We start from the raw sequence: 97445 nt of genomic DNA on the forward strand, positions 1-97445 counted from the left end.
TATAGTATGAGATTCCGGATCAAGTCTGGAATGACAAAAACAACCAATTATTACAAATTATGGATAAGCAATTATTTTAAAATGAAAACCTATGAAACCCATTTATATAGTTATCTTTTTGATATTGCTGTTATGGAATAATTCTATGACTGCCCAACAAAAAGACTGGCAATGGATTAAACAGGGGGGAACCAGTATAGAAGGAGACGAAACCGAAGAGGCTTACGATATTGCCACCGATAACGACCAAAATGTATATGCGGTTTCAGCTATGGGGATCTATAACTTTTGGGATTTATACACCGACTACAACTACTGTCACTAAGTAATAATTACATAAGAGATTTATTATTTATAATAAACTCTTTTTATCTACATTTTATAAAAAAAATCCTTTATTAGTAATTTTAATTATTTTGTTAATAGATATTATTAATATTTTGATTTCTGATTTCGGTCGACTTACAGAATATGGATATGGTTATTTAGTGGGTAAAATAATTCTTGTCTTAATATTTGGAATAATATTAATTTTGACAAGAAAACACCACACCTAATTTAATTAGAGATATTTGAGGTACGGATGACAAAAATGTATATAACTTACTACTTTTCAATACATAAGAATGTTTTTACAGACATTTTCCTCAATTTCTATTTATTGATTTGAGACTTAAATAAGCAATAAAATTCACAAATTGATATATTAGGTGTTATCATAAAGATAGACTCTGCAACTTTTATTCCTATTATCTTCAGAGAAGTTTTTATGAATTTTAGATATTAATTTAAAATCAAAAAAATTATATAAACTAATCAATCACAAATTGTTTTAGCACACCAACTACGTAATCAAGTTCTTCCTTTGTGTTAAAGCTAGAAAATGAAAATCTTACTGAAGGTTTATCTAAATCTTCTTCAGATAAAATAGCATTTAATACATGAGATCCTTTGTCACTACCGCTCTGGCAAGCACTACCTTTTGAGCAAGCTATTCCGTTAAGGTCTAATTGAAACAACAACATAGCAGCTTTATCATTAGACACTGGTAAGCACACATTTACAAGGGTATAAGTACTATCTACCAGATTTGAACATCCTCCATTAAATTTAACTCCAGGGATTTCTTTTTCTAATTGTTCCATGAAGTAGGTTTTTAAACCTTCTGTGTAAGGTTTTTCTGTAGCTAAGTTATCATAAGAAATTTGAAGAGCTTCTGCTAAACCTACAATATTATGCACACTTTCTGTTCCTGCACGGTAACCTCTCTCCTGTTCTCCTCCAAAAATTAAAGGTTTAAGTCCGCTATTCTTTCTTACGTAAGCAAAACCAACTCCTTTAGGACCATGAAATTTATGTGCACTTACTGCAGTAAAATCTACTGGTGTATTTTGCAAATCTATTTCATAATGACCTATCGATTGAACGGTATCACTATGAAAAAGAGCTCCGTTTTGATGACACAACTCACCTACTTTTTGAAGATCCAAAATATTTCCAACCTCATTATTTACGTGCATTAAGCTAACCAGAGTTTTTTCATCACTAGACTTCATTAGAGAAACGAGATGTTCTAAATCGATACTTCCACAATCTTTTAAATTAACATACTCTACTTCAATATCATAACATTGCTGAAGTTGGTTTACCGTATATAAAACAGCGTGATGTTCAATTTTAGAAGTAATAATTCTTTTGACACCTAAATCCCTAACTGCACTATTTAAAGCTAAGTTATCGGCTTCGGTCCCTCCAGAAGTAAATACAATTTCAGAAGCAGTAACATTTAAATATTTTGCCACCGTTTTACGAGCATTTTCTATATAAGATTTTGCCGAACGACCAAAAGCATGTGTAGAAGAAGGGTTACCATAACTTAGTTGCATCACTTCTGTCATTTTCTCAATAACTTCAGGTCTCAGTTGCGTGGTAGCTGCACTATCTAAATATACTTTTTTCATAAAATTAGGTCTTGAAATTGATGCTGCAAAACTAATCATTTTAAATTATTTTTTATAATCTTGGCTGTAAATTGATCAATAGATTATTTTTGCTGTAAATTAAGAGTTATGAAAAACGTATATTTCTTTGGTATTGTGTTGTTAAGCTTATTAGCTTCGTGTGATGATGGCGAACTTATTGTTACTAATTTCGATTTTGATTCGGACACAAGTTTACAATTTTGTTCTACAGAAACCGAAACAGTAATCTTTGCCTTAGAAACAGATCCTTATGAAACGATTTTCTTTAAATTTAATGACGGTGAATTTACAGGAAGTTTTGAAGGTACAGCGATAGACACCTCTGTCACTTACAATGTCACTGATGATAATCAAATAATATATCGTAGTTTAAGTAGCTCTATAACTGCTGACTATTTTTGCAATACGATTCCCCCAACACAAAGCAATGTAAAAGAAGAATATGTTTCTACAAATGGCGGTACGGTTACTTTTAATATTTCAGTAAACTTACCTACGGGAGACGATGCCGATACTGATGGAGATGGTGTAACTGATATTGTAGAAGGAAAAAACGAATCTCCTCAAAAAGATACCGACGGAGATGGAATTCCTGATTACTTAGATAAAGATGATGATAATGATAACGTACTAACACAAATAGAAAATAATCTTTCTAACCAACCCACTTTTGAAGGTACCTTTCCTGATACCGACGAAGATGAGATTCCTAATTACTTAGACGACGATGATGATAATGACGGAGTATTGACCCGTTATGAGGATCTAAATGCTGCTGATAATATTACTGAAGAAGATCCTGATCTAGATTTAAATCCTACTGACGATGATACCAATCAAAATGGGGTTCCAAATTATTTAGACACAGAAGATACTGGTGAGTTAATCATCGAAGAGTTTAAAGCCAATGAACTTTCTAGAAATTTTACTACCGTTGTCTTAGCAGAAAACATTTCTCTAAAAAATACAAGCAATAACGAAGAGATAACTTTAGAAACTTTAGTTATGGGTAAATTACAAGTGACAAAAACAGTAAAAGTAGAATCTCAAACTGAGTAAATATTATTTCTGACTTATAAAAACTTCTGTAGCGCCATACCCATATTTTCTTGGGTTGGCCTCATAAAAATTCACTTGTTCGTATCTACTAAAAAGAGTGTTAAGTTCTGCTTTAAGGACTCCCTCTCCTATCCCGTGAATAAATACCAATTTTTGTATTCGGTTTTTAATCGCATGCTCTAATCGATACCGAGCAGTATCCATTTGAATATTGAGCATATCAAAATTATCGAGATGCTTCCTATCGGTTAACTTCTCAATATGCAAATCAATTTCTATAGCAGGTACTCCTTTTTCTCTTTTTTTACTAATAGACTTAGGTTTTTTACCAACGCTTTTTTCCCTTAAAGCGTTTATAATTTCATTTTCCTTAACGGAAATTTCTTCGCTACCAGTTTTAACTACTTCCGAGACATCGAAACTCATTAGAAAACCATCTGAAGTTTCAATAAAAACAACATTATTTTCTATATTTTGAACGAATCCAGCGATAGCCTCATCTAAAACTTCTACCCAATCTCCTACATTAATCATTTTCTTCTGTTTTATCTTCTTTAGACCTAACATTTGTATTTAATAGATACAACCCTAACATTAAAAAAATAATTCCTAAAATTTTTAAATAAATTAAATCTTTTTCTTGTGTCATATCGTATATTAGCATACCCCCACCCGTTAGAATACAGATAACACTAAATAACTGAAAATTAGACTTTGGCATATTTTAAAATTATTTTTTAACAAGCCATAAAGATAATTTTTATTAATATTTTTTTACCCTTAATTATTATAAAAGTATTAATTTTGAACAAATTAATGATAATGAAGAACATAACTACATTTTTATTACTCCTTTTTACTGCAAATTCTTTTGCTCAACTCACGATAAAACCAACAACTATTGGCTCGGGAGTTACTACGGATAATACATACATATATGTAGATGGTACCGTTATTTATGTAGAAGAAAATACAAATTTCACTAAAAATAACGATACAGAGATTGCTAATTTATACCTTAGAAATGAAGCTCAACTTATTCAAGGTACTGCGGGAACTTCTAATAATTTAGGAACCGGAACTATGTCAGTCTTCCAAGAAGGTACTGCAGATGCTTTTGAATACAATTATTGGGGTTCTCCTGTTGGTGTTTTAACCAAAACAGATCCTGCTGGAAATACTCCATTTGGTGTAGCATCTTTAGGAGCTCCTATTAATCGTTTAAAAAGTAGCGCTACATTAGCTTCAAACGGATATAATGGTACTGCTAATCCTTTTAGAATTGCCCAGTATTGGATTTGGAAATATATAAATACTGGTACAGCGACTTATGCTGACTGGATTCATGTTCAATTCAATCAAACTATTAATGCAGGAGAAGGTTTTACCATGAAAGGTACCAATGGAACCGATAACACAATTATCCATGGGGTACAAAATAATCCCGGTGATGCCCAAAGATACGATTTTAGAGGAAGACCCAACGATGGTACTATTACAGTTACAACTGCTACAGATTACGATGAAATTATTTTAATAGGTAACCCTTATCCTTCTGCATTAAATCTAAATTATTTTTTAATAGAGAATAGTAAAAATGCAGATGCTTCTACAACTGAATTTGTGGATAACACTTGTACAGATGGTGCTCTTGTTCAAAGAAGAAATTCAACTACAGGTGTTGCTTATTTCTGGGATATGGATGATACTGTTAATTCTCATAATATTAAGGATTATAAAGGTGGTTATGGAGCTTATGCTCCTAATGCAGGTTGTAGTGCCATAGGAACTTATACCCCACCTGTATTTTATATGTATGATGTTAACGGAAATATTCTTAATGGATCAGCCGCACCACAAACAGCGGGTAGTGATCAATATAGGAGGTTTCTTCCTATTGGGCAAGGTTTTTTTGTAGATGCTCCAGATCTTGATACAGGAGATAGTCCTATCGATTACCCAATTGAAGCTATACAATTTAAAAATACTCATAGAGTTTTTGTTAAAGAGGGAGTTAGTAATGAGTCTTATTTTGATAGATCTTCTACAGTGAATAATTCTAATAATGACTTAAACGAAAAAGCGGTAAATTATGTTCTTCCAAAACTTAGGCTTAATATAGAATTTGACGGATTATATACTAGACAACTTGCTTTAGCTTTTAATGATGATGCGAGTTCTGATATTGAAGTAGGAATGGATGCACTTAATTTTGACTCCATTTCGTCTGATGCCGGATTTTTACATGGTACTAATTCTTATGTGATTGACACGAGACCTTTTGACATAGACGATAGGTTACCTCTTTATCTAAATCTTTCTTCACAAAATAGTTTATCTTTTAAAGTTAATAATTTTGAAAATTTTTATGCTAAAAATGTCTTTATCTATGATAAACAAACAGATATTTATCATTCTGTAAAAAACAATTTTTTTTATATTACGCTACCAGCAGGTAACTATTCAGAAAGATTTGAACTTACCTTTAAGGACAGTGAAGAAGATTTAGAAGCTTCTGAAGAAATTGCATCAAGCTTTGATGTAATCCAAAATAATACAAATGCTCAATTGACAATACTAAATCCTTTGCAAGAAAATTTAAAATCTGTAGAGGTATTTGATATGACAGGAAAAAGAGTGCTATTTCAAGGAAATTTAGGAAATCGAGGTCAATATTACTTTTCAACTTCTCAACTTGCGGAGTCAGTTTATGTAGTTAAAATTTCGACTACTGATAATATCACGACAACTAAAAAAATAAGCGTTTTCCAACGTAGATAACATCTGTTATGGAAGAATTTATGCTTCCTTGTTTTACTAAGCAGTTTTTTCACTTTCCTTGTCCTGGATGCGGGAGTCAAAGAGCTTTATTATTGTTGTTTCAAGCAGATTTCAAAGGTGCGTTTTTAATGTTTCCTGCTATTTATCCTTTAATCATTTTCGGTTTATTAATTCTTATTAATTTTGTAAGACCTATAAAATTATACAGCAAGCTAGTTTCTTATTTTGCTTATATATCTGTAATCACTGTTTTAGTAAACTATACGATTAAAATCCTACTTTAAATTTCATATATTTAACCACTAATCAAATCTAAAAAAAATGACTCAAAAACTACCAAATGCAACCTTAGCACTCGTGTTAGCAATTATATCTTATGTAGCCTGCTGCTTAAGTTACGGTCTTGGAGGCCTTGTACTATCTATTATTGCTTTTGTTTTAGCAAATAAAGATCGTAAAACTTATTTATTAAATCCAGAAAATTATGACAATTACGGACAAGTAAAAACGGCAAGAATTTTAGCTATTGTTGCTTTAATTTTATCAGCTTTAATCGTAATATCTTCTATCGCTGCTCTTCTTTTCTTCGGAAGCTTAGAAGGATTGGAACAATGGGCAAATGAAATGCAACAACAACAAATAGAAGCTGCTCAATAGAATTTTACTTTTAAAAATAAAACTCCGCAATTTTCATTGCGGAGTTTTTTTATTTTCTACTCTAAGGAGGTTCTTAAATTTTATCTTCAAATGTTCTAAGTGTTTTCACGATGATAGAAACACAATCCATAATTTCTTCTTTCGTAATTACTAAAGGAGGTGCAAAACGAATGATATTCCCATGAGTTGGTTTCGCTAATAAACCATTTTCTTTAAGCGCCATACAAATATCCCAAGCAGTAGAACTTTCTTCACTATCGTTAATTACAATAGCATTTAATAATCCTTTTCCTCTTACAAGGTTAACTACATTAGATGAAGCGATATATTTATTGATTTCTGTTCTAAAAAGCTCTCCCATTTTTTCAGCATTGTCGGCAAGATTTTCTTCTTTGATAACTTGTAATGCTGCGATTGCAACTTCACAAGCAACAGGGTTACCTCCAAAAGTAGAACCATGTTGACCTGGTTGGATGACATCCATCACTTCATTATTAGCTAATACTGCTGAAACTGGATAAACCCCACCAGAAATTGCTTTTCCTAAGGTAACAATGTCAGGTTTAACATTTTCATGATCTACTGCCAATAACTTTCCAGTTCTAGCAATACCAGTTTGAATTTCATCAGCAATAAAAAGTACATTATGCTTTTCACACAAAGCTTTTGCTTTTTGTAAATAACCTTCAGAAGGAACATAAACCCCTGCTTCACCTTGTATAGGTTCTACTAAAAATCCTGCAATATTTTTATTTTCACTTAAGGTTTTTTCTAATGCATCTAAATCATCGTAAGCTATTTTTAAAAATCCTGGAGTATACGGACCAAAGTTTTTGCGTGCACCTTCATCATTACTAAAAGAGATTACAGTAGTGGTACGCCCGTGAAAGTTATTTTCAGCAACGATTATTTCAGCTTCATTTTCTTTAATTCCCTTTTTCTCGTAAGCCCATTTTCTACAGATTTTAATGGCTGTTTCAACGGCTTCAGCACCTGTATTCATTGGTAATAACTTGTCAAAACCAAAATACTCGGTAGCGAATTTTTCATATTTTCCCAGAACATCATTATGAAATGCACGAGAAGTTAAGGTTAAAGTTTCGGCTTGTTTGGTCATAGCCCCAACAATTCTAGGGTGACAATGACCTTGATTTACAGCTGAATAAGCTGAAAGAAAATCATAATACTTTTTATCTTCAACATCCCAAACAAAAACTCCGTCTCCTTTTTTTAAGACTACAGGTAAGGGATGGTAATTATGAGCTCCGTGTTTATCTTCTAGAGCAATTGCTTCTTGTGATGATTTAATTTCTACAACTGACATGTGTTTAATTTCTTTTCAATTTTAACTTCGTTGATTCCTTCTTAATGGAGAGAAATCATCCATAATCATGAAGTTTGCAAAATACTAAATGTTTAGCACTTTTGTGAACTTCAACTTCATAAATTCTTCCTATTTTTGCCCTATGGGAAGAAGAAAACACAATAAAATAGCCTTTGAAGCCTTAGACGTAATTGATGCTGGTGCCAAAGGAAAAGCAATAGCCAAAGCTCCAGACGGTAGAGTGGTATTTATAGATAACGCTGTACCTGGCGATGTGGCCGATGTACAAACTACACAAAAAAGAAAAGCATACTATAAAGCTAGCGCTACGCACTTTCATAAATTATCTGAAAGAAGAACCGAACCTGTTTGTCAGCATTTTGGTACTTGTGGTGGCTGTAAATGGCAAAATATGGAATACGATTCTCAGCTTCATTTTAAACAAAAAGAGGTTGAAAATAACTTGAGAAGATTAGGAAAAATTGAATTACCAGAAATTACTCCTATCTTAGGCAGTAAAGAGATTTATTTTTACAGAAACAAAATGGAATTTTCTTTTAGTGATAGCCGTTGGTTAACGCTTAATGAAATTAAAAGTGATATCGCTATTGCGGATAAAAATGCACTTGGATTTCATATTCCTGGAATGTGGGATAAAATTTTAGATATTAAAAAATGTCACTTACAAGAAGATCCTAGTAATGCTCTAAGAAACGAGATTAGAGATTTTGCAACGATACAAAACATACCTTTCTTTAATGCTAGAAAGCAAGAAGGATTATTACGTACCCTAATGATAAGAACTTCTTCTACAGGAGAGATTATGGTGTTGGTACAGTTTTTCTATGAGGACAAAGAGAAAAGAGAGCTTTTACTTAATTTTATTGCTGAAAAATTCCCTGAAGTCACTTCCCTACTCTACGTGGTAAATGAAAAAGGAAATGATACTATTTACGATCAAGAAGTAGTTTGCTTCAAAGGAAGAGATCACATTTTTGAAGAAATGGAAGGTCTAAAGTTTAAAATTAATGCTAAATCTTTTTACCAAACCAATTCCGCGCAAGCGTATGAATTATATAAAATCACACGAGAATTTGCTAATTTAAGCGGGGATGAATTGGTGTATGATTTATATACCGGAACAGGAACTATCGCTCAATTTGTCGCTAAAAAAGCAAATAAGGTGATTGGTGTAGAAGCTGTACCTGAAGCTATTGAAGATGCTAAGAAAAATGCAGAATTCAATAATATTGAGAACACTCAGTTTTTTGCAGGTGATATGAAAAAAGTCTTCACACAAGATTTTATCAACACTCATGGGCATCCAGATGTTATTATCACCGATCCGCCAAGAGACGGAATGCATAAAGATGTAGTAGCACAAATTATTAATATTTTACCTAAACGTATTGTGTACGTAAGTTGTAATTCGGCTACGCAAGCAAGAGATTTAGCCTTGTTAGATGAACATTACAAAGTTACTAAAACGCAAGCGGTAGACATGTTTCCCCAAACTCATCACGTAGAGAATGTTGTTTGTTTAGAATTGAGATAATGAAAAAAAACACGTACATTTTTCTATTGATGGTTTTCCTGATTTTTTCAGGATGTCAAAAAGATGATATCTGTTCAGAAACGACCAGCACCACGCCACATTTGGTAATTAAGTTTTTAGATAACGAAAATCCATCAAATACTAAAGCAGTAACCAACTTACAAGTTCAAGAAGAAAACTTGTTAGAAGACTATTTTGAAACTCCTATTAACGACACCTTAATTAAAATTCCGTTAAGGACAACTGCAAATTTCACCAATTATATATTTACCTTAAACGCTCCAGAAGATCCAGATGCCGAAATTGGAGAAGATGACGCCTTGCCCAATGAGGATCATCTAGATTTTAGTTACGGTACCGTAGTCGAATATGTAAGTAGAGCTTGTGGTTATAAAACTCTATTTGTAGGCTTTGAAGCAAGTAGAGTAAGTGAAGGAAGCAATACCAATTGGATAGAAAGAATAGAAGTGCAACAACCTAATGAAATTACCAATGAAATTGACACGCATTTATTTATTTATCATTAGTTTTTTTGCCTTAGCAACCAACAGCATGCAAGCACAACAAACTGCAAGCCAGGATTCTATTGTGATCAAAGAAAAGTTTGGGGTTCGTGTAGGTGCCGATCTTCAAAAAGCTATTCGTAGCTTAATAGATGAAGATTTTCAAGGTTTTGAGGTTTTAGGGGATTATCGTGTGTATAAAGATTATTACGCTGCTGCGGAAATAGGAATCGAAGAAAAAGATTACACCGAACCTTACCTTGACGGAACTGCTAGCGGAACCTATATAAAAATTGGAGCCAATTATAATGCTTATGAAAACTGGCTCGATATGCAAAATGAAATTTTTGTGGGTATTCGGTATGGTTTTTCAAGCTTTTCGCAAACTTTAAATAAGTATGCTATTTATGCCAATGACAGTTATTTCCCCGTAGATATTAGAGAAACTAATCAAGAGTTTAAATCGTTAAATGCTAGCTGGGGAGAACTGCAAGCTGGTTTAAAAACCGAGGTTTTAAATAACCTCTTTTTAAGCGTTCACGTACAATTAAAAGTAATGATTAGCGACAAAAAACCAGATGATTATGACAATCTCTACATCCCTGGTTTTCATAGAACCTATGACAGTAGTAGTTTTGGTGTAGGTTGGGGCTATTCTCTTTCTTATCTTATTCCTGTGGTTAAAAAAGATAAGAAGTTAAAACCCTTAGATTGATAAAAAAAATTTTTACGATAAACTTTTCCTTTATTATTATAATATAAAAAAGACATTATACTCAAAAGAAAACTAAACTTATCTTTTAGGTTCAAGGTTTTCTCCTACTTTTATATTTCACTATCTCTATTCTCCCCCTCTTTTATTAATTTATTACTTGAACGAGCACATAATGTAGAATTAGTCCTCAGCTTAACTAATAACTATCTCTATTCTTAATCATTTTTCTGTATTTTATGTACCTTTTTAGTCCCTTCATAAATCTCATATTTTAACAAACGAGACTCTAACTTTCCGTTAAACAGCTTAATTTTTCGAGAAGGTCTTAAACCAACATTTTTTATCGCTTCCATATTAGAAACAATAAACCAAGCTTGTGTTCCAGGATAACTTTGCTTCAACGTATCTCCTATGTCTTTATAAAATTCTTCAAGATTCAATAGCTCTAATCGTTCTCCATAAGGCGGATTAAAGACCATATGCAAATGACCTTCAGTATTTTTTTCAGTTTTAAAGAAATCTTGTTGTTCAATAGATATAAATTCAGATAAATTGGCATTTTCTACGTTATCTAAGGCTTTATGTACGGCAGAAGGCGCCTTATCGTATCCAATAATTTTATGATCAAAACCACGTATTCTACTCAATAGAGAAGCTTCTATTTTTTCAAATAAATCCACATCCCAATCTTGCCATTTTTCAAAACCAAATTCTTTTTTATTCAAATTTGGCGGAATATTACAAGCAATCATAGCGGCCTCAATTAAAATAGTACCACTTCCGCACATAGGATCAATAAAATCTGACAGACCATCCCAACCGCTCATCAATAGCATTCCTGCAGCTAGAACTTCATTAATAGGTGCAATATTGGTGGCTGTTTTATATCCTCTTTTATGTAAAGACTGACCAGAACTGTCTAAAGAAATCGTACAAACCGTATCTTCTATATGCACGTTGATGCGTAAATCTGGAAAATCTAAATCTACGCTAGGTCGAAATCCTGTAGTATTTCTAAACAAATCGACAATAGCATCTTTAGTTTTTAGCGCAATAAACTTACTATGAGTAAATCGTGTAGAATGCACGGTAGCATCTATAGCTAAAGAACCTTTATTACTTAGATATTGCGACCAATCTATGGCATAAACTTTTTTATAAAGTTCATCTTCAGATAAAACTTTAAAAGTTTTAATGGGTTTTAATATTTTAATGGCGGTTCTTAGACCTAAATTGGCTTTATACATAAAACCTTTATCCCCATAAAAGCTCACGTTTCGTACCCCTTCTTTTACATCTATTGCACCTAAATTCTTTAATTCTTTCGCTAATAAAGGCTCAAATCCGTAAAGGGTTTTTGCCACCATTTTATAATTATTTTCCATATAGAAGTTCTCTTGTGCTGCAAAAATACATTATTTTTGCAGGCTATGATAAAAGATGAGACAAAATGGTACGCGTCTTGGTTTGATACCAAATATTACCATATTTTATATAAAGATAGAGGTTACGAAGAGGCAGAAGATTTTATGCGTAATCTAACTTCTTTTCTTCAGTTAAAAAAAGGAGCTTCAATTTTAGATTTAGCTTGTGGTAAAGGTAGACACTCTGTATACTTACACGAATTGGGTTACAACGTTACTGGCGTAGATCTTTCTAAAAACAGTATTGAAAAAGCGAAGCAAAAAGAAGAAAATGGACTTCAATTTAAAGTTCACGATATGTGTCTTCCCTTAGCGGAAAAGTTTGATGCTGTTTTTAATCTTTTTACGAGTTTTGGATATTTTGAAAACGAAGAAGATAATTTTAAAACCATTCAGGCGATCAAAAAAGAGCTCAAACCAAATGGGTACGGTGTTATAGACTTTATGAACGTGAATTTCGTGATTAAAAACTTGGTGAGTCAAAATTCAAAAACTATTCAAGGAATAGACTTTCATTTAAAGCGTTATGTTGAAGATGGTTATATCTTTAAAAATATAGAATTTACAGATGAAGGAGAAGAATTTAAATTTCAGGAAAAAGTAAAAGCTATTACTTTATCTCATTTTGAAGAATACTTTAAAAATGCTGGATTGAAAGTAAAGACTCTTTTTGGAGACTATCAGCTAAACGATTTTAATCTAGAAAATTCTTCTAGGCTTATTTTAATATTTGAACACGCATGAGTTTAATTTTGCCCATTATTGCAGTACTTATAGGTTTGTCTATCGCCTATTTTTTAAAAGCCAATTCTACTTCCGTAAAGTTATTGCTATCATTTAGTGGTGCTTTTCTATTATCTATTACCGTATTTGAATTTATTCCAGAGGTGTATGGAGATTATCATAAAACCATTGGTGTTTTTACTATGTTAGGTATTCTATTGCAGATTTTCTTAGAATTTCTTTCGAGAGGAGCTGAACACGGACATCTACATCACCATGAGGATACTCAAAAATTTCCTGTTTTATTATTTATAAGTTTGTGTATTCATTCTTTGTTAGAAGGTTACCCGTTACACGAAAATGATCATTTATTATGGGGTGTTGTGATACATAAAATCCCGATTGCTATTATTATCGCCTCGTTTTTAATTCACTCACAATTATCTAAAGGTAAAGTCATTATTTTTCTTTTCATCTTTGCTTTAATGACACCCATAGGCAGCTTGATAAATAAATATTTTTCTTTCTTAACGGAATACGAAGTATATATAGAAGCTTTGGTAATTGGTATATTCTTACATGTATCGACTACCATCTTATTTGAATCTTCAAAAAATCATCAATTCAACATCTCTAAGGTTCTTATGATTGTTCTAGGAGTTGTTGTGGCTTATTTTTTATAAATGTTTAGCAGAGAAGAATCTAAAAAAATTAGACAAGAATTTTGGACCAGTTTTGGCAAACGCAACGACCGAAAGTGGATGCTTTACGATACCAAAATGAAAGAGATTAATCTTAAATTTCATTTTGACACCAAAATTGCAAGTTTAGGGTTTGTAATTGATACAGAAGATGAAGATTTTAAAACGTACTATTTTGAAAAATTTGAAAGCTTAAAAACCGTCTTAGCGGAAGAAATTTCTGCTCATCTCATATTTGATTCAAATTATGAAACAGAATCTGGAAAAAAAGTAGCCTACATTTATCTTCTCAAAGAAAATGTTTCTATACATAAGAAAGAATCTTGGGAAGAAGTAGCTATTTTCTTTGAGAATTTTATGCCTAAAATGGAAATGGCTTTTTTAGAATATAAAGATTTTATCGAAAATTAAAATTTCTATTCACTTAATAAAGTACTCTAAATTTTATTGTTCCTTCTAAATTTTTGAGCTCTTTTATTATACTTTCATCGTAAGCTTTATTTACATCTGTAATAACATATCCAATAGTTTCGTTAGTTTTTAAGTATTGGCCATCGATATTTATTTGATGTTTAGCTAATAATTCATTGATCTTTGCCAAGATACCTGGTGTATTATAATGTATATGTATAAGCCTATGTGCATCTTTTAAAATAGGTAATTGCAAATTAGGAAAATTGACGCTATTGGTGGTACTTCCTGTATTGATATAATCCATGAGTTTTTGAGGTACAAACTGAGCAATATTCTCCTGAGCTTCTAATGTACTTCCTCCTATATGCGGCGTTAATATTACATTAGGTAATCCTTTAAGAATACTTTCAAAAGCTTCATCATTAGTCTTTGGTTCTTCTGGATACACATCTATAGCGGCTCCAATAATTTTTCCGCTTAAAATATTCTCTCTCAAAGCTTCTAAATTAACAACATGCCCTCTACTCAAATTTATGATTACGCTTCCTTCTTGCATTTGATCAAATTGCTCAATGTCAATAAAGTTTTTGTTTTCTGGTCTTCCATCTAAGTGAAGAGATATGACTTCACAAGTTTGTAGCAGTTCCTTTAAACTGTCACATTTAGTAACATTTCCCAAAGGTAATTTTTCAATCACATCATAATAATATACATCAAAACCTAAGCTTTCTGCTAATACAGAAAGTTGAGCTCCAATATTCCCATAACCAATAATCCCTAGCTTTTTTCCTCTTATTTCATAACTTCTCGTAGCAGATTTATTCCACTTTCCCAAGTGCATTTGTTGAATTTTATCAGGTACATTTCTGAGCAATAAAATGATTTCACCAATGGCCAGCTCTACTACAGATCTCGTATTACTATACGGAGCGTTAAATACTGGAATTCCTCTCTTAGCGCAAGCCTCCAAGTCTATTTGATTGGTCCCGATACAAAAAGCACTTACTGCAATAAGTCGCTTTGCATGTTGTAGTACTTTTTCAGTTAACTGAGTTTTTGAGCGAATTCCTATAATAGAAATATCCTTAATTTTCTCTTTTAATTCTTCTGCATCCATCGCTCCGCTATGCTCCAAGACTTCATATCCTTCTTTCTCTAAAATTACTTTAGCTGAAGGGTGGATATTTTCTAATAAAAGAACTTTAATTCTATTTTTTGGGTAAGATAAGGTCGTGTTCATATGATGTAAATATAAAAATTCGTCTAAACTAGGAGTTATATGGTCTGCCTTTTCCATTACATTTTTCCTTTTTACATTTTCCGTAAAGGCATAAAACTTATTCACCAAACCAGCTGCTTTAACTTCATAATCGTTGTAACCATCGCCTATCATATAAATATCACCTTTAAGATTTAATTTTTTAAGCAATTTTGATTTACCATTACTTTCAGTTAAAATATTAGATTCATCAAATCCCATAATATCTCCTTGCTGGTTATATGTAAATGTATTAGCAAACACGTGAGATTCTAAAATTCCATATTCTGTAACTATTGGGACTATAAAAGCTTTAAATCCGTTGGAAACAATATAAATTTGTGAAGCATGATCTTTTAAAAAATTTACATTTCTTTTAAAGGAAATGCTTATTTTTTCCTTTAATACTTCGATAAGCTCATCGAGATGAACTTTATTCGCTTTAACTAAGTTTATTCGCTGGTCTAATGATTGCTTAAAGTTTAAATCTCCTGCCATAGCAAGCTGAGTAATTTCCTCAATTTTTTTTGAAACTTCTAATTGCTTGGGGTTGTCTTTTAAACTTATTTTAGCGAGCTCATCTAATGCTTCTACTTGAGTAAATGTACTGTCAAAATCAATGATATAAATTTGGTTACTTTTCATAAGTTTTGAAAGTGTTCAGTTTAAACTTTGTGATTAAAAAAAATTTCATTTAAAAGTAAGATTTATAAATAAAACCACTTCACCGAGAAACATATATTTTTAATTTCTACTTTAATATTGTATATAATTTAAGGATCAAAAAAAAGCCTTGACATGTAAACACATCAAGGCTTTTCTATATAAAAATTTACCAAATTAAGCGGTAACTTCTTCTTCACTTTCTATAGTTGCTAAATAACGTTCGGCATCTAATGCAGCCATACAACCTGTCCCAGCGGCGGTAACCGCTTGTCTATATTCTTTATCTTGAACATCTCCACTAGCAAAAACACCTGGAATATTAGTTTTAGTAGATTTACCTTGAGTAATAAGGTAACCTGTATCATCCATATCTAACTGTCCTTTAAAAATGTCGGTGTTTGGTTTGTGTCCAATCGCAATAAAAAGACCCGTAATGGCTATATCTTCTTTTTCGCCCGTTTCATTATTGATCATTCTTAGACCATCAACTACTTGTTCTCCTAATACTTCGTCTACTACTGTATTATAACGCAAATCTATATTTTTAGTAGAGGTTACACGATGCTGCATAGCTTTAGAAGCTCTCATTTCATCTTTTCTTACCAGCATCGTAACTTTGTTACATATATTAGCCAAGTAAGTTGCTTCTTCTGCGGCGGTATCCCCTCCTCCAACAATAGCTACATCTTGTCCTTTATAGAAAAAACCATCACAAACAGCGCAAGCTGAAACTCCTCCTCCTCGTAATTTTTGTTCGCTTGGTAATCCTAAATATTTTGCTGTTGCTCCTGTAGAAATTACCACAGATTCAGCCTCTACCCAAGTTTTATTATCTATGCAAGCTTTATGAACACCTCCTACTTCTTTACTGAACTGAACTTCAGTTACCATTCCTATGCGAACTTGTGTTCCAAAACGTTCTGCTTGTTGTTGCAACTGAACCATCATAGTAGGACCATCAATTCCTTCTGGATAACCAGGAAAATTATCTACTTCTGTAGTTGTAGTTAGCTGTCCGCCAGGCTCCATCCCTGTGTACATAATAGGCTTTAAATCTGCTCTAGCAGCATAAATAGCCGCAGTGTATCCTGCAGGTCCAGATCCTATAATTAAACATTTTATTCTTTCTATTTTATTTTCTTCTGCCATGGTTGTTTACTTTTTGAATGGCTAAAATAATAAGTTTCATTTATTTAAAACAATAAATTTGATGAAGAGTTATTATATAATTATAAAGAATAGCAATTAAAAGCATTAACTATTTGTTGCTACGTATATTTTAATATTTTTGTTGTAAACTAATCTATAGCCATGACTAGAGAGGAAATTCTTGCCAAGATTGATGAAAAGTACGAGAACTTAGGAGAGAACCCCGATACTTATTTAAAAGGTTTGCTACAAGCTAAACCTATAAATTACTGGGATTACATTCAGGTAGATACTTTGCTTTCTCTACAAAAGCCAAGAACAGATTTTGAAGATGAAGAAATCTTTATCATGTATCATCAAGTAACAGAACTTGTATTAAAACTTATGATTCATGAGTTAAAACAAATTACCTCTAAAGATTTAGCTGAAGAAATTTTAGCAGATAAAGTCAATCGGCTGAACCGATATACTGAAATGCTCATGACTTCTTTTGATGTAATGCGTTACGGAATGGATTATGATGATTACAATACGTTTAGATCTACTTTAGCTCCCGCCAGCGGATTTCAAAGTGCTCAATTTAGATTTTTAGAAATTTATTGTACTCCCGTAGAAAACCTCATCAATAGTAAAGGAAAAGAACGTCTCCCAGAAATTCCTACTGTAGAAGATTTATTCGATCAAGTGTATTGGAAAGATGCGGGTCATAATCGTAAAACGGGAAAAAAGAGTTTAACGCTGAGAGCTTTTGAAGATAAATATCTTAATGATTTTATAGAATTAGCAGAAGCGATGAAAGGTAATACTTTAGCAGAGAAATTCTTGAAAATCAATAATCCTTCAGACGCACTCAAAAATGGCCTACGAGATATGGATTATTTATTCAATGTAAAATGGCCTATGATTCACTTAAATACTGCTCAGCATTACCTCAACAAAAAAGGAGAGGAAAAAGCAGCTACAGGGGGGTCTAATTGGCAAAAATATCTACATCCAAAATATCAGCAAAGAAAATTCTTTCCCTTTTTATGGACTGAAAAAGAAATTCTCAACTGGGCAGAGAATGAATAATTTTAATTTTTTCGGCTTATTTTAAGAACAACTTAATATCTTATTCTTAAATTTAGGAAATACCAAACCAACAACCTAAATTTAAGAAAACTATGAAAAATAATCTGCAAATAAAATCTTTCGCAGAATATAAAAAGACCTACAAAAGAAGTGTAGAAAACCCCGAAAAGTTTTGGAGCGAAGTTGCTAATAATTTCTCGTGGAAACAAAAATGGGATACTACATTAGAGTGGGATTTTAGCGCCCCAAAAATTAAATGGTTTAAGGGAGGAAAACTAAACATCACAGAAAATTGTTTAGATAGACATGCGGCCAATACCCCCAATAAAAATGCTATTATTTGGGAGCCCAATGACCCCAATGAAGAGTCTAGAACGATTACCTACAAACAGCTTTTAGTAAAAGTTTGTCATTTTGCCAACGTTTTAAAACGTAAAGGAATTAAAAAAGGAGATCGGGTTTGTATCTATATGCCTATGATCCCTGAGCTAAGCATTGCCATGTTAGCCTGTGCAAGAATCGGAGCTATACATTCTATAGTTTTTGCTGGTTTTTCTAGTAAAGCTATTGCCAATAGAATTAATGATTCTCAATGTATACTACTCATTACCGCAAACGATTATTACAGAGGTACGAAGTCTATTGACCTGAAAAGAATTTGTGATGAGGCCCTAGAAAACACACCGAGTATAGAAAATGTAATCGTTTACCGTAGAACCATTAATTCTACTTCTATGAAAGAAGGAAGAGATACGTTTTGGTTTGATGAACTTCAAAACGCTTACGCGGAATGTGATCCAGAAGAGATGGATGCAGAAGATCCTTTATTCATATTATATACATCAGGTTCTACTGGGAAACCTAAAGGAATGGTCCATACCACGGGTGGTTATATGGTAGGAACAACTTACAGCTTTCAAAATGTTTTCCAACCTGAAGAAGACTCTATTTATTGGTGTACAGCAGATATTGGCTGGATAACAGGACACTCATATATTATATATGGACCTTTAGCTTCTGGAGTTACAACGGTGATGTTTGAAGGCGTTCCTAGTTATCCAGATTGTGGTAGGTTTTGGGAAATCATTGAAAAGTTTAAAATTACTCATTTTTACACGGCACCTACCGCTATAAGAGCTCTTGCAAAAAAACCACTTTCTTTAGTAGAAGAACACGACTTAAGTTCTTTAAAAGTATTAGGAAGCGTAGGAGAACCAATTAATGAAGAAGCTTGGCATTGGTACAATGATAATATAGGGAAAACAAAATGCCCGATTGTGGATACTTGGTGGCAAACAGAAACAGGATCTATTATGATTTCTCCCCTGGCAGGAGTTACAGCCACAAGACCTGCTTTTGCAACTTTACCTCTACCAGGAGTTCAACCTGCTTTGATGGATGAAAATGGAGAAGAAATAGAGTTTAACGGTCAAAAAGCCGATGGAAGATTAGCCATAAAAGCTCCGTGGCCAGCAATGGCAAGAACCATTTGGAACGACCACGAACGTTATAAAAACACCTATTTTTCAGTATATAAAAATATGTATTTTACAGGAGATGGTGCCTACCGTGATGCCACAGCAAATTATAGAATTACAGGAAGAGTTGATGATGTGGTCATAGTTTCTGGTCACAATTTAGGAACTGCTCCTATAGAAAATGCTATTAATGAGCACGAAATGGTTTCAGAAAGTGCTATAGTTGGTTTTCCACACGATATAAAAGGAAATGCCTTATATGCTTTTGTGATTTTACAAGATAATGTTGAAGCCACAGATAATTTAAAAGAAGAAATTTTAGCAGAGATTACCAAACAAGTTGGCGCAATTGCTAAACCCGATAAAATTCAGTTTGTAAATAATTTACCTAAAACAAGAAGTGGTAAGATAATGAGAAGAATACTCAGGAAAATTGCTTCAAAAGATACCGATAATCTAGGTGATACATCTACTCTTTTAAATCCAGATGTAGTACAAGAAATAAAAGATAACGCTTTATAAGCGTTATCTTTTATTTTATTTTTAGGTTTAAAATATAGATAAGTCTCCTTTTCCTTCTCTGATAACTTCTGGATCACCATTGGTTAAATCAATAACCGTAGAGGCTACATTATCTCCATATCCTCCATCTATAACTAGATCGACTAATTTTCCCCATTTTTCTACGATAAGCTCAGGGTCTGTAGTGTATTCCAATACCTCATCATCATCTTTGATAGATGTAGACACAATGGGGTTTCCTAAAGCAGCTACTAAAGCTTTACTAATGTTGTTATTAGGCACTCTTATACCAACCGTTTTTTTCTTTTTAAAAACCGATGGTAAATTATTACTTCCTGGTAAAATAAAAGTATAAGGTCCAGGAAGGTTACGTTTTAATATTTTAAAATTTTGATTGTTGATGCTCGCATATTCAGATAAATTGCTTAAATCTTCAACGATAAAAGAAAAATTAGCTTTTTCTAACTTCACTCCTTTTATCTGAGCTATTTTTTCTAAAGCAGTATTGTTAGTAATATCACAACCTAATCCATATACAGTATCGGTAGGATAAATTATAAGTCCGCCATTTTTAAGGACATTTACTACTTTTTGAATTTCTTTTGGAGAAGGGTTTTCCTCGTAAATTTTAATTAGTTCAGCCATAAAATATGATTTTTTAAGAAAGCATAAGTTACCAAAAAAAATCGCTTTTAAACATTTTTATTTAAGCTTTAACGACTTCACTTTCTAGCTTCAAAACTTTATTCCCATCATCTTGCTCTATTAAAATGGCTTTATTACCTTTCTCTCCTTTTCTAGTAATTTTAGAACCTTTTATGGTTTTAGTAATCTCTTTAGTATAAGTCTCTCTAACTTTTCCTTGAGCTTCACCATCGCCCCATTTCCAACTGACTTTAGAACCCTCTTTAATCATTTTTTATTTTAAAAATAAACAAGCCGGTACTAGTAAAAGGTATATTTTAAAAAACTTTAAGAGAGTAATTTTAATTTAGCAAATCTCAATAACAATTTTTTTAATCCTCCATTTTCAAAATCGATTTCTGCTTTCTTATCTTGGCCTACTCCCTCTATTCCAATAATGGTTCCTTTTCCAAAACGCATATGTTCCACCATTTGTCCAGTTTCTAATTTCAAGGCTTCGGATGACGCTTTCGCGGAATTAGCACTGCTCTCGGGGCGTAATTTTCTTAACTTCCTTAATTGCTCTTCACTAGGTTTATGAGCTAAAGGAGGAGTTCCTTTTTTAGGTTTAGTTTGTCTTAATCTACTCTTATCTACTTCCCCAAAGACATCGGAATCTATAAGCGGCTTGTATTTATAATCATCCTGAGGAATCATGTATTCTTTATACTGATCGTCAATTTCCTCTATAAAACGACTAGGCTCGGCATCTATAAGTTTTCCCCAACGGTATCGAGACTGAGTGTAAGTTAAATAAGCTTTCTTTTCGGCTCTGGTTAAGGCTACATAAAAAAGTCTTCTCTCCTCCTCCAGCTCAGATCTAGTATTCATACTCATCCCCGATGGAAATAAATCTTCTTCTAAACCTACAATATAAACATAAGGATACTCTAAACCTTTAGCTAAATGTATGGTCATTAGTGCTACTCTATCTTCATCTTCCGTTGCCTTATCCATATCGGTAGCAAGGGCTACATCCTCTAAGAATTCAGCTAAAGAACCTTCAGCATCTGCAAGCTCTTTTTGTTCTTCAACAAAGTCTTTTATTCCGTTAAGGAGCTCTTCAATATTTTCTATACGAGCTATTCCCTCTGGTGTACCGTCTTTTTTAAGTTCTTGAATTAACCCTGTTTTTTTTGCTATAGCTTCAGCTACACTAAAAGGGTCTTCTTTTTGCGCCATGACCTGAAAACTCTTGATCATATTAGCAAAATTGGTAAGCTTGTTTCTCGTTCCGCTATTAATTTTAAGGTCTATTTTAGAGATATTATCTATCACTTCAAATATAGAACGCTTATAATGATTGGCTGCTAAAACCAGTTTATCCATCGTAGTGGCACCAATCCCTCGTGCCGGGTAATTGATCACACGCTTTAATGCCTCTTCATCTTTGGGGTTAACCAGTAAGCGCAAATATGACAAGACATCTTTAATTTCTTTACGTTGGTAAAAAGAAAGACCTCCAAAAATTCGGTAAGGAATATCTCTTTTCCGTAAAGCATCCTCCATGGCTCTACTTTGTGCATTAGTTCTATATAAAATAGCAAAATCACCATTTTTCATTTGGTGTTCCATTCTATTTTCAAAAATAGAACTTGCCACATAACGTCCTTCTTCCCCATCGGTTAATAGACGATTCACGATGATTTTAGGTCCTTCATCATTAGCTGTCCAAACCACTTTCTCTAATTTGGTTTTGTTTTTATCAATGATAGAATTGGCTGCTTCAACTATATTTTTGGTAGAGCGGTAATTTTGCTCTAACCTGTACATTTCTACATTGTCGTAATCTCGCTGAAAATTAAGAATGTTATTAATATTGGCTCCGCGGAAAGCGTAAATACTTTGAGCATCATCTCCAACCACACATATATTTTGAAATTTATCACTCAAAGCACGCACAATTAGATATTGCGAGTGGTTAGTATCTTGGTACTCATCTACCAAAATATACCTAAATCTATTTTGGTACTTGGCTAAAACTTCGGGAAAACGAGTAATAAGCTCATTGGTTTTAAGGAGTAAGTCATCAAAATCCATTGCTCCAGCTTTAAAACATCTATCAACATAATGTTGGTAAATTTCTCCCAAACGAGGTCTTTTCGCCATAGCATCTGCCTCTTGTAATTCACCATTTTGAAAATAAGCTTTAACAGTAATTAAACTATTTTTATAGGAAGAGATTTTAGAATATACCTGCTTATATTTATAAACATCTTTATCTAGTCCCAACTCTTTTATAATAGCAGAAATAAGACGCTGGGAATCTTGTGTATCGTAAATGGTAAAATTGGAAGGGTAACCAAGCTTATCTGCTTCAAAGCGTAAAATTTTTGCAAAAATAGAATGGAAAGTACCCATCCACAGATTTTTAGCTTCACTGCTTCCTACAATTTTTGATATACGGCTTTTCATCTCACGAGCCGCTTTATTAGTAAAGGTTAGAGATAGAATATTAAAGGGATCTACCCCTTTACTCATTAAATATGCAATTCTGTAAGTAAGCACTCTCGTTTTACCAGATCCTGCACCAGCAATGACAATCATAGGACCATCTTTTTGTAATACAGGCGCACGTTGTGCATCATTAAGTTCGGCTAAGTAATTTTCCAAAGTAATAGCTTTTAAAAGCGTGAATTTACCAAAAATTAAAAAAATTATTCTGCTTTTAAGCTTAACTTATAAACAATAGATTAGAAATCTATAGGAATGGTTAAAACCTTATTTCTTTACACATATTTTAAATATCTTAGTCTCTTATTTAGAAATGTGAAAATTTATGAATACCGTACTGGATTTTTTAGCTAGAATAACCTGGTGGCAATGGGTTATCATTGCTATTGTAGTAATTGCTATTAGAGATATTTTTTTTAATAAAAAACATATTATTACACGAAATTTTCCTGTAGTCGGACATTTTCGATATATGTTAGAGAGTATAGGACCCGAATTGAGGCAGTACATTGTCGCTAACAATAGAGAAGAATTACCATTTGACAGAATACAACGAGGCTGGGTGTATGCATCGGCAAAAAACCAAAACAATTATGAAGGCTTTGGGACCGATAGAGATATTTATCAAAATAATTATATTTTTATTAATAATGCCATGACTCCATACAAGATGGGAGTCAATCACCCTAATATTAACGACCCTTATTTTTTGCCCTGTGCAAAAGTAATGGGCTTACACCACAAAAGGAGAAAACCTTATCGCCCGGCGTCGGTAATAAATGTTTCTGCTATGAGTTTTGGTAGTCTTTCTGCCAGGGCAATTGCTTCATTAAATAAAGGAGCCAAATTAGCTAATGCCTATCATAATACTGGGGAAGGTGGAATTTCTTCCTATCATAAGAATGGCGGAGATTTAATCCTACAAATAGGTACAGGTTACTTTGGAATGCGTAATGAAGATGGAAGTTTTTCTATAGAAAAACTCATTAAATTAGTCGAAGAAACTCCCACCCTTAAAGCTATTGAAGTTAAGCTTTCGCAAGGTGCAAAACCAGGAAAAGGGGGTGTTCTTCCTGCTTCTAAAATTACTGAAGAAATTTCAAAGATTCGTCACGTACCCATGGGTAAAGATGTTATTTCACCTCCTTATCATACTGCGTTTGATGGTATAGATGAGATGATCGATTTTATAGAAGAGATTGCTGATAAAACCGGTCTTCCTGTAGGAGTTAAAGCGGCTATTGGAAAAACACAACAATGGCAAGAGTTAGCAAAGAAGATGAAAGATACTAATCGCGGACCTGATTTTATTTCTATAGATGGTGGTGAAGGTGGTACTGGTGCTGCTCCTCCAAGTTTCGCCGATCATGTGGCTGTACCTTGGACATATGGTTTTCAAAAAATATACAAGATTTTTAAAACTTATGATTTAACTGAACAAATTGTTTTTGTAGGTAGCGGTAAATTAGGTTTTCCCTCGCAAGCTGCGATGGCTTTCTCTATGGGAGCAGACGTAATTAATGTAGCTCGGGAAGCCATGATGAGTATAGGTTGTATACAAGCCCAATCTTGTCATACCAATACTTGTCCTACTGGTATAGCAACTCAAAACAAGTGGTTACAACGCGGAATTAATGTAGACGATAAAGCGGTGAGAACTAATATGTACTTTAGAAATTTCCGTAAAGAGTTTATTGAAATTACTCACGCTTGTGGATACGAGCATCCTTGCCAATTTACTATGGATGATGTAAACGTAAATCTTGGAGATCAAGATTTTACAAAAACCTTGGCCGACTCGTATGAATATCACAAAGTAAAAGTTCCTTTTGAGGGAGTTCGTTCTTTACAAAAATGTGAGTATCTTGGCGGAAATTATAAAAGAAAAACCTCAGAAAAATCTATAGAACTTGATAAAGTTCGATACTAACCCATCTTAAAAACATTATGGAAGAAATTAATTTTTTACAAATCATTTTTAATATTTTACCTGCGATTGTTGTTGCTCTAGTGGCTTATTTCTTTTTCAACTCATATTTTGAAAATGAACAAAAACGTAGGATTTTTAAATTAAGAGTAGAAAACAGTAAACAATCACTTCCGTTAAGGCTTCAAGCTATAGAAAGAATGACTTTATTTTTAGAACGAATAGATCCTGGAAGTCTACTTATAAGAGTTAAACCTTATAACGATAATAAACACGATTACGAAAACTTGCTCATACAAAATATAGAACAAGAATTTGAGCATAATTTAGCTCAACAAGTTTACGTAAGTACCGAATGTTGGAATGCCATACGAGCTACCAAAAATTCAACTATCGCGATTATTAGAAAAACAAATATGAGCGAGAATGTAAGCGATCCTGATAAATTAAGAGAGCTTATTCTAAGTGAGTTAGTGGATAAATCTTCTCCTAGCCAAACGGGAATTGCTTACTTAAAAAAGGAAGCAAGCGATATTTGGTAGAAGTTTACTTTAACTCGTTCTCTTCTAAATGTTTTGCTTTTTTAGCTGCATAATTATAACCTTGTTGCCACCATTCTCTCATTAATTTTTTATTAAAGATTAATGAGTTTTCGGTGAGTTTACTTGGGGTATAATAAAGATTTAAACCTACATCTTTATTAATCGCAGCTAATTTACCTTCAATAATATTGCTGCGCTCTACTTGGTCTAACATATAACCAAAGAGGTTTACCATAAGTGAAAAAGGGTTTTTACCCAAAACCTTATTGTACTCCATATTCTCTGACTCTAAGATAACTGCATCAATCTCTGTTGCTCCTCGTCGTATTGCTTCTCGAATAGGAACTAGACATCCAAATCCACCATCTGCATATTCAAAGTTATTCTTCTTTACTAAACTCATAAAGGGAACATAGTTACACGAAATCCAAATCCAATCGCAAAACTCTTCGTAATCAAAGTCTTTAATTGATTTATATTCAATTTGATTTTTACTAAGGTTGGAGACGGTTACGACCAAATCTGCCACCGTAGTTTTTATCTTGTAAAATTCTTCCTTTGTAATTTTATCTCTTATGAGTTTTCTTAAGTTTTTACTTTCCCCAAAAGTTCGCTTTTTCTTTAAAAACTGAAACAAAGTGGTAAGGTAATTTATACTTACATATTCCCGATCTCCTTCGTGCTTTACCACAAACGGGTTTAAACTAAAAATACTCGCTTGGTTGACATTGGTATAAATATCGTGCAGTTTGTCAATTTTTCCCAATGCTAAATGAGAGATGAGCAAACTCCCTGTAGATGAACCAATAAAAATATCGTATTTCTTTTTTTGTTCTCTTATAAGGTGTTCGGCTACGCCTCCCGCGTAAGCACCTTTACTTCCTCCTCCAGATATAACTAATGCTCTCATTAATTGTATTTCTTTTTTGCGTAAGCAGCATGAGCGCTAGGAACACTATCTAACATAGCTATTAATTGTGCTCTATGTTTAGGGTTTTCCCATAGTGTATCTAATAATTCTCTACAAAAATTTCTAAATCGCCACACGGGATGGGCTGTACTTTCAAATAAATCTTCATAACTCTGTTTAGAAAAAGTATCTATTTGGTAGAGGTAACCAAAAGCATTTTCTCTAATCGCATAATCATATTGAGGAGCTGTATAATGAGATAACCTTTTAAAAATCTCAGGTTTTTGACCGCTTTCATAATCTGGAGAGACCAAGTGTAAGGTGAGCCACAGAATTTCTACATTCTTATCTTGAAACCCTTCTACTCCTTTTAACTTATCGAAATAATAAGACGCTTTTTCAGGAAAATTTTGCCACAGGCTCATAAAAGCTTTTTCTTTTGTCAAGTAACTATCATCATCTAATAAAGTTTCAAATTCTTTTTTTAGCTGCTGCGGAATTTCACTCAACGTAATGGCAATAGCTTGGCGAGTTAAAAGGTTATTGCTTTCAAAAGCCATTTTATAAAGTGGAATTACTTCTGCTGAATTTTCTTGAGCTAATTGATAAACCACTTCCTGACCTAAATAATCGTTAACTGGCTCTTGTAACGCTCGTTCTAATTGAGCTTTTTTATCTTCGAGAGCTGTGTTCCGCAAAGATTTAAGCATTAATAGCTCTTGTATAAATTTAGATTTTTTCAAAGAATTTAGTGCTTCACTTGCCTTGAAAGCAGATTGAAACAACCAATCTTTTTTATAAATTGATAAATCGATTTGCCCTGCTTTTTCTATTTCTTTTATAAAGTCATCTGTATTTACATTTTTATAAGCGTGTTTTAATAAATAAGTTTTCACTCCTTTATTAAAAGCCTCCTCCCCAGCTTTTTCTTTTAAAATATGTAAGGCCCAAGCTCCTTTTTGATAAAATGTAAGTGAACTTGCCTTAGGGTTTAGTAAAGCTTCTCCTTTCCCATTATCGCTTAATTCTTTTAATTGCTCTGCTGTTTCGTAGAGTTTGTAATAGTAATAATCATCACCAAATATTTCTCTTTCGGCTAACAAAGCATAAAAAGTAGCAAAACCTTCTTGTAACCAATGATGTTCGCTAGAAGTTTCGGTAATAAAATCTCCAAACCACTGGTGAGCCAACTCGTGTGCATTTACATTTACATAATTACGATCTACAAACCCTACAGAATCGGTAACAAACTGATTTGAAAATATGGTTGCTCCAGTATTCTCCATTCCTGCATACAAAAAATCCCTTACCGGAATTTGCTTATAATCTTGCCAAGGAAACGGAATACCTATTTCTTTTTCAAAATAATCAAATATTTGTTTGGAATAACGATAGGTAGCTTCCACCTTATCTTTTTGATTAGGCTCATAGTAATATTTTAAATTTACTCCCGAGGCAGATTTTTCTTCCGCGGAAGCGTAATCACCTACAGCAACAGCAACCAAATAGCTACTCATAGGGTTTTTCATATCAAAACTCCAAATATTTTGATCTCCTTGCGTTTTTTTATTGGTAAGTTTTCCGTTGGCGATTACAGTATAGTTCTTTGGAACCCGATAAGCTAAATCGAACTCTATTTTCTCGTTGAGATCGTCTATACTTGGTAACCAGTGTGAAGTATATTTACCCTGCCCTTGAGTCCAAATTTGATTGCTTCCCTCATTATCCCATCCTACAAAATACATGGTTTGTTTGGGGTTCATTTGGTATTTAAAATTGAAAGAATAAGATTTTCCTTTTTCAAAATCACCAATTATCCAAATTTTATCTACCGTCGTTTTGAAGTCAAATTGGTTTTTCTCTTCCCAATTTACTTCTGAATTTTTGGCATCTAAATAAATAGAATCTGTTGCTTTTAAAATTTTAAAATCTATTTTAATATCCCCCTTTACACTTTTACTTTCTGGTAATAAATGAACGGTTCCTGCAAGTTTTGTAAAATCTACCGTAGAGGTTTGCTGTGCTTTCACCCCTATGGATAAAAGAAATAGGCCAAGCCAAATAAAATATCGCATACATTTTTTAAATATCGTTTCGAAAATACAAAACCTAGCCTATAACTTTCTAATGAATTTTAAAATTATTGATTTTATACCCAATATTTATTTACTTTTAATGCAACTAACTCAAAAACTCTATTTATGAACACCACTATTACAAAAATCCCAACTTGGTTTTGGGTGATTAGCGTTATTCTTCTTTTATGGAATTTAATGGGGGTAACCTCCTTTGTTTTTCACTCCATTGTTATGACAGGAGATGGCTTAAACGAACTTCCCAAAAACGAACAAGCTTTGTACAGAGAATATCCTTTATGGACTCACATTGTATTTGCTGTAGCCGTATTTTCTGGATTATTAGGAAGTATTTTATTACTAGCTAAAAACAAAATAGCAAAACCGCTATTTGTTATTTGCTTAGTTTGCGTGGTTATACAAATGTTTCATAATTTATTTTTAACCACTTCTATAGAGGTGTATGGTAATGAAGCATACGTTATGCCTATCCTAGTTGTATTAATCTCTATATTTTCTATTTGGTTAGCAGATAAAGCGATTAAAAGAAACTGGATTCATTAAAATTTGAGATTAATTTTTATTTTTGAAGATAGGATTTTTAATATTTCCTATCTTCGTTATTATGAATACAAGCTTGCTGCAAACCCCTATAGACTATCTAAAAGGCGTTGGTCCTAACCGTGCAGAAGTTCTCCGTAAAGAGTTGGGAATTCACACGTATCAAGATCTTCTCAATTTATTTCCTAACCGATATATTGATAAAACCAAGTATTATAAAATAAATGAAATTCAGCGAAATACTGCCGAAATTCAAGTTATTGGAAAAATCACGCATCTCAAAACGGTCGCTCAAAAAAGAGGTAAGCGCTTGGTAGCCGATTTTGTAGATGATACCGGAAAAATAGAATTGGTTTGGTTTCGTGGTCATAAGTGGCTTAAGGAATCAATAAAGATCAATGAACCTTATGTCATCTTTGGCAAAGTAAATTGGTTTAACAACTCTTGCTCTATGCCTCATCCAGATATGGAATTGCTAAAAGAGCACGAAGCTGGTTTGCGCATGGCAATGCAACCTATTTATCCTTCTACCGAAAATTTGAGTAAAAAAGGAATCAGCAATAAAGTGATTTCTAAAATAATACAACAACTGTTTTCAGAAAGTAAGCAAGGCTTTACGGAAACACTTCCGCAATCCATTTTACAAGAACTTAAACTTGTTTCTAAAAGTGAAGCTCTTTTAAATATTCATTTTCCGCAGGCTCCTAAAAAATTAGCATTAGCACAATACCGTTTGAAATTTGAAGAACTCTTTTATATACAATTACAACTGCTGATTAAAAACCTTATTCATAAACAAAAAATTAAAGGATTTCCCTTTACGGAAGTCGGCACATATTTTAACGACTTCTATCAAAATCACCTCCCTTTTGAGTTAACCAATGCACAAAAAAGAGTTGTTAAAGAAATAAGAAGTGATTTGGGTAGTAGCGCACAAATGAATCGTTTATTACAAGGGGACGTTGGTTCTGGTAAAACTATCGTTGCATTAATGACTTGTTTATTAGCCTTAGATAATAATTTTCAAGCTTGTTTGATGGCACCTACAGAAATTCTTGCTATACAACATTATCAAGGTCTTAGTGAACTCTGTGAAAAGCTTCCAATAAAAATTTTATTACTTACAGGCTCTTCTAAAACTAAAGAACGTAGAGAAATTCATGAAAGTTTAGAAGACGGTTCCTTGCATTTACTGATAGGAACTCATGCTTTATTAGAAGACAAAGTAAAATTTAAAAATCTTGGTTTGGCTATTATCGATGAACAACATCGTTTTGGAGTAGCACAACGATCTAAATTATGGCATAAAAACACCTTGCCTCCGCATGTATTGGTGATGACGGCGACTCCTATTCCTAGAACACTAGCTATGAGTTTGTATGGCGATTTAGATATTTCGGTGATAGATGAACTACCGCCAGGAAGAAAAGCTATAAAAACCGTACATCGCTACGATTCTAATCGGTTAAAAGTGTTTAGATTCATAAGGGAAGAAATTGAAAAAGGCCGACAAATATATGTGGTTTATCCATTAATCCAAGAGAGTGAAAAAATGGATTATAAAGATTTAATGGATGGTTATGAAAGTATTGCTAGAGATTTCCCTGCTCCCACTTATCAAATTTCAATAGTTCACGGACAAATGAAACCAGCCGACAAAGAATATGAAATGAATAGGTTTGTAAAAGGAGAAACTCAGATTATGGTTGCTACGACCGTTATTGAAGTTGGTGTTAACGTTCCTAATGCAAGTGTAATGATCATAGAAAGCGCAGAACGATTTGGACTTTCACAATTGCACCAATTGCGAGGTAGAGTGGGCCGAGGAGCCGAACAAAGTTATTGTATTTTAATGACTGGACATAAGCTGTCTCAAGATAGTAAAACCCGATTAGAAACCATGGTACGAACTAATGATGGTTTTGAAATTGCCGAAGTTGATTTAAAATTAAGAGGTCCCGGAGATATTATGGGAACCCAACAAAGTGGTGTTTTAAATTTAAGAATTGCAGATATTGTAAAAGATAATGAAATTTTAAAAACTGCAAGGTATTATGCAAAAAAGATGCTCACGGAAGATCCTAGTCTCAAAATTCCAGATCATGAAGTAGTTAAAAACACCTATAGACTTATGGGAAAACATAAAAACATTTGGAACTATATTAGTTAAGGCTTTTTATTTTTCTGAAAGTCAAAAAGAATTTCTCTCTCTTCATTCGCAATTACTGCTTGCAAATTTTCATCTTCTTTTAATTGATAAAAAATTGATTTTGGAAACGTATTTTGCTCATTAATTGCTATAAAACCTCTTTCTAAAGTTTGTTGAAGTATAAAATCTACAGGAGTTTCATTAACCCCATCCACTTGAAAAATCCAAGCTTTATCTAACTTAAATAAACTCAAATTCTCTTTAAATACTGTATCCACTTCCGATAAGGTAAAACCAAAACCTGTATAAAGTGTATCATTCAATTTTATCCAATTTTCAAAAGTTTTTTCTTTCCCTTCATTATTTATTCGCTCCCAATCCCCTACTAACCAATTAAATCCTGTATTTACATGAGATGTATTTATACAGCTTGAAGCTATACAAAAAAAAATTGCTCCAATAGCTAAAAATCTTATATATAAAAAATTCATAATTCTTATATTTTTTTAATAAATCGGTTTAAAGTGTAATTTAATCGAAAAAATGATTAAATATAGTTTATATTTAAAGGAAATTAATTTTAGCTTTATGAAAACATCTTTACACACATCTTTCATTTTCAGGATTATAACAATATTATTCTGTTTTGGGTTCTCAAAAAATCACCATGCACAAACTATTTTATCTCCAGGTGATATTGTTTTACCAGTTTTCAATCAGATGATCCAGATCAATTTAGTTTTGTGATTTTAACCGAAATTCAATCTGGAACAGAAATTAATTTTACCGATAGTGGTTGGCAATCTAGCGGTTCTTTAAGAAACACTGAAGGAACTCATATGTGGACGGCTCCTATTAATTATTCGTGTGGAGATGAAATTTTTATTACAAGTGTAAATTCTATCTCATTAGCTACAGGTGGTGATCAGATCTTTGCTTATCAAGGACAAAGTACTTCACCATCCTTTATTGCAGCCATAAACTTTAATGACACAAAATGGACTGATGCAACAAGCTCTAATACTAGTGCTTTACCTCCTAGTTTAACAGAAGGAATTACTGCAGTTGCTGTAGGAAATAAAGACAATGGTTATTACAGCATAACGAATACAACTGGTGGTAAAAATAAGATTTTGAGTAATGTCAACAATAGAAATAACTGGACTACTTCTAACACTATCCAAACTTTTTCACCTGGAAGTTATAGCTGCACGAATACTACCACAGCTTATATTTATGATGGTACAAATTGGACTCCCAATGATCCTAGCGGAGTTTCAACTCCAGATGATGATATTTCTGTAACTTCTGGGACTACATCTATAACCTCAAATACTCAAGCTAACAATATTACGATTGATACTGGTGCAACCTTAAATATATTAGCAAACATTCAAGTAATGGGAGACATAACTATAAATGGAGATTTGATCTTTGTGAGTACTTCAGAAACTCAAACAGGAACTTTAGGACCGTTACAACCAAGTTCTACTATATCTGGAGTTGCAACCGTTGAAAGGTTTATTCCTGCCAAAAGAGCGTTTAGATTTTTGTCTAGTTCAGTTAATACTACGAATTCTATCAAAACCAATTGGCAAGAAGGAGTTAATAATACCACTACCATTCTTGCTAATAATCTAAATCCACACTCTGGATATGGAACTCATATAACAGGTTCTACAACTGGAGCTAATGGGTTTGACGCAACAGTATCTGGAAATCCATCTATGTTTACTTTCAATAATAGTACACAATCATGGGAAGCAATAGCTAACACAGATAATAATACATTACAATCTGGAATTCCTTACAGAGTAATGATTAGAGGCGACAGAGGAATAAATGTTAATGATAATGCTGCTACGCCAACGAATACTCGTTTAAGAATGATAGGTTCTTTAGTAAGTCCTGCAACTAATGTTGAATTTCTAAATTTAAATTCTACAAATACAGCATTTAATTTATTAGGTAATCCATTTCAGTCTACAGTAGACATGACAAGTGTTTTAGCAGCTTCTACAGGAGTAAGTAATAATCAATATTATGTATGGGATCCAAATATTAATGCACGCGGAGCTTATGTAACGGTAGATTTACCTTCGGGTACAAATTCTAGCTCTGGAAACTCAGCCGCTAATCAATACCTACAACCCAACCAAGCTTTCTTTGTGACTTCAGACGGAGATCCATCCCCTTCTCTAGTATTTTCTCAATCACATAAAACCTCTAATAATCTTACTGAAGTTTTTAGAAATCAAAATAATCAAGAGGATTTGACATTAAGCGTACAATTGTATAGTAATGAAAATACCAGTCCTCTTTATGTAGATGGTTTTGTTACTAAGTTCAATTCTACTTACTCTAATACAATTAATAATCAAGATTCTAGAAAACTCGGAAACTTAGATGAAAATATAGCATTACTTAACGGAAATGATTATTTGAGTATAGAAAAAAGAAACCTTCCTACCACGGGAGAAACCCTTCAGTTTTTTAGTAACAGTTATAGATCGACGAATTACACATTTAAAATCAATTTATCAGAATTTGAAAATGTTGAAGCTTACTTGGTCGACAATTTTCTACAACAAGAAACTATTCTTAACACAGGAGAAAATAATATATCTTTCTTAATTGATGAGACTCTAAATGCAAGTATAAGTAGTGATAGGTTCTCAATCATTTTCAAGGAAAAAACCTTAACTGTTTCAAATGAAGAGAGTATTTTCTCAGTTTACCCGAATCCAATCAAAGAAGATCATTTAAATATAACTTCTACACAACTAAAAGGTAGCGAAGTAAATATTACGATAACCTCAATGTTCGGGCAAATTCTTTTTAAAGAAAACATGACCTTTTCAGGAAGTACACTAACTCTTCACAATATCTATTCTTTAAGTTCTGGTGTTTACATTTTGTCTCTTGAGAAAGATGGAAAAGTATATACGAAAAAAATTATAAAAGAATAATGTTTCTTTTTTAACGTTAGATAATAACTAACTAAAACTTAAATCATGAAAAGACTCGCTTATTTATTCGTTACTGTGTTTTTATTTTGCCTTACTTGGGTGAGTAATGCTCAACAAAAAACTATTATTATTGATGCCGGTCACGGAGGAAAAGATTCGGGTCAAGTAGCAGAAAGCCTAAAAGAAAAAGATATTACACTGCAGGTTGCGAAAGTTTTTCAAAAAGTTGCAGGAGAAAAAGGTTATGACGTTATCTTACTTCGTGATAATGATAAATTTATTTCTTTGGAAGAAAGAATTAAAAAGATTAATGAAGTTAAGCCTTATCTTGTCATAAGTCTTCACGCAAATGCTACAACAAATACTAACAAAAGTGGAATAGAACTCTATTTTTCTGAAAGTGAAGAATTAAAAGATGTGAACTTTAATTTCATCTCCAAAATTAGCAGCTCTTTAATTACACAAACAAAATACGAAGATGTAAAAGTTAGAAATGCTAATTTTAAGATATTAAGTGAGAGTAATTATCCTGCTGTTCTAATAGAATTAGGTTTTATGACAAACGTCAACGATTTAGATTATATACGAAGCGAAAAAGGACAAAGCGAAATTGTCAATGCTTTAATTGCTAGCTTATAAATTTATTAGATAAACAATTTTGTCCACTGACTGCAAAATTGTTTATCTATTTTGACACAAGCAATTTAAAATGTACTCTAAAAAAATTGAATACATTAGAAAAAACTTCAAAAATTTGTTATCCTTTTCTTTTTCTATGATCTATGAAAACGAAAATTCCATAAAATAAAATCCCAGCTCCTCCAATCCAATAGAGACCTGTTTTCAAAGTTTCAATATCACTAGCAAAAAAAGCAATAGCTGTAGCGAGTGGCACAATACCAATCATGGTTGCTGTAATAAATTTTATATAATTCATTTTTAGACCGCCTGCTAATACGCTAATGGCGTCATTAGATAAAAAAGGAGAAACTCTAAATAAGACAATACTCCAAAACCCATAGTGAGAAACCCAGTAATTAAGTTTATCAAAAGTTTTATCACTTATAAATTTGTGTAAGGCATTTTCACTTACTCCCAAGCCTAAAGAATAACCAATAGTAGAAGCTAAGAAAACACCTGTTGAAGAAATTAATATGGAAGAAAAAGTACCATAAACCAAAGCAGCAGCTATCATAGGTAACCAAGAAGGGAAAACTACTAGAAACATTTGCAGTATAATAATTAAAATAATAGCTACTACTCCCCAAGCTCCAAATCCTTGTATAGTTGAAGAAATTTTATCTTGATCTCCAGATTTTAGAACTTTCCAGAGCTCATTTATAGCATCTTGAAAAGCTGGATAAGTAAAATAAAGAATTACTAGACTTATAATTAAGGCTAAGGTAAAATATAACGAACTGTATTTTGCTATTTTGGTAGCTTTCAATAGATAAAGATTTTCTTCAAATTTACAAAAGTGAAAATTGAAATTTCCTAAATAAATATCAAATTACTCGTCCAGTTTTACTTCATTAAGAATTAACCCAGAAGGCTGAGCTATATGTTCTAACTTAATTTTATTTTCCGCATTTAGCGTAGATTGTATAAATTCTAAAGTAACTAAACCTCTACCTAAATCAAATAAAGTACCCATCATTAGACGTATTTGATGACGTTTAAAACCTTTTCCTCTCACTTTTAATACATAACTTTTCTTCGGAAAAAAATTAGCAGTGTAAATATCATTTTCCACAATTTCACACTCATCTATCCTACCTTGTGTCTGCGTTTCTGGTTTGGGTTTGTATGCATAAGACCAAAAATCATGTTTACCTTCAAAAAGCTTTGCTCCTTCTTTCATTAATTCAATATTCAAATCTTCTTTCATAAACACCATAAAAGGAGCGCAAAATGGATGAAACTTTTCAGCAAACGCAAAAAAATACAAATACTCTTTTTGTTTAGGATGGTTGATAATATTAAAATCTTTAGTGGTTTCTGTTACTGCCAAAGCTCTTATATCTGGTGGTAAATTTTGATTTAATAATGGGAAAAATTCTTCAACATTCAACGGTTCATTATCTACAAACAGCTCAACATAAGTCTGATTTACAGAAACTTTAGCATCTGTTCTTCCTGCAGCAATAAGTTTAAATTTTTTGCGCTCTAAAACATAAGAAATAGTACGTTCTACCATTCTTTCTACTGTATTTACATCAGGTTGTTTTTGCCAACCGTGGTAACGAAAACCTAAATATTGAAGTTTAATAAGGTAGTAAAACCTAATTCTTTGCATATCTTTTATCTTAAAAATAAATACTTATTGGAAAATGTCAATATAAAATCATTTTTTCGTCTAAGCTAACTCATTAACGCATTTATTTCTTTATAATGAGGATTAACAAGATCAATATTCATAATTTAGTTTTTGTAATTTGTAATATATGAACAAAGAGGAAATCATTCACCAAATAGAGAATCAGAAGAAAGTACCGCATTTAAAATTTCGACTAAAAACTTCTACTGAAAATTTCACCAATAAGTTATTTCATACGCTTTTTGATGCTGAAATTCCTGTTGAAAAAAACTTAGAAGAGCTAGAGAAAGATTTTGAAACACTTGTAGATTTAGCTTGTTGGGATCTTGAAAAACCTTGTATTAAACTTTGGGACAATTATGTAGCTAAATTACCCGAGTTGTTATATAAATTAAACAAAGATGCAGAAGCTATTTTTACTAATGACCCTGCTTCTAATTCTATAGAAGAGGTTTACTTAAGTTATCCTGGTTTCTTTGCAGTAGCTATCTATCGTTTTGCTCACGAGTTTCATGAAGCCGGTTTTCCTTTAGTCCCAAGAATGATGACAGAATATGCTCATCGTTTAACGGGTGTAGATATTCATCCTGGAGCAACTATAGGTACATCATTTTTTATAGACCACGCAACAGGTATCGTAATTGGTGAAACTGCCATAATTAAAAATAATGTAAAAATTTATCAGGGAGTTACGTTGGGCGCTTTGTATGTAGAAAAAAATCTGAAAAATGTAAAAAGACATCCCACCGTAGAAAATAACGTAACTATCTACGCAAATGCAACTATATTAGGTGGCAATACTATTGTCGGAAAAAACAGCATTATTGGTGGAAATGTATGGATTACTTCTTCTATTCCTGAAAATTCTTTAGTCACGCACAGTCCTGAAATTAAAATTAGACAAAATTATGAGTAGTATATTAGATTTAATTGGGAACACTCCTTTAGTGGAAGCACAAAACTTAGTGAAAAATAAAAATGTAAAGTTATTTTTTAAGTTGGAAGGAAATAATCCTGGCGGAAGTGTAAAAGACCGTCCTGCTTATAATATGATTAAAAGTGCTTTAGAGCGTGGCGATATTAGCGAAGACTCGAAACTTATTGAAGCCACTAGTGGTAATACAGGTATTGCACTGGCACTTATTGCAAAACTTTTTAATCTAAATATAGAGTTAATTATGCCAGAAAACTCTACTAAAGAACGTGTGCAAACTATGAGAGCTTATGGAGCGAAAGTTACACTTACTTCTAGTGAAACTGGAATTATGGGTTCTCGCGATTATGCTGAAAATAAAGTGAAAAATGAAGGCTATGTAGGTTTAAATCAATTTGCAAATAATGATAATTGGAAAGCGCATTACAAAACCACTGGACCAGAAATTTGGAGAGATACTGACCAAAAAATAACTCATTTTGTCTCCTCTATGGGTACTACAGGTACTATTATGGGGACTTCCACTTATTTAAAAGAACAAAACGAAGATATTCAAATTATTGGCGTACAACCTACAGATAATTCTAAAATTCCTGGTATTAGAAAATGGCCAACAGAATATTTACCCAAAATTTTTAATCCTAAAAAAATAGATCAAGTAATTGAAATTAGTGAAGAGGAAGCTAGAGCAATGACAAAACGCTTAGCAAAAAAAGAAGGGATTTTTGCAGGTATGAGTAGCGGCGGTGCTGCAGCAGCAGCATTAAAACTTATAGAGACTATGGAAGAAGGTGTGGTAGTATCTATTGTTTGTGATCGTGGAGATCGTTATCTCTCTTCTGATTTATTTGAAGAATAATTTTTGGTTTAAAAGTCTATTTTTGTGAATTCGGGAATGATGAAATGTTAGACATCTTATTATTTCCGAATTTTATATTTACAAACCATCATTTTTAATTAGCGTCTCTCTTCTAATGAAATATTTCAAATCACTAGTTTTTTGTTTTTTAGTTATTCCAGCATTTACCATATCTGCTCAAATTCATCAGCTTAAAGAAATTTCTTTGTTCGAAGATAAACTACAAATTAAAGTTCCGATTGATTTTGAAGTAATGACAGAAGAGTTACTCAAAATAAAATATCCCTTATCTAGAAGACCAACATTGGCATATTCTAATGAAAAAGGAAATATAAATGTAGCATTTAATTTAACACCGAGCCCTGCTAACCAAGAACTTATTGAAACATATAAAAATACATTTGTTAAGACTTTCAAATCATTTTATCCTTCTGCAGAATGGAAAGATCAAGGTATAAGAAATGTAAACGGGCAAAATGTAGGTTACTTAGAACTAATTACTCCAGCAGCTGACACCAATATTTATAATTTAATTTTCTTTACCAATTTAAACGATAAACTATTACTTTGTACTTTTAATTGTTCTGAAGAAATTTTACCAGAATGGAAAAGTACCGCAGCAGAAATTATGAATTCTTTAAACGTAAAGAAATAGATTAATCAATTAAAGAAACTCCGTTTAAATCTGTAGTTAAAACATTACTCATATAATTAAAAAACGGTTTTATTGCTTTAAAATGATCATTAACGGTACTAGCAAACTTCGGCTCCAGTACTTCTTTATCGTTAAACTTTTTAGTAAACGTCCATTGTTTTAAATTCAATAAATCAATATCTGGATGCGATTTATCAAAACCTTTAGGCGCTGTTTTTAAACGCTCCCCTTCTACTTTACCCCAAAACTTTTTTAATTCTTTTTGCTGAAGAATTTCTTTTATCTCTTCCGCATCCATTTCTACCTCTTTTCTAATTCGGTATAAATCTTCTTTAGCCGGATTCCAAAAACCTACCGCAATAAAAGATTTATTATCTGGTTGAATATGTACATAATATCCACCTCTTAATTCTGGTTTTTTACGTGTAAAACTAGCACCAAAGTTTGTTTTGTACGGAGTTTTATCTTTAGAAAAACGTACGTCTCTATAAATTCTAAAAACTTTAGTTTTCTCTATTTGATCATGTTGATTCAGCTGAAACTCAATTTCTTTATAGAATTCTTTCATTTCTGCTTCTATAGATTTGAATTTAGGTTTGTGCTCTTCAAACCAATCTCTATCATTATTATTTTGCAGCTGAAGTAAAAATGGGAGTGCTTCTTGGGGTATAGATTTCATTACATTGCTTTTTCTTCAAAGTTATAAAACTTATTTTTCTTTTGAATTATCATCACCTCAAACTTGATTTGGGATCACATACAAGTTTACAGACAATCACTTTTATTCTTTTGATGCGATGCTGAATCAAGTTCAGCATGACAATAACAATTTACTCTGTTTTCCGCATAGCGTCATCCCAAACTTGATTTGGGATCTCATATAGACTTCCAAGTAATAGGTTTTATTATTTTGGTGGGATGCTGAATCAAGTTCAGCATGACTAAAGAATTAATTTTGCCTTCCACATATCGTCATCCCAGACTTGATCTGGGATCACATTCGGTTAGGTTAGTTCAATTGTTTTTAATTCAGGGTTTAGTTTTTTAACCAAATCAATTTTCCAATTCTTTTTCCAACTTTTCAGTTGTTTCTCTCTTTTTATTGCTTCTTGAATGTCTAAAAACTCTTCGAAATAAATTAAATACTTCAAGTTATATTTTGCAGTAAATAAAGAACCTTTACCTAATTGGTGCTCTGTTATTCGTTTGCTTAAATTAGATGTAACACCAGTATAGAATGTAGTTCTATATTCATTAGTAATTATATAAACATAGAAAGTTTTCATTACAAATTATTTGCTATGAAGAAATATCAAGAAAATTAATCAAAATTAACTACAATAAAAAAGCCAAAAGTCATCCCTAACTTGATTTAGGGATTACATACAGGTTTGCAGACAATCACTTTTATTATTTTGATGCGATGCTGAATCAAGTTCAGCATGACGATGAGAATTTACTTTGTAAATCATGTGTCGTCATCCCAAACTTGATTTGGGATCTCTTCCTGCTAAATTTAATTATGAATTTTTTAACTGATCCTGAATAAACAACAATAAATTACCTTCATCAAAACTAACTCTTGCCGTTTTCTGAGTAATTGTATTCCTAGTTCCTATCCTAGAAATTATATTTAAATCTTCTTTATAAAGAGGATATTTTACTCCTTCAGAAGTAACTTGTTTAGCATCTGGAAAAGGATATAAAGACAAAGTTTCGTTTTTAAAACCTTCTATAACTGTTTCGTTTTCAGCAAAAAAATAAAAGCCAAAATCGTCAAAACATCTAATCTCAATTTCATTTTTATGTTTCAACATTGAGGTTAAATTACCTAAAAAATGATCTTGTTCTAATCCACTACAACCAAATACTGATACACTTTTAAAACCATCTTCTATAATTAAACGCAATGCTTTTTCAAAATCTGTAGCATTTTGATCTGGCGTTTCTATAATTTTTACTTCAGAAGAAATTTCAGTAATTGCAATAGAATCAAAATCACCAGAGACTACATCTGGTTGAATACCTTTAGCTTTTAAACTTTTATAAGCACCGTCTGTACAGTATATTTTTTGAAAGTGAGTTAATTGCGGAATTTTCTGAGGAAATTGTCCGTTAATGAATAAAACTACCTCACTTTCAAACTTGTAATCGTCACGATGAATATGCATTAATTTCTTTTTTCTAAAACTTTTACAATATCGTTTAATTCATAACCTTTTGCCTTCAATAAAATTAAATAATGAAACAATAAATCTGCCGACTCATTCAAAAATAAATCTTCATTGTCATCTTTAGCTTCAATAACTACTTCTACTGCCTCTTCCCCTACTTTTTGCGCAATTTTATTCATGCCTTTAGCAAAAAGTGAAGCTACATAACTATCGTCTGGCGTAGATTGATTTTTACGGTTTTCAATAATTTGTTCTAATTCTGAAATAAACCCATAATCTTGTTTATTTTTCTCTTGCCAACAAGTATCGTCTCCTGTATGACAAACGGGACCTACTGGGTTTACGTGTATTAAAAGCGTATCGTTATCACAATCTAATTTGATATCTACTAATTGTAAAAAGTTTCCACTTTCTTCTCCTTTGGTCCATAAACGTTTTTTAGTTCTGCTATAAAAAGTTACTTTTTTAGATTCGTTAGTTTTTAAGAATGCTTCTTCATTCATATACCCCAACATCAAAACCTTTAAGGTTTTAGCGTCTTGAATTACCGCAGGCACAAGTCCATCATTATTTTTATTAAAATCTATATTCATTGTTTTATCTTTTGAAATAACCTCTAGATTCTGTTTGAGGCTACATTTATTATTTGTTCATCATCCAGAAGTTGTTTCAAGATCTGATTAATAACTCTACTAATTTCTAACTTCTCACTAAAACACCTTCTTCAGTTAAAAAACTTTTTAATTCTGGAATTGCTATTTCTTTAAAATGAAATACACTTGCTGCCAAAGCTGCATCTGCTTTTCCTTCTTTAAATGTATCTGCAAAATGCTGCATATTTCCCGCTCCTCCAGAAGCGATTATCGGAATATTTAACTCATTAGATAATTTAGCCAAAGCTTCATTAGCAAATCCATTTTTGGTTCCGTCATTATTCATGGAAGTAAATAAAATTTCACCAGCTCCACGTTTTTCTACTTCTTTTGCCCAATCAAATAAGTTTAATTTAGTTGGTAATTTACCACCAACTAAATGCACAATCCACTTACCGTCAACTTGTTTTGCATCTATGGCTACTACCACACACTGACTACCAAATTTAGCTGAGAGTTCATTAATTAAATCTGGTCTTTTTACTGCGGAAGAATTAATAGAAACTTTATCTGCTCCAGATTGCAAAAGAATATCTACATCTTCTACGGAAGAAATACCACCACCAACTGTAAACGGAATATTTACTTTCTCTGCTACATGAAGTACCAAATCAGCTAGTGTTTTTCGTTTTTCTTCTGTAGCAGATATATCCAAAAAGACCAACTCATCTGCTCCATTTTCAGCATAAATTTGAGCCAGTTCTACAGGATCTCCTGCATCCCGTAAATCTACAAAGTTCACGCCTTTTACCGTTCTTCCGTTTTTAATATCTAGACAAGGAACTATTCTTTTGGTAAGCATAATATATTTTTTTATTGAAATGTATTCAATGTTTTATTTTCTCTGTTGATGCGATGCTGAAATCGAAGATTCAACGTTGTTAATCAAGTTCAGCATGACGTACTCTAGTTTATTTTTAAATTATCGTCATTCCAGACTTGATCTGGAATCTCATCTTGTTTTTATTAATCACAAAGACTTCTCGACTCCGCTTAAAGTGACTTTTGTACTTCTAATTTTATTATTAGCAATTTAATATGTAATCTTCTAATTGTTTTAAAGAGATTCTGTTTTCATAGATGGCTTTACCAATAATTGTCCCTTCACAGCCCATTTCTGCAAGTTTGGGTAGCTCATCAAAAGTTGAAATCCCTCCTGAAGCTATTAATTTGAGTTTATTGTCTCCGCTTGAAGTGACAGTTTCTTCTAATATTTTTTTATACAAATCAAAAGAAGGACCTTCTAACATACCATCTTTGCTAATATCTGTACAAATTACGTATTCAATTCCTTTTTCTTGGTAAGATTGAATAAAAGGAATTAACTCTTCTTTAGACTCTTCTTGCCAGCCTGAAACTGCAATCATTTCATCTTTAGCATCTGCCCCTAAAATTATTTTATCGGCTCCATATTTTTCAATCCAACTCTCAAAAATAACTTTATCTTTAACCGCAATACTTCCTCCGGTAATTTGTTTTGCTCCACTTTCAAAAGCAATTTTAAGATCTTCATCCGATTTTAATCCGCCACCAAAATCAATATTCATTTTTGTTTTAGAGGCAATTTGTTCTAATATTTTATAATTTACAATGTGCTTACTTTTAGCGCCATCTAAATCTACTAAATGAAGATACTGAATACCGTGAGCTTCAAACTCTTTAGCAACCTCTAGCGGATGTTCGTTATATATTTTCTTGGTATTGTAATCGCCTTTAAAAAGACGTACACATTTACCGTCTATAATGTCTATGGCTGGAATAATTCTCATTGTATTTAAGCTTTAAGCTAACAGCAAATAGTTATTAGCTTGTTAAAAAATTCTCTAATATCTTTTCACCAGCATTACTACTTTTCTCTGGATGAAATTGAACCCCGTAAAAATTGTCTTTTTGTAATGCAGAAACATAAGGAACATCATACGTAGTTTCTGCTATCATTTCTGAACATTTTTCAGCATAAAAACTGTGTACCAAATACATAAATTCATCTTCTTTAATTCCATTGAATAAATCTGATTTTAATTTACTAATTTGATTCCACCCAATTTGCGGAACTTTTACTTGGTTTGAAAAACGTTTTACTTTAACATGAAAAATACCAAGTCCGTTTGTATCTCCTTCTTCAGAATGTTGACACATTAATTGCATTCCCAAACAAATACCCAAAACTGGTTGTTTTAACTGCGGAATTAATTGATCTAATCCTGTTTCTTTTAGCATTTTCATAGCACTACTCGCCTCTCCTACTCCTGGAAAAATCACTTTATCTGCTTGCAGAATTTCTTCTACATTATGAGATAAAACTGCCTCAAAACCTAAGCGTTGAATAGCAAATTTTATGCTCTGTATATTACCTGCTCCGTAATTAATAATGACTATTTTCATTTTCTATTGGTAATTGATAGTTAGAATTGAGTATTGGAATACTAACTACTCAATACTTTATACTCTGTTCTGTTATAACATTCCTTTGGTAGAAGGTAAAATCATTTTTTCTGAATCTCGTTTTACAGCTACTTTTATAGCCTTAGCAAAAGCTTTATAAATAGCTTCTATTTTATGATGCTCGTTGGTTCCTTCTGCTTTTACATTTAGGTTTGCTTTGGCTCCATCTGTAAAAGATTTAAAGAAGTGATAAAACATTTCTGTTGGCATTTTACCTATCATTTCTCGTTTAAAATCGGCATCCCAAACTAGCCAATTTCTACCTCCAAAATCTATGGCTACTTGTGCTAAACAATCATCCATTGGTAAGCAGAAACCGTAGCGTTCAATACCTAATTTGTTACCCAGAGCTTTACTAAACACTTCTCCCAATGCAATGGCAGTATCTTCTATAGTGTGATGCTCATCTACTTCTAAATCTCCTTGTACATTAATTGTTAAATCCATTTGACCGTGACGAGCAATTTGATCTAACATATGATCAAAAAAAGCAATACCTGTTTCAATTTTACTTTTCCCCGTTCCATCTAAATTCAACTCAATAAAAATATCTGTTTCATTGGTTTTTCTAGAAATTTGAGCGGTTCTATCACTCAATTTTAAAAACTCATAAATCTCTTTCCAAGAGTTAGTTTCTAATGCTATGGCATTTTCTACCTTACTTTTATCATTTTTAATTTCATCTGCACCTAATTCTACGTGAGTGTTAATAAAAATTCCTTTTCCTCCAAAATTGTAAGCAAATTCAACATCTGTTAAACGATCGCCTACCATAAAAGAATTCTTTAAATCATACTTTCCCTCTTCTAAATATCCTTTTTGTTGTAGTAAACCAATATTTGGTTTTCTAGTTTCTGCATTATCTTTAGCAAAAGTTTTGTCAATTAAACTTTCTTTAAATGTTGCTCCTTCATTAGCAAATACGTTTTCTATAAAATTTTGAATTGGCCAAAATTCTTTTTCAGGAAAACTATCGGTTCCTAAACCGTCTTGGTTAGTTACCATCACTAATTCAAAATCTAACTCTTTTGCAATTTTAGAAACATAGTAAATAGCCTCTGGATAAAATTCTAATTTTTCTAATCTATCTACCTGGTAGTCTTCTGGTTCTATAATTAAAGTACCATCACGATCTATAAAAAGTATTTTTTTCATTTTTATTTTCTTTGGATGAGATCCCAAATCAAGTTTGGGATGACATATTTATTTATCTAAAGTTTGTAAAACTTCTATTAACTTCTTATTTTCTTGTTTTGTACCCACAGTAAAACGCAATGTATTTTCACATAGAGGCTGATTAGTTCTATTTCTAATCACAATACCTTTTTCTAACAATTGATTGTATCTTTTAGTAGCGTCATCTACTTTTACCAATACAAAATTAGCATCTGTAGTGTAAACCTTTTCTATAAAACCTATTTGCCCCAAATTAGAGATCATTTTTTCTCTTTCAGTGATAATAGTTTCTACTTCATTAAAAACTTCATCAACCGCTAAAACACGCTCTAAAGCTTTTTGTTGAGTTAATTCATTAACATTATAAGGAGGTTTTATTTTATTTAAAACTGAAATTATTTCCGCGGAAGCATAACAAACGCCTAACCTTACTCCTGCCATCCCATATGCTTTAGATAGCGTTTGAGTAATAATAATATTTGGGTAAATATCTAAGAAGTTAATCCAACTTTCATAAGAAGAGAAATCAATATATGCTTCATCTATTACTATAATTCCATTAAAATTTTCAATTAAAGTTTTAATAGATCGTGCATCAAATGCATTTCCTGTTGGGTTGTTAGGGTTACAAATAAAAATAAGCTTTGTAGTTTCTGTAACTGCATTTAGAATTGATTTTATATCTAATTCATAATCTACAGTAAGTAAAACTTCTTTATTTTCTACATTATTAATACCTGCTAAGACGTTGTACATTCCGTAAGTTGGCGGCAACGTAAGGATGTTATCTATTTGAGGTTCACAAAATGCTCTGAAAATTAAATCTAACACTTCATCACTACCATTACCTAATAAAACTTGCTCTGTTTTTAGGTTTTTCAGTTTTGCTAAAGCCAATTTTAAATCACGCTGTTGCGGATCTGGATAACGATTTATTCCGTTTTCAAACGGATTTTCATTTGCATCTAAAAAAACCATATCTGTTCCGTTGGCTTTATATTCATCTCTTGCTGATGAATATGGTTTTAGCTTTTGAACGTTAGCACGTACCAGATTTTGTATATTGAAAATTTTATTCATTTTTAATCTATACTTGGTGATGAGATACTGAAACAAGTTCAGTATGACGTTTTATTTAAAGTTTTCTCTATATTATTGCCTTACTCCAAACTCTTTAATCTTAAAGTTACAGCATTTTTATGCGCTTGCAAACCTTCTGCTTCTGCCATTAATTCAATAGCCTTCCCTATAGTTTTAATTCCATTTTCATCAATTTTTTGAAAAGTCATACTCTTCTGAAAACTGTCTAAATTTACACCACCATATTGTCTAGCGTAAGCATTAGTTGGTAACGTATGGTTAGTACCTGAAGCATAATCTCCAGCACTTTCTGGTGTATAATTACCAATGAATACAGAACCTGCATTTTCAATTCCATCAACAAAAAACTCTTCGTTTTCTGCAACTACAATAAAATGTTCTGGAGCATATTGATTAATTAAGTTTAAAGCTTCTTCATCGTCTTTCACCAAGATAAGTTTAGAATTTTCAATAGCTTTAGTAGCAATTTCTTTTCTTGGCAATTTTTCTAATTGACTTTGTACTTCTTTCTCTACACTCTTTAAAATCTCTTCAGAAGTAGTTACCAAAATCACTTGACTATCTGCACCGTGTTCTGCTTGAGAAAGTAAATCTGACGCCACAAAACTTGCATTAGCGGTTTCATCTGCAAAAACTAATAATTCTGAAGGTCCAGCTGGCATATCTATAGCAACATCAAACCTTGTAGCTAATTGCTTTGCCACAGTAACAAATTGATTACCTGGTCCGAAAATTTTATAAACTTTAGGAATACTTTCTGTACCAAATGTCATTCCTGCGATTGCCTGAATACCGCCAACTTTAAATATTTTAGTAACTCCGCATAGGTTTGCAGTGTATAAAATAGCTGGATTTATTTTCCCTTCTTTATTGGGTGGTGTACATAATACAATCTCTTTACAACCTGCTAAATTAGCTGGTATAGCTAGCATTAAAATTGTTGAAAATAAAGGTGCTGAACCACCTGGAATATATAAACCCACTTTTTGAATAGCCCGTTTTTCTTGCCAGCATTTTACACCACTTTGCGTCTCAACTTCTACTTTATCTGTTTTTTGAGCCAAATGAAATTTGGTAATGTTTTCTTTAGCAAGTTGTATTGCATTCTTTAACTCGGTAGAAATTTCTTTTCCTGCTTGTTCAATTTCTTCTACAGAAACTTCAATATTACTTATAGAAGTACCATCAAACAAACCTGTATATTTTGCAATAGCTTGATTTCCTTTTGCTTTTACTTCTGTAAAAATCTCGTTAACCGTTGCCTCAATATCATCTATGGTCTGTGTTGGTCTTTTTAAAACTTCTTGCCAATTTTCTTGAAGCGGATTTTTTATGATTTTCATATTTATATTTTTTACCTCTCGACTTTTTTCGAGATGACAGACTATATTTATTTTATTGCTTCTTCATCCCGGACCTGATTCCGGATCTCATCTATCTTATTTCAATTTTATATCGCTGATGTGATGCTGAATCAAGTTCAGCATGACGCATCTAATTTTTTTATTTATGAATTTATACCTAATACAAGAACACAATTCGACACGCTCAGTGTGACAATTCAGCTAAATAAATTTTACAACACCATTTTTTCTATTGGACAAATAAGGATTCCTTCTGCTCCGTTATTTTTTAGCTCATCAATTACTTCCCAAAAAGCTTCTTCATTAATAACCGAGTGTAAAGAACTCCAACCTTCTTCTGCAAGTGGTAAAACTGTTGGACTCTTCATACCTGGTAATATTTTTATAATATCTTCAATCTTATTATTAGGAGCATTCAGCAAAACATATTTAGAAGTTCTTGCTTTTAAAACCGATTGAATTCTGAATTGTAATTTCTCTGAAATTTCATTTGCTTCTGCAGATATTTTAGGAGAAACTGCTAAAACAGCTTCGCTAGTTAAAATTTGTTCTACTTCCTTTAAATTATTTTTAAATAAAGTACTACCGCTAGAAACAATATCTACAATAGCATCTGCCAAACCAATACTTGGGACAATCTCTACAGAGCCCGATATTTGGTGTAAATCTGCTGTAATATTTTGTTTAGCTAAGTAGTTTTTTACGGTATTTGGATAAGAAGTTGCAATTTTTTTTCCTTTTAAATCTTGAATATCATTATAGGTTTGTTCCTTAGGTATTGCGATAGAAACTTTACATTTAGAAAAACCTAGCTTTTCTATAATTTGTAAATCTTGACCTTTTTCTATTAATAAATTTTCACCTACAATAGCAATATCTACCACTCCATCTCTTAAATATTGAGGAATATCTCCATTTCTTAAATATAGAACTTCTAAAGGGAAATTACGAGCAGATGCTTTAAGCTGCTCCTTCCCGTTATCTATATAAATACCAGCTTCTTTTAATACTTTAACGGAATCTTCGTTCAATCTTCCTGACTTTTGAATCGCAATTTTTAATTTTTTCATTTAGGTAAATTATAGTTTGAATAATTGCAGACAGGAAACAGAAAACCCGTTTGAAATTACTCAAACGGGTTTGTAAATTATTTTTGAATTACATCAAATACAAAATCACCTCGCTTGAGCGTGGATATGAAAATGATGATGATGTAAGTTTAAATTTCTCATTGTGGGTACAAACTTAGAGATTATTTTTCAAAAAAATGGGTTTTTAGATAACTTTAGTATTTGTCTAATTATCACCCAATATAAGTGGCATACCATTATCTGAATTACCGATAATCACAGTTTTTGCATTATTCGATTTAGAAAGTTCTATCGTGGCCTGAATTCCTTTTTCTTGTAATACCTTATCGGTAAGAGACTGACTTAGGATGCTATTTGCTCTAGCTTTACCTTCAGCTTCAATCTTTTGACGTTCTGCTTCTTTTGTAGCTTTCGTCAATCTAAATTCATATTCTAAAGATTCTTGCTCTTGTCTTAACTTACGCTCAATAGCATCTTTAATTGTAGTTGGTAAAGACACATCTCGCACCAATACTTCATTAACTTGTACATACTGATCTTTTAAAAGAATTTGAGTTTCTTCTAAGATTTCATTCTGTATCGCTTCTCTTTTACTGGCATACAATTGCTCAGGACTATATCTCCCTACCACTGCTCTAGCTGCAGATCTTACAGCAGGTTTAAGTAAACGCTCAATATATTTTTCTCCTTTTTCTTTGTGTAATTTTCCTAAATCTGCATATTTAGGTTGAAACCAAGTTGAGGCATCTAATCTAATTTCCAATCCGTTAGAACTTAAAACTTGCATTTTTTCTTCTAAAGATTGTTGTCTTGCTTCATAAACAAAAACACTGTTCCAAGGAGCAACAAAGTGAAACCCTTCACTTAATGGCGGTTCATCATCTACAACTCCACCATCAAAGGTTTTATAAAGTACCCCTGCCTCTCCAGAGCCAATGGTTACTGTACTTTTAAAAATTAAAATAACTACTACAATCCCAATAAATACTATTGGCAATGCTATTTTGGGTAATCTTTCCATATTATCTTATTTATTAATTTATATTAATCCTTTATATTTTCGGAAGAACCATTCCGCCGAAAGGCAAATTATAATTATACCTAAAAGGATTTTCCAATCTATTAAACTGCTTTTTTTAACCTCGCTTTTTTGAACGGGTTGATATTTTTTGTTTTCAAGAAGTTGCTTAAAAAGTTGCTCGCTTTCAGATAAAAAATAAATTTTATCTTGACTTACTTGTGTCAGTTTCCCTACATCTGCATTTAAAAACTGCTTTTCTACTTCAAAATCTATAATGGTAAAACTGCCTGTTTTCTGAATATTTTCCTCTTCAATAAAAACTTTGTAAGTATAATCACCAGGTTGAAGCTGACTTAAATTCACCTCATAAGTATTGTTCTGAAGTATAAAAGGGTATTCATTATTCTTTTTAGTTTCTTTTTCTTTTACTGAAATATTTAATTTTGCACGATCATCAAAAGCATAGTTTTTATCAAAATACCCTGCCTGAATTATAATTTTATCACCGAAATTATAAAATGGTTGTGCATCTACCGTTAGACGCTCTCTTCGTTTATTTGAAGAAAGGTATTGAATTAGCTTTCCTAAAAAATCATCATAACTTTCAAAACTTTTTTGCTGAACAAAGCTTTTAGAACGCCATTGCCAACTATTTTCTCCGAATAAAAAACCTGTTTTTTGTTGATTTTCTTCTAAGGTTGCAATTACAGGAGTTTTGGTTTTTATTCCGTTTATATTCTGGTAAAGAAGTATTTGCGGTGTTTTATTAAAAGATATTCCGCCAAAATAATCTTGTAAAGGAGGGAAACTACCAAATTGAATATCGGGTTGCTGAAAGCTACTGTAACCCGAATTGTAACTGGGTTGAAATTCTTCTAATTGAGTAAATATTTCTTTACGGAAATTATCCTGACTCCTATTTAAAAAATCATAGTCAGTTTTTGTTCCTGTAATAATTAAAGAGTTTAAATTTTCCTTAGCTATTTGATCAAAAATGGTTTTAAAAAGAGGATTAGGTTGATACAAGATAACTAATTGATAATCTAACAAACTTCCTCGAAAATTAGAAACGAGTTCTATATTAGCTTCCCTTTGTTGATTACTCTCTATAGACTTTTTAAGAGAACCTAGATCTGGATGTAAAAACGATGATAAAATTAAAACCTTCGTTTTTTCATCGATCACATCTACCAAAAACTTTTTAGTGTTATTAGCTATATTTTTCTCATTGTCGATCGTTTCTACACTAACTGTATAATTGAGTAAACCAATTTGATTGGCTGGTAATTTTATTTGTAGAATTTCGCTTTTATCTTCTTTTGAAAATGTGACTTTCTGTGAAAAAACAGTTGAATTACCTAATTGAATAGAAACCTCTTTTTGCACTGCTTTTTCTCCTTTATAATTTAAAAAAAGTTCTACAGGGAATTTATTATTTAGAAAGGCATATTTATTTACATTGACTCTTTCAATCTTTAAGTCACTATAACTCGTCGTATCACCTACCGCAACTGCATAGATATCTTGTGGAAACTGAGAAGCTTTATACAAATAATCTTCGCCATAGGTTTGATTTCCGTCGGTTACTAAAACGGTGGGTGTTATTTGGCTTTCATAAATGTCTGCCAAATCATAAAATAAAGGAGTAATTTGGGTTTTGTTTTCCGTAAAGGAAAGTGTATCTAATTTTTTAATTTGCTCCCCGAAGCTATAATACTGAACATTAAACTTATTTTGTAATTCTTGGTGCTCTTTAATTTGTTGTACGAAGGAGAAAACCTTATTTTCTTCTTTAAAGTAAGCTATAGAGGAAGAATTATCTATCGCTACAACGAGGTTCGGTTTTTCTGTAGAAAGTTGAAGGGATTCTAAAGTTGGATTAATCAACAATAGAAAGAGTGAAAAGAGACTTAAAAAACGCAAAACACTGAAAATGATCCAGTGTTTTGGACGTTTCTTCTTTTTATTGAATAAATAAAATAATAAAGACAAACCTAACGCTGCAATTGCAGATAGAATAATAAAAATTAGGGTTTGTCCTGACATTAAGTTACTTTATAATTGATTGGTTAGGTAAGCATACCGCCATCTACATTTAATACTTGCCCTGTAATGTAACCACTAAGGTCACTACCTAAAAATACGCAAGCATTAGCTATATCTTCTGGGCTTCCTCCTCGTTTTAAAGGAATAGCATTTCTCCAACCTTCAACCGTTTTTTCGTCAAGTTTTGCAGTCATTTCTGTTTCGATAAATCCTGGCGCAATAACATTAGTTCTAATGTTACGAGAACCTAATTCTAAAGCCATAGATTTAGAAAAACCAATCATACCTGCCTTAGAAGCTGCATAATTTGCTTGGCCTGCATTTCCTTTTACTCCTACGACAGAACTCATATTAATAATGCTTCCTTTACGTTGCTTAAGCATAGTACGTTGTACTGCTTTAGTCATGTTAAAAATTGATTTTAAGTTAACTTCTATAACTTTATCAAAATCTTCCTCGGTCATACGCATTAACAAATTGTCTTTGGTAATCCCTGCATTATTTACTAAAATATCTATACTAGAAAAGTCTTTATTTACGTCTTCTATTAGTTTTTGAGCATCTTCAAAATTGGCTGCATTACTTTTGTAACCTTTTGCTTTAATCCCTAAATCGGTTAATTCCTTTTCTAAATCTTGAGCTGCTTCTACAGAAGAACTATAAGTAAAAGCTACATTTGCGCCGTGCTGAGCAAATATCATGGCAATTCCTTTACCTATTCCTCTACTAGCTCCAGTAATAATTGCATTTTTTCCTTCTAATAATTTCATAGTTGATGGTGTAATTAATAACCTAGCCTCAAATATAAGCAACTATAGCGGGAAGGCATAAAAAAACCTCTTGAGATTTCAAGAGGTTTTCATATTTGTAAGGAGTTATATTTATAACTTTAATTTATCTCCAGATTTTTCATAGTTAAACAAATAATCTACATCTAATTCTTCTACTTTCCCTAGTTTAGAAAGCGATTGCATATCTACATCTTTCTTGTTACCTATTACTAATACATTATATTCTTGTCCTTTAATATTATCGTTAAAGAAAGTTTTTAAATCTTCTAAAGACATGCCTTTTATAGTATTGTACATTTCTTTTCTATAGTCTTCTTCTAAACCTCTTTTCTTTAAACTTTCATAATTCCAGAAAATAGATGTTTTAGTAATTCTATTAGCAGCAATTTGTTTTAACGCCGCTTCTTTAGCCGACTGAAATTGCTCTTCAGCTTCTGGCATATTGGTCATTAACTCCATCATGGCATCTACAGCTTGTGGCATCTTGTTGGCTTGAGTCCCTATATAAGCCATTACATAATTTGGCTTTTCTTTTTCATTTGCCATTTGGTAAGATGAATAGGCAGAGTAAGCTAAAGATTTTGATTCTCTAATTTCTTGAAAAACAATAGAGGAAAGACCGCTACCAAAATAGGTATTAAACAATTCGGTTGCTGCCATATTTTCAGCATCAAATTTATCTCCTTTTGCTAAGAAAACCATTTCACTTTGCACCATATCGTAATCTACAAAGTACACTTTCCCGCCAGTTTCTACCTCATTAAACTTTTTAGCTTCTGGGTATTCCTTTAATTCACTTGGCAATTGGTGTTCTTTATCTAAAGAAGTCATGGCCTTATCTAAATCTTTTCCGTAATAAAAAATACGTTGTTTGTAATTACGTAAGTCTTTAACTTTCTGAACCAATTCTTGTGGATTTTTAGATTTTAATTCAGCAGCTGAATAAATATCTCTTAACCTAGATTCTTCTCCATATTTACCGTAGTTCATTAATCCGTTAAATAAAATATTTCCTTTTTGTGTTTTATTATCTTCACGACCTTTTAAAATCTGCTCTACATACTTATCATAGGTTTCTTGATTTGCTTCTGCATTTTGCCAAAGATCTTCTAGAAGTGATAAACCTGCTGGTAAATTCTCTTTTAAACCTGATAAACCAACGTAAGTTTTATCTGTTCCTGAGTTTACAAAATAATTAATTCCTAATTTATAGAATTCTTGTTTTACTTGCTCGGGTGATAACTTATTTGTTCCTAAATAATCTAGATAACCAGCAGCTAGAGAAATTTCTTTGTCGTTATCTTGACCCATATCAAAAATAAAGTACAAGTTGAACAAATCATTGTTTTCATTTTCTATGTAAGCTACGGGTAATCCGTTTTTGGTTTCTGAATTCCCTATAGCTTTTTTATAGTCAATATATTGTGGTTCTAAGGCAGGAGATTCTTCTTTGTTAAAATTTTGAATGAATACAGATTGCTTATCGCGATTTAATTTTACCGGAGTTATTCCTGGGTTTTCAACTTTAGCGATGTTTGCATCTTCTCCTTTACGTTTATATACGACAACATAATTGTCGTTGTAGTGCTCGTTAGCATAATTTACTAGTTCTTCTTTAGTAACTGATTTTAAACCTTCTATAAAATCTAATCTAGACTGCCAATCTTGAAAATGTATAAAAGCATCCATATAAGCGTAAGCTGTAGATGAAGCATTTTCATATTCACGAATTTCTGAAAGTTTTAAATCATTAATAACCGCTTCTATCAACCAATCATCAAATTCTCCCTTTTTTATTTTTTCAACTTCTTCTAAGAGTAAAGCTTGAACTTCTTCTAGAGTTTGGTTTGCTTTTGGCATTCCATAAAGAAGATGAAAACCGTAATCGTTATCAAAGTTTGTAAACGAAGATGCATTTTGTACTTTTTGCTGCTGATTTAAATCTAAATCGATTAAACCCGCTTGAGAATTTGCTAAAATATAATCGATTAAAGTTACTATTTTTTCATCCTTGCTACCTATTCCTCCAGTTCTAAACGCAACATAAACCGACTCTGATGTTGGTCCAAAAACTTCCTTTTCTACTGGAGAGGTAATAGGTTGTTCTTTCTTAAATGTTGGATGAGTAACCTCCTTCTTCTCATAGTTTCCAAAAGCGTCATTTACTTTTTTTATAGTTCCATCAAAATCTATATCCCCTACCAAAACCACTGCCATATTATTTGGCACGTAATAGGTGTTGAAATAATTATGAATAGCTTCCATAGATGGATTTTTTAAATGTTCAGACTTACCAATGGTGCTTTGCGTACCATAAGGGTGAGTTGGGAACAAACCTTCTAAGGTAGCTTGGTATTGCTTACGACCATCGCTATCTTGACCGCGATTAAATTCTTCATAAACTGCTTCTAATTCTGTATGGAATAAACGTAAAACTAATGTACTAAAACGTTCACTTTCTACTTGTAACCATTTATTTAATTCATTTGAAGGAATTTTATTTACATAAACCGTTTGTTCATTAGAAGTAAATGCATTCGTACCTTCGGCTCCCAAAGAGGCTACCATTTTGTCATATTCATTAGCAATAGAATATTCTGAAGCTTTTTGAGAAACACTATCTATTTGTTTATAAAGATTCAGTTTTTTCTCTTCGTCTTTTTCAGCTTTATGCATTTCATATAGATCTGAAATACTGTCTAAGAGTACTTTTTCTTTTTCCCAATCTTGAGTTCCAATTTTATGAGTTCCTTTGAAAACCATATGCTCTAAGTAATGAGCCAAACCTGTGTTATCTGCAGGATCATAAGTAGAACCAGCTCTTACAGCAATTAAAGTTTGAATTTTGGGTTCTTCTTCATTTTTTCCTAAATAAACTTTAAGTCCGTTGTCTAAAGTATACAGTCGAAGCTCTGTGGGGTCATCTTTAAATGTTTGGTAAGCAAATCCAGCATCATCTGTATGCTGATATTTATTTTTATCTGAAGTTTCATTTTCTTTCTTTTCGCTACAACTGATAATTGCTAAGCTAGTTAAGAATAGAAAAAACGGTAAATAGATTTTTTTCATTATTTTAAATAATTAGTTAAGAGATGGTTAAAAATAAAAAAAGTTCGTTAGTAAATACTTACTAACGAACTTTTATATAAATTAAATCTATTAAATTTTAACAAATTTAATATTAGCCTAATACTTCAGCTACTTTTTTACCTATTTCTGCTGGAGAATCCACTACGTGAATACCACATTCTCTCATAATTTTCTTTTTAGCTTGAGCAGTATCTTCACTACCTCCTACAATAGCTCCTGCGTGTCCCATAGTTCTTCCTGCTGGAGCAGTTTCTCCTGCGATAAAACCTACGATTGGTTTTTTAGAACCACTTGCTTTGTACCACTCTGCTGCATCTGCTTCTAATTGACCGCCAATTTCTCCGATCATTACAACACATTCAGTCTCTTCGTCGTTAATCAATAACTCAACAGCTTCTTTTGTTGTCGTCCCAATAATTGGATCTCCACCAATACCTATGGCAGTAGTTATACCTAACCCTTGCTTTACAACTTGGTCTGCAGCTTCATAAGTTAATGTACCTGATTTTGATACAATTCCTACTTTTCCTTTCTTGAAAACAAAACCTGGCATAATACCAACTTTAGCTTCACCTGGAGTAATTACACCTGGACAGTTAGGACCTATTAATCTACATTCTTTATCTTTAATATATTCTGCAGCTTTAATCATATCTGCAACAGGAATACCTTCTGTAATGGTAATGATTACTTTAATACCTGCATCTGCTGCTTCCATAATAGCATCTGCTGCAAAAGCTGGTGGTACAAAAATAATAGTAGTATCTGCATTAACTTCTTTCACCGCTTCGGCTACAGTATTAAAAACAGGCTTGTCTAGGTGTTTTTGCCCTCCTTTTCCTGGAGTAACTCCACCTACTACATTTGTACCGTATTCAATCATTTGTTCAGCGTGAAAAGTTCCTTCACTTCCGGTAAAACCTTGAACGATTATATTTGAATCTTTATTTACTAAAACACTCATTTTACTAGTTGGTTTTATTAATTGTTTTCTATTTCAGTTTACTACGTCTTATTTTATAAGTAGCTGCGCAAAGGTAACTTTTTTACTACAGCTTTGAAAAAAAATTAGGCTTTTACCTTCTCATAAGAATTATCTTTTTCGTCTTGGTCCTTAAAAGGCTGACTTACTTGATATCCTCTGTATAATTTTTCATCTTTTATCTCCCAAATACAAATAAAATGAGCAATTCCTATCTCTTCATCTGGATTCTCTATAGGATGCACATAATACTTATAACGAATGGTTACAGTATCATTGTCTTGAAGTAAGTGACTTACTTCAATTTTAAGTTCTTTATAGTTTTTTCTAATATCTGCGAAAAAGTCAGAAATTTTATCAAAACCTAGATTAGTAAGACCTTCAATTCCATTCCACGTTAAAACAGCATTTGGGTGAAAGTATTTTTCTATGATTGATGCATCATTTGCTATATCTGAATCATAAAATTCTCTAACAATATCCTTAGCTTGTTTCATCATTACAACTTATCTATTTTTTCAATTAAACTTGGTATTAAGCGTATAGAAGCAATTTCTTTATATTTTTTTCTAAAACTGTCTGCTGGCGTTCCAAAATAAGAGGTATTCCCCGCAAGTGATTTACTTACTCCGCTTTGCGCGGAAATAACTGCTTTTTTACCAATAATAATTCCGCTAGTGATCCCTACTTGTCCCCATATAGTCACTTCATCTTCTATAACTACACAACCAGCAATACCTACTTGAGAAGCTATCAAACACTTCTTACCAATAATCGTATCATGACCTATCTGTACTTGATTATCTATTTTAGAACCTTCACCAATTGTAGTTTCTCCAGTTACTCCTCTATCAATAGTACAAGCAGCTCCTATATCTACGTTATCTTCAATAACCACTTTCCCTCCAGATTTTAATTTATCAAAACCTTCAGGTCTGTTTTTGTAATAAAAAGCATCACCACCTAAAACAGTTCCCGCATGTATGGTGACATTATCGCCTATTATTGTATGATCATAAATACTCACATTAGAATGAATAATACAATTCTTACCTATGCGAACGTGATTACCAATAAATACATTTGGCTGAATGGTTGTTCCCTCTCCTACTTCCGCGGAAGCTGAAATTTGTTGAGTAGAATTTTTAAAGGGTTTAAAAAACGTAGTGAGTTTATTAAAGTCTCTAAATGGATCGTCTGAAATTAATAAAGCTTTTCCTTTTGGACATTCTACGTTCTTATTGATAAGAATTACCGTCGCAGCGGAATTTAAAGCTTTATCGTAGTATTTTGGATGATCTACAAATACAATATCTCCTTCCCTAACGACATGGATCTCATTCATTCCCCATACAGGGAAATCTTTATCGCCTACAAACTCTGATTGAATAATTGTAGCAATTTGCTGAAGGGTATGTTGTTGAGGAAAATTCATCTCAAATTACTCTTTGATACGTTCTTTGTAAGTTCCTTTATCGGTTTCTACCTTTATTTTATCTCCCTCATTTATAAAAAGTGGAACGTTTACCTCAGCACCAGTTTCTACTGTTGCTGGTTTTGTAGCATTCGTTGCTGTATTTCCTTTTACACCAGGTTCTGTATGTGTTACTTCAAGAATTACACTTGGTGGCATTTCTACAGAAAGCGGCATATTATCTTCTGAATTGATAATTACGGTTACCACTTCTCCTTCTTTTAATAATCCAGGGGTGTCTAAAGCAGACTCTAATAATCTAATTTGAGTATAATCTTCAGTATTCATAAAATGATAAAATTCTCCATCATTATATAAAAATTGAAATTTATGAGTTTCTACACGAACATCATCAATCTTATGTCCTGCAGAAAAAGTGTTTTCTAAAATTTTTCCGTTAGTAACACTTTTCATTTTTGTTCTTACAAATGCTGGACCTTTTCCTGGTTTAACATGTAAAAACTCTATAATTTTATATATATCATGATTGTATTTAATACACAATCCGTTTCTAATATCACTAGTCGTTGCCATTCTGTTTTGTTTTTAGTTTGAAAAATAACCTTTCATAATTCCTCGCTGAGAGTTTTTGATAAACTCTAAAATATCATCCCTCTCTGGTGTAGCTTCCATTTCAGCTTCAATAATAGTAACTGCTTGAGAGTTGTTATAATTCTTTTGGTATAAAATTCTATATATATCTTGAACTTCTCTAATTTTTTCGGTAGTAAAACCTCTTCGGCGTAAGCCTATAGAGTTAATTCCTACATATGATAAAGGTTCTCTTGCAGCTTTTACAAATGGAGGTACATCTTTTCTTACTAAAGAACCACCCGTGATAAAAGCGTGGCTTCCAATACTACAAAACTGCTGTATTGCTGTCATCCCCGCTAAAATAACGTAGTCTCCTACATTAATGTGTCCTGCAAGGGTACTGTTATTAGAAAAAATACAATTGTCTCCTACAATACAATCGTGTGCAATATGACAATAAGCCATAATCCAACAATTATTTCCTACAACCGTTTTCATACGGTCTGATGTTCCTCTATTAATGGTAACGCACTCTCTTATAGTAGTGTTGTCTCCAATAATAGTAAGCGTATCTTCATCATTAAATTTTTTATCTTGTGGAACTGCAGAAATTACTGCTCCAGGAAAAATGCTAACATTCTTACCAATTCTAGCACCTTCCATTATGGTTACGTTAGAACCAATCCAACTTCCTTCTCCTATTACTACATTATTATGAATCGTTGTAAAAGGCTCAATTACAACATTTTTTGCGATTTTTGCACCTGGGTGCACATATGCCAAAGGTTGGTTCATAAAATTAAATTATTTTGATTTTACTATTTGTGCCATTAACTCTGCTTCAGCACATAATTTTCCATTAGTATATGCATAACCTTGCATATGACAAATTCCTCTTCGAATTGGAGAAATTAAGTGACATCTAAAAATTAGCGTATCTCCTGGAACTACTTTTTGTTTAAACTTAACGTTATCTATTTTCATAAAATAGGTTAAGTAATTTTCTGGATCTGGAACAGTACTTAAAATAAGAATTCCACCCGTTTGGGCCATTGCTTCTACAATAAGAACACCAGGCATAACCGGAGCTCCTGGGAAGTGACCTTTAAAGAACTCTTCATTCATAGTCACATTTTTTGTTCCTAAAACGTGATTATCTGTTAGTTCAAAAATCTTATCTATTAACAACATAGGTTGTCTATGTGGTAACATTTTCATGATTTGATTGACATCCATTAACGGAGCCTGATTCAAATCTACTTGAGGAACTTGATTTCGCTTTTCAGCTTTAATTTTTTTCGCCATTTTCTTTGCAAACTCGGTGTTTACCTTATGTCCTGGCTTATTGGCAATAATTCTTCCTTTTATTCTTGTTCCTATCAAGGCTAAATCACCAATAATATCTAGTAATTTATGTCTCGCTGCTTCGTTAGGGTGATGAAGAGTTAAGTTATCTAAAATTCCATTAGACTTTACTGAAATCTCATCTTTATCAAAAACTTTTTTTAGTTTTTCCATTGTTTCTGGAGACAATTCTTTGTCCACATAAACTATAGCATTATTTAAATCTCCTCCTCGAATAAGGCCGTGATCTAATAAGGTTTCTATTTCATGTAAGAAACTAAAAGTTCTTGAATCTGCTATTTCTTCTTTAAACTCTTTAAGGTTTTTAATGCTAGCATTTTGAGTACCTAATACTTTAGTGCCAAAATCTACCATGGTGGTAATTTCATAATCACAAGCAGGAACTACCATAATTTCGCTCCCGGTTTCTTCATCTACATAACTTGTGATTTCTTTTACTTCGTAGATTTCTCTTTCAATTTCTTGTTCTTTTACTCCAGCTTGCTCTAAAGCTTCTACAAAATATTTAGAAGAACCGTCCATAATAGGAGGTTCACTAGCATCCATCTCTATAAGTACGTTATCAATTTCTAGACCTACACAAGCAGCTAATACATGTTCTGAGGTTTGTATTTGAACTCCGTTTTTCTCTAAAGAAGTACCTCGTTGTGTATTTACAACATAAGCTGCTTCAGCAGGTAAAGAAGGGTGACCTTCTAAATCCATTCTTTTAAAAACATAGCCATGATTTTCAGGAGCTGGCTTAAAAGTTAAGTTTACCTCTTTTCCTGTATGAAGCCCTACACCTTTTAAAGAGACTTCTTTTTGGATAGTTTGTTGTTTCATTTTTTTAAGCTTTCTTACTATTTAGCTGTTTTTCTACTTGATTTAATCTATTGATCGATTTTGATAAATTTTTAAAATGCACATAAGATTTATTAAAATCCCCGTAATTTAAAGCGGGAGAACCTTGTAAAACCTCATCATCTTTTACATTTCTACCTATACCAGATTGTGCTTGTATTTTAACTCGATCCCCAATTCTTATATGTCCAACAATACCTACTTGCCCACCAATAATACAGTTTTTACCAATTTTAGTAGAACCTGCAATACCCGTTTGTGCAGCAATAGCGGTATGTTCACCAATTTCTACATTATGTGCTATTTGAATTTGATTATCTAGTTTTACTCCTTTTCTTATTATAGTAGAACCTAATGTAGCACGATCTATCGTTGTTCCTGCACCAATATCTACATAATCTTCAACGATAACATTTCCTATTTGAGGAACCTTTTGATACTCTCCACTCTCATTCGGCATAAAGCCAAATCCATCTGCCCCAACTATAACACCACTATGAATTACACAGTGGTTACCTATAATCGATTCTGAGTATATTTTTGCTCCAGCAAAGACAATTACATTATCGCCTATTGTTACGTTATCACCTATATAAGCATTAGGGTAAACTTTTACATTATTCCCTAATTTTACATTATTGCCTATATATGCAAATGCTCCTAAATAGATATTTTCTCCATAATTTGAAGATTCCCCTATAAAACTAGGTTGCTCTATTCCAGATTTATTTAGTTTTACTTGATTATAATATTCTAAAAGTGTGGTAAACGATTTGTATGAATCTTCTACCTTTATAAGCGTAGTGTCGACTGGTTTTTCTAGAACGAAATCTTTATTGACTATGCAAATAGATGCATTAGTACTGTAAATAAAAGATTCGTATTTTGGATTAGAAAGAAAAGTTAGCGACCCTTCGGTACCTTCTTCAATTTTGGCAAGCTGAGAAACTTCTACCTCAGGATTACCATGAATCTCCCCTTCTAATATTTCGGCTATTTGTGCTGCTTTAAATTTCATTCTGACAAAAATAGAAAAAAATGTTAATCTTTTTGTTTTGGATAGCAGATATAATATTTTACAACAGCTTTTGATAATGCATCTAAGTTTAATTGATCTGAAACTTTTGCTACATCGCTTATCTTCCCGTTCTTATGTAAAATATTTATATTCTCTAAGTTAGTATTATATGCAAGGTTAGCAACTTTACCTGTAAAAACAAAATAAGAAGCCTCTTCTTCGCTAATATTATACTTTTCAATTAACCTTTTTAAATGTCGTTCTTTTTTCTTTTCAGAAACGGGTTGCTTTTTTAATTTTACCTTCAACAAATCTCGATCTATGACCATTTTACATAAATTACTTAACACAAAGTCATCTACATAAACCCATTCTTTCATGGCCGACACAATATCGTAATCATCTAACTTGCTGAATATATCTAGAGTCTCTTCCGTAAAGTTATCTTGAGCAATTTCATTATTTAAAAAATAATTTAATGCTCTACTCGCATGAAGCTTAACTCCCGTACTAGATAAATATTTAGCTCTTTTTAAAACTCTAATTAACAGTTGCTCTGCACCTAAACTAGTTTTGTGCAAATACACTTGCCAATACATAAGTCTTCTAGCTACTAAGAATTTTTCTACTGAATAAATTCCTTTTTGTTCTACCACTAACTCATCATTAACAACATTTAGCATGGTTATGAGTCGCTCACTATTAATACTACCTTCGGCAACACCTGTATAGAAACTATCTCGTTTTAAATAATCTAAGCGGTCTACATCGAGCTGACTTGCAATAAGCTGCTTAAAAAATTTTCTGTGATATTCACCTTTAAAGATCTGAATAGCCAACGTTAAACTTTGGTTAAAGTCAGTATTCATTTTCTCCATAAATTGAAGCGAAATTGACTCGTGACTAATCCCATTTACAATACTATGTTCCATAGCATGAGAGAAAGGTCCGTGTCCAATATCGTGCAACAATATAGCAATAAGTAAAGCTTCTTCTTCTTTATCTGAAACCTTAACTCCTTTAAATCTAAGCACATCTAAAGATTTTCTCATAAGATGCATGCAACCTAAAGCATGATGAAATCGAGTATGATGAGCTCCTGGATATACCAAATAAGACATGCCCATTTGAGATATTCTTCTTAAGCGTTGAAAATACGGATGCTCGATAATATCAAAAATCCGTTCGTTGGGAATGGTAATAAATCCGTAAATTGGATCGTTTAATATTTTAAGTTTGTTTCTCTGATTCAAATCAAAAATTTAATAATTAAAGCAAATATACATATATGAACCATATCAAAGTACTTTGGGTAGATGACGAAATAGATTTATTAAAACCTCATATTATTTTTTTAGAAGGAAAAGGCTACGATGTCACCACGTGCCAAAGTGGAACTGAAGCTATTGAGGAGGTAAATGAGAATAATTTTGATATTGTTTTATTAGACGAAAATATGCCTGGTTTAACCGGACTAGAAACCTTATCGGAAATAAAATCAAAACGAAGTACTCTTCCTGTAGTGATGATTACAAAAAGTGAAGAGGAATATATTATGGAAGAAGCTATTGGTTCTAAAATAGCCGATTACCTTATTAAGCCTGTCAATCCCAATCAAATTCTATTAAGTTTAAAGAAAAATTTAGACCACTCTCGCCTAGTTTCAGAAAAAACTACTTCTAACTACCAACAAGAGTTTAGAAAAATTGCGATGGATATGTCTATGGTCAACACTTTTGAAGAGTGGGCAGAAATTTATCAGCGTTTAGTCTATTGGGAATTGCAGTTAGAGAATATTGAAGATACTGGAATGTTTGAAATTCTAGAATCTCAAAAAACTGAAGCTAATAGTCAATTCTGTAAATTTGTAGAGAAAAATTACACCACTTGGTTTGATGGAAATGACAAGCCAATTATGTCTCATACTTTATTTAAAGAAAAAGTAGTACCGCAACTCAATAAAGAACAACCTACACTTTTAGTTGTAATTGACAATCTTCGTTATGATCAATGGCGTGCTTTTGAGCCAATAGTTAATAATTATTACAAAAAAGAAAGTGAGATTCCTTTCTATAGTATTTTACCTACAGCAACCCAATATGCTAGAAATGCCATTTTTTCGGGATTAATGCCTTCCGATATGGAAAAGAAACATCCAGAATGGTGGTTAAATGATACCGATGACGGAGGTAAAAATATGCACGAAGAAGATTTTCTTATAGCTCAAATGAAACGTTTAGGCTTAGATTATAAAACTGCATACCATAAAATAACTAGCCTAAAAGGCGGAAAAAAATTGGTAGATAACTTTAAATCGCAAAAAGAAAACGATTTAACCGTCGTAGTTTACAATTTCGTTGATATGCTTTCACACTCAAAAACAGAAATGGAAGTTATAAAAGAATTGGCTTCTAACGATAAGTCTTATCGTTCGTTAACCGAAAGTTGGTTTAAAAATTCACCTTTACTAGAGATTATACAGCAAGCACAACAATTAGGATTTAAATTAATTATCACAACAGACCACGGAACTATTAATGCTAAGAACCCTTCTAAAGTTATAGGTGATAAAAACACGAGTCTTAATTTACGTTACAAAACAGGAAAAAGTCTCACTTATGAAGGTAAAGACGTAATTGCAGCTAAAAACCCCAAAGAATTTCACTTGCCAAGTATAAATATGAGCAGTTCTTTTATCTTTGCAAAAGGAGATCTTTTCTTTGCTTACCCTAATAACTATAATCATTATGTCAGTTATTATAGAAACACTTATCAACACGGCGGGGTTTCTTTAGAAGAAATGATCATCCCTTTTTCAGTACTTAAACCAAGATAAATTGTGAAGTGATGCAAATAGAATATAACTTATCAGAAATTTCTGATGTTGCAAAAAAAATTATAAAAGTGTCTTCTAGCAAGACACTTTTATTTTATGGAGAAATGGGAGCAGGTAAAACCACTCTGATCAAAGAAATTGTAAAACAATTAGGATCTCTTGATAAAGTAAGCAGCCCAACCTTTTCTTTAGTGAATGAATACAAAGGAATAAACAATCCTATTTTTCACTTTGACTTTCACAGAATAGAGGATGAAGATGAAGCTTACGACATAGGGTTTGAAGAATACTTAGAATCTCATAATTGGTGTTTAATAGAATGGCCGCAAAATGTGGAAAATTTATTACTATTAGACAAACATGAAATTCACATCTCTAAAGTAGGTGAATTAAAAAGAAATCTAAATTTTAAGAAATAACGTATATTTACTGAATACTTTAGTTGAAGTAAAGCTTTGTAATTATCTGTAAATCAATGTTTTTTATTTTAAAAAATTTGCAAAGGTACGGCAAAGATAATTAACATTTTTAACTATTTTGTTCATAGGTTTGTATCATAAATAATCAAAAAAACAAACACCATGAATACAAAAAACTTTATCTTCGCTATTGCAACTTTAGGATTTTTAGCAACATCTTGTAGCCCACAAGCCATTGATGAACACACAACACAAGACAATATCAAGTCGATCGAAAAGAAAGACGTCAAAATCCCTACTAACGGGTAGTCTGATTGCGCTAGTTATAGCGGCAACACCTTATATATTTTATATTTACAAAAGTTTCCCAAGCACAGATAGCTGGGAAACTTTTTTATTTACTTTTCAAAGTAATTTTTACGAAAACGTGAGTGTAAGCGTATGGACAATTATGGGGAAATTTGTCCCCATCTTATTGCTTACAATCTGGTTTACAACTTGCAAACACTGGTGGTATCATGTGATACTTATACCTATAGGAATGTATTTATTTCAATTAGTTAGTGTTATTAATGACGATATAACATATTTTGACGTTGTTGAAATTTGGTTCTTGATACCCATAATGGCTGTAATTGTACCTGTGGTCTATTTAATTAGAGCTAAACTTTTCGCTAGTATTCATAGAAATGATCTTGATGATATAGAAGAAGATTTATTAAAACAAAAAGGGTTTTTTGGTCAAATTAAGGATCTTTTTTAACAGCACTTCTTTAAACACTTGTAGATTTCTTCTTTTTTTTCTTTCTTTATATAAACGCGAATATCTATGGGCAAGCCATCTACTCCATTCAGTCAAGCTGAATTAATTCCACAAGAGGAAACCTTAGAAATACAAAAAACAAAAGGAAAATTATATATTGGTTTACCAAAGGAAACTTCTTACCAAGAAAAAAGAGTATGCTTAACCCCAGATGCCGTTGCAGCAATTACAGCTCACGGTCATCGAGTGCTTATTGAAAGTAATGCAGGCATAGATGCTAATTTTTCAGATAAAGATTATAGCGAAGCTGGAGCTAAAATTACTAAAGATACCGCGAAAGTCTTCTCTTGTCCCATTATACTTAAGGTTGAGCCACCTTCATTTGAGGAACTAAACCTTATGAACCCTCAAACTATTTTAATTTCTGCTCTTCAGTTAAAGACACAATGTAAAGATTACTTCCAAAAGCTGGCAGAAAAACGTATTACTGCCTTAGCTTTTGAATTTATTAAAGATGAAGATGGTAGTTATCCCGCAGTAAGAGCATTAAGTGAAATTGCAGGAACAGCTTCTATTTTAATCGCTTCAGAACTTTTAGCGAATCCATTAGGTAGCGGCCTTATGTTTGGAAATATAAGCGGTGTACCTCCAGTAGAAGTAGTTATTATTGGCGCGGGTACTGTTGGAGAGTTTGCAGGAAGATCGGCTATTGGGTTGGGAGCAAATGTAAAAGTATTTGATAATTCACTTACAAAACTAAGAAATATTCAAACTAATTTAGGCAGACCGCTCTACACCTCTACCTTGCAACCCAAAAATTTAACCAAAGCTCTTAAACGAGCAGATGTCGTAATAGGTGCTGTAAGAGGTAATGACCGCTCCCCTATTATTGTAACTGAAGATATGGTTCAATCTATGAAAAAAGGATCGGTCATTATTGACGTAAGTATTGATATGGGAGGTTGTTTTGAAACTTCAGAAGTCACCTCGCATGATGAGCCAACACAAATAAAACACAATGTAATTCATTACGGAGTACCCAATATTCCTTCAAAATACTCAAGAACTTCCTCTATTTCAATCAGTAATATATTTACTCCTTCTTTATTACATATAGCAGAATCTGGAGGCTTAGAAAATACATTAAGATTTGATCGTGGTTTAAGAAATGGGTTGTATTTTTACCACGGTATTTTAACCAATAAATCCGTAGCAGATTGGTTTAACCTATCATATAGAGATATTAATCTGCTTATCTTTTAAACAAATATGAAACTAGCAGCAAGACTTGCCTACTACTCAGTAGGTTTTTTTATAGGTATTATGATTCTTATGTTTTTCCTTAGCGGAAAAAAAACCTCATGTGATTACGGTCCAGATGCAAGAGTTCTAAAAAACATTAGAATTAAAAACAAAACATATGAACCTAGTGTTCTTTTATTTTTGAAAGAGAACCAATTAGATACTTCTGTAGTAAGGAATATTTTAAATTCTGGTGATGTTGATTTTTCAAATAGCAACACAAAACTTGATTCTTGTAAAATCTACGCTGTAGAAGGAGAAGTAAATAATAAAAACCTAACCTTAAGAATAGAAAACTGCGAAAATCAAGCCACTATTCAGCAAATAAATTTTAAGAAAGATTAAGGTAAAAATATTTTTAAAAGTGATTAAATATTTATTCTTTTAATTATTATTGTCTATAAAATTGCAAAACAAAAAAGAGTTGTATTTATGAAAAGAGTAATAGTTGATTACAAAAAACTTACCCCTGAAATTCTGAGCTTATTGGTAGAAAAATACCCTGACGGCTATGATGATGATCACGTGATCACATTTAAAAATGCAAAAAACGAAACCATAGAAGCTGTAGAGGTAAGAACTGAAGACTCTATATACTTAGTAAAAGTAAGTACACGTTTAGAGAATACCATGGCAAATTATGAAGAGGACGATTACGATGAAGATGATTTTAATGAACCTATAGAAGAAATAAGCTCTAATGATAAGAAATTATTGAATGAAGATATAGAGGACGACGAGGAAGATGATGACGATAGCGAAGAAGAATAGATAAAAAAAGCCTTTCAAATAAAACTGAAAGGCTTTTTTTTGTTTTTTTTAGAAAATTTATCTAAACCACTTCTACTTCTATTATTTCATCCTTTAAATCTACTCCATTAAAGATATAGGCATAAACCCACATGATGGTAAACGATGGGATAATATCTGTATAAGGAAGAATTTCCTCTATAAATAATAAAATTGATGCTAGCTTCCCTTTTTTACCAGGATACATTTCAGTCATCGTTTTGGCTGCATAAGGAGCCCACACAATATCTAGAAAAGGTCCTATAACAGGAATACCCATAGTTAGCATTCCTATTCCGTCAAAAAACACACCCTTTACTAATCTCTTATATTTATTACTTAATATCATATCTTATTTTCTATATGAATTGCAAAAAAAGTGCCGAACTCTATTCTTCTAATAAATGAGAAAATTCACTTCTTAATTTTTTGAGTTTAGGGTTTATAATTATTTGACAATAGGGTTGCTGTGTGTAGTTGTTATAAAAGTTTTGATGTTGGAATTCTGCTTCATAAAAATTAGTATAAGCAGTAACCTCCGTAACTATTTCATTTTCAAAAACCTCATTATTTAATTCTTCAATTACTTCTTTAGCAATCTTTTCCTGTTCTTCATTATGATAAAAAATAGCACTTCTATATTGTGGGCCAATATCATTTCCTTGTCTGTTTAAAGTTGTAGGATCGTGGGTAGTAAAAAAAATGTAAAGTATTTCTTTATAGGTTACTTTCTCTTCATCATAATTGAACTGTATAGCTTCGGCATGGCCTGTTCTCCCTTCAACAACTTCTCGATAAGGCGGATTTTTAATTTTTCCTCCAGAAAAGCCCGATTTCACATTCGAGATTCCTTTTACCCGCTGAAAAACTGCTTCGGTACACCAAAAACATCCATTCGCTAAAGTGACTTTTTCCATTTTAAATTTTTATTTAAAATTAAAGCAAGTTTATAAGCTTTTAAACCCCGTGAGCTAAATTAACGTGTATTTATGATTTGTAAATTACGAAGATCTATTTTCAAAAGAAAAGCCTATTTTAGCATATAAAATTTTGCTCTAAATTTATAAGAATGATTGAAGTTAAAAATCTACATAAGTATTACGAAGATCTTCACGTACTCAATGACGTAAATCTTACCATAGAAAAAGGAGAAATTGTATCGGTTGTAGGAGCTTCTGGAGCAGGAAAAACAACACTTTTGCAAATATTAGGAACCCTAGATACTCCAAGTAAAAAGCATAATTGTGTTGTTAAGCTTAATGATACCGAAGTCAACAAACTCTCTAAAAAAGAGTTAGCTAAGTTTAGAAACCAACATATTGGTTTTATTTTTCAATTTCATCAATTATTACCCGAATTCACTGCCCTAGAGAACATTTGTATTCCAGCATTTATTCACCAAACTTCAAAAGAACAAGCCGAAAAAAGAGCGCTAGAATTATTAGATTTTTTAGGCTTATCTCACCGTAAAGACCATAAACCCGGACAACTGAGTGGTGGAGAACAACAACGTGTAGCTGTAGCTAGAGCTCTTATTAATAATCCCCAAATCATCCTTGCCGATGAACCTTCTGGGAATTTAGATTCAGAATCTGCAGAAAACCTTCACCAACTTTTCTTTAAATTAAGAGAGGAATTTGGACAAACATTTGTCATTGTTACCCATAATCAAGAATTAGCCAATATGGCCGACAGGAAATTGGTAATGGTTGATGGTAGCATCAAATCTCCACAGTAATGCTTCTTATTGCTGTTTCTTGGCTCTATATTTTTTTAGCATCAACACTTGTAGGGCTTTTTATTCAGCAACAATTAAAATTACCTTTTCAAGCTCTAATCATTCAATTTTTGGGATGGTTTGGAATAGGACTTTTCGCCACATGCTTTGCATTTTTATTTCCGTTAAACGGAATTTTTCATGGTGTGTTATTTTCTATTCTTCTCTATCTAGGATTTATTTATCAACAAGAATTTATACAGCTTCATAAACACCTTTGGAAAGTTTTTAAAAATCTTAAAATTGGTTTTAAAGCTTTTACAATTCTTGTCACTATTTTGATTTTAGCTAAATGTGCTTCAGCTCCATATATTTTAGATAATGAATCCTACTACATTCAAACCATAAAATGGCTTAATGAATACGGACTTGTTCCTGGCTTAGGGAATTTACATTTGTATTTAGGTCAAACTAGTGGATGGCACATTTTACAAGCAGCTTTTAATTTTAATTTTCTATATGATAGTTTTAATGACCTTAGCGGATATTGCCTTTTGTGGGGAAATCTATATGCTGTAAAACTTCTAAATGACTATTTTAAAAGATCATCTCAAAGAGTTGTTTTGTTTTTTGCTGCACTTCCTCTTACCAATGTTCTTTTTTTTAGTTTTATAGCAGCCCCTTCTCCAGATATTCCTGTATATATTATAAGCTGGTACATTTTCTATATTGTCTTTAAAGACTATAAAAATACCAATACCTCACATCTCCTTACGATTTCTTTATTTATCTTTTTTCTGATATTTATCAAGTTTACCAATGCATTTTTATTAATCCTTCCTCTTTACTTCTTTATACTCAATTTTAATCAACATAAAATAACAATTCTTCCTTTCTCTGTTTTTGGATTTTTTACTTTAGTAATTATAGTTTTAAAAAATAGTATAGTAACAGGAATTCCTCTTTACCCTACTCCATTATTTAGTTCATTTATAAAGTTAGACTACCAACTCCCTGCAGAATTACAACAGTTCTATTATCACTATACAAAAGCTTTTGCATTTAAACTTTCTCCAACGGAATATGAGAAACTCAATATTTGGCAGCTATTTTCTCATTGGTTAACCTTGCCTAAATTGCACGGTTTTTTCAATAAGCTTATCATTATTATATGTTTTTTATTTCCTTTTTTCATTCAAAAAATAGCTCATAAAAAAAGTAGTGTTTTCTTATATATTATTGGTATAATTCAATTACTGATTTTAGGTGTTACTTCTCCTCAATATCGCTTCTTTCTAAATATTCTTTTTTTAATCATTGCACTCCTAAGCACATATTTTTTTCAGAATAAAAAGCTAATTTCTGGTTTATTGATGATTATAAGTATTAGTCTTATTATTCAAACCTTTTTTAGCTTTTCGCTGAATAAATTTACCAATAACCCTTATGCTTCTCAGAGTTCAGGATTTCAACTGACACAAGTTCTATATCCTCATCAAAATTCTCGTTATTCATTTGAATATGAAATTAAGTCGGTTGAAAATTTAGAGTATTTTTCCCCACTAGAAAATAATTTCTTTTGGAATACTGGAAACGGACCTTTACCTACTGTAAATAAAGATCAAATCGAATATTTTAAGAAAGGTTTTCAATATATTCCGCAGCGACGGGGAAAAACTATTAAAGATGGTTTTTACAGCAAAAAAATAAAACCAGAATGAACAAAAAAGAATTAAAGGAGTTTTTAGATCATAAGGTCAAAGAATACGAAAACCCAGATTTTATAGCAACAGATCCTATTCAAATTCCGCATTTGTTTAGCAAAAAAGAAGATATAGAAATTGCCGGATTTCTTACCGCTACCATTGCTTGGGGAAACAGAAAAAGTATTCTTAAAAATGCGCATAGACTTATGCAAATGTTAGATAATTCTCCTTTTGATTTTATTAAAAACCATAAAGATAAAGACTTCGATTCACTTAGTAGTTTCGTACATCGTACATTTAACGGTAATGATTTAATTTATTTTGTAAAAGCACTTAAAAATATCTATACAAATCATCAAGGACTTGAAGGAATCTTTACAGAATATAGTACAGTAAATTCTACCCAATTAGGAATTCATGAATTAAAAAAAATCTTTTTTGAATTAGAACATTTACCTAGAACTCAAAAACACGTAAGCGATCCTTTAAAAAATTCCGCTGCTAAGCGAATTAATATGTTTCTAAGGTGGATGGTAAGATCTTCAAAAAATCAAGTAGATTTTGGTCTTTGGGAGAATATTCCCGCTTCAGCTTTGTCATGCCCGTTAGATGTTCATAGTGGCAATGTTGCGAGAAAATTAAAACTTTTAAAAAGGAAGCAAAATGATGCTAAAGCGTTGGCAGAATTAGATCAAAATTTACGCAAGTTAGACGCTAAAGACCCTGTAAAATATGACTTCGCACTCTTCGGGCTTGGTATATTTGAGAAATTTTAGATTTTATTTAACAAATCATACTTACTTTTTTATCTTTACTTAAAATTAACTGCCTGTAAAAGGTTCACTTATATGATCACTCAAGAAATTTCTTCACGCGAATTAAAGCGTTTAAAAGCTTTAGATGAATATCGCATTTTGGATACCCCAAATGAAGCGGAGTATGATGATATCGCGCAGTTAGCGGCTTACATCTCGGATGCGCCAGTGGCTCTAATTTCTTTTATCGATATTAATAGACAGTGGTTTAAATCTAAAGTAGGCGTAGAAATGTGCGAAACAGAAAGAAATATTTCTTTTTGCACTCACGCTATTGAAGCCGAAGAAGATGTGTTAGAGATAAAAAACGCATTGGAAGATGACCGTTTTAAAAACAATCCACTTACTCAGTCTCCAGATCAACCTGTCATTTATTACTGCGGTTTTAAACTAACCGATAGCAGAGGAATGACCTTAGGAACGCTTTGTATTATCGATCATAAACCAAGAACTATTAGTGATAATCAAAAAAAATCACTAAGAGCTTTATCTAAACAGATTGTAAAGTTATTAGAACTAAGACGTAATTTTGATTTACTGAAAAGAGCAGAAAAATCTTTAAAAGAAAAAAATTCTTTACTCCAAGATTTTGCAGGTACAGTATCGCATGATATTAAAATGCCTTTAGCAAATATGGTTCTTACCGTAGATATTCTAAAGAAAAAATATGAAACTACATTAGACAAAGAAGGGGTTAACTATTTAAATTACTTAAAAAAATCTAGCTTTAGCTTAAGTGAATATATTACTAGCATCTTAAACCTTTATGAGAGTGAAGTAAAAGCTCACGAAAAATCTAAAGAAAGCTTTGATTTAAAGCAATTGCTAGAAGAAATTATAGATCTCTTTAATATTAAGCACGAATGCGAGATAAAATTACCACACAAAAATCTTGAACTACACTGTAACCGTGCGGCTTTAGAGCAGATTTTACTTAACCTTATCGGAAATAGTTTAAAATACAACGATAAAGAAAAGATTGTCATCAAGATAAAATGCAAAGAGAAAGAAGGTTTTTACCATTTTTCTGTTAATGATAACGGTGTAGGAATTCCTAAAGAAAAGCAAAAAGAAATTTTTAACTTATTTTCTACTGCCGCTATTACCGATCGTAATGGAAATAAAGGAAATGGTATAGGGCTTTCTACCGTTAAAAAATTAGTGAAAAAGCTTGGCGGAAAAATTAAAGTAAAATCAGAGTTGGGAGAATTTACAAAGGTTTCGTTTACTATAAAAAAATAATCAAACTCCTATATGCTATTTAAAAACCCCTCAGTTTTATATGCTTTATGTTTATTGATTATTCCTATAATAGTTCACCTTTTTCAGTTAAGGAGATTTAAAAAAGAATATTTTACCAATGTTGCCTTTCTCAAAAAAATACAACAACAGTCGAGAAAAAGCTCTAAAGTAAAAAAATGGCTAGTTCTCTTATCTAGGTTATTTGCTTTAGCCGCTATTATTCTTGCTTTTGCCCAGCCCTATTTTCCTGCAGCAGATAGTAGTTTAAAAGATGAAAGTTTAGTTATTTATCTAGATAACTCTTTTAGCATGCAACAAGAAGGCGATAATACTAATCTTTTAAATGAGGCGGTTCAAAATTTAATCACTACGATCCCGTCTAATAAAGAATTTACCCTTTTTACCAACGATCAAGTTTATCGAAATACAACCATCGATAAAATTAAAAATCAGTTATTAGAGATTAATTTTACCGCCAAAAACCCAAGCTTAAAATCGTCTTATTTAAAAGCTCAAAACCTTTTTGATACTCAAATAAACAACTCTAAGGCATTTTTGGCTATTTCAGATTTTCAAGGTAATTCAATAGATTCTGATAATTTTTTCAATGAGAATTATAAAAATTATTTAATTCCGCTTCAAGCGAAAGAACAGCAAAATTTAAGTATAGATTCTGCTTACATCGACAATAAAATTGACAAAGATTACCAATTGCATATTCGAGTTTCATCCAATCAAAATACCGAAGATGTTTTTCCTATCGCTTTATACAACCAAGAGCAATTATTAGCCAAAAGCAGTATAAGTTTTAAAGATAGTTTGTCTAAAAATGTCGTTTTTAATCTCAATGAAGAAAAAATACTTTACGGAAAACTCGTTATAGAAGACAATTCACTCGCTTATGATAATGAGTTATTTTTTGGAATCACTACCTCTCCAAAAATTAAAGTGGCTTCAATATCTGCAAATGATGATACTTTTCTACGAAACATATTCGCCAACAAAGAAGCTTTTGAATTTCACGCATTCAAAGAAAATGAAGCAGATTATTCGGTTTTAGAAAGTGCAGATTTTATTGTGGTAAATGAACTAAAACAAATTCCTGTAAGTCTCCAGACCTTGCTGCGCGAAAAAACAAAAAAGGAAAAAAATATTGTGGTTATTCCTCACGAGGAAATTGATTATGAGAATTATAATTCATTTTTAGTCAGTTCAAATAGAGGTAAAATCGTAGATAAAAAAACGGAGGAATTAAAAGTAACTCAAATTAGGTTTTCTCATCCGCTTTTTAAAAATGTATTTCGCAAACAAATTTCAAATTTTGATTATCCTAGTGTTTATCAAAGTTATCAAATAGATGATTATGGATCTCCGGCTCTTCTAACCAATGACCAAACGGGATTTTTAACCGAGAAAGATCACTTTTATTTATTTAAATCCGCTTTAAGCGAAAAGTCTACCAACTTTAAAAACTCTCCGCTTATTGTTCCTGTATTTTACAATATGGCTCTACAAAGTGTTTCTTTACCACAATTATATTACAACGTGGGAGACATTAATGAGATTGATATTTCTACACCATTAAATGAAGATGAAGTATTACATCTTGTTAAAAATGAAATAGATTTGATTCCGCTGCAGCGGAAATTAAGTGAACAAGTAAAAATTACAACCGCCCAAGATTTGCCTATTGTAGCAGGTAATTTTGAGGTGAAAAAGCAAAATGAACTTATTACAACATTAGGTTTTAACTACAACCGCGAAGAAAGTAATTTGACTGGTTTATTCCTAAACCAATTTGAAAATATAGAGATAAAAGATAGTTTAAAGAATTATTTTTCTACCCTAAGAAACCAAAGCGAAGTTGATGAACTTTGGAAATGGTTTGTTATTTTTGCGCTAGTATTTTTAGCGATAGAAATGTTGCTACTTAAATTTTTAAAATAGATTAAATTTTAAAGTTAGAGTAGTTCTCATTTCATTTTTGCTAGTTAATCATACAATAAGGATAACTTATGAAACTACTTATTAAGTCGGCTAAAATAATACAGCCCTCCAGTGAATTTCATCAACAAACAGTAGATTTACTTATTGAAAACGGAATTATATCTTCAATTAAATCTAAAATTGAGGAAAAGGTGGATCAAACCATAGAGTTTGAAAACCTACATCTTTCTGAGGGTTGGTTTGATAGTAGTGTATCTTTTGGAGAACCAGGATATGAAGAAAGAGAAACCTTAGAAAACGGCTTACAAACTGCTGCTAAAAGTGGTTTTACTCAAATTGGTTTAAACTCTAACATCAATCCTATTGCCGATCACGCTTCTGCTATTAATTTTTTACAAAAAGAAAATAATAAACAAGCTGTAAGTGTTTATCCTATTGCTGCGCTAACCAAAAATAGTGAAGGCAATGATCTTGCAGAGGTATATGATATGCAAAATGCAGGAGCGGTTTCCTTTTATGATTACAAGAAGGCTGTGAGCAATCCTAACTTGCTTAAAATTGCTTTACAATATGTACAGAATTTTGGTGGTTTGGTTCAATCATTTCCATTAGACAAATCCATTGCACATAAAGGTTACGTTCACGAAAACAAACAAAGTACTATTTTAGGACTTAAAGGAATTCCTTCTTTTGCAGAAGAATTACAGATAAGTAGAGATTTACATATTTTAGAATATACTGGAGGTAAATTGCATATTCCAACCATTTCTAGTAAAAAATCTGTACAGCTTATAAAAGAAGCTAAGAAGAAAGGTTTAGATGTAACTTGTAGTGTGGCTGTTCATCAACTTATTTTTAATAATGACAAGTTAGATACTTTTAATAGTCATTTTAAAGTGATGCCTCCGTTAAGGTCTAAAGAAGATCAAAAAGCATTAATTAAAGGTGTTAAAGATGGAGTTATAGATATGGTGACAACAGATCACACTCCTATTGACATTGAAAATAAAAAGGTGGAGTTTGAAAGCGCCTTATTTGGTACTATTGGTTTAGAGTCGGCTTTTGGTACACTTAATAATTTACTTGGCCTAGAAAAAACTATTGAGGTATTCACCAAAAATAAAAATCGTTTTCATATTCCTTCATTTCAAATTAAAGAAGGAGAAGTTGCTAATTTTACGTTTTTCAATCCAGAAGGTGATTACACCTTTACACATCAACATATATATTCTTCCTCCAAAAATTCTATGTTTTTAGACTATACTTTGTCTGGGAAAGTTTTGGGAGTTTACGCAGAAAAAAATCTTATCATTAATGAGTAACACCACTTCTAAAATAGAAACAGGAAAATCGAAAGCTATTGTAGCTTATTTAACTATAATAGGTTGCATTATTGCCATGTTTATGAATAATGAAGCAAAAAATAAATTTGCTAGTTTTCATATTAAACAAGCTTTGGGTATACATATTATATATTTCTTTACCATGGCTATTGCAAATGGTTTTAATGATGTAGAAAGTGAGTTTGTATTCCTTAGCATTTTCTCTTCTTTTTTACTCTTTAACTTTATTCTATGGGGATATAGTTTTATTGGAGCCCTACAAGGCAAAAAAAACTTACTCCCATTTATTGGTGTTTATTTTCAAAAATGGTTTAACAAAATCGCCTAATGATCACAAAAAATCTATCCCTACAACATGTTTTAAGACCTTCTCAATTAGAAGGAAAAGCACCATTAATACTAATGTTACATGGTTATGGTAGCGATGAAAATGATTTGTTTTCATTTGCATCAGAGCTTTCTAAGGATTACTTAATTGTTTCTGCGAAAGCGCCACAACAAATGCTTCCTTACGGAAATGCTTGGTATGATATTAATTTTGATGCTCAAGGAGGTAAATTTACCAATGATGAACAAGCTATTGCATCTCGTGAATTGATTTCTACATTTATAGACGAAATTGTAACAGAATACCACGCTGATGCGGATAATGTTACTCTACTTGGCTTTAGTCAAGGTGCTATTTTAAGTTATGCTGTAGCACTTTCTTATCCAGAAAAAGTGAATAAAGTAGTCGCTTTAAGCGGATATATTCACTCTTCAATTTATAAGTCTGGTTATGAAGATAATGATTTCTCTAACCTAAAAATTTATGCTTCTCACGGAAATGTAGATCAAGTGATTCCTGTAGAATGGGCTAGAAAAAATAAACCCTTCTTAGACGAATTAGGAATTAACAATCAATACTCTGAATTTCCAGTTGGTCACGGTGTAAATCCTGATAACTTTAGAGAGTTTAAAGAATGGTTAACTAGTTAGCATATAAAAAAGAATCGGCGACCTCTATATCTATTGTTTTATCTTCATTGATAAAATATTTGAAGATAAGCTCTCCCCAGTATTTACCATCGGTAAACTCTGCAATCCCCCATTTATGGTTAAGAAGTTTTATAGCATTAACAGCCATATTTCCTTCCATTCCTTGATAAGGTACTAATGGATTATCGCTATCTATACTGTTTTGATCTAAAATTTGAGACTGAATTAAGCCATTAAACTCTTCCACTTGAAAATCTCTATCTTCAATATACATTTTTGCCTTATCACTATTTAATAAAGAAAACTTGCTATTAGCTCCTATTAAATTGACTAGCGAATCTTTTTCTTGTTCTAGCTGTTCGTTTTCTTGAGAAAGTTGCTCAATTTGCGCTTCTTGTCTTTCTAAACCTTTTTTTGAATTTGCAAATTGAAATACAATGTATAATAATGCAAATAAAAACAAAAACATAAATAATTTTCCTCTCATCAGATTTCAATTTTAAGATTATCGTAAGCCAAAAATACATTTTCTGGCAACTCTGCTTCCACTTCTTCGTGAAAACCTAATAAATGACTTATATGTGTTAAGTAAGCTTTTTCAGGCTGAAGTTCTTCAATAATAGCTAAAGCTTCCTCTAGATTAAGGTGTGAATGGTGAGGCTCCTTCCGTAAAGCATTAATCACCAAAACTTTTAATCCCTTAATTTTATTTTTCTCCTCAGCACTAATTGTTTTTGCATCGGTGATGTAAGCAAAATCTTTTAGTCTAAATCCAAAAACCTGTAATTTGTTGTGTAAGACATTTACCGGTGTTACTTCTAATTGATCTAGTTTAAACGGTTCTCCATTCAACTCTATCACATTTACTTCGGGAGCACCAGGATATTTATTTTTCTCCTCGAACACATAATCAAACCTTTTCTTAAGGGCATTAACTACTCTTGGATGTGCGTACACAGAAATTTTACCTTGTCGGAAATAAAACGGACGAACATCATCTAAACCTATAATATGGTCGTTATGTTCGTGTGTAAATAGAATGCCGTTGATTTTAGAAACTTGATGAGCTAACATTTGCTGTCTAAAATCTGGACCACAATCAATAATATATCGATTCTCACCCCATTCTATCATCGCAGATACCCGCAAACGCTTGTCTTTAGGGTTATTACTTAGACAAACAGGATGGTCACTTCCTATAACAGGAATGCCTTGTGAAGTTCCAGTACCTAAAAATGTAATTTTCACGCATTAAATTTGTCACAAAAGTAGTTATATTTTTTTGTTTAAATGTCAATTCACTACCTTTGATAGTGTAATAATGATATTAAAACTTTATATATAGCTATGCCAATTACCATTATGGGCGACAAGGAATTTGAAAACATTCCTTCTATCAACAGCAAAGCACTTCGTATTAATTTAAACGAAAATATTTACGGAACATTTTCGGAAATTGGTGCAGGTCAAGAAACGGTTCGAAATTTCTTTAGAGCAGGTGGTGCTTCGGGTACCATTGCCAAAACCATGAGTGCCTACGATAAAGACTTTAGTGACGCCATTTATGGAGTTGAAGATGACAAAAGATATGTTACTGAAGCTCGCTTAAAGCGGATGTTATCTCACGAAATGAAACTTATTGAAGAACGTATTGATCGTGAAAAACACCCCAATAAGCTCTTTTTTAGTTTTGCAAATACGGTGGCTACCATAGATTTTGCAAAGAAATATAAAGGTCATGGTTGGGTAGGTATTAAATATCAAGTTACACCTGGGGAAGATTATAACGAAATCATTTTACACGTTAGATTTCATGAGAACGACGCTCGTTTACAGCAAAATACTTTAGGTATTCTTGGAGTGAATCTAATTTACGGGGCCTATTATAAATATGATTCTCCTAAAAAATTACTGAGGTACCTTTATGATCATATAGATAAAGACCAAATAGAAATCGACACTATTAACTTTTCTGGACCACGTTTTAAAGAAGTTGATAACCGATTAATGAGTTTACAACTTGTAAAAAACGGGATGACCGAAGCGGTCATGTTTGCCCCAGACGGTAATAATGTCTTACCTGCACGTGTGCTTTACAAGAAAAATGTCCTTGCTTTACGAGGTAGTTTTAGGCCTGTTACCAAAGTGAATATGGATATCTATAAAAACTCTATGGAGCTTTTCTTAGATGAAAAACGAGTAAAGGAAGATAATACCATTTGTATTTTTGAAATTACTTTATCTAATTTAAGATCTGAAGGAGAGATAGATGAAAAAGACTTTATGGATAGAGCTAAACTGCTTTGTTCCTTAGGTCATACCGTAATGATTTCTAACTTTCAAGAGTATTACAAAGTTGTAGAATATTTCTCTCGCTATACTAAACAACGTATGGGATTAGCGATGGGAGTTAACAACCTCATTGATATTTTTGATGAAAAATACTATCGTCACCTTAGCGGAGGAATCTTAGAAGCTTTTGGTAAACTGTTCTTTAAAGACTTAAAGGTTTATTTATACCCTTGGAAAGACGGAAAGACAAATCAGATTACTGATAGTGACAGTCTAAAAGTTCACCCTAGAATGAAAGAGCTTTATAAGTTCTTTAAATACAACGGGAAAGTAGTTGATATTAAAGACTACGATCCTTCTATTATGGATATTTATTCTAGAGAAGCTTTACAAATGATAGCGAATGATGAAGAGGGTTGGGAAGAAATGCTCCCTGAAAATACGGCAAGCCTTGTAAGAGAGCAACACCTGTTTGGATATCAACAGAAGAAAGAGACTGAAAAAATAGAATAAATTGCACCTATATAAATAAAAAAACTCCTTAGATACTATAAGGAGTTTTTTTATTAAGTTTGTTTATTAAAAATTACATTCTTGTAATTTTAGCTCCTATTGCTTTTAATCTTTCATCTATATTTTCGTAACCTCTATCAATCTGTTCAATATTATGAATAGTTGAAGTTCCTTTTGCTGAAAGTGCAGCAATTAGTAATGAAATTCCAGCTCTAATATCTGGGCTTGTCATAGTAGTTGCCTTTAGAGTAGATTTAAAGTCATGACCAATAATAGTCGCTCTATGAGGATCACACAATATAATCTTAGCTCCCATATCTATTAATTTATCTACAAAGAACAGTCGGCTTTCAAACATTTTTTGATGTATAAGCACACTTCCTCTAGCTTGTGTGGCCACTACTAACATAATACTCAATAAATCTGGTGTAAAACCAGGCCAAGGAGCATCACTAATATTCATAATCGAACCATCAATAAAGCTTTGGACTTCATATCCATCTTTATGGGCAGGAACATATAAGTCATCCTCTTTCTTCTCTATGGTAATTCCTAATTTACGAAAAGTATTAGGTATGAGACCTAAATTCTCCCAGCTTACATTTTTAATCGTAATTTCACTTTTGGTCATAGCAGCTAAACCTATCCATGAACCTATTTCGATCATATCAGGTAAAATTCTGTGGGTACAACCATTTAATTTTTCTACTCCTTCAATTTCTAAAAGATTAGAACCTATACCTTTTATCTTAGCTCCCATAGAAACCAACATTCTACACAGCTGTTGTAAATAAGGTTCGCAAGCCGCATTATAAATAGTGGTTATTCCTTTTGCTAAAACAGCTGCCATTAAAATATTTGCTGTACCAGTGACTGATGCTTCTTCCAAGAGCATGTAGGTACCTTTTAAGCCCTTAGGCGCTTCTACTCCGTAAAAACGTTCTTCTTTATTATATCTAAATTTGGCTCCTAACTTTATAAAGCCTTCAAAATGTGTATCTAGTCTTCTTCTTCCTATTTTATCTCCTCCAGGTCGCGGAATATACCCTTTACCATATTTAGCTAATAAAGGCCCTACAATCATTATCGAACCTCTTAAGCTACTTCCTTCTTCTTTAAACAACTCACTTTCTAAATAATCTAAGTGAAGTTTATCGCTGATAAAAGAATATTTTCCTTTTCCTAATTTTTGGATTTTCACCCCTAGATTACCTAAAATACCAATGAGTTTATTTACATCTCTAATATCTGGGATATTCTCAATGATAACCTCATCATCAGTTAATAGAACTGCACAAAGAATTTGTAAGGTTTCGTTCTTCGCTCCTTGCGGAGTTATTTCCCCCTTTAGAGAATGTCCTCCTTCAATTTGAAAAGTAGCCATAGGTAATAAAAAAATTAGTAGCGCTTACGGCTACGGTTACGATGAGTTTTTTTATGTGTAGATTTTGTAGAAGTTGATGATGATTTACTGTAACGTTTGTTGTTACTACCTCGAATAAGATCTGAGGCTTCAGTAAGGTCTTCTTCTTTTTTATTCAAATTAATTTTACCATCACTTAATTCAAATAAATGATCAAAAATCACCTTATCGTCTACCGTATCTCGGTTCCAATTAAGGTAACATTTTTTCATATGATTAGCGATATTAAATACAAGCGCCTCTTTTAAATCTCCTTCTTCCCACTTTAAAGCAGCGTCGATCATCGTCTTGATATTATTTCCATAAAAACGATATTTAGGATAATTTTGAGGGTATGCCAATGGAGAGGGTGCTTCTTGAAGTTTTTCTCTAGAAGGCTTAGGATAAGGAGAATCTACATTTAGCTTAAAATCACTAATAATAAAAAGCTGATCCCATAGTTTATGCTGAAAATCTGGCACATCGCGCAAATGTGGGTTTAAATTTCCCATCACAGCAATGATAGATTTAGCTACTTCGTTTCTTTCTTTATCATCTTCTATGCTTATCGCATGTTCTACCATTTTTTGAATATGTCTGCCATATTCTGGAATAAAAAGTTTACTCCTTTCTGAGTTGTATTCTAAATCGTATATCAAAATTGAAAATTATATAGGTATAAATATTGTTGAAGCTGTAGTATCTAGCTTATAACGCTTGCAAAATAATAAATAATTAGCTACTACCTTATACTTTTAAGAAAAAAAATAAATTTATAGAGAAATTACTCCTTCTACCTTTTCTCCTACTTCTATATATTTTTCGATAACCGTATCGGGACTTTTCATTTTAACGTTAATAGAAACGCTTGTATAAGTACCCTTAGAAGATTCTTTTGTAGTTATAACAGCTCCCATATTATCAAAAATGTTTTCTATTTCGGCTATTTTTTTAGGACTAGAAGGCACGATAAATTTATATAAATATTCGCTAGGCCACTGGGCTGTTTCTTCTAATTTAACTTTTAATTTTTTATAAAAGTCATCACGCTCTTTATTTGAACTCATAAATTTTATATCTTTTAAAAACAAAGATACTTCATTCATTTTTTTAAATTGCCAAAAAAAAGAATTCATGGCTAAGGCTCAAAAAATATTAATTATTGGTGGTCCTGCAACAGGAAAATCATCAATCATAACTCTTTTAGAACAAATGGGTTACCATTGCTTACCTGAAATTTCGAGAGAAATTACATTAAAAGCTCAGGAAGAAGGTACACAACAACTTTTTTTAACTGAACCTTTGCGTTTTAGCGAATTACTCTTAGAAGGCAGAATTAAACAACACCAAGAAGCCAATTTTACTAATGCTAATTATGTTTTTATAGATCGAGGAATTCCAGATATTACCGCTTATTTAGATTATAAGGAGGATAAATACCCTTCAAAATTTGAAAAAGCTAACTTAGAATATACTTACGATCAGGTTTTTTTACTTCCTATTTGGGATGATATCTATGTTTCAGATAACGAACGCTATGAAAGTTTAGAGGAGGCAAAAAAAATTCAGCAACAGCTTGTTAGCACCTATACTCAATTAGGTTATAACCTAATTGAAGTCCCTAAAGATTCTGTTGAAAAGCGTGTAGAGTTTATTTTAAAACATTCTAAAACTGAGTAATTAATGCAAACCCCTGAAGACATATTACAGAGTTATTGGGGTTTTTCTAGCTTTAAACCTGCACAAAAACAAATTATAAATCACGTATTAACGGGAAATAATTGCTTAGCCTTATTACCTACAGGAGGTGGTAAATCTATTTGTTTTCAAGTTCCTGCGCTTATAAAAGAAGGGATTTGTATTGTCATTTCTCCACTTATCGCTTTAATGCAAGATCAAGTACAAAACCTTAATTCTAAAGGCATTAAATCTTTGATGCTAAAAAGTGGAACTTCTTACAAAGATCTTGACACGCTATTAGATAATTGTATTTACGGAAACTATAAGTTTCTCTACCTTTCTCCCGAACGCCTACAACAAGATTTGGTGCAAGAAAGAATTGCAAAGATGAACGTAAATCTAATTGCTGTAGATGAAGCTCATTGCATATCAGAATGGGGACATGATTTTAGACCTTCTTACCGAAAAGTAAGTATTTTACAAGAAATTCATCCCAACATTCCCATAATTGCTTTAACAGCAACCGCTACTCAACAAGTACAAAAAGATATTTTAAAGACACTGAATATAGATTCTAAAAATGTTTTTAAATATAGCTTTAAGCGGAATAATATTCAATTTCTTGTAAAAAATGAAGAAGATAAAACTCATCAACTTCTTACCTTTTTAAAAAAGAATACAGGACCGAGTATTATTTACGTAAGAAACAGAAAAGCAACCCTACAGTTAAAAGAAACCTTACAACAAAATCAAATTTCTGCTGATGCTTATCATGGCGGATTAGAAACCTCTAAGAAAGATCAATTACTAGAAAACTGGCTAAAAGAAGATTTTAAGGTGATGATCGCTACGACAGCTTTTGGAATGGGGATAGATAAAGAAAATGTTCAAAACGTAATTCATTTTCACCTCCCAGACAGTTTAGAAAGCTTTTTTCAAGAAGCAGGAAGAGCAGGTAGAAATGGAGAAAGCGCAACTTCTCTCCTACTCTATAACGACCATGATTTTCTATTACTCGAAAATCAATTTTTAAAACATATTCCCACTATAAAAAGCGTTAAATTAGTTTATAAAAAATTAAACTCCTACTTCTCAACTGCTTATGGAGAAGGAGAACAAACGGAACACAATTTTAATTTTATTGATTTTTGTAAAAACTATCAACTCCCTACAGCTATTACTTTTAACAGTTTAGAATTATTAGATCGAGTAGGTATTTTAAAACTTACCAAAGAATTTTCTCAAAAAACCTCGCTTCAGTTTTTAATCTCAAGTAAACAGGTTTTTTATTTTTTGGAGAGAAACCCGCAATATGAACAAATTTTAAAAACACTTTTTAGATTAAAAGGTGGTTTTTTTGAACATAAGACTAGTTTTTCAGTTGAAAAACTGAGTGAAAAATCTGAGGTTTCCCCCGACATTATTAAAAGTAGACTAGAACACTTAGCTAAAGAGAAAATAATTGATTTAAGTATCGCTAATCAAGACACTAGCTTAGTATTTTTGGTTCCTAGAGAGGACGACATCACTATAAACCCTATTTCTAAATATATTAAGCAACAATATCATTTAAAAGAAGAAAAAATAAAAACGGTAACCTCTTTTGTAAGTTCAAATGATCAATGTAAAGTAATCCAATTATTAGCCTACTTTGGTGAAAGCAAATTAGAGGAATGTGGAAAATGTTCTGTTTGCTTTCAGCGAAAGAAAAAGCAAACAAAAAGAGTTTATAACGATATTTACCAGCAAATTCTAGCTATCTTAACTCAGCAAGACTGTAATTTAAAAGAAATAGTTCCGCAAATTAAAGCTAAAGAAGAAGATACCATTTACATCTTAAGAGCGATGCTCGACAAAAAAATAATTTCGATTAGCAGTAATAATATTATTAAATTAAAAAAATGACACCTTTACGTATTCTTTTTATGGGAACTCCAGAGTTCGCCGTAACCATTTTAGATAAAATTATTCAAGAAAATTATACTGTTGTAGGTGTAGTTACCGCTCCAGATAAACCAGCTGGTAGAGGTCAAAAATTAAGAAAATCTGCTGTTAAGCTTTTTGCCGAAGAAAAAGATATAGAAGTGTTACAACCCACCAATTTAAAATCTGATGATTTTCAAGAAGATTTAAATCGGCTACAGCCAAATCTAAATATTGTAGTTGCTTTTAGAATGCTTCCTAAAAAGGTTTGGAACTTCCCTACCCACGGTACATTTAATTTACATGCTTCTCTGCTTCCTCAATATAGAGGCGCTGCTCCCATTAACTGGGCTATCATTAATGGTGAAACTACTACTGGAGTGACCACTTTTTTTATTGATGAAAAGATTGATACGGGATCGGTAATTTTGAGTAAAGAGCTAGATATAGACGAAAAAGACAATGCAGGAACTCTTCATGACAAATTAATGCACGAAGGAGCGAATTTAGTCGTAGAGACCTTACAAATCATTGAAAGTGGAAATGTAGAATTAAAAAAGCAAAATGAGTCTGCAGACTTAAAAACAGCCTATAAATTGGTTAACGAAAACACCAAAATAGATTGGACTAAATCTACCAAAGAGATTTACAATCATATAAGAGGTTTAAGTCCTTATCCTGTGGCTTGGACTCAATTAGAAAATGGAGAAGAAGTATTGCGATGTAAAATTCAACAAGCAGGCTATACCTTAGAAAAACACAATTTAGAGTTGGGAAAAATTTCTCTTTTAGAAAAACAGCTTCTCGTTGCTACTAAAGACGGTTTTATCAAAATAGAAGAATTGCAACTTCCAGGAAAAAGAAAAATGAAAACAAAAGACCTGTTGAATGGCTACCAATTTACGGAAAATGCTAAAATGCTGTGAAGCCCTGAAAAGACTAGGATTGCATAAATTCCCACAAAAACAAGCTAGATTTATCAACAATTAACCAAAGTTATTAACAATCTAATGCATTTCCCCTGCTATTACTTGCATGAAAGGTAAAAGCGTATAAATTTGTAGTGACGAATACATGTTTAACCAACAATTAGTTTAAAACAAAAATTATGAACAAAACAAATTTAATTGATTCTATGGCAGAAGACGCTGGAATCTCTAAAGCAGCTGCTAAAAAAGCATTAGAATCTTTCTTAGAAAACGTAGAAGGATCTTTGAAAAAAGGAGACAGAGTATCTCTAGTAGGATTTGGATCTTGGTCAGTTTCTAAAAGAGCTGCTCGTGAAGGAAGAAACCCTCAAACTGGAAAGACAATTAAAATTGCTGCAAAAAATGTAGTTAAATTTAAGGCAGGTTCAGATTTACAGAAGTCTGTAAACTAAGAAATCTTTATAGATAAATTAAAAGACCCTTTTATAGGGTCTTTTTTTTGTTGAAAATTTTGCTCTTCTAAAAATTTTAAATTATTTTTAAGTAAATAACTTTACACTTTGACAGAACTAAAACCAAAAAAAGGCATCTTAATGGTTGCCGAGCCATCTATTATCGGAGACATTTCTTTTAACCGTTCTGTGATTCTTTTAGCAGATCATAGTGAAGAAGGATCTATCGGTTTTATTTTAAATAAAGCTTTAGAGCATAACCTTAGTGAACTTATTCCAGATATAAAGAAAGATTTTCTGGTTTACAATGGAGGTCCTGTAGAACAAGACAATTTATATTTTATACATAAAGTCCCTAGCTTAATTCCAGATAGTATAGAGATTGCTGAAGGAATATATTGGGGAGGAAATTTTGAGGCTGTAAAAAAGTTAATTGAGAAAGACCTAATTACCGAAAAAGAAATTAAGTTTTTCTTAGGCTATTCTGGTTGGGACACGAATCAACTAGAAGAAGAATTAGCAGCTAAAGCTTGGATTTTAATCAATCAATATACTCAAGAAGACGTTCTAGAAAAGAGTTACAATAATTTCTGGAAAGAGAAACTGGAAGAATTGGGAGGCGAATACCTTATTTGGTCTAATGCTCCAGAAAACCCTAGTTATAACTAACCTAAACGTGCATGCGTATTTAGTTTTGCTCGTAAATTATTCGCTTTCGCGGAAACATACTCTTTCTTTCTATATTTTGTAATCGACTGAATACCTACAATACTATTAGTTATAAATATTTCATCGGCTTTTTGAAGTTCGAAAGGAGAAATGCTTTCTTCTTTTAAATCCCAATCTTCAAGTTTACCAATAATTGATATCAGGTTTTTTCTTATAATTCCGTTAAGGCAACCATCAGACAAAGGCGGCGTTTTTATCACATCTCCTTTCACTAAAAAGATATTCCCGTTAAGCGCTTCTACTACAGATTTTTTCTCATTGAGCAGTAAACAATTATCATATCCGTTTTCTTCGGCAAAAATACTTCCTAAGACATTTATCATCCTATTATTGCTTTTAAGAGAAGAAAGCAATCCACTATTTACATAATGATCTTTAAACAATTCTACTTCGTGTGCCGACTCATTTTCTATGTAAAATGGAGACTGCAAAGAGCTAACTGTAATAAGGTAACCAATCTCTCGCTGCTGCGGAAGATATAAACCACCTGGAAGACGATGAACGTTTATCTTAACCCGTGCAGAGTCGTTTTCTAAATGATTTTCTTTTACACAATTAAGAATTTCTTCTTCTAAGAATTCCGGAGAAAAAGACATGGGAATCTCCATACGCAAAATTCGCATAGAAGCCATTAAACGAAAGTAATGGTCTTCCCAAAACATAATTTTACCATTAATTACTCGTAAAGTTTCAAAAAGCGCATCACCATACTGGTAACCTCTATTATCTATAGATAAATTTGCCTCTTCTGGCGATAGTATTTTTCCGTTATAATTAATCATAAAAAAAGCCTCAATTTTGTGTAAAATTGAGGCAAATATACTTTAAATAAAATGATTTTTTAAACCGATCCTACGACATGTTTTAAATCTGAAACCATATTATCCCACAACATTTTTCCCTCTTTAATTTCATCTTCATCATCTTCAGCATAATCGGTAATCATTAAAGAAACATCTTTAGTAATTTCATCTACCTGTATACGCATTTCAAAGAAATAGCTTTCTCCTTCTTCCTCATCGGCAAGCCATCTTAATTTAATACGCTCACCACTTTTTTTACTTAATAATTTGGCTTTTTCTTCGCTTCCTTCCCAGATAAAAGTAAAGACTTCCCCTCTAGAGTTAACGTTATCTGCAAACCATTCACTTAACCCAGAAGGGGTCGATATATATTGATATAATAACGATGGTGAGACCTGTATAGGAAACTCCATCTCGTATTTAACTTTTGTACTCATAAACCTATTATTTGTTGAAAGGCAATATATATATTCTTTCCTAAATAGAAAGCTAAATATTAATTTTTTATTTTTTGAAAACTTATTTGTTCGATAAGTAAATAATATTATATTTGCACCCGCAAACGGCGAGGTAGCTCAGTTGGTTAGAGCGTCGGATTCATAACCCGGAGGTCCCGAGTTCAAATCTCGGTCTCGCTACTAATATAATTAAGGTTTTCGGTTCATCGAAAACCTTTTTTCATGTAAGGGGTACAGAATAGGTACAGAATAAGAGAGATTTTAACGGATCAAGCCTAATTGTTGTGTTTAAGCAAAAATTGCGGTTAGTCTGTACAGGAAGAATTCTACATTTTTGACTCCCCTGAACTGAGTTCTAAAAGCTTTTATTTTTGCATTGAAAGATTCTGCTGATGCGTTTGTACTTCTATTTATAAAGTAATTGAGGATTGACCTATAGTTTAGGGTTATCGTATTGGCAATGGTGTTAAATGCTTTGAATCCTGTTTCTTCAACATCTTTGTACCAATGAGCAAGTTTCGTATAAGCTACTTGTATTGATGTTGCTTGGTTGAATATATCTCTTAGCCTTTGTACAAGGTTAAAGGCTAATTTTATGTCTAGATATTGTTCAAAGAGTATTTTGCTGCGCTGATATTGATTCTCTGTCCAATTTGAAGGTGCTTTATAGAGCAGGTAACGACTACGAGCTAATAATTGTTTTCTGGTATCCCCATTAGCAAAGATTTCTGGACTAAAGCTTTTGTGTTTTAACCTGGCTTGCTTGATTTGTTCATTCTCTAGGTCTATGGCATCCCATCGGTGCTTGATCCTAATATCCTGCAAGGCTTCGAAGGTAAGTTTCTGTACATGAAAACGATCTGTAACCTGTATGGCTTTTGGGAAGCATTTCCTGGAAATGGTTTTCATGGAATTGGCCATGTCCAAGGTGATCTCCTTGACCCGACCCCGTTTTGAAGCGGGTATTTTAAGCAGTTGTTCTATAATGGGCTCTACCTTGGTTCCCGAGAAAATACCTACAATACTACCCTTTTTTCCCTTAGCTTTTTTATTGGTGATGATGGTGTAAAGTTCTCCCTTGGAGAGTGCGGTTTCATCTATAGAGAGTTTTGAACTGATATTTTGGGGGAAGATGAGCCATTGTTTTGCGTGGGATTTTTGATCCCACTGCTTAAAATCACTTAGGTAGTCCTTGTACTGGCGTTGAAGCTTTTTACCGTTAACACCATAAAAAGAACCAATGGTGTGGCAGTCGGAAGCCTTAGTACTGACTAATTTCTTTTAAAAAAGCAGCAAACTCGGTGGTCATCCGGGTTCCCTGTGCTACTAAATTCCAGTCGCGCTGAATAACCTGTTTGCTTTGTTTGTCCAGCCAGCGACGGCGTTTTATATGCAGGAACACCTTCTTGCCACGAACAGGGAAATCCTGAATGCTTATTTCCTTATGGAATCCGTGCGCTATGACCTGCTTAGAAGAAAACTCTTTAGGAATAGCAGGCTTCTCTTGAAAATGCAGGTGTAAAACATCTTTATCTGTCTGGTGGCTATTAAGATCAAAATGAGTGATTAATAATTCTGGTAATAAAAGTTTAAGCAGTTCAATATATGAGTCCAATGTTTCCTGTTTAGAAAACAAAAATCAAACTATTATTTCAATTCACACACAACTTTTAGGAATGATCCATTTTAACCTTAAGCTTAATTCTAAAAATAATTATTACTAATTATATTCAAATTTTATTATTACACCTTTCATATTCTACTTTATTTGATAAAATTATTTTTTATACACTGAAAAATTTACACGATAGCTCTATTTATTTCCAATTAATTTTTTTTCATATTATATACAAAAAATGTTTTGTAAAACTTCAATAACGATGCATTATATAGAAAGTAAATCTATTAATCATTAAATTTTATCTGGCTAAAGTTGAAAAATAATTAAAATACTTTCTACAACATATTTACTAGCTTTCCTTTAAAATTAGGCGATAGAATAGATAACAACTCTTTTTCTTCTTTCAAGATAAAATGAAAAGGAGCTGTTAAAAGATTAACACCACTTCGCTTTTTTAGTAGAATGCTTTGTCTCGAAATAATATTTTTGTTGGGTTCAAAATCCTCTCGGGTGAATGTTCGGTGAAAAGAATATACTTATGCATATATACTCATATAGTTTTTCGACTTCTTTTTCTTTTTTTATTTCTAGATTTGATAAATGTTGCATAACTTGCCTTAGAATAGCAAAGTCTCGAAAGATTAATTAATCTTTAGCGATATCGGAGTATATAATTCTAACCTATCTTGTTGCAATCTTTTTCTTGTTTCAGCGATCAGATAAGGTATCGATCCTTGTATAGGTTTTGGAAAATTGCACCAACCCCTCTCCTACATTAAAGTCTCTAAAGTCCAAATCACAAACCACTAGTGGTGTTTCAAAACCTTATGAAAAAGTTAAACCCTACTCCTACACACGATTTTAAAACTTTCGGATGGTGCAAGTCCAAACTGGAATAAAATTCAGCACTATCAACATCCCAAAGGTTTTTGAAAGAGGTTTTTCATGGATATAACTAATTCTAAACCCCACTAATAAAAGTTGAAATGAAATCTTGTATTTTATTGGTGATTCGGGTGCTAATGCTTTCACGTTGTAAAACGCTGGGCTGCTTTTCTAAAGCGTCAATCACCTCATCTTCGGTTGCCATTCTACCCGTAAAGAGGTAATCGTTGATAATCTCTTCCACCTTTTTGTGGTCTAAGCTTTCCTTGAGGGTTAATTCACTCATCGCTTTTTTGGTTTCTATTTTCCAAAAGCGGTTAAACTCCTCTTCTACATCATCATCATTTTCTAAAGCTGGTAAATTATTTAGGATAAATTTCTGAATCAATTCTTTTTTACTTCTAAGCTCCGTTTCACCGGCAACCATATCTATAATTTCTTTTTCTTTCTTTTGCTGATCTTTTACTGGTGCATTTTTCAATTCAGCTAAGAGTTTTAGAATGTAAGTTACATTTACCTCATCACGATGAATCAACTCTAATTCAAAATCAATCTCATCTAAAATAGAAATATTCTCTTTCTGAGTATCGGTTTTTATTTTATCATAGAGATCAAGATATTTACTCGAATAATCAGCAAACTCCTGCTCTTCCATATAAATATCTTCAAAATTAAAGTCGGTAAAGGTTGATAAGATATTTTTTACACGCATTAACTCACGAAAAGCCTTTGCGAATAATAACTCCTCTTCCTCATTTCTTAACTCATTTACACTATCTACGCTAGGGGTTATATCAATTAATTTTTGATAAGCCTCATTAAATTGCAGTACATACTCTTCATAAGGAGCAACTAGAATCGTTTCTTTGGCATTTTTATCTGAAAATAAACCAATCGCTTCATCGGTTGCTTTTTTAAGGTTTCTAAAGGCTAAAATATTTCCTTGTGCCTTCTTCTCGTTTAGTATTCTATTGGTTCGGGAAAAGGCTTGTATAAGTCCGTGGTACTTTAAATTTTTATCGACATATAGCGTATTTAAAGTTTTACTATCAAACCCGGTCAAAAACATATTAACAACTAAAAGAATATCAATTTGCCGATTGCGTACCCGTTTAGAAATATCTTTCTTATAATTGAGAAATGCATTCCCATCTTTCCTGGAATGCCGTGTATTAAAGAGTTGATTGTAATCTTCAATATACTGATCTAATTTATCTCGATGGGGTATTTTATAAGCGGTTTGGGGTTCGGCTGCTATCCTAAAATCTTCATCTACTATTAATCCATCGGCATTTTTATCTTCCTCATTGGGAGCGTAAGAAAAAATCGTAGCTATCCTTAAATTATGTTCTCCAGCATCCCGCTTTTTTTTAAATAAATCGAAATATTTCACCAATACCTCTACATTACTTACACAAAACATTGCTGTAAATGTCTTGTGATGTGTTTTTCGGTTGTGATTGGCGAGGATATAATTAGTTACCGTTTCAATATATTCTTCACTTTCATAGACTTCTTTTTTATCAATTCCCTCGACATCCAGGTCTTCAATTTCTTCTTTCTGCTTAAAAACATTATAATATTCAATCGAAAACTTTAATACATTTTCATCTCTAATCGCATCGGTAATGACGTATTGATGCAAACATTCATCAAAAAGCATTTTTGTAGTATACTTTAGACTATTTTCTTGATGTGCATTTTTTACAAAAATGGGTGTGCCGGTAAATCCAAATAATTGATGATGGGTAAAAAATTTAGTAATTCGTCTATGGGTATCACCAAACTGACTGCGATGGCATTCATCAAAAATAAACACAATCTTTTCGTCTTTCAGCTTTTCGATTTGTGACTTAAAACGAGATTTACTTATAGCTGTATTCAGTTTTTGAATGGTAGTAATCATTAACGGGCGACTATCATCTAAAAATTGATTAACCAGCATTTTGGTGTTTTCTGTTCCGTCTATACTGTCTTTATCGAAAGAACGAAATTCTTTTACTGTTTGATCGTCTAAATCTTGCCGATCTACCACAAAAACCACTTTCTTAATTTTAGGGTTTTGCGTTAAGATCTGACTGGCTTTAAAAGAAGTTAATGTTTTTCCTGAACCAGTGGTGTGCCAAATATAACCGTTCTTATTGGTATCCTTAACTCGTTTGATTATGGCTTCTACTGCATAAAATTGATACGGACGGAGAATCATTAACAACTTATCACTTTCGTGTAACACAATGTATTTGGTAATCATCTTAGCAATATGACAGGGTTCCAAAAACACATTCGCAAAATCGGTAAGTTGTGTTATATTTTTATTACTTTCTTGACTCCAATAAAAAGTTTGTTTAAAACTACTTTTAGGATTGTTCGCATAATATTTTGTGTTAACTCCGTTAGAGATTACAAAGACTTGAACATAATGAAACAGCGCATGGCTATATCCGTAAGTGTCCTGATGATAACGTTGTATTTGGTTGAATGCTTTTGTAAGCTCTACCCCTCTTCGCTTCAGTTCTATTTGTACTAAAGGCAAACCGTTAATTAATAACGTAACATCATAACGGTTTTCTCGTTTTCCATTTACCGTGATTTGGTGAGTGACTTGAAATTCATTTTGACACCAAAAATCTTGATTGATAAATTCTATATAAGACTTTTTCCCATTATCCCGATGTAAAACGAACTTATCCCGAAGTGTTTTAGCTTTATCAAAAATATTCCCTTTGCTGAGGTGAATAAGAATCTTATTGAACTCCTCTTTAGAAAAGGTTGTTTTGTTATGTTTTTCTAATTGAGTTTTTAAGTTTTCTAAAAAATCTTTTTCTGTTTTGATAAGGATAGGCTGATGCCCTAAACTATCTAACTGCGATAAGAGGTTATTTTCTAAAACTTGTTCGGGTTGGGTAGTCATTACAATTGATTATGACCGTCAAAATACAAATAAATTACTTAGAATGTTAACATAGTTTTAGTTTTACTAAACTTGATTAACTTTCTAAATCGAAACTAATATCTTCCTTAACTAATTGTGTAACATCTATGGTAGGCAAAAGAAATTTATTAAATACGGTTCCTTCTGTTTTCGCATGTAATACTCCACGTCCTGAACTAACGGTTATCATCGCTAAGTGTGCCATAAAACCTTTAGGAAATATTATTATATCAGCTTCACAAAAACTTTCAAATGACTCGCTATCTATGCTAAAATGGCAACTAACCGATAACTTTAAAAACACTTTGTTGTTTTGCTGAAAAGTAAAGGTTGTAAACGTACCAATTAATCTATTTCCTTTATCAAAGTTATATTCTAAACGCGTATCTAAATTTATTTTAGCTTTAGAGTTCGCCTTATAATGCTCTTCAAAAGTAGCAAATTGCTCCGTTTTTAATCCCCGTAAAACAAATCCTATTCTTTTATTCATTACGATGCGTATTGGTAAAACGTTTCTTCCATTTCTTTCACCTCAAAATAATTAGCTCTAATTTTATTTTCAAACATTATATTTGTTTTAAAAGTATCTTGATTAGACTGATTAAATAAATCATTGAAACTATACAATTCTTCTAAACTAAAAGACTCCTTAAAAACCCTCTTTAATCGTTCCACTTGCTTTTCATAGTAGCTTGCTAAAATAGGGATATCTAAAACCTCTTGAAGTTTAACTTGAGTTTCTAAGGTTAAGTTTTCTTTACCGCTAACGATCTTAGATACTTGTTGCGGAGAAACCTTCAATTCTTGTGCTAATTTTCTTTGAGACCATTTTAAATGATCTAATTTCTCCAGCACTTTTAGTGCTATATATTGAGACTCCCTAAGCCTTGCTCTATGTTTAATACGTTCTTTGTTTCTTTGAAGTGTATCACTTTTCTCTTTAGAAACTAATGCCTTAAATTTATCTGTATTCGTTTTCATCTATTTCTTTTTTAAATTCACAGAAAGAGTCAGCATCCATTACGGCATTATCCTTTAGAAATGCTTTTGCTTTTTCCAGTTTTCTAAGTTCTTCTTTTGTATCTCGATGGTCTTTCATGTATAAACTCATCTTAATAGCTCCACCCGTCACTAAAAAACAATCGTCATCTATTTTTATAGCGTACATACGTAATCCATCTTGCTTTGAGGCTTTTCCTTTTCGTAGAGATAATAATTTAAACCCTGTTTCATTATTATGTAATTGTTGAAAGTAGGCATCTAATGGTAAGTTTTCCTCTACCAGTTCCTCTAATAAATCTTCAATTTGTTCTGCATCTCTAAGTCGATCATTAACAAATTTCCTTATATTTCTTACATCATTTTCTTTAGCAAATTTATACAAATAGCTAACATCAGTCCAAAGTTCAATTAATTTATCATATTCACAACGACCATATTCTTCATTATGAGCTTCTTTATAAGCTAAGGAATATAATTTCTCTGCAAATATATTAACAATCTTCATTATATCAACTTATAGGTTTATATTTAACACTAGCTTAAATAAATTAGTAAGCTATTGATCAGCATAGATGATTTATAATTCTATCTAAAGTAGAAAGATATAAAAAAACAAATACTTTGACACATCAAGTAAATTACAGGATGTGTCTTTTAACAATAAGACTCATCTGTCGCTATTTATCAAGAAGTATCAGTATTATCATTTCAACGAACGAAACATTTGATTAATTGCTTTTTTCTTTTGCTCTGCATTAGGATGTACATATAAATTCAACGTGGTGCTTATATTGGAATGCCCTAGCAATACGCTTACCGTTTTATAGTCACAATTACTTTCTATACAACGGGTAGCAAAACTATGTCGTAAGCCGTGAAACTTTAGTTTTGGCATTGCTAACTCCTCCATCAAGTTTTTATAGAAATTTCTGTAGGTTCTGGGTTCGGTAGGTTTTGCTTCATTGGTCAATATGAAAAAAGAAGGATTTACAATTTTTTTGATAGGCTTTAAAATTCTCAATAAATCCCGACTCATAGGAATCTCTCGAATTGAGTTTTTGGTTTTAGGACTATCAATAATCAATTCGGTTTGTCGAATGCCCTTTTGGATGGTATAGATACGCTGTATGGTTTTATTGACTTTTACCATTCCTAAATCGACATCTAAATCTTCCCACTGCAAAGCACAAACTTCCCCTATTCGCAGCCCAGTGCTTAAACAAATATAAACCCCCAAGCTTTTAAAAGTGAAATGTTCCTGAATGTGTTTCATCAATTTTTTTTGATCGCCTCTATTCAGTACTTCCAATTGCTGGCGTTCCCGTTCGGTTGGGAATTGAATATCAAATGCTTTATACTCCAATAATTCATGTTTTGCACCATATTTCAATATCATTTTGAGGACAATAAGCATGTCCTTTATGGTTTTATGGCTTAAGCCATCTTCTAGTTTTTTAAAAACAAAAGCCTGTACCTCTGCTTCTTCCAGTTCCGTTTTATTCCCAAACGCCGGTAGCAAATGATTTTCGATTAACAGCAAATAAGCCGATATCGTAGATCTTTTTACATATTGTTTTTTGTCTACTTGCCAAAGTTGTGTGACTGCTAAGATTGTTTGTGGTGTATTCATAGTTCTATTTACGTTAAAATCTCAAAGCTAAAACATATAGACTTTAATATCCTTTAGGAAAAGATTTCGGAAAAGTCCCCAATTTGAGATTTCCAGAGTTTAACAAAGAATGGAAGAAGAGAAAGTTATCTGACTTTTTAACATTCAAAAA

The 97445-nt window shown here is 32.2% G+C and carries 97 protein-coding genes and 1 tRNA gene; 44 read left to right on the plus strand and 54 right to left on the minus strand.

Annotated elements, in window-relative coordinates:
• Positions 1 to 91: 91 nt before the first annotated feature.
• Positions 92 to 325, plus strand: a complete 234-nt coding sequence (locus tag FT986_RS00555) for a hypothetical protein (protein ID WP_147863347.1) — start codon at positions 92 to 94, stop codon at positions 323 to 325.
• Positions 326 to 812: 487 nt separating this feature from the next.
• Here the strand turns inward: FT986_RS00555 and FT986_RS00560 are convergent, their stop codons facing one another.
• Entirely contained in the window at positions 813 to 1961 is a 1149-nt protein-coding gene (locus FT986_RS00560) for a cysteine desulfurase family protein (protein ID WP_147863348.1), read from the minus strand.
• Between the two features lie 108 nt (positions 1962 to 2069).
• Between FT986_RS00560 and FT986_RS00565 the strand changes: the two genes are divergently transcribed.
• Complete coding sequence (locus FT986_RS00565; RefSeq protein ID WP_147863349.1) at positions 2070 to 3041, plus strand: hypothetical protein; 972 nt, start codon at positions 2070 to 2072, stop codon at positions 3039 to 3041.
• A 3-nt stretch (positions 3042 to 3044) separates the two neighbouring features.
• Here the strand turns inward: FT986_RS00565 and FT986_RS00570 are convergent, their stop codons facing one another.
• Positions 3045 to 3575, minus strand: coding sequence for a Smr/MutS family protein (locus FT986_RS00570; protein ID WP_147863350.1), 531 nt, complete (start codon positions 3573 to 3575; stop codon positions 3045 to 3047).
• Entirely contained in the window at positions 3568 to 3762 is a 195-nt protein-coding gene (locus FT986_RS00575) for a hypothetical protein (protein ID WP_147863351.1), read from the minus strand. Before FT986_RS00575 ends, FT986_RS00570 begins: the two co-directional genes overlap by 8 nt.
• Before the next feature lie 101 nt (positions 3763 to 3863).
• Here FT986_RS00575 and FT986_RS00580 point away from each other — a divergent pair, with 101 nt between their 5' ends.
• Genes FT986_RS00580 through FT986_RS00590 form a run of 3 tightly spaced genes read left to right on the plus strand, consistent with a single transcriptional unit; the run spans position 3864 to position 6479 of the window.
• On the plus strand, positions 3864 to 5822 hold the full coding sequence (locus FT986_RS00580) for a T9SS type A sorting domain-containing protein (RefSeq protein WP_187248545.1): 1959 nt from the start codon (positions 3864 to 3866) through the stop codon (positions 5820 to 5822).
• Between the two features lie 8 nt (positions 5823 to 5830).
• Positions 5831 to 6106: a DUF2752 domain-containing protein gene (locus tag FT986_RS00585; RefSeq protein WP_147863353.1), complete on the plus strand. Its 276-nt coding sequence runs from the start codon at positions 5831 to 5833 to the stop codon at positions 6104 to 6106.
• Between the two features lie 37 nt (positions 6107 to 6143).
• Complete coding sequence (locus FT986_RS00590; RefSeq protein ID WP_147863354.1) at positions 6144 to 6479, plus strand: CCC motif membrane protein; 336 nt, start codon at positions 6144 to 6146, stop codon at positions 6477 to 6479.
• Positions 6480 to 6552: 73 nt separating this feature from the next.
• Here the strand turns inward: FT986_RS00590 and rocD are convergent, their stop codons facing one another.
• Positions 6553 to 7803, minus strand: coding sequence for an ornithine--oxo-acid transaminase (rocD, locus tag FT986_RS00595; protein ID WP_147863355.1), 1251 nt, complete (start codon positions 7801 to 7803; stop codon positions 6553 to 6555).
• A 142-nt stretch (positions 7804 to 7945) separates the two neighbouring features.
• Between rocD and rlmD the strand changes: the two genes are divergently transcribed.
• Genes rlmD through FT986_RS00610 form a run of 3 tightly spaced genes read left to right on the plus strand, consistent with a single transcriptional unit; the run spans position 7946 to position 10576 of the window.
• A complete protein-coding gene (gene rlmD, locus FT986_RS00600; protein WP_147863356.1) occupies positions 7946 to 9358 on the plus strand; it encodes a 23S rRNA (uracil(1939)-C(5))-methyltransferase RlmD in 1413 nt (470 codons plus the stop codon).
• Positions 9358 to 9885 carry a DUF6452 family protein gene (locus tag FT986_RS00605; RefSeq protein WP_146240784.1) on the plus strand — a complete coding sequence of 176 codons (528 nt, stop codon included), beginning with the start codon at positions 9358 to 9360 and terminating at the stop codon, positions 9883 to 9885. The genes rlmD and FT986_RS00605 overlap by 1 nt, the downstream gene beginning before the upstream one ends.
• Positions 9851 to 10576: a DUF6048 family protein gene (locus FT986_RS00610; protein WP_147863429.1), complete on the plus strand. Its 726-nt coding sequence runs from the start codon at positions 9851 to 9853 to the stop codon at positions 10574 to 10576. The genes FT986_RS00605 and FT986_RS00610 overlap by 35 nt, the downstream gene beginning before the upstream one ends.
• A 215-nt stretch (positions 10577 to 10791) precedes the next feature.
• Here the strand turns inward: FT986_RS00610 and FT986_RS00615 are convergent, their stop codons facing one another.
• A complete protein-coding gene (locus FT986_RS00615) occupies positions 10792 to 11961 on the minus strand; it encodes a class I SAM-dependent RNA methyltransferase (RefSeq protein ID WP_111541661.1) in 1170 nt (389 codons plus the stop codon).
• 45 nt (positions 11962 to 12006) lie between these two features.
• On the opposite strand from FT986_RS00615, the gene FT986_RS00620 reads away from it, so the two are divergent.
• From FT986_RS00620 to FT986_RS00630, 3 genes are read left to right on the plus strand one after another with little or no spacing between them, the layout of a single operon-like run.
• Positions 12007 to 12744, plus strand: coding sequence for a bifunctional 2-polyprenyl-6-hydroxyphenol methylase/3-demethylubiquinol 3-O-methyltransferase UbiG (locus FT986_RS00620; RefSeq protein WP_147863357.1), 738 nt, complete (start codon positions 12007 to 12009; stop codon positions 12742 to 12744).
• A complete protein-coding gene (locus FT986_RS00625) occupies positions 12741 to 13406 on the plus strand; it encodes a ZIP family metal transporter (RefSeq protein WP_147863358.1) in 666 nt (221 codons plus the stop codon). Before FT986_RS00620 ends, FT986_RS00625 begins: the two co-directional genes overlap by 4 nt.
• On the plus strand, positions 13407 to 13835 hold the full coding sequence (locus tag FT986_RS00630; protein ID WP_147863359.1) for a DUF4268 domain-containing protein: 429 nt from the start codon (positions 13407 to 13409) through the stop codon (positions 13833 to 13835).
• A gap of 13 nt (positions 13836 to 13848) precedes the next feature.
• Here FT986_RS00630 and serA read toward each other — a convergent pair whose 3' ends face one another.
• Positions 13849 to 15741 (minus strand): phosphoglycerate dehydrogenase, encoded by a 1893-nt coding sequence (gene serA, locus FT986_RS00635; RefSeq protein ID WP_147863360.1) that lies wholly within the window; start codon positions 15739 to 15741, stop codon positions 13849 to 13851.
• Positions 15742 to 15936: 195 nt separating this feature from the next.
• On the minus strand, positions 15937 to 16911 hold the full coding sequence (gene trxB, locus FT986_RS00640) for a thioredoxin-disulfide reductase (RefSeq protein ID WP_147863361.1): 975 nt from the start codon (positions 16909 to 16911) through the stop codon (positions 15937 to 15939).
• 162 nt (positions 16912 to 17073) lie between these two features.
• Here trxB and FT986_RS00645 point away from each other — a divergent pair, with 162 nt between their 5' ends.
• The gene (locus tag FT986_RS00645) at positions 17074 to 17982 is read left to right on the plus strand and encodes a tryptophan 2,3-dioxygenase family protein (protein WP_147863362.1); all 909 of its coding nucleotides are present in this window, start codon (positions 17074 to 17076) and stop codon (positions 17980 to 17982) included.
• 59 nt (positions 17983 to 18041) lie between these two features.
• The gene (gene acs / locus FT986_RS00650) at positions 18042 to 19982 is read left to right on the plus strand and encodes an acetate--CoA ligase (protein WP_255505872.1); all 1941 of its coding nucleotides are present in this window, start codon (positions 18042 to 18044) and stop codon (positions 19980 to 19982) included.
• Between the two features lie 27 nt (positions 19983 to 20009).
• Here acs and FT986_RS00655 read toward each other — a convergent pair whose 3' ends face one another.
• The 3 genes from FT986_RS00655 to FT986_RS00665 all read right to left on the minus strand — a co-directional run bounded on the left by FT986_RS00655 (position 20010) and on the right by FT986_RS00665 (position 23279).
• Positions 20010 to 20627, minus strand: coding sequence for an L-threonylcarbamoyladenylate synthase (locus FT986_RS00655; protein WP_147863364.1), 618 nt, complete (start codon positions 20625 to 20627; stop codon positions 20010 to 20012).
• A gap of 61 nt (positions 20628 to 20688) precedes the next feature.
• Positions 20689 to 20898, minus strand: a complete 210-nt coding sequence (locus tag FT986_RS00660; protein ID WP_147863365.1) for a DUF2945 domain-containing protein — start codon at positions 20896 to 20898, stop codon at positions 20689 to 20691.
• A gap of 56 nt (positions 20899 to 20954) precedes the next feature.
• The gene (locus tag FT986_RS00665; protein ID WP_147863366.1) at positions 20955 to 23279 is read right to left on the minus strand and encodes an ATP-dependent helicase; all 2325 of its coding nucleotides are present in this window, start codon (positions 23277 to 23279) and stop codon (positions 20955 to 20957) included.
• Positions 23280 to 23445: 166 nt separating this feature from the next.
• Here FT986_RS00665 and FT986_RS00670 point away from each other — a divergent pair, with 166 nt between their 5' ends.
• Both FT986_RS00670 and FT986_RS00675 read left to right on the plus strand, forming a co-directional pair.
• Entirely contained in the window at positions 23446 to 25050 is a 1605-nt protein-coding gene (locus tag FT986_RS00670) for an FMN-binding glutamate synthase family protein (protein ID WP_147863367.1), read from the plus strand.
• Positions 25051 to 25067: 17 nt separating this feature from the next.
• Positions 25068 to 25589: a hypothetical protein gene (locus FT986_RS00675; protein WP_111541649.1), complete on the plus strand. Its 522-nt coding sequence runs from the start codon at positions 25068 to 25070 to the stop codon at positions 25587 to 25589.
• A gap of 4 nt (positions 25590 to 25593) precedes the next feature.
• Here the strand turns inward: FT986_RS00675 and FT986_RS00680 are convergent, their stop codons facing one another.
• Together FT986_RS00680 and FT986_RS00685 are read right to left on the minus strand one after the other, a co-directional pair.
• A complete protein-coding gene (locus FT986_RS00680; RefSeq protein WP_147863368.1) occupies positions 25594 to 26499 on the minus strand; it encodes a patatin family protein in 906 nt (301 codons plus the stop codon).
• Positions 26499 to 28574 (minus strand): M1 family metallopeptidase, encoded by a 2076-nt coding sequence (locus FT986_RS00685; RefSeq protein ID WP_147863369.1) that lies wholly within the window; start codon positions 28572 to 28574, stop codon positions 26499 to 26501. Before FT986_RS00685 ends, FT986_RS00680 begins: the two co-directional genes overlap by 1 nt.
• 126 nt (positions 28575 to 28700) lie before the next feature.
• Here FT986_RS00685 and FT986_RS00690 point away from each other — a divergent pair, with 126 nt between their 5' ends.
• On the plus strand, positions 28701 to 29138 hold the full coding sequence (locus FT986_RS00690; protein WP_147863370.1) for a hypothetical protein: 438 nt from the start codon (positions 28701 to 28703) through the stop codon (positions 29136 to 29138).
• Positions 29139 to 29199: 61 nt separating this feature from the next.
• Positions 29200 to 31305 (plus strand): ATP-dependent DNA helicase RecG, encoded by a 2106-nt coding sequence (gene recG / locus FT986_RS00695; RefSeq protein WP_147863371.1) that lies wholly within the window; start codon positions 29200 to 29202, stop codon positions 31303 to 31305.
• Here the strand turns inward: recG and FT986_RS00700 are convergent.
• Positions 31302 to 31775, minus strand: a complete 474-nt coding sequence (locus FT986_RS00700; protein WP_147863372.1) for a hypothetical protein — start codon at positions 31773 to 31775, stop codon at positions 31302 to 31304. The two genes, recG and FT986_RS00700, sit on opposite strands and share 4 nt — an antisense overlap.
• A gap of 252 nt (positions 31776 to 32027) precedes the next feature.
• Here FT986_RS00700 and FT986_RS00705 point away from each other — a divergent pair, with 252 nt between their 5' ends.
• Both FT986_RS00705 and FT986_RS00710 read left to right on the plus strand, forming a co-directional pair.
• Positions 32028 to 34253 (plus strand): T9SS type A sorting domain-containing protein, encoded by a 2226-nt coding sequence (locus tag FT986_RS00705; RefSeq protein ID WP_147863373.1) that lies wholly within the window; start codon positions 32028 to 32030, stop codon positions 34251 to 34253.
• Positions 34254 to 34298: 45 nt separating this feature from the next.
• The gene (locus FT986_RS00710) at positions 34299 to 34892 is read left to right on the plus strand and encodes an N-acetylmuramoyl-L-alanine amidase (RefSeq protein WP_147863374.1); all 594 of its coding nucleotides are present in this window, start codon (positions 34299 to 34301) and stop codon (positions 34890 to 34892) included.
• A gap of 118 nt (positions 34893 to 35010) precedes the next feature.
• On the opposite strand, the gene FT986_RS00715 is transcribed toward FT986_RS00710, so the two are convergent.
• On the minus strand, positions 35011 to 35700 hold the full coding sequence (locus FT986_RS00715) for a TVP38/TMEM64 family protein (RefSeq protein WP_147863375.1): 690 nt from the start codon (positions 35698 to 35700) through the stop codon (positions 35011 to 35013).
• A gap of 63 nt (positions 35701 to 35763) precedes the next feature.
• On the minus strand, positions 35764 to 36549 hold the full coding sequence (locus FT986_RS00720; protein WP_147863376.1) for a tRNA pseudouridine(38-40) synthase TruA: 786 nt from the start codon (positions 36547 to 36549) through the stop codon (positions 35764 to 35766).
• Between the two features lie 148 nt (positions 36550 to 36697).
• On the opposite strand from FT986_RS00720, the gene epsC reads away from it, so the two are divergent.
• The 3 genes from epsC (at position 36698) to FT986_RS00735 (ending at position 39018) form a co-directional block, all read left to right on the plus strand.
• Complete coding sequence (gene epsC, locus FT986_RS00725; protein WP_147863377.1) at positions 36698 to 37486, plus strand: serine O-acetyltransferase EpsC; 789 nt, start codon at positions 36698 to 36700, stop codon at positions 37484 to 37486.
• Complete coding sequence (cysM, locus tag FT986_RS00730; RefSeq protein WP_147863378.1) at positions 37476 to 38363, plus strand: cysteine synthase CysM; 888 nt, start codon at positions 37476 to 37478, stop codon at positions 38361 to 38363. Before epsC ends, cysM begins: the two co-directional genes overlap by 11 nt.
• A 115-nt stretch (positions 38364 to 38478) precedes the next feature.
• Positions 38479 to 39018, plus strand: a complete 540-nt coding sequence (locus tag FT986_RS00735) for a hypothetical protein (protein ID WP_147863379.1) — start codon at positions 38479 to 38481, stop codon at positions 39016 to 39018.
• A 1-nt stretch (position 39019) separates the two neighbouring features.
• On the opposite strand, the gene FT986_RS00740 is transcribed toward FT986_RS00735, so the two are convergent.
• From FT986_RS00740 to FT986_RS00850, 23 genes are all read right to left on the minus strand, one after another.
• Positions 39020 to 39697 carry a DUF2461 domain-containing protein gene (locus FT986_RS00740; protein WP_147863380.1) on the minus strand — a complete coding sequence of 226 codons (678 nt, stop codon included), beginning with the start codon at positions 39695 to 39697 and terminating at the stop codon, positions 39020 to 39022.
• Between the two features lie 325 nt (positions 39698 to 40022).
• Positions 40023 to 40304, minus strand: coding sequence for a GIY-YIG nuclease family protein (locus FT986_RS00745; RefSeq protein ID WP_147863381.1), 282 nt, complete (start codon positions 40302 to 40304; stop codon positions 40023 to 40025).
• Positions 40305 to 40538: 234 nt separating this feature from the next.
• On the minus strand, positions 40539 to 41189 hold the full coding sequence (locus tag FT986_RS00750; RefSeq protein ID WP_147863382.1) for a thiamine diphosphokinase: 651 nt from the start codon (positions 41187 to 41189) through the stop codon (positions 40539 to 40541).
• Complete coding sequence (gene hisIE, locus FT986_RS00755; protein ID WP_147863383.1) at positions 41189 to 41785, minus strand: bifunctional phosphoribosyl-AMP cyclohydrolase/phosphoribosyl-ATP diphosphatase HisIE; 597 nt, start codon at positions 41783 to 41785, stop codon at positions 41189 to 41191. Before hisIE ends, FT986_RS00750 begins: the two co-directional genes overlap by 1 nt.
• Positions 41786 to 41891: 106 nt before the next feature.
• Positions 41892 to 42647, minus strand: coding sequence for an imidazole glycerol phosphate synthase subunit HisF (gene hisF, locus FT986_RS00760; RefSeq protein WP_147863384.1), 756 nt, complete (start codon positions 42645 to 42647; stop codon positions 41892 to 41894).
• 223 nt (positions 42648 to 42870) lie between these two features.
• Positions 42871 to 43614, minus strand: coding sequence for a 1-(5-phosphoribosyl)-5-[(5-phosphoribosylamino)methylideneamino]imidazole-4-carboxamide isomerase (gene hisA / locus FT986_RS00765; protein WP_147863385.1), 744 nt, complete (start codon positions 43612 to 43614; stop codon positions 42871 to 42873).
• Between the two features lie 34 nt (positions 43615 to 43648).
• A complete protein-coding gene (gene hisH / locus FT986_RS00770) occupies positions 43649 to 44230 on the minus strand; it encodes an imidazole glycerol phosphate synthase subunit HisH (protein WP_147863386.1) in 582 nt (193 codons plus the stop codon).
• Between the two features lie 72 nt (positions 44231 to 44302).
• Complete coding sequence (hisB, locus tag FT986_RS00775; protein ID WP_147863387.1) at positions 44303 to 45445, minus strand: bifunctional histidinol-phosphatase/imidazoleglycerol-phosphate dehydratase HisB; 1143 nt, start codon at positions 45443 to 45445, stop codon at positions 44303 to 44305.
• Positions 45446 to 45493: 48 nt separating this feature from the next.
• Positions 45494 to 46546, minus strand: a complete 1053-nt coding sequence (hisC, locus tag FT986_RS00780; protein ID WP_147863388.1) for a histidinol-phosphate transaminase — start codon at positions 46544 to 46546, stop codon at positions 45494 to 45496.
• A gap of 80 nt (positions 46547 to 46626) precedes the next feature.
• Positions 46627 to 47910: a histidinol dehydrogenase gene (gene hisD, locus FT986_RS00785; RefSeq protein WP_147863389.1), complete on the minus strand. Its 1284-nt coding sequence runs from the start codon at positions 47908 to 47910 to the stop codon at positions 46627 to 46629.
• A gap of 233 nt (positions 47911 to 48143) precedes the next feature.
• Positions 48144 to 49001, minus strand: a complete 858-nt coding sequence (gene hisG, locus FT986_RS00790) for an ATP phosphoribosyltransferase (protein WP_147863390.1) — start codon at positions 48999 to 49001, stop codon at positions 48144 to 48146.
• Between the two features lie 226 nt (positions 49002 to 49227).
• A complete protein-coding gene (locus FT986_RS00795) occupies positions 49228 to 50043 on the minus strand; it encodes a prohibitin family protein (protein ID WP_147863391.1) in 816 nt (271 codons plus the stop codon).
• Positions 50044 to 50061: 18 nt separating this feature from the next.
• Entirely contained in the window at positions 50062 to 52089 is a 2028-nt protein-coding gene (locus FT986_RS00800; protein ID WP_147863392.1) for a vWA domain-containing protein, read from the minus strand.
• Between the two features lie 23 nt (positions 52090 to 52112).
• On the minus strand, positions 52113 to 52859 hold the full coding sequence (gene fabG / locus FT986_RS00805; RefSeq protein ID WP_111540060.1) for a 3-oxoacyl-[acyl-carrier-protein] reductase: 747 nt from the start codon (positions 52857 to 52859) through the stop codon (positions 52113 to 52115).
• A 111-nt stretch (positions 52860 to 52970) separates the two neighbouring features.
• The gene (locus FT986_RS00810) at positions 52971 to 55949 is read right to left on the minus strand and encodes a pitrilysin family protein (RefSeq protein WP_147863393.1); all 2979 of its coding nucleotides are present in this window, start codon (positions 55947 to 55949) and stop codon (positions 52971 to 52973) included.
• A gap of 112 nt (positions 55950 to 56061) precedes the next feature.
• Positions 56062 to 56934, minus strand: a complete 873-nt coding sequence (sucD, locus tag FT986_RS00815; RefSeq protein WP_111540058.1) for a succinate--CoA ligase subunit alpha — start codon at positions 56932 to 56934, stop codon at positions 56062 to 56064.
• A 104-nt stretch (positions 56935 to 57038) separates the two neighbouring features.
• Complete coding sequence (locus FT986_RS00820; RefSeq protein WP_111540057.1) at positions 57039 to 57452, minus strand: nuclear transport factor 2 family protein; 414 nt, start codon at positions 57450 to 57452, stop codon at positions 57039 to 57041.
• Positions 57452 to 58387, minus strand: coding sequence for a UDP-3-O-(3-hydroxymyristoyl)glucosamine N-acyltransferase (locus tag FT986_RS00825; protein ID WP_147863394.1), 936 nt, complete (start codon positions 58385 to 58387; stop codon positions 57452 to 57454). Before FT986_RS00825 ends, FT986_RS00820 begins: the two co-directional genes overlap by 1 nt.
• A gap of 6 nt (positions 58388 to 58393) precedes the next feature.
• Positions 58394 to 58960, minus strand: a complete 567-nt coding sequence (gene efp, locus FT986_RS00830; RefSeq protein WP_147863395.1) for an elongation factor P — start codon at positions 58958 to 58960, stop codon at positions 58394 to 58396.
• Between the two features lie 12 nt (positions 58961 to 58972).
• Positions 58973 to 59755: an acyl-ACP--UDP-N-acetylglucosamine O-acyltransferase gene (gene lpxA / locus FT986_RS00835; protein WP_111540054.1), complete on the minus strand. Its 783-nt coding sequence runs from the start codon at positions 59753 to 59755 to the stop codon at positions 58973 to 58975.
• 9 nt (positions 59756 to 59764) lie between these two features.
• Positions 59765 to 61150, minus strand: coding sequence for a bifunctional UDP-3-O-[3-hydroxymyristoyl] N-acetylglucosamine deacetylase/3-hydroxyacyl-ACP dehydratase (locus FT986_RS00840; RefSeq protein ID WP_147863396.1), 1386 nt, complete (start codon positions 61148 to 61150; stop codon positions 59765 to 59767).
• Between the two features lie 4 nt (positions 61151 to 61154).
• A complete protein-coding gene (lpxD, locus tag FT986_RS00845; RefSeq protein WP_147863397.1) occupies positions 61155 to 62186 on the minus strand; it encodes a UDP-3-O-(3-hydroxymyristoyl)glucosamine N-acyltransferase in 1032 nt (343 codons plus the stop codon).
• Between the two features lie 23 nt (positions 62187 to 62209).
• Complete coding sequence (locus tag FT986_RS00850; protein WP_147863398.1) at positions 62210 to 63439, minus strand: HD domain-containing protein; 1230 nt, start codon at positions 63437 to 63439, stop codon at positions 62210 to 62212.
• Between the two features lie 35 nt (positions 63440 to 63474).
• Here FT986_RS00850 and FT986_RS00855 point away from each other — a divergent pair, with 35 nt between their 5' ends.
• The 7 genes from FT986_RS00855 (at position 63475) to FT986_RS00880 (ending at position 68277) form a co-directional block, all read left to right on the plus strand.
• Positions 63475 to 65022: a bifunctional response regulator/alkaline phosphatase family protein gene (locus FT986_RS00855; protein ID WP_147863399.1), complete on the plus strand. Its 1548-nt coding sequence runs from the start codon at positions 63475 to 63477 to the stop codon at positions 65020 to 65022.
• 11 nt (positions 65023 to 65033) lie between these two features.
• Positions 65034 to 65441, plus strand: a complete 408-nt coding sequence (gene tsaE / locus FT986_RS00860; RefSeq protein WP_147863400.1) for a tRNA (adenosine(37)-N6)-threonylcarbamoyltransferase complex ATPase subunit type 1 TsaE — start codon at positions 65034 to 65036, stop codon at positions 65439 to 65441.
• Positions 65442 to 65603: 162 nt separating this feature from the next.
• Complete coding sequence (locus FT986_RS15835; RefSeq protein WP_187248547.1) at positions 65604 to 65750, plus strand: hypothetical protein; 147 nt, start codon at positions 65604 to 65606, stop codon at positions 65748 to 65750.
• A gap of 142 nt (positions 65751 to 65892) precedes the next feature.
• Positions 65893 to 66204 (plus strand): hypothetical protein, encoded by a 312-nt coding sequence (locus FT986_RS00865; protein ID WP_255505871.1) that lies wholly within the window; start codon positions 65893 to 65895, stop codon positions 66202 to 66204.
• A 66-nt stretch (positions 66205 to 66270) separates the two neighbouring features.
• Positions 66271 to 67467 (plus strand): alanine dehydrogenase, encoded by a 1197-nt coding sequence (locus FT986_RS00870; protein ID WP_111540047.1) that lies wholly within the window; start codon positions 66271 to 66273, stop codon positions 67465 to 67467.
• A gap of 6 nt (positions 67468 to 67473) precedes the next feature.
• Complete coding sequence (locus FT986_RS00875; protein WP_147863402.1) at positions 67474 to 67851, plus strand: DUF4258 domain-containing protein; 378 nt, start codon at positions 67474 to 67476, stop codon at positions 67849 to 67851.
• An 87-nt stretch (positions 67852 to 67938) separates the two neighbouring features.
• Positions 67939 to 68277 (plus strand): hypothetical protein, encoded by a 339-nt coding sequence (locus tag FT986_RS00880; RefSeq protein WP_147863403.1) that lies wholly within the window; start codon positions 67939 to 67941, stop codon positions 68275 to 68277.
• A gap of 61 nt (positions 68278 to 68338) precedes the next feature.
• Here FT986_RS00880 and FT986_RS00885 read toward each other — a convergent pair whose 3' ends face one another.
• Entirely contained in the window at positions 68339 to 68644 is a 306-nt protein-coding gene (locus tag FT986_RS00885) for a hypothetical protein (protein ID WP_147863404.1), read from the minus strand.
• 40 nt (positions 68645 to 68684) lie between these two features.
• The gene (gene msrA, locus FT986_RS00890; protein WP_147863405.1) at positions 68685 to 69212 is read right to left on the minus strand and encodes a peptide-methionine (S)-S-oxide reductase MsrA; all 528 of its coding nucleotides are present in this window, start codon (positions 69210 to 69212) and stop codon (positions 68685 to 68687) included.
• A gap of 152 nt (positions 69213 to 69364) precedes the next feature.
• Between msrA and FT986_RS00895 the strand changes: the two genes are divergently transcribed.
• The 8 genes from FT986_RS00895 to FT986_RS00930 all read left to right on the plus strand — a co-directional run bounded on the left by FT986_RS00895 (position 69365) and on the right by FT986_RS00930 (position 78043).
• Entirely contained in the window at positions 69365 to 70033 is a 669-nt protein-coding gene (locus tag FT986_RS00895) for an ABC transporter ATP-binding protein (protein ID WP_147863406.1), read from the plus strand.
• Entirely contained in the window at positions 70033 to 71733 is a 1701-nt protein-coding gene (locus FT986_RS00900; RefSeq protein ID WP_147863407.1) for a hypothetical protein, read from the plus strand. The genes FT986_RS00895 and FT986_RS00900 overlap by 1 nt, the downstream gene beginning before the upstream one ends.
• The gene (locus FT986_RS00905; protein WP_147863408.1) at positions 71730 to 72494 is read left to right on the plus strand and encodes a TIGR02757 family protein; all 765 of its coding nucleotides are present in this window, start codon (positions 71730 to 71732) and stop codon (positions 72492 to 72494) included. Before FT986_RS00900 ends, FT986_RS00905 begins: the two co-directional genes overlap by 4 nt.
• Before the next feature lie 72 nt (positions 72495 to 72566).
• Positions 72567 to 73775, plus strand: a complete 1209-nt coding sequence (locus FT986_RS00910; RefSeq protein ID WP_147863409.1) for an ATP-binding protein — start codon at positions 72567 to 72569, stop codon at positions 73773 to 73775.
• Positions 73776 to 73787: 12 nt separating this feature from the next.
• On the plus strand, positions 73788 to 75722 hold the full coding sequence (locus tag FT986_RS00915; protein ID WP_147863410.1) for a BatA domain-containing protein: 1935 nt from the start codon (positions 73788 to 73790) through the stop codon (positions 75720 to 75722).
• 68 nt (positions 75723 to 75790) lie between these two features.
• Positions 75791 to 77044, plus strand: coding sequence for a dihydroorotase family protein (locus FT986_RS00920; RefSeq protein WP_147863411.1), 1254 nt, complete (start codon positions 75791 to 75793; stop codon positions 77042 to 77044).
• Positions 77037 to 77393, plus strand: coding sequence for a hypothetical protein (locus tag FT986_RS00925; RefSeq protein WP_147863412.1), 357 nt, complete (start codon positions 77037 to 77039; stop codon positions 77391 to 77393). The genes FT986_RS00920 and FT986_RS00925 overlap by 8 nt, the downstream gene beginning before the upstream one ends.
• Positions 77393 to 78043: an alpha/beta hydrolase gene (locus FT986_RS00930; protein WP_147863413.1), complete on the plus strand. Its 651-nt coding sequence runs from the start codon at positions 77393 to 77395 to the stop codon at positions 78041 to 78043. Before FT986_RS00925 ends, FT986_RS00930 begins: the two co-directional genes overlap by 1 nt.
• Here the strand turns inward: FT986_RS00930 and FT986_RS00935 are convergent.
• Complete coding sequence (locus FT986_RS00935; RefSeq protein WP_147863414.1) at positions 78036 to 78530, minus strand: hypothetical protein; 495 nt, start codon at positions 78528 to 78530, stop codon at positions 78036 to 78038. The two genes, FT986_RS00930 and FT986_RS00935, sit on opposite strands and share 8 nt — an antisense overlap.
• Complete coding sequence (locus FT986_RS00940; RefSeq protein WP_147863415.1) at positions 78530 to 79291, minus strand: MBL fold metallo-hydrolase; 762 nt, start codon at positions 79289 to 79291, stop codon at positions 78530 to 78532. Before FT986_RS00940 ends, FT986_RS00935 begins: the two co-directional genes overlap by 1 nt.
• Positions 79292 to 79390: 99 nt before the next feature.
• On the opposite strand from FT986_RS00940, the gene FT986_RS00945 reads away from it, so the two are divergent.
• Entirely contained in the window at positions 79391 to 80848 is a 1458-nt protein-coding gene (locus FT986_RS00945) for a TonB-dependent receptor (protein WP_111541334.1), read from the plus strand.
• 73 nt (positions 80849 to 80921) lie between these two features.
• Here FT986_RS00945 and murA read toward each other — a convergent pair whose 3' ends face one another.
• From murA to FT986_RS00960, 3 genes are all read right to left on the minus strand, one after another.
• Positions 80922 to 82232 (minus strand): UDP-N-acetylglucosamine 1-carboxyvinyltransferase, encoded by a 1311-nt coding sequence (gene murA / locus FT986_RS00950; RefSeq protein ID WP_147863416.1) that lies wholly within the window; start codon positions 82230 to 82232, stop codon positions 80922 to 80924.
• A gap of 14 nt (positions 82233 to 82246) precedes the next feature.
• Positions 82247 to 82909 carry a DUF4290 domain-containing protein gene (locus FT986_RS00955; protein ID WP_147863417.1) on the minus strand — a complete coding sequence of 221 codons (663 nt, stop codon included), beginning with the start codon at positions 82907 to 82909 and terminating at the stop codon, positions 82247 to 82249.
• A 114-nt stretch (positions 82910 to 83023) separates the two neighbouring features.
• On the minus strand, positions 83024 to 83317 hold the full coding sequence (locus tag FT986_RS00960; RefSeq protein ID WP_111541451.1) for a DUF493 family protein: 294 nt from the start codon (positions 83315 to 83317) through the stop codon (positions 83024 to 83026).
• A 67-nt stretch (positions 83318 to 83384) separates the two neighbouring features.
• Between FT986_RS00960 and FT986_RS00965 the strand changes: the two genes are divergently transcribed.
• From FT986_RS00965 to FT986_RS00985, 5 genes are all read left to right on the plus strand, one after another.
• Positions 83385 to 83930 carry an AAA family ATPase gene (locus FT986_RS00965; protein ID WP_147863418.1) on the plus strand — a complete coding sequence of 182 codons (546 nt, stop codon included), beginning with the start codon at positions 83385 to 83387 and terminating at the stop codon, positions 83928 to 83930.
• 3 nt (positions 83931 to 83933) lie between these two features.
• Positions 83934 to 85835: an ATP-dependent DNA helicase RecQ gene (locus tag FT986_RS00970; protein ID WP_147863419.1), complete on the plus strand. Its 1902-nt coding sequence runs from the start codon at positions 83934 to 83936 to the stop codon at positions 85833 to 85835.
• Positions 85832 to 86779 carry a methionyl-tRNA formyltransferase gene (gene fmt, locus FT986_RS00975; RefSeq protein WP_147863420.1) on the plus strand — a complete coding sequence of 316 codons (948 nt, stop codon included), beginning with the start codon at positions 85832 to 85834 and terminating at the stop codon, positions 86777 to 86779. Before FT986_RS00970 ends, fmt begins: the two co-directional genes overlap by 4 nt.
• A gap of 182 nt (positions 86780 to 86961) precedes the next feature.
• Positions 86962 to 87234, plus strand: a complete 273-nt coding sequence (locus FT986_RS00980; RefSeq protein WP_111541328.1) for an HU family DNA-binding protein — start codon at positions 86962 to 86964, stop codon at positions 87232 to 87234.
• Positions 87235 to 87342: 108 nt separating this feature from the next.
• Positions 87343 to 87903 (plus strand): YqgE/AlgH family protein, encoded by a 561-nt coding sequence (locus FT986_RS00985; protein ID WP_111541327.1) that lies wholly within the window; start codon positions 87343 to 87345, stop codon positions 87901 to 87903.
• Here FT986_RS00985 and FT986_RS00990 read toward each other — a convergent pair.
• Together FT986_RS00990 and FT986_RS00995 are read right to left on the minus strand one after the other, a co-directional pair.
• A complete protein-coding gene (locus FT986_RS00990) occupies positions 87900 to 88745 on the minus strand; it encodes an aminotransferase class IV (protein ID WP_147863421.1) in 846 nt (281 codons plus the stop codon). The two genes, FT986_RS00985 and FT986_RS00990, sit on opposite strands and share 4 nt — an antisense overlap.
• Before the next feature lie 59 nt (positions 88746 to 88804).
• Entirely contained in the window at positions 88805 to 89203 is a 399-nt protein-coding gene (locus FT986_RS00995; protein ID WP_111541325.1) for an START-like domain-containing protein, read from the minus strand.
• A gap of 127 nt (positions 89204 to 89330) precedes the next feature.
• On the opposite strand from FT986_RS00995, the gene FT986_RS01000 reads away from it, so the two are divergent.
• Positions 89331 to 89404: transfer RNA gene (locus FT986_RS01000), tRNA-Met, on the plus strand.
• A gap of 108 nt (positions 89405 to 89512) precedes the next feature.
• Here the strand turns inward: FT986_RS01000 and FT986_RS01005 are convergent.
• From FT986_RS01005 to FT986_RS01035, 7 genes are all read right to left on the minus strand, one after another.
• A complete protein-coding gene (locus tag FT986_RS01005; RefSeq protein ID WP_147863422.1) occupies positions 89513 to 90466 on the minus strand; it encodes a transposase in 954 nt (317 codons plus the stop codon).
• Between the two features lie 19 nt (positions 90467 to 90485).
• Positions 90486 to 90839, minus strand: coding sequence for a transposase family protein (locus FT986_RS01010; protein ID WP_147863423.1), 354 nt, complete (start codon positions 90837 to 90839; stop codon positions 90486 to 90488).
• 967 nt (positions 90840 to 91806) lie between these two features.
• Positions 91807 to 94641, minus strand: a complete 2835-nt coding sequence (locus FT986_RS01015; RefSeq protein WP_147863424.1) for a type I restriction endonuclease subunit R — start codon at positions 94639 to 94641, stop codon at positions 91807 to 91809.
• Positions 94642 to 94717: 76 nt separating this feature from the next.
• Positions 94718 to 95152, minus strand: a complete 435-nt coding sequence (locus FT986_RS01020; RefSeq protein WP_147863425.1) for a hypothetical protein — start codon at positions 95150 to 95152, stop codon at positions 94718 to 94720.
• Positions 95152 to 95643: a helix-turn-helix domain-containing protein gene (locus FT986_RS01025; RefSeq protein WP_147863426.1), complete on the minus strand. Its 492-nt coding sequence runs from the start codon at positions 95641 to 95643 to the stop codon at positions 95152 to 95154. The genes FT986_RS01020 and FT986_RS01025 overlap by 1 nt, the downstream gene beginning before the upstream one ends.
• Positions 95624 to 96169 (minus strand): hypothetical protein, encoded by a 546-nt coding sequence (locus FT986_RS01030; RefSeq protein ID WP_147863427.1) that lies wholly within the window; start codon positions 96167 to 96169, stop codon positions 95624 to 95626. Before FT986_RS01030 ends, FT986_RS01025 begins: the two co-directional genes overlap by 20 nt.
• A 198-nt stretch (positions 96170 to 96367) precedes the next feature.
• Positions 96368 to 97294, minus strand: coding sequence for a site-specific integrase (locus FT986_RS01035; protein ID WP_147863428.1), 927 nt, complete (start codon positions 97292 to 97294; stop codon positions 96368 to 96370).
• Positions 97295 to 97445: the final 151 nt, after the last annotated feature.

This window comes from Mesonia sp. K4-1 (genome assembly GCF_008017825.1).
Lineage (GTDB): Bacteria > Bacteroidota > Bacteroidia > Flavobacteriales > Flavobacteriaceae > Mesonia.

Coding starts and splice junctions, on each gene's coding strand:
- FT986_RS00555 (WP_147863347.1), top strand. CDS start 92: ATGAAACCCATTTATATAGTTATCTTTTTGATATTGCTGTTATGGAAT.
- FT986_RS00560 (WP_147863348.1), bottom strand. CDS start 1,961: ATGAAAAAAGTATATTTAGATAGTGCAGCTACCACGCAACTGAGACCT.
- FT986_RS00565 (WP_147863349.1), top strand. CDS start 2,070: ATGAAAAACGTATATTTCTTTGGTATTGTGTTGTTAAGCTTATTAGCT.
- FT986_RS00570 (WP_147863350.1), bottom strand. CDS start 3,575: ATGATTAATGTAGGAGATTGGGTAGAAGTTTTAGATGAGGCTATCGCT.
- FT986_RS00575 (WP_147863351.1), bottom strand. CDS start 3,762: ATGCCAAAGTCTAATTTTCAGTTATTTAGTGTTATCTGTATTCTAACG.
- FT986_RS00580 (WP_187248545.1), top strand. CDS start 3,864: ATGAAGAACATAACTACATTTTTATTACTCCTTTTTACTGCAAATTCT.
- FT986_RS00585 (WP_147863353.1), top strand. CDS start 5,831: ATGGAAGAATTTATGCTTCCTTGTTTTACTAAGCAGTTTTTTCACTTT.
- FT986_RS00590 (WP_147863354.1), top strand. CDS start 6,144: ATGACTCAAAAACTACCAAATGCAACCTTAGCACTCGTGTTAGCAATT.
- rocD (WP_147863355.1), bottom strand. CDS start 7,803: ATGTCAGTTGTAGAAATTAAATCATCACAAGAAGCAATTGCTCTAGAA.
- rlmD (WP_147863356.1), top strand. CDS start 7,946: ATGGGAAGAAGAAAACACAATAAAATAGCCTTTGAAGCCTTAGACGTA.
- FT986_RS00605 (WP_146240784.1), top strand. CDS start 9,358: ATGAAAAAAAACACGTACATTTTTCTATTGATGGTTTTCCTGATTTTT.
- FT986_RS00610 (WP_147863429.1), top strand. CDS start 9,851: ATGAAATTGACACGCATTTATTTATTTATCATTAGTTTTTTTGCCTTA.
- FT986_RS00615 (WP_111541661.1), bottom strand. CDS start 11,961: ATGGAAAATAATTATAAAATGGTGGCAAAAACCCTTTACGGATTTGAG.
- FT986_RS00620 (WP_147863357.1), top strand. CDS start 12,007: ATGATAAAAGATGAGACAAAATGGTACGCGTCTTGGTTTGATACCAAA.
- FT986_RS00625 (WP_147863358.1), top strand. CDS start 12,741: ATGAGTTTAATTTTGCCCATTATTGCAGTACTTATAGGTTTGTCTATC.
- FT986_RS00630 (WP_147863359.1), top strand. CDS start 13,407: ATGTTTAGCAGAGAAGAATCTAAAAAAATTAGACAAGAATTTTGGACC.
- serA (WP_147863360.1), bottom strand. CDS start 15,741: ATGAAAAGTAACCAAATTTATATCATTGATTTTGACAGTACATTTACT.
- trxB (WP_147863361.1), bottom strand. CDS start 16,911: ATGGCAGAAGAAAATAAAATAGAAAGAATAAAATGTTTAATTATAGGA.
- FT986_RS00645 (WP_147863362.1), top strand. CDS start 17,074: ATGACTAGAGAGGAAATTCTTGCCAAGATTGATGAAAAGTACGAGAAC.
- FT986_RS00655 (WP_147863364.1), bottom strand. CDS start 20,627: ATGGCTGAACTAATTAAAATTTACGAGGAAAACCCTTCTCCAAAAGAA.
- FT986_RS00660 (WP_147863365.1), bottom strand. CDS start 20,898: ATGATTAAAGAGGGTTCTAAAGTCAGTTGGAAATGGGGCGATGGTGAA.
- FT986_RS00670 (WP_147863367.1), top strand. CDS start 23,446: ATGAATACCGTACTGGATTTTTTAGCTAGAATAACCTGGTGGCAATGG.
- FT986_RS00675 (WP_111541649.1), top strand. CDS start 25,068: ATGGAAGAAATTAATTTTTTACAAATCATTTTTAATATTTTACCTGCG.
- FT986_RS00680 (WP_147863368.1), bottom strand. CDS start 26,499: ATGAGAGCATTAGTTATATCTGGAGGAGGAAGTAAAGGTGCTTACGCG.
- FT986_RS00685 (WP_147863369.1), bottom strand. CDS start 28,574: ATGCGATATTTTATTTGGCTTGGCCTATTTCTTTTATCCATAGGGGTG.
- FT986_RS00690 (WP_147863370.1), top strand. CDS start 28,701: ATGAACACCACTATTACAAAAATCCCAACTTGGTTTTGGGTGATTAGC.
- recG (WP_147863371.1), top strand. CDS start 29,200: ATGAATACAAGCTTGCTGCAAACCCCTATAGACTATCTAAAAGGCGTT.
- FT986_RS00700 (WP_147863372.1), bottom strand. CDS start 31,775: ATGAATTTTTTATATATAAGATTTTTAGCTATTGGAGCAATTTTTTTT.
- FT986_RS00710 (WP_147863374.1), top strand. CDS start 34,299: ATGAAAAGACTCGCTTATTTATTCGTTACTGTGTTTTTATTTTGCCTT.
- FT986_RS00720 (WP_147863376.1), bottom strand. CDS start 36,549: ATGCAAAGAATTAGGTTTTACTACCTTATTAAACTTCAATATTTAGGT.
- epsC (WP_147863377.1), top strand. CDS start 36,698: ATGAACAAAGAGGAAATCATTCACCAAATAGAGAATCAGAAGAAAGTA.
- FT986_RS00735 (WP_147863379.1), top strand. CDS start 38,479: ATGAAATATTTCAAATCACTAGTTTTTTGTTTTTTAGTTATTCCAGCA.
- FT986_RS00740 (WP_147863380.1), bottom strand. CDS start 39,697: ATGAAATCTATACCCCAAGAAGCACTCCCATTTTTACTTCAGCTGCAA.
- FT986_RS00745 (WP_147863381.1), bottom strand. CDS start 40,304: ATGAAAACTTTCTATGTTTATATAATTACTAATGAATATAGAACTACA.
- FT986_RS00750 (WP_147863382.1), bottom strand. CDS start 41,189: ATGCATATTCATCGTGACGATTACAAGTTTGAAAGTGAGGTAGTTTTA.
- hisIE (WP_147863383.1), bottom strand. CDS start 41,785: ATGAATATAGATTTTAATAAAAATAATGATGGACTTGTGCCTGCGGTA.
- hisF (WP_147863384.1), bottom strand. CDS start 42,647: ATGCTTACCAAAAGAATAGTTCCTTGTCTAGATATTAAAAACGGAAGA.
- hisA (WP_147863385.1), bottom strand. CDS start 43,614: ATGAGAATTATTCCAGCCATAGACATTATAGACGGTAAATGTGTACGT.
- hisH (WP_147863386.1), bottom strand. CDS start 44,230: ATGAAAATAGTCATTATTAATTACGGAGCAGGTAATATACAGAGCATA.
- hisB (WP_147863387.1), bottom strand. CDS start 45,445: ATGAAAAAAATACTTTTTATAGATCGTGATGGTACTTTAATTATAGAA.
- hisC (WP_147863388.1), bottom strand. CDS start 46,546: ATGAATAAAATTTTCAATATACAAAATCTGGTACGTGCTAACGTTCAA.
- hisD (WP_147863389.1), bottom strand. CDS start 47,910: ATGAAAATCATAAAAAATCCGCTTCAAGAAAATTGGCAAGAAGTTTTA.
- hisG (WP_147863390.1), bottom strand. CDS start 49,001: ATGAAAAAATTAAAAATTGCGATTCAAAAGTCAGGAAGATTGAACGAA.
- FT986_RS00795 (WP_147863391.1), bottom strand. CDS start 50,043: ATGGAAAGATTACCCAAAATAGCATTGCCAATAGTATTTATTGGGATT.
- FT986_RS00800 (WP_147863392.1), bottom strand. CDS start 52,089: ATGTCAGGACAAACCCTAATTTTTATTATTCTATCTGCAATTGCAGCG.
- fabG (WP_111540060.1), bottom strand. CDS start 52,859: ATGAAATTATTAGAAGGAAAAAATGCAATTATTACTGGAGCTAGTAGA.
- FT986_RS00810 (WP_147863393.1), bottom strand. CDS start 55,949: ATGAAAAAAATCTATTTACCGTTTTTTCTATTCTTAACTAGCTTAGCA.
- sucD (WP_111540058.1), bottom strand. CDS start 56,934: ATGAGTGTTTTAGTAAATAAAGATTCAAATATAATCGTTCAAGGTTTT.
- FT986_RS00820 (WP_111540057.1), bottom strand. CDS start 57,452: ATGATGAAACAAGCTAAGGATATTGTTAGAGAATTTTATGATTCAGAT.
- FT986_RS00825 (WP_147863394.1), bottom strand. CDS start 58,387: ATGAATTTTCCTCAACAACATACCCTTCAGCAAATTGCTACAATTATT.
- efp (WP_147863395.1), bottom strand. CDS start 58,960: ATGGCAACGACTAGTGATATTAGAAACGGATTGTGTATTAAATACAAT.
- lpxA (WP_111540054.1), bottom strand. CDS start 59,755: ATGAACCAACCTTTGGCATATGTGCACCCAGGTGCAAAAATCGCAAAA.
- FT986_RS00840 (WP_147863396.1), bottom strand. CDS start 61,150: ATGAAACAACAAACTATCCAAAAAGAAGTCTCTTTAAAAGGTGTAGGG.
- lpxD (WP_147863397.1), bottom strand. CDS start 62,186: ATGAAATTTAAAGCAGCACAAATAGCCGAAATATTAGAAGGGGAGATT.
- FT986_RS00855 (WP_147863399.1), top strand. CDS start 63,475: ATGAACCATATCAAAGTACTTTGGGTAGATGACGAAATAGATTTATTA.
- tsaE (WP_147863400.1), top strand. CDS start 65,034: ATGCAAATAGAATATAACTTATCAGAAATTTCTGATGTTGCAAAAAAA.
- FT986_RS15835 (WP_187248547.1), top strand. CDS start 65,604: ATGAATACAAAAAACTTTATCTTCGCTATTGCAACTTTAGGATTTTTA.
- FT986_RS00865 (WP_255505871.1), top strand. CDS start 65,893: ATGGGGAAATTTGTCCCCATCTTATTGCTTACAATCTGGTTTACAACT.
- FT986_RS00870 (WP_111540047.1), top strand. CDS start 66,271: ATGGGCAAGCCATCTACTCCATTCAGTCAAGCTGAATTAATTCCACAA.
- FT986_RS00875 (WP_147863402.1), top strand. CDS start 67,474: ATGAAACTAGCAGCAAGACTTGCCTACTACTCAGTAGGTTTTTTTATA.
- FT986_RS00880 (WP_147863403.1), top strand. CDS start 67,939: ATGAAAAGAGTAATAGTTGATTACAAAAAACTTACCCCTGAAATTCTG.
- FT986_RS00885 (WP_147863404.1), bottom strand. CDS start 68,644: ATGATATTAAGTAATAAATATAAGAGATTAGTAAAGGGTGTGTTTTTT.
- msrA (WP_147863405.1), bottom strand. CDS start 69,212: ATGGAAAAAGTCACTTTAGCGAATGGATGTTTTTGGTGTACCGAAGCA.
- FT986_RS00895 (WP_147863406.1), top strand. CDS start 69,365: ATGATTGAAGTTAAAAATCTACATAAGTATTACGAAGATCTTCACGTA.
- FT986_RS00900 (WP_147863407.1), top strand. CDS start 70,033: ATGCTTCTTATTGCTGTTTCTTGGCTCTATATTTTTTTAGCATCAACA.
- FT986_RS00905 (WP_147863408.1), top strand. CDS start 71,730: ATGAACAAAAAAGAATTAAAGGAGTTTTTAGATCATAAGGTCAAAGAA.
- FT986_RS00910 (WP_147863409.1), top strand. CDS start 72,567: ATGATCACTCAAGAAATTTCTTCACGCGAATTAAAGCGTTTAAAAGCT.
- FT986_RS00915 (WP_147863410.1), top strand. CDS start 73,788: ATGCTATTTAAAAACCCCTCAGTTTTATATGCTTTATGTTTATTGATT.
- FT986_RS00920 (WP_147863411.1), top strand. CDS start 75,791: ATGAAACTACTTATTAAGTCGGCTAAAATAATACAGCCCTCCAGTGAA.
- FT986_RS00925 (WP_147863412.1), top strand. CDS start 77,037: ATGAGTAACACCACTTCTAAAATAGAAACAGGAAAATCGAAAGCTATT.
- FT986_RS00930 (WP_147863413.1), top strand. CDS start 77,393: ATGATCACAAAAAATCTATCCCTACAACATGTTTTAAGACCTTCTCAA.
- FT986_RS00935 (WP_147863414.1), bottom strand. CDS start 78,530: ATGAGAGGAAAATTATTTATGTTTTTGTTTTTATTTGCATTATTATAC.
- FT986_RS00945 (WP_111541334.1), top strand. CDS start 79,391: ATGCCAATTACCATTATGGGCGACAAGGAATTTGAAAACATTCCTTCT.
- murA (WP_147863416.1), bottom strand. CDS start 82,232: ATGGCTACTTTTCAAATTGAAGGAGGACATTCTCTAAAGGGGGAAATA.
- FT986_RS00960 (WP_111541451.1), bottom strand. CDS start 83,317: ATGAGTTCAAATAAAGAGCGTGATGACTTTTATAAAAAATTAAAAGTT.
- FT986_RS00965 (WP_147863418.1), top strand. CDS start 83,385: ATGGCTAAGGCTCAAAAAATATTAATTATTGGTGGTCCTGCAACAGGA.
- FT986_RS00970 (WP_147863419.1), top strand. CDS start 83,934: ATGCAAACCCCTGAAGACATATTACAGAGTTATTGGGGTTTTTCTAGC.
- fmt (WP_147863420.1), top strand. CDS start 85,832: ATGACACCTTTACGTATTCTTTTTATGGGAACTCCAGAGTTCGCCGTA.
- FT986_RS00980 (WP_111541328.1), top strand. CDS start 86,962: ATGAACAAAACAAATTTAATTGATTCTATGGCAGAAGACGCTGGAATC.
- FT986_RS00990 (WP_147863421.1), bottom strand. CDS start 88,745: ATGATTAATTATAACGGAAAAATACTATCGCCAGAAGAGGCAAATTTA.
- FT986_RS00995 (WP_111541325.1), bottom strand. CDS start 89,203: ATGAGTACAAAAGTTAAATACGAGATGGAGTTTCCTATACAGGTCTCA.
- FT986_RS01015 (WP_147863424.1), bottom strand. CDS start 94,641: ATGACTACCCAACCCGAACAAGTTTTAGAAAATAACCTCTTATCGCAG.
- FT986_RS01020 (WP_147863425.1), bottom strand. CDS start 95,152: ATGAATAAAAGAATAGGATTTGTTTTACGGGGATTAAAAACGGAGCAA.
- FT986_RS01025 (WP_147863426.1), bottom strand. CDS start 95,643: ATGAAAACGAATACAGATAAATTTAAGGCATTAGTTTCTAAAGAGAAA.
- FT986_RS01030 (WP_147863427.1), bottom strand. CDS start 96,169: ATGAAGATTGTTAATATATTTGCAGAGAAATTATATTCCTTAGCTTAT.
- FT986_RS01035 (WP_147863428.1), bottom strand. CDS start 97,294: ATGAATACACCACAAACAATCTTAGCAGTCACACAACTTTGGCAAGTA.